This is a genomic window from Desulfosporosinus fructosivorans, assembly GCF_004766045.1.
Lineage (GTDB): Bacteria > Bacillota > Desulfitobacteriia > Desulfitobacteriales > Desulfitobacteriaceae > Desulfosporosinus > Desulfosporosinus fructosivorans.
Genome location: NZ_SPQQ01000005.1, coordinates 1 through 115,343 on the forward strand (window position 1 = coordinate 1; position 115,343 = coordinate 115,343).

Annotated in this window: 102 protein-coding genes, 8 pseudogenes, 1 riboswitch and 1 other annotated feature (1 of these 112 running past the window's edge); of the genes and pseudogenes, 28 read left to right on the top strand and 82 right to left on the bottom strand. The window is 42.3% G+C overall.

Features of this window, described 5'->3' with window-relative positions; genetic code table 11:
* Window positions 1–245, top strand: a 245-nt coding sequence (locus E4K67_RS14500; RefSeq protein ID WP_135547954.1) for an EamA family transporter, incomplete at its 5' end; no start/stop codon positions are given.
* Window positions 246–328: 83 nt separating this feature from the next.
* On the opposite strand, the gene E4K67_RS14505 is transcribed toward E4K67_RS14500, so the two are convergent.
* Together E4K67_RS14505 and E4K67_RS14510 are read right to left on the bottom strand one after the other, a co-directional pair.
* The gene (locus E4K67_RS14505) at window positions 329–1,375 is read right to left on the bottom strand and encodes a hypothetical protein (protein WP_135547956.1); all 1,047 of its coding nucleotides are present in this window, start codon (window positions 1,373–1,375) and stop codon (window positions 329–331) included.
* 94 nt (window positions 1,376–1,469) lie between these two features.
* Window positions 1,470–2,081: a GNAT family N-acetyltransferase gene (locus E4K67_RS14510; RefSeq protein WP_243454476.1), complete on the bottom strand. Its 612-nt coding sequence runs from the start codon at window positions 2,079–2,081 to the stop codon at window positions 1,470–1,472.
* A 457-nt stretch (window positions 2,082–2,538) separates the two neighbouring features.
* Here E4K67_RS14510 and E4K67_RS30130 point away from each other — a divergent pair, with 457 nt between their 5' ends.
* Window positions 2,539–2,715 carry a hypothetical protein gene (locus E4K67_RS30130; protein WP_199242547.1) on the top strand — a complete coding sequence of 59 codons (177 nt, stop codon included), beginning with the start codon at window positions 2,539–2,541 and terminating at the stop codon, window positions 2,713–2,715.
* Between the two features lie 77 nt (window positions 2,716–2,792).
* Here E4K67_RS30130 and E4K67_RS14520 read toward each other — a convergent pair whose 3' ends face one another.
* The 5 genes from E4K67_RS14520 to E4K67_RS14540 form a co-directional block, all read right to left on the bottom strand.
* The gene (locus E4K67_RS14520) at window positions 2,793–3,569 is read right to left on the bottom strand and encodes an ABC transporter permease (protein WP_135547958.1); all 777 of its coding nucleotides are present in this window, start codon (window positions 3,567–3,569) and stop codon (window positions 2,793–2,795) included.
* Window positions 3,547–4,515 (bottom strand): ATP-binding cassette domain-containing protein, encoded by a 969-nt coding sequence (locus tag E4K67_RS14525; RefSeq protein ID WP_135547960.1) that lies wholly within the window; start codon window positions 4,513–4,515, stop codon window positions 3,547–3,549. Before E4K67_RS14525 ends, E4K67_RS14520 begins: the two co-directional genes overlap by 23 nt.
* An 11-nt stretch (window positions 4,516–4,526) precedes the next feature.
* Entirely contained in the window at window positions 4,527–5,366 is an 840-nt protein-coding gene (locus tag E4K67_RS14530) for a pentapeptide repeat-containing protein (protein WP_135547962.1), read from the bottom strand.
* Window positions 5,367–5,385: 19 nt separating this feature from the next.
* Complete coding sequence (locus tag E4K67_RS14535; RefSeq protein WP_135547964.1) at window positions 5,386–5,715, bottom strand: PadR family transcriptional regulator; 330 nt, start codon at window positions 5,713–5,715, stop codon at window positions 5,386–5,388.
* A gap of 144 nt (window positions 5,716–5,859) precedes the next feature.
* On the bottom strand, window positions 5,860–6,012 hold the full coding sequence (locus tag E4K67_RS14540) for a helix-turn-helix domain-containing protein (protein ID WP_243454477.1): 153 nt from the start codon (window positions 6,010–6,012) through the stop codon (window positions 5,860–5,862).
* A 134-nt stretch (window positions 6,013–6,146) separates the two neighbouring features.
* On the opposite strand from E4K67_RS14540, the gene E4K67_RS14545 reads away from it, so the two are divergent.
* The 5 genes from E4K67_RS14545 (at window position 6,147) to E4K67_RS14565 (ending at window position 9,686) form a co-directional block, all read left to right on the top strand.
* On the top strand, window positions 6,147–6,335 hold the full coding sequence (locus E4K67_RS14545; RefSeq protein ID WP_135547966.1) for a helix-turn-helix domain-containing protein: 189 nt from the start codon (window positions 6,147–6,149) through the stop codon (window positions 6,333–6,335).
* Complete coding sequence (locus tag E4K67_RS14550) at window positions 6,332–7,030, top strand: response regulator transcription factor (RefSeq protein WP_135547968.1); 699 nt, start codon at window positions 6,332–6,334, stop codon at window positions 7,028–7,030. The genes E4K67_RS14545 and E4K67_RS14550 overlap by 4 nt, the downstream gene beginning before the upstream one ends.
* Window positions 7,023–7,961: a sensor histidine kinase gene (locus tag E4K67_RS14555; RefSeq protein WP_135547970.1), complete on the top strand. Its 939-nt coding sequence runs from the start codon at window positions 7,023–7,025 to the stop codon at window positions 7,959–7,961. Before E4K67_RS14550 ends, E4K67_RS14555 begins: the two co-directional genes overlap by 8 nt.
* Before the next feature lie 117 nt (window positions 7,962–8,078).
* Complete coding sequence (locus E4K67_RS14560; RefSeq protein WP_135547972.1) at window positions 8,079–8,993, top strand: ATP-binding cassette domain-containing protein; 915 nt, start codon at window positions 8,079–8,081, stop codon at window positions 8,991–8,993.
* The gene (locus tag E4K67_RS14565; protein WP_135547974.1) at window positions 8,994–9,686 is read left to right on the top strand and encodes an ABC transporter permease; all 693 of its coding nucleotides are present in this window, start codon (window positions 8,994–8,996) and stop codon (window positions 9,684–9,686) included.
* A 618-nt stretch (window positions 9,687–10,304) separates the two neighbouring features.
* Here the strand turns inward: E4K67_RS14565 and hepT are convergent.
* The 3 genes from hepT to E4K67_RS14580 all read right to left on the bottom strand — a co-directional run bounded on the left by hepT (window position 10,305) and on the right by E4K67_RS14580 (window position 12,240).
* On the bottom strand, window positions 10,305–10,721 hold the full coding sequence (gene hepT / locus E4K67_RS14570) for a type VII toxin-antitoxin system HepT family RNase toxin (RefSeq protein ID WP_135547976.1): 417 nt from the start codon (window positions 10,719–10,721) through the stop codon (window positions 10,305–10,307).
* Window positions 10,711–11,136 carry a type VII toxin-antitoxin system MntA family adenylyltransferase antitoxin gene (mntA, locus tag E4K67_RS14575; protein ID WP_135547978.1) on the bottom strand — a complete coding sequence of 142 codons (426 nt, stop codon included), beginning with the start codon at window positions 11,134–11,136 and terminating at the stop codon, window positions 10,711–10,713. Before mntA ends, hepT begins: the two co-directional genes overlap by 11 nt.
* Before the next feature lie 228 nt (window positions 11,137–11,364).
* Complete coding sequence (locus E4K67_RS14580; RefSeq protein WP_135547980.1) at window positions 11,365–12,240, bottom strand: DegV family protein; 876 nt, start codon at window positions 12,238–12,240, stop codon at window positions 11,365–11,367.
* Between the two features lie 421 nt (window positions 12,241–12,661).
* On the opposite strand from E4K67_RS14580, the gene E4K67_RS14585 reads away from it, so the two are divergent.
* The gene (locus E4K67_RS14585) at window positions 12,662–13,987 is read left to right on the top strand and encodes an alkyl/aryl-sulfatase (RefSeq protein ID WP_135547982.1); all 1,326 of its coding nucleotides are present in this window, start codon (window positions 12,662–12,664) and stop codon (window positions 13,985–13,987) included.
* A 78-nt stretch (window positions 13,988–14,065) separates the two neighbouring features.
* Here E4K67_RS14585 and E4K67_RS14590 read toward each other — a convergent pair whose 3' ends face one another.
* A complete protein-coding gene (locus E4K67_RS14590; protein WP_243454478.1) occupies window positions 14,066–14,488 on the bottom strand; it encodes a MarR family winged helix-turn-helix transcriptional regulator in 423 nt (140 codons plus the stop codon).
* Between the two features lie 126 nt (window positions 14,489–14,614).
* On the opposite strand from E4K67_RS14590, the gene E4K67_RS14595 reads away from it, so the two are divergent.
* From E4K67_RS14595 to E4K67_RS14605, 3 genes are all read left to right on the top strand, one after another.
* Window positions 14,615–14,854, top strand: coding sequence for an extracellular solute-binding protein (locus E4K67_RS14595; RefSeq protein ID WP_199242548.1), 240 nt, complete (start codon window positions 14,615–14,617; stop codon window positions 14,852–14,854).
* Window positions 14,855–14,924: 70 nt separating this feature from the next.
* Entirely contained in the window at window positions 14,925–16,667 is a 1,743-nt protein-coding gene (locus E4K67_RS14600) for a hypothetical protein (RefSeq protein WP_135547985.1), read from the top strand.
* Complete coding sequence (locus E4K67_RS14605; protein ID WP_135547987.1) at window positions 16,664–16,984, top strand: EscU/YscU/HrcU family type III secretion system export apparatus switch protein; 321 nt, start codon at window positions 16,664–16,666, stop codon at window positions 16,982–16,984. Before E4K67_RS14600 ends, E4K67_RS14605 begins: the two co-directional genes overlap by 4 nt.
* A 168-nt stretch (window positions 16,985–17,152) precedes the next feature.
* Here E4K67_RS14605 and E4K67_RS14610 read toward each other — a convergent pair whose 3' ends face one another.
* The 20 genes and pseudogenes from E4K67_RS14610 to E4K67_RS14710 form a co-directional block, all read right to left on the bottom strand.
* The gene (locus E4K67_RS14610) at window positions 17,153–18,583 is read right to left on the bottom strand and encodes a DUF6449 domain-containing protein (RefSeq protein ID WP_243454479.1); all 1,431 of its coding nucleotides are present in this window, start codon (window positions 18,581–18,583) and stop codon (window positions 17,153–17,155) included.
* Window positions 18,584–19,142: 559 nt separating this feature from the next.
* The gene (locus E4K67_RS14615) at window positions 19,143–20,045 is read right to left on the bottom strand and encodes an ABC transporter ATP-binding protein (protein ID WP_135547991.1); all 903 of its coding nucleotides are present in this window, start codon (window positions 20,043–20,045) and stop codon (window positions 19,143–19,145) included.
* Complete coding sequence (locus tag E4K67_RS14620) at window positions 20,038–20,424, bottom strand: GntR family transcriptional regulator (protein ID WP_135547993.1); 387 nt, start codon at window positions 20,422–20,424, stop codon at window positions 20,038–20,040. Before E4K67_RS14620 ends, E4K67_RS14615 begins: the two co-directional genes overlap by 8 nt.
* Window positions 20,425–20,745: 321 nt before the next feature.
* Window positions 20,746–22,500 (bottom strand): hydantoinase B/oxoprolinase family protein, encoded by a 1,755-nt coding sequence (locus tag E4K67_RS14625; protein WP_135547995.1) that lies wholly within the window; start codon window positions 22,498–22,500, stop codon window positions 20,746–20,748.
* Window positions 22,501–22,504: 4 nt separating this feature from the next.
* A complete protein-coding gene (locus E4K67_RS14630; protein ID WP_135547997.1) occupies window positions 22,505–24,547 on the bottom strand; it encodes a hydantoinase/oxoprolinase family protein in 2,043 nt (680 codons plus the stop codon).
* A gap of 45 nt (window positions 24,548–24,592) precedes the next feature.
* A complete protein-coding gene (locus E4K67_RS14635) occupies window positions 24,593–25,141 on the bottom strand; it encodes a helix-turn-helix domain-containing protein (protein WP_135547999.1) in 549 nt (182 codons plus the stop codon).
* 107 nt (window positions 25,142–25,248) lie between these two features.
* Complete coding sequence (locus E4K67_RS14640; RefSeq protein ID WP_135548001.1) at window positions 25,249–26,025, bottom strand: aspartate/glutamate racemase family protein; 777 nt, start codon at window positions 26,023–26,025, stop codon at window positions 25,249–25,251.
* 7 nt (window positions 26,026–26,032) lie between these two features.
* Window positions 26,033–27,034 carry an oligopeptide/dipeptide ABC transporter ATP-binding protein gene (locus tag E4K67_RS14645; RefSeq protein WP_135548003.1) on the bottom strand — a complete coding sequence of 334 codons (1,002 nt, stop codon included), beginning with the start codon at window positions 27,032–27,034 and terminating at the stop codon, window positions 26,033–26,035.
* An 11-nt stretch (window positions 27,035–27,045) separates the two neighbouring features.
* Window positions 27,046–28,035, bottom strand: coding sequence for an ABC transporter ATP-binding protein (locus tag E4K67_RS14650; protein ID WP_135548005.1), 990 nt, complete (start codon window positions 28,033–28,035; stop codon window positions 27,046–27,048).
* A complete protein-coding gene (locus tag E4K67_RS14655) occupies window positions 28,028–28,981 on the bottom strand; it encodes an ABC transporter permease (protein ID WP_199242549.1) in 954 nt (317 codons plus the stop codon). Before E4K67_RS14655 ends, E4K67_RS14650 begins: the two co-directional genes overlap by 8 nt.
* Entirely contained in the window at window positions 28,981–30,003 is a 1,023-nt protein-coding gene (locus tag E4K67_RS14660) for an ABC transporter permease (RefSeq protein ID WP_135548007.1), read from the bottom strand. Before E4K67_RS14660 ends, E4K67_RS14655 begins: the two co-directional genes overlap by 1 nt.
* A gap of 260 nt (window positions 30,004–30,263) precedes the next feature.
* Entirely contained in the window at window positions 30,264–31,907 is a 1,644-nt protein-coding gene (locus tag E4K67_RS14665) for an ABC transporter substrate-binding protein (RefSeq protein WP_243454480.1), read from the bottom strand.
* Window positions 31,908–32,163: 256 nt separating this feature from the next.
* Window positions 32,164–33,240: a M24 family metallopeptidase gene (locus E4K67_RS14670; protein ID WP_135548009.1), complete on the bottom strand. Its 1,077-nt coding sequence runs from the start codon at window positions 33,238–33,240 to the stop codon at window positions 32,164–32,166.
* A gap of 23 nt (window positions 33,241–33,263) precedes the next feature.
* On the bottom strand, window positions 33,264–33,575 hold the full coding sequence (locus E4K67_RS14675; protein WP_135548011.1) for a cupin domain-containing protein: 312 nt from the start codon (window positions 33,573–33,575) through the stop codon (window positions 33,264–33,266).
* Between the two features lie 869 nt (window positions 33,576–34,444).
* Window positions 34,445–35,488: a diguanylate cyclase domain-containing protein gene (locus E4K67_RS14685; RefSeq protein WP_476728670.1), complete on the bottom strand. Its 1,044-nt coding sequence runs from the start codon at window positions 35,486–35,488 to the stop codon at window positions 34,445–34,447.
* Between the two features lie 473 nt (window positions 35,489–35,961).
* Window positions 35,962–36,173 (bottom strand): annotated as a pseudogene (locus E4K67_RS14690) (2-isopropylmalate synthase); the annotation flags it as partial.
* A gap of 40 nt (window positions 36,174–36,213) precedes the next feature.
* Window positions 36,214–36,550: a binding site (T-box leader), on the bottom strand.
* A 95-nt stretch (window positions 36,551–36,645) separates the two neighbouring features.
* On the bottom strand, window positions 36,646–37,764 hold the full coding sequence (locus tag E4K67_RS14695) for an alkaline phosphatase family protein (RefSeq protein WP_135548015.1): 1,119 nt from the start codon (window positions 37,762–37,764) through the stop codon (window positions 36,646–36,648).
* A 24-nt stretch (window positions 37,765–37,788) separates the two neighbouring features.
* Complete coding sequence (phnE, locus tag E4K67_RS14700; RefSeq protein ID WP_135548017.1) at window positions 37,789–38,568, bottom strand: phosphonate ABC transporter, permease protein PhnE; 780 nt, start codon at window positions 38,566–38,568, stop codon at window positions 37,789–37,791.
* A gap of 1 nt (window position 38,569) precedes the next feature.
* On the bottom strand, window positions 38,570–39,376 hold the full coding sequence (gene phnC, locus E4K67_RS14705) for a phosphonate ABC transporter ATP-binding protein (RefSeq protein WP_135548019.1): 807 nt from the start codon (window positions 39,374–39,376) through the stop codon (window positions 38,570–38,572).
* Window positions 39,373–40,287 (bottom strand): phosphate/phosphite/phosphonate ABC transporter substrate-binding protein, encoded by a 915-nt coding sequence (locus E4K67_RS14710; protein WP_135548021.1) that lies wholly within the window; start codon window positions 40,285–40,287, stop codon window positions 39,373–39,375. Before E4K67_RS14710 ends, phnC begins: the two co-directional genes overlap by 4 nt.
* 256 nt (window positions 40,288–40,543) lie before the next feature.
* Between E4K67_RS14710 and E4K67_RS14715 the strand changes: the two genes are divergently transcribed.
* On the top strand, window positions 40,544–41,431 hold the full coding sequence (locus E4K67_RS14715; protein ID WP_135548023.1) for a LysR family transcriptional regulator: 888 nt from the start codon (window positions 40,544–40,546) through the stop codon (window positions 41,429–41,431).
* Between the two features lie 433 nt (window positions 41,432–41,864).
* Here the strand turns inward: E4K67_RS14715 and E4K67_RS14725 are convergent, their stop codons facing one another.
* Complete coding sequence (locus E4K67_RS14725) at window positions 41,865–42,059, bottom strand: hypothetical protein (RefSeq protein ID WP_135548027.1); 195 nt, start codon at window positions 42,057–42,059, stop codon at window positions 41,865–41,867.
* 300 nt (window positions 42,060–42,359) lie between these two features.
* Window positions 42,360–42,503 (bottom strand): annotated as a pseudogene (locus E4K67_RS30665) (DUF3102 domain-containing protein); the annotation flags it as partial.
* A 247-nt stretch (window positions 42,504–42,750) separates the two neighbouring features.
* On the opposite strand from E4K67_RS30665, the gene E4K67_RS14735 reads away from it, so the two are divergent.
* Window positions 42,751–43,074 (top strand): FAD-binding protein, encoded by a 324-nt coding sequence (locus E4K67_RS14735; RefSeq protein ID WP_274594882.1) that lies wholly within the window; start codon window positions 42,751–42,753, stop codon window positions 43,072–43,074.
* A 253-nt stretch (window positions 43,075–43,327) separates the two neighbouring features.
* Here the strand turns inward: E4K67_RS14735 and E4K67_RS14740 are convergent, their stop codons facing one another.
* Window positions 43,328–43,873, bottom strand: coding sequence for a hypothetical protein (locus E4K67_RS14740; protein WP_135548029.1), 546 nt, complete (start codon window positions 43,871–43,873; stop codon window positions 43,328–43,330).
* A 734-nt stretch (window positions 43,874–44,607) separates the two neighbouring features.
* Here E4K67_RS14740 and E4K67_RS14750 point away from each other — a divergent pair.
* Window positions 44,608–44,844 (top strand): DUF2442 domain-containing protein, encoded by a 237-nt coding sequence (locus E4K67_RS14750; RefSeq protein WP_073030641.1) that lies wholly within the window; start codon window positions 44,608–44,610, stop codon window positions 44,842–44,844.
* Window positions 44,845–44,870: 26 nt separating this feature from the next.
* Window positions 44,871–45,098 (top strand): LexA family protein, encoded by a 228-nt coding sequence (locus E4K67_RS14755; RefSeq protein ID WP_135548031.1) that lies wholly within the window; start codon window positions 44,871–44,873, stop codon window positions 45,096–45,098.
* 293 nt (window positions 45,099–45,391) lie between these two features.
* Here E4K67_RS14755 and E4K67_RS14760 read toward each other — a convergent pair whose 3' ends face one another.
* The 3 genes from E4K67_RS14760 to E4K67_RS14770 form a co-directional block, all read right to left on the bottom strand.
* Window positions 45,392–45,799: a DUF3102 domain-containing protein gene (locus E4K67_RS14760; protein WP_135548033.1), complete on the bottom strand. Its 408-nt coding sequence runs from the start codon at window positions 45,797–45,799 to the stop codon at window positions 45,392–45,394.
* 136 nt (window positions 45,800–45,935) lie between these two features.
* Complete coding sequence (locus tag E4K67_RS14765; RefSeq protein WP_243454482.1) at window positions 45,936–46,982, bottom strand: SDR family NAD(P)-dependent oxidoreductase; 1,047 nt, start codon at window positions 46,980–46,982, stop codon at window positions 45,936–45,938.
* Between the two features lie 78 nt (window positions 46,983–47,060).
* Window positions 47,061–48,029 (bottom strand): SDR family NAD(P)-dependent oxidoreductase, encoded by a 969-nt coding sequence (locus E4K67_RS14770; protein ID WP_135548035.1) that lies wholly within the window; start codon window positions 48,027–48,029, stop codon window positions 47,061–47,063.
* A 252-nt stretch (window positions 48,030–48,281) separates the two neighbouring features.
* Here E4K67_RS14770 and E4K67_RS14775 point away from each other — a divergent pair, with 252 nt between their 5' ends.
* From E4K67_RS14775 to E4K67_RS14790, 4 genes are all read left to right on the top strand, one after another.
* Window positions 48,282–48,953, top strand: a complete 672-nt coding sequence (locus E4K67_RS14775) for a TetR/AcrR family transcriptional regulator (RefSeq protein WP_135548037.1) — start codon at window positions 48,282–48,284, stop codon at window positions 48,951–48,953.
* Between the two features lie 377 nt (window positions 48,954–49,330).
* Entirely contained in the window at window positions 49,331–49,987 is a 657-nt protein-coding gene (locus E4K67_RS14780) for a response regulator transcription factor (RefSeq protein ID WP_135548039.1), read from the top strand.
* Window positions 49,984–51,426: a sensor histidine kinase gene (locus E4K67_RS14785; RefSeq protein WP_135548041.1), complete on the top strand. Its 1,443-nt coding sequence runs from the start codon at window positions 49,984–49,986 to the stop codon at window positions 51,424–51,426. The genes E4K67_RS14780 and E4K67_RS14785 overlap by 4 nt, the downstream gene beginning before the upstream one ends.
* Window positions 51,427–51,466: 40 nt before the next feature.
* Window positions 51,467–52,345, top strand: coding sequence for a hypothetical protein (locus tag E4K67_RS14790; RefSeq protein ID WP_135548043.1), 879 nt, complete (start codon window positions 51,467–51,469; stop codon window positions 52,343–52,345).
* A 311-nt stretch (window positions 52,346–52,656) separates the two neighbouring features.
* On the opposite strand, the gene E4K67_RS29760 is transcribed toward E4K67_RS14790, so the two are convergent.
* The gene (locus tag E4K67_RS29760) at window positions 52,657–52,794 is read right to left on the bottom strand and encodes a hypothetical protein (RefSeq protein WP_158408480.1); all 138 of its coding nucleotides are present in this window, start codon (window positions 52,792–52,794) and stop codon (window positions 52,657–52,659) included.
* A gap of 156 nt (window positions 52,795–52,950) precedes the next feature.
* Between E4K67_RS29760 and E4K67_RS14795 the strand changes: the two genes are divergently transcribed.
* Both E4K67_RS14795 and E4K67_RS14800 read left to right on the top strand, forming a co-directional pair.
* Complete coding sequence (locus E4K67_RS14795; protein ID WP_135548576.1) at window positions 52,951–53,652, top strand: ABC transporter ATP-binding protein; 702 nt, start codon at window positions 52,951–52,953, stop codon at window positions 53,650–53,652.
* Window positions 53,653–53,664: 12 nt separating this feature from the next.
* Window positions 53,665–57,663 carry an FtsX-like permease family protein gene (locus E4K67_RS14800; protein WP_135548045.1) on the top strand — a complete coding sequence of 1,333 codons (3,999 nt, stop codon included), beginning with the start codon at window positions 53,665–53,667 and terminating at the stop codon, window positions 57,661–57,663.
* Between the two features lie 257 nt (window positions 57,664–57,920).
* Here the strand turns inward: E4K67_RS14800 and E4K67_RS14805 are convergent, their stop codons facing one another.
* The 5 genes and pseudogenes from E4K67_RS14805 to E4K67_RS14830 form a co-directional block, all read right to left on the bottom strand.
* The gene (locus E4K67_RS14805; RefSeq protein ID WP_135548047.1) at window positions 57,921–58,325 is read right to left on the bottom strand and encodes a type II toxin-antitoxin system HicB family antitoxin; all 405 of its coding nucleotides are present in this window, start codon (window positions 58,323–58,325) and stop codon (window positions 57,921–57,923) included.
* A gap of 348 nt (window positions 58,326–58,673) precedes the next feature.
* Window positions 58,674–58,766 (bottom strand): annotated as a pseudogene (locus E4K67_RS14810) (DUF3102 domain-containing protein); the annotation flags it as partial.
* Between the two features lie 347 nt (window positions 58,767–59,113).
* A complete protein-coding gene (locus tag E4K67_RS14815; RefSeq protein ID WP_135548049.1) occupies window positions 59,114–59,506 on the bottom strand; it encodes a nucleotidyltransferase substrate binding protein in 393 nt (130 codons plus the stop codon).
* Window positions 59,499–59,780 (bottom strand): nucleotidyltransferase domain-containing protein, encoded by a 282-nt coding sequence (locus E4K67_RS14820; protein ID WP_135548051.1) that lies wholly within the window; start codon window positions 59,778–59,780, stop codon window positions 59,499–59,501. Before E4K67_RS14820 ends, E4K67_RS14815 begins: the two co-directional genes overlap by 8 nt.
* A gap of 499 nt (window positions 59,781–60,279) precedes the next feature.
* Window positions 60,280–61,035: a MerR family transcriptional regulator gene (locus E4K67_RS14830; RefSeq protein WP_135548055.1), complete on the bottom strand. Its 756-nt coding sequence runs from the start codon at window positions 61,033–61,035 to the stop codon at window positions 60,280–60,282.
* Between the two features lie 181 nt (window positions 61,036–61,216).
* Here E4K67_RS14830 and E4K67_RS14835 point away from each other — a divergent pair, with 181 nt between their 5' ends.
* On the top strand, window positions 61,217–62,635 hold the full coding sequence (locus E4K67_RS14835) for an MDR family MFS transporter (protein WP_135548057.1): 1,419 nt from the start codon (window positions 61,217–61,219) through the stop codon (window positions 62,633–62,635).
* 531 nt (window positions 62,636–63,166) lie between these two features.
* Window positions 63,167–63,256: riboswitch (cyclic di-GMP riboswitch) on the bottom strand.
* A 174-nt stretch (window positions 63,257–63,430) separates the two neighbouring features.
* Here E4K67_RS14835 and E4K67_RS14840 read toward each other — a convergent pair.
* Window positions 63,431–64,543, bottom strand: coding sequence for an alkaline phosphatase family protein (locus E4K67_RS14840; protein ID WP_135548059.1), 1,113 nt, complete (start codon window positions 64,541–64,543; stop codon window positions 63,431–63,433).
* Between the two features lie 247 nt (window positions 64,544–64,790).
* On the opposite strand from E4K67_RS14840, the gene E4K67_RS14845 reads away from it, so the two are divergent.
* Window positions 64,791–65,702, top strand: a complete 912-nt coding sequence (locus E4K67_RS14845) for a LysR family transcriptional regulator (protein WP_135548061.1) — start codon at window positions 64,791–64,793, stop codon at window positions 65,700–65,702.
* Window positions 65,703–66,235: 533 nt separating this feature from the next.
* Here E4K67_RS14845 and E4K67_RS14850 read toward each other — a convergent pair.
* From E4K67_RS14850 to E4K67_RS14860, 3 genes and pseudogenes are all read right to left on the bottom strand, one after another.
* Window positions 66,236–67,162 (bottom strand): Rpn family recombination-promoting nuclease/putative transposase, encoded by a 927-nt coding sequence (locus tag E4K67_RS14850; protein WP_135548063.1) that lies wholly within the window; start codon window positions 67,160–67,162, stop codon window positions 66,236–66,238.
* A gap of 507 nt (window positions 67,163–67,669) precedes the next feature.
* Window positions 67,670–68,179, bottom strand: coding sequence for a hypothetical protein (locus E4K67_RS14855; protein ID WP_135548065.1), 510 nt, complete (start codon window positions 68,177–68,179; stop codon window positions 67,670–67,672).
* Between the two features lie 125 nt (window positions 68,180–68,304).
* Window positions 68,305–68,502 (bottom strand): annotated as a pseudogene (locus tag E4K67_RS14860) (DUF3102 domain-containing protein); the annotation flags it as partial.
* 395 nt (window positions 68,503–68,897) lie between these two features.
* On the opposite strand from E4K67_RS14860, the pseudogene E4K67_RS14865 reads away from it, so the two are divergent.
* A pseudogene (locus E4K67_RS14865) lies at window positions 68,898–69,041 on the top strand (DUF3102 domain-containing protein); the annotation flags it as partial.
* A 22-nt stretch (window positions 69,042–69,063) separates the two neighbouring features.
* Here E4K67_RS14865 and E4K67_RS14870 read toward each other — a convergent pair.
* The 3 genes from E4K67_RS14870 to E4K67_RS14880 all read right to left on the bottom strand — a co-directional run bounded on the left by E4K67_RS14870 (window position 69,064) and on the right by E4K67_RS14880 (window position 71,621).
* Complete coding sequence (locus E4K67_RS14870) at window positions 69,064–69,942, bottom strand: Rpn family recombination-promoting nuclease/putative transposase (protein WP_135548069.1); 879 nt, start codon at window positions 69,940–69,942, stop codon at window positions 69,064–69,066.
* A gap of 408 nt (window positions 69,943–70,350) precedes the next feature.
* Window positions 70,351–70,908: a 4Fe-4S binding protein gene (locus E4K67_RS31745; RefSeq protein ID WP_158408482.1), complete on the bottom strand. Its 558-nt coding sequence runs from the start codon at window positions 70,906–70,908 to the stop codon at window positions 70,351–70,353.
* Between the two features lie 134 nt (window positions 70,909–71,042).
* Complete coding sequence (locus tag E4K67_RS14880) at window positions 71,043–71,621, bottom strand: cyclase family protein (protein ID WP_135548073.1); 579 nt, start codon at window positions 71,619–71,621, stop codon at window positions 71,043–71,045.
* 166 nt (window positions 71,622–71,787) lie between these two features.
* Between E4K67_RS14880 and E4K67_RS14885 the strand changes: the two genes are divergently transcribed.
* On the top strand, window positions 71,788–72,276 hold the full coding sequence (locus E4K67_RS14885; protein WP_243454483.1) for a helix-turn-helix domain-containing protein: 489 nt from the start codon (window positions 71,788–71,790) through the stop codon (window positions 72,274–72,276).
* Window positions 72,277–72,633: 357 nt separating this feature from the next.
* On the opposite strand, the pseudogene E4K67_RS14890 reads toward E4K67_RS14885, so the two are convergent.
* The 3 genes and pseudogenes from E4K67_RS14890 to E4K67_RS14900 all read right to left on the bottom strand — a co-directional run.
* A pseudogene (locus E4K67_RS14890) lies at window positions 72,634–72,900 on the bottom strand (DUF3102 domain-containing protein); the annotation flags it as partial.
* Window positions 72,901–73,423: 523 nt separating this feature from the next.
* The gene (locus E4K67_RS14895; RefSeq protein WP_206752198.1) at window positions 73,424–73,780 is read right to left on the bottom strand and encodes a hypothetical protein; all 357 of its coding nucleotides are present in this window, start codon (window positions 73,778–73,780) and stop codon (window positions 73,424–73,426) included.
* 303 nt (window positions 73,781–74,083) lie between these two features.
* On the bottom strand, window positions 74,084–74,650 hold the full coding sequence (locus E4K67_RS14900) for an SLOG family protein (RefSeq protein ID WP_206752199.1): 567 nt from the start codon (window positions 74,648–74,650) through the stop codon (window positions 74,084–74,086).
* A 151-nt stretch (window positions 74,651–74,801) separates the two neighbouring features.
* On the opposite strand from E4K67_RS14900, the gene E4K67_RS14905 reads away from it, so the two are divergent.
* Window positions 74,802–75,113, top strand: coding sequence for a helix-turn-helix domain-containing protein (locus E4K67_RS14905; protein WP_135548078.1), 312 nt, complete (start codon window positions 74,802–74,804; stop codon window positions 75,111–75,113).
* Between the two features lie 301 nt (window positions 75,114–75,414).
* Here E4K67_RS14905 and E4K67_RS14910 read toward each other — a convergent pair whose 3' ends face one another.
* From E4K67_RS14910 to E4K67_RS15000, 16 genes are all read right to left on the bottom strand, one after another.
* A complete protein-coding gene (locus tag E4K67_RS14910; protein ID WP_135548080.1) occupies window positions 75,415–75,735 on the bottom strand; it encodes a hypothetical protein in 321 nt (106 codons plus the stop codon).
* A 181-nt stretch (window positions 75,736–75,916) separates the two neighbouring features.
* Window positions 75,917–76,699 (bottom strand): DUF429 domain-containing protein, encoded by a 783-nt coding sequence (locus E4K67_RS14915; RefSeq protein ID WP_135548082.1) that lies wholly within the window; start codon window positions 76,697–76,699, stop codon window positions 75,917–75,919.
* A 192-nt stretch (window positions 76,700–76,891) separates the two neighbouring features.
* Window positions 76,892–77,275, bottom strand: coding sequence for a hypothetical protein (locus E4K67_RS14925; protein WP_135548084.1), 384 nt, complete (start codon window positions 77,273–77,275; stop codon window positions 76,892–76,894).
* 10 nt (window positions 77,276–77,285) lie between these two features.
* The gene (locus E4K67_RS14930) at window positions 77,286–78,428 is read right to left on the bottom strand and encodes a hypothetical protein (protein ID WP_135548086.1); all 1,143 of its coding nucleotides are present in this window, start codon (window positions 78,426–78,428) and stop codon (window positions 77,286–77,288) included.
* 144 nt (window positions 78,429–78,572) lie between these two features.
* Window positions 78,573–78,869 (bottom strand): hypothetical protein, encoded by a 297-nt coding sequence (locus E4K67_RS30385; protein ID WP_206752200.1) that lies wholly within the window; start codon window positions 78,867–78,869, stop codon window positions 78,573–78,575.
* Between the two features lie 1,490 nt (window positions 78,870–80,359).
* A complete protein-coding gene (locus tag E4K67_RS14945) occupies window positions 80,360–81,835 on the bottom strand; it encodes an amidohydrolase (protein ID WP_206752201.1) in 1,476 nt (491 codons plus the stop codon).
* Between the two features lie 225 nt (window positions 81,836–82,060).
* Complete coding sequence (locus E4K67_RS14950) at window positions 82,061–82,579, bottom strand: hypothetical protein (protein WP_135548094.1); 519 nt, start codon at window positions 82,577–82,579, stop codon at window positions 82,061–82,063.
* A gap of 119 nt (window positions 82,580–82,698) precedes the next feature.
* Window positions 82,699–83,478 (bottom strand): enoyl-CoA hydratase/isomerase family protein, encoded by a 780-nt coding sequence (locus E4K67_RS14955; protein ID WP_135548096.1) that lies wholly within the window; start codon window positions 83,476–83,478, stop codon window positions 82,699–82,701.
* A gap of 249 nt (window positions 83,479–83,727) precedes the next feature.
* Window positions 83,728–84,891, bottom strand: a complete 1,164-nt coding sequence (locus E4K67_RS14960) for a thiolase family protein (RefSeq protein ID WP_199242551.1) — start codon at window positions 84,889–84,891, stop codon at window positions 83,728–83,730.
* A 56-nt stretch (window positions 84,892–84,947) separates the two neighbouring features.
* On the bottom strand, window positions 84,948–85,814 hold the full coding sequence (locus E4K67_RS14965; protein ID WP_135548098.1) for a 3-hydroxyacyl-CoA dehydrogenase family protein: 867 nt from the start codon (window positions 85,812–85,814) through the stop codon (window positions 84,948–84,950).
* 632 nt (window positions 85,815–86,446) lie between these two features.
* The gene (locus E4K67_RS14975; protein ID WP_135548100.1) at window positions 86,447–86,965 is read right to left on the bottom strand and encodes a hypothetical protein; all 519 of its coding nucleotides are present in this window, start codon (window positions 86,963–86,965) and stop codon (window positions 86,447–86,449) included.
* A 65-nt stretch (window positions 86,966–87,030) separates the two neighbouring features.
* On the bottom strand, window positions 87,031–88,365 hold the full coding sequence (locus E4K67_RS14980; RefSeq protein ID WP_135548102.1) for an acetyl-CoA hydrolase/transferase family protein: 1,335 nt from the start codon (window positions 88,363–88,365) through the stop codon (window positions 87,031–87,033).
* Between the two features lie 26 nt (window positions 88,366–88,391).
* Window positions 88,392–90,218 carry an acyl-CoA dehydrogenase family protein gene (locus tag E4K67_RS14985; RefSeq protein WP_135548104.1) on the bottom strand — a complete coding sequence of 609 codons (1,827 nt, stop codon included), beginning with the start codon at window positions 90,216–90,218 and terminating at the stop codon, window positions 88,392–88,394.
* 139 nt (window positions 90,219–90,357) lie between these two features.
* The gene (locus E4K67_RS14990) at window positions 90,358–91,137 is read right to left on the bottom strand and encodes a glucose 1-dehydrogenase (protein ID WP_135548106.1); all 780 of its coding nucleotides are present in this window, start codon (window positions 91,135–91,137) and stop codon (window positions 90,358–90,360) included.
* 365 nt (window positions 91,138–91,502) lie between these two features.
* Window positions 91,503–93,359 (bottom strand): acyl-CoA dehydrogenase, encoded by a 1,857-nt coding sequence (locus E4K67_RS14995; protein WP_158408485.1) that lies wholly within the window; start codon window positions 93,357–93,359, stop codon window positions 91,503–91,505.
* A gap of 418 nt (window positions 93,360–93,777) precedes the next feature.
* Complete coding sequence (locus E4K67_RS15000) at window positions 93,778–95,631, bottom strand: sigma-54-dependent Fis family transcriptional regulator (protein ID WP_135548110.1); 1,854 nt, start codon at window positions 95,629–95,631, stop codon at window positions 93,778–93,780.
* Between the two features lie 626 nt (window positions 95,632–96,257).
* Between E4K67_RS15000 and E4K67_RS15005 the strand changes: the two genes are divergently transcribed.
* Complete coding sequence (locus tag E4K67_RS15005; protein WP_135548112.1) at window positions 96,258–97,334, top strand: alcohol dehydrogenase; 1,077 nt, start codon at window positions 96,258–96,260, stop codon at window positions 97,332–97,334.
* A 137-nt stretch (window positions 97,335–97,471) separates the two neighbouring features.
* Here E4K67_RS15005 and E4K67_RS15010 read toward each other — a convergent pair whose 3' ends face one another.
* From E4K67_RS15010 to E4K67_RS15060, 9 genes and pseudogenes are all read right to left on the bottom strand, one after another.
* Window positions 97,472–98,650: a thiolase family protein gene (locus E4K67_RS15010; protein WP_135548114.1), complete on the bottom strand. Its 1,179-nt coding sequence runs from the start codon at window positions 98,648–98,650 to the stop codon at window positions 97,472–97,474.
* Window positions 98,651–98,691: 41 nt separating this feature from the next.
* Complete coding sequence (locus tag E4K67_RS30390; protein WP_206752202.1) at window positions 98,692–98,904, bottom strand: hypothetical protein; 213 nt, start codon at window positions 98,902–98,904, stop codon at window positions 98,692–98,694.
* Window positions 98,905–99,033: 129 nt separating this feature from the next.
* Window positions 99,034–100,485: a 4-hydroxyphenylacetate 3-hydroxylase family protein gene (locus E4K67_RS15020; RefSeq protein ID WP_135548118.1), complete on the bottom strand. Its 1,452-nt coding sequence runs from the start codon at window positions 100,483–100,485 to the stop codon at window positions 99,034–99,036.
* A 419-nt stretch (window positions 100,486–100,904) separates the two neighbouring features.
* Window positions 100,905–101,201: pseudogene (locus E4K67_RS15025) on the bottom strand (VOC family protein); the annotation flags it as partial.
* A 177-nt stretch (window positions 101,202–101,378) separates the two neighbouring features.
* A pseudogene (locus E4K67_RS15030) lies at window positions 101,379–101,642 on the bottom strand (HI0074 family nucleotidyltransferase substrate-binding subunit); the annotation flags it as partial.
* Between the two features lie 324 nt (window positions 101,643–101,966).
* Window positions 101,967–102,137 (bottom strand): hypothetical protein, encoded by a 171-nt coding sequence (locus tag E4K67_RS15035; RefSeq protein WP_206752203.1) that lies wholly within the window; start codon window positions 102,135–102,137, stop codon window positions 101,967–101,969.
* Between the two features lie 1,458 nt (window positions 102,138–103,595).
* A complete protein-coding gene (locus E4K67_RS15050; protein WP_135548124.1) occupies window positions 103,596–104,321 on the bottom strand; it encodes a hypothetical protein in 726 nt (241 codons plus the stop codon).
* A 561-nt stretch (window positions 104,322–104,882) separates the two neighbouring features.
* Complete coding sequence (locus tag E4K67_RS15055; RefSeq protein WP_135548126.1) at window positions 104,883–105,128, bottom strand: hypothetical protein; 246 nt, start codon at window positions 105,126–105,128, stop codon at window positions 104,883–104,885.
* Between the two features lies 1 nt (window position 105,129).
* Window positions 105,130–105,888: a hypothetical protein gene (locus E4K67_RS15060; RefSeq protein WP_206752204.1), complete on the bottom strand. Its 759-nt coding sequence runs from the start codon at window positions 105,886–105,888 to the stop codon at window positions 105,130–105,132.
* A gap of 259 nt (window positions 105,889–106,147) precedes the next feature.
* Between E4K67_RS15060 and E4K67_RS15065 the strand changes: the two genes are divergently transcribed.
* Entirely contained in the window at window positions 106,148–106,540 is a 393-nt protein-coding gene (locus tag E4K67_RS15065) for a helix-turn-helix domain-containing protein (RefSeq protein WP_135548130.1), read from the top strand.
* Between the two features lie 44 nt (window positions 106,541–106,584).
* On the opposite strand, the gene E4K67_RS15070 is transcribed toward E4K67_RS15065, so the two are convergent.
* The 4 genes from E4K67_RS15070 to E4K67_RS15090 form a co-directional block, all read right to left on the bottom strand.
* Window positions 106,585–109,815, bottom strand: a complete 3,231-nt coding sequence (locus tag E4K67_RS15070) for a DEAD/DEAH box helicase (RefSeq protein ID WP_135548132.1) — start codon at window positions 109,813–109,815, stop codon at window positions 106,585–106,587.
* An 846-nt stretch (window positions 109,816–110,661) separates the two neighbouring features.
* The gene (locus tag E4K67_RS15080) at window positions 110,662–111,357 is read right to left on the bottom strand and encodes a hypothetical protein (RefSeq protein ID WP_135548134.1); all 696 of its coding nucleotides are present in this window, start codon (window positions 111,355–111,357) and stop codon (window positions 110,662–110,664) included.
* Between the two features lie 13 nt (window positions 111,358–111,370).
* Window positions 111,371–112,777: a deoxyguanosinetriphosphate triphosphohydrolase gene (locus tag E4K67_RS15085; protein ID WP_199242552.1), complete on the bottom strand. Its 1,407-nt coding sequence runs from the start codon at window positions 112,775–112,777 to the stop codon at window positions 111,371–111,373.
* 267 nt (window positions 112,778–113,044) lie between these two features.
* A protein-coding gene (locus E4K67_RS15090; protein ID WP_135548136.1) for a DEAD/DEAH box helicase crosses the window boundary here: on the bottom strand, window positions 113,045–115,343 show its 3' portion. The gene runs 77 nt beyond the window's last position; 2,299 of the gene's 2,376 nt are visible here — the last part of the coding sequence; its start codon lies off the right edge, out of view; the stop codon is at window positions 113,045–113,047.

The following is a 115,343-nucleotide window of genomic DNA, read 5'->3' on the forward strand; positions in this document are numbered from 1 at the left end:
ACTTTTTGTATAACTATGCCTTGAAACGTTTGGATGTGGCTCTAACAACCATCTATTTAAATCTGATCCCTGTTGTTGAAGTTCTCAGCGGTTACCTTATTCTCAAAGAACGTGTTTTAGCCATCCAGCTTGTCGGTGGATTAATAACACTTCTTGCCATTGTAATTATCAATTTTGAATTAGGAACTCCGCGGAAAAACTCGTTTGATAAAGAACATGCTCGAACAACTGGAACTTCCCATTGAGGGAATCCTCGCATTTCGATACTAATGTGAAAATAAACATTCATTGTACTAAGAACTCCATAATTTTCTCGCCTGATACAGGCTTACTTCAATACAATATCACCGCCAGTGGTGGTATGTTGATATTGAAACAGTTCTGTCTCGATGCTTACGGTGTTCGCGGGAACCGGCTCCTGAATAATAGCAGCTTTCAGTTTCAATCCTAAAATACCTGTAGGCTGATCCGGGCTGACTATGAATCCCAAGACGCTGTTTCTACTTATAGGCGTTGCATCCAGATAATCTTTGAAATAAAACTGGAGGAAGATACCTTCCTCGCATTCATACTCGATGATGGGAAAGCACATACCCTTGGGGCAGATTTCTAAGAACCGCTTTTCAAAATCTAATTTGGCCTGAGTAATTTGCTCCAGAGTCATATGCTCCTGCAATTTGGGGTCAGCGAAGGTCTTTGCCATATCTGCCCACATATCCGACAGATATACTCGGTTGATCTGCGCCCAACGTTCTTCACCGCTAACCGTATCTCGGAACCGCAGTTTGTCAGGGTATTCACTGCCGACAGTCAAAGTAATCGGTTGCTCAACCAAATATGCCACGCTGTCGGGCCCCATGGTAAAGCGCAACGCCGAATTCTCGCCGAAGGCTGGGATGGCGGTATAGTCGCCGTCCAGCTCCAAACTGGTTAGAAATAGCATATCAATGCTCTGAAAATCGATACCTGCCGGTTGCCAGCCGCGACGCAGGAATTCAGAGAGTATCAGGACGCACTCCCAATCCTGCGAACTGAGTCGCCGATTTTCCGAAGTGTGTACTTTAAACTCTCTTTCCCCAATGAATACTCTGCTAACTGTCCCAAAAGGATTTACGGCATCAAGTTGTCGTTGGCCACGCAGCACCATTCGGTTGCTCTCGGGCATATCCCGAGTATCACACGAGTCTGCAACTTCAGCCTCCTCAACATGCTGCCGATAAGCCTCATCATATTGCAGAACCAAAAGCCGCATTTTCCTGCCATAGCGTACTACACCCATAACATGGCAAATAACACCGTCCACCACTGTATTCTTGCCAACCACGGTAATCTCTTCTATAGGAGATAAGCGTTCGTGTAAATATCGAATATTCATAATCTCACTCCTTGCGTTCTTTTCGGCAAGCTTTACTACTTATTTCGCATCCGGCGAGTCTGGAATCAGGGGACAGCCTGAGTAACTGTTACGGTCATAAGTTTAGATACATTGCTTTACTTAGTACTTTAAAACCTTTCGTTACATAAAAATCTTCGGCTTCCGAATTAAAGGAGTAGACTTTTAGTTCAATTCTATTCACATCTTTACTTTTAGCCCATTCAACGACTCTCTTTAACAGTAAGGACCCTATATGATGGTTATGGTACTCTCTTTTTACCGAAATACCATCTAGTTGTACCCATTCCCTCTTCTTGATCACAGGAAAATTAGCAGACGTTTGAAGGTTACATTCTGCATAAGCAACCAGCTTTGAGTCGACCTCGGCCACAAAAAGGGCCTTATTTCCATCATTGATGCTTTCCAATATGTACTCTTTGGCCCTTGCATATTCTTCAGGTTTAATGAAAAGTTCAGGATGATTCAATCTGTGGAGTTCATCAAGTTCGACATAAACATCACATAAACCTTCGTAATCGTTGATGCTTGCTTCTCTGATCTTTATTTCCATATAAGTTCCTCCGCTGAATACTATCTTCAAACTTAGAAAATTCGCCGCTGTTCTATTTATTTCCCATCGTTCATTTTCCGGCCAAGTTATATAATCAGCGTAGGCATGTTTTTTATTTTCTTCTGGTAAGGACATCACATGGTCCGCCCTTTCTTAATTTTCGATATAATCATGGCCTTCCTTTAAGTACCATACCGTTTTCCCATATTATAGCATATTATTGATTAATTTTTCCTCCGCTCAATAAATCTTGCTATCGACAAGTTCTCTATGAATATCCCATCATCCTGCTATAGGGTTGCCAAATCGAGTTTTTTCGAAAGCAGAATAGCTAAGCATATTTTCCGAGAATCTATTTACTGAACCAGCAGTGTACGGGAACGAAACAATAAACGATGGGATATTGAATGACTTAGCAATTGACTTACGCAACATTTTTGACTAGAACGAAGACTGTCAAAAAGGCTGGAAGCATATTATTTGCTCCAGCCTTTTGCATTAAGTAGCCCATTATGCCCATACCACCTCAGAATATATATCAAAATTTGTGCAGATACTATTTTGGAAATATTTTATATTGGAGGAGTAAATAATGTCAGGAAAAGCAAAACAACAAGTTACTCTCAGCATATCATCAATACAATCTACTGTTAACACTTTACAAAATGCACTGAATTCTGCCGAAAGAGCAGATAATAGAAACAAGATTCAAGAAGCAATAAATTCACTTAACTCTGTTCAGTTACAATTAACCGATTTTCAAGATTAGTTATTTAGATTTTAACCTTACGACCACTTTATTCTGACTACTCAGAGTAAAGTGGTTTGTTACTATTTAAGAGTAATTTATGCCATCTTACGCTTATAAATTTGCATTGCAGAAATATAGGAAGCAACGAGAATACCCACGCACCATATAACTGCAATCAAAGCATTGTTTCCAACTGGCTCGTTCATTAGCAGGGAGCGTACAGCCTCAATAAGCGGCGTCATCGGTTGATACTCCGCAAAGGCACGGAGAACCTGCGGCATGGATTCGGTTGGCGCAAAGGCTGAGCTGATAAACAGCAGGCCCAGCAGAGGATAGGCAAAGACCCCCGCTCCTTCGCCGCTGTTAGCCAGCAAACCAAAAGTTACAGCGACCCATGTCATCGCAAACGTAAACAGTAACACCATTCCGATAACCAGTAACCATTCGGCGAGCCCCGCCTCCGGACGAAATCCGATCAATAGGGCAACCAGCAGCACCAGTATGACTGAAAACATGTTGAACACCACAGAATTCAGCACATGCCCTCCTAAAATTGAAGATTTCGATATGGGCATCGAATGGAAGCGGTCGAAGATCCCCGACGTGACATCGTTGTTTAAACGCAACGCTGTATAAGCCACGCCGCTGGCGATGGTAAACAGAAGGATGCCGGGAACCACGAAATTGATATAATCAATCGAACCGGTGTTCATCGCTCCACCGAATACATAAACAAACATAAGCAGCATCATAATCGGCATTGCGACTACCGTGATCAATGTGTCGATGCTCCGGAATGTATGGCGCATCATGCGCCCGCTCAACACTGCCGTATCGCCGAAATTACGTCTAATTCCTGATAAGATCATCATTTGACATCTCCTTTCCTTGCTTTTCACCGATAATCGTTAGGAACACATCCTCCAGTGTCGGCAGCTTTTGCGCAAATTCGGCAACCGAAAGTCCTGCGTTTTGAAGCCGGTTGAGAATATCTGTCATTTGCTTGATGCTCCCGTCAGTGGTTACTATAAGTGCTTGATTTTCCCCATCCAAGCTTACTTTATAATCTCCAAGCAGATCACGCGCCGTTTGTACTTCTTTTTCATTGCGAAAGCTGAGTTCAATATGGCCGTGGGGAAGCAGTTTTTTTAATTCCGCCGCGGTTCCTTCCGCTACAATCTTCCCATTGTTGAGGATGGCGATTTGGTCTGCAAGCTGATCTGCCTCATCCAGATACTGTGTGGTCAAAAATACGGTAATCCCTGAATGGGCGAGGTCTGTGATGATCTTCCACATTGTGATACGGCTTTGAGGGTCCAATCCGGTGGTTGGCTCATCAAGAAACACTACGGAGGGAGTTCCCAGTAAACTCATCGACAGGTCAAGTCGTCGGCGCATACCTCCTGAATAGGTCGCAACCCTCCGGTCGGCGGCTTCCAGCAAATCAAACCGTTCCAGTAAGACATCGGCTTGTTGATTTGAGTCAGGCAGATGGCGCAGCTTTCCAAGCATGCGCAGGTTCTCTCTGCCTGTCAAAACCCCGTCCACTGCTGCATTCTGCCCCGTTAGGCTGATTTCTTCACGCACCTGATTCGGCTGACGGGTAACATCAAAGCCGCAGACTTGCGCGCTTCCCTGATCGGGTTTGATTAAAGTGCTTAGGATTTTAATCATTGTGGTTTTGCCCGCGCCATTAGAGCCCAGCAGGGCAAAAATACTACCTTTTCGAACGGTAAAATTGACATTTTGAAGGACTTTAATATTCTTAAATGACTTCTCAATACCACTTACCGAAATCGCTGTATTAGTTTGGATCATAATCCCACCCCCTAAATTACTGTTACGTTAGTTAGGTTTGCTTTGCTGCCTTTTAAAACAGCATAAGTCAATTTATCCATTGTAGCGCCGTCAAAAATTGCTTTTTTTACATAGGCGCTGTTAAAGTATACATTTCTAAAAACTACATTTTTAAATGATGTCCCTGCTAAACCTGCGCCCTTAAAAATAGTACCAATCAGCGTATGATTATCGAAACATACTCCCGACAAATCTGAATAGGTAAAATCCGTATAATCTAAGACACAGTTTTTAAAACTCATATTTTTCAGACCCACCGAAGTTAATTTTGTTCTTGTAAGATTAGCACCTTCAAACCTTACGTTCGTCAAATCGCACCCTTTAAAGGAAGTGTTCGTTAAATCTGAACCACTAAAATCTGATCCTTTAAGGGCACTACCATTAAAGGATCCATCATGAATGGTTACCTTTTTAAAATCGGAATTCTGTAAATCAGTGCCTTTAAAGGTGCTATTACTTAAATCTGAATTGCTGAAGTCTGATTCTTTAAGGGCGCTGCCGTTAAACGTACCCTCATGCACTTTTACCCCTTTAAAATCAGAATTTGGGAGATTAATATTTGAAAAATCCTGGTTTACCATCTGATGCAGTTCTCTAGTCTTTGCAGAGATACTTTCTATAATCTCTGATATATCTCCAATTGAGTCGATGGTCATATTATAAGCAACCTCATCATCGTAACCCTGACTCTTCAAATCACTCAATTTTTCCTGTAAATTACTAGACAACTCTTCTTTCAATTCTTTGACCGAATGCAAATCCTCATAGGGTGAAAATACTCCATCTAAATAGTTGATTAATTTCTTATTCATTGTTATTAGCACCTTCCTCTTATAGTAATTGATCGAGAATACGCTTAGCGTACTCCCAGTTTTTTAAATTTTGAATATATGTCTCTTTCCCCTTTTCGGAAATCTTATAGTACTTCCTCCTACCACCCTGGGTCTCATCACCCCAATATGAAGTGATACTACCATCATTATCTAGCCTCTTCAGGCTCGAATACATAGTAGCCTCCTTAAGTTCGTACTCACCATGGGAATTCGAATCTATCAATTTCGATATTTCATACCCATATTTGTCACCGCTTATCAATAACTTCAAAATAATCGTATCAGTATGCCCTCTGAGTAAATCCGAGGAAATCTTATTATCAACCATTGTGTCACCTCCACAAATACAATATACAGCATATTACATCGACTGTCAAGGTACTGTCACATCCGTTATGCTGTTATCATCCATACACTTACAATTACAATCCTACTTCCGTATTTAAAGTGGGGTGTCATGCCCGTCGATGAATTAAATGGCATTTACTAATTCTTTGATATGATGTGAAATAGTCGGAGCACCAATATTCAACGAACTGATGATATCCGTAACAAAACATTCCGAATCGGTTGGAAAACTAGATTCATGCATCTCAGCGATTTTAAAATACGTTCTGCAGGTCATTGTTCGGAGACCTGCCCATTTCTATCTCAGTGTCTCTTTTTTGTTACCGTATTTGCAGAAAAGAAAAGACTGATTTTTGTTTGTTTCAAGAACTTGAAATATAATGGCTATAGATTATACGAGGCGGTGTAGGTATGGACTATTTAACAGTCAAAGAAGCAGGTGAAAAGTGGGGTATCACTGGACGGATGGTTACACATTATTGTGTTGCTGGACGTATTAACGGTGCAGTAAAAAAGGGAAATCTTTGGCTTGTTCCTGTAAATGCTGACAAACCAGTTGATGGACGCAGAAAAAAGAATGAGAAAAGAGGTGCGGTATGAAAATCTTATTAATTGAGGACGATATTGAAATTAACGAAATCCTACAAAATTTTCTGATAAGTGAATCATTTGAAGTTGTCAATGCGCTTGATGGTGAAGATGGTCTTCAAAGATTTGCGGAAGAAACTTTTGATTTAGTTTTGCTTAACATTATGATACCTAAATTAAATGGAATTGAGGTCATGCAGAATATTAGGTCAAAAAGCACTGTGCCGATAATTATTATTTCAGCAAAGGATACCGATTTGGATAAATCACTGGGGTTAGGTTTAGGAGCGGACGATTATATTACCAAGCCTTTTTCCATAACAGAGGTGCTGGCAAGAATAAAAGCAAATATTAGGCGTTCAACACAATATTCACAGAATAAACCTATCGAAGAACCGCATCTTTTAACGACATATGATATTGCATTGAATGTAGATGACTATACCGTTAGCAAAGGAAACAAAAAGATTGAACTGACAGCCAAAGAATTTGATATTCTCAAACTTTTAATTCAAAACCCTAAAAAGGTTTATACAAAAGCTCAGCTTTATACTCAGATATGGAACGATGCCTATATAGGCGATGAAAATGCTGTTAATGTCCATATCAGCAGATTAAGAGCAAAAATCGAGGATGATTCGAGAAACCCCAAGTACATAGAAACGGTATGGGGAATCGGATATAAATTAGGTGAGGGTAATGATTGAATCAATCTATGGATTTTTATTGGCTTTCTGCTTCGCTGGGCTGTTAGTCGCACTTTGTTTTGTTTTTTATTCCAAGAAGGCAATCAAAAGAGATTTATTGAAGGTGACTGAGGACCTCTCGCGTATACTGGATGAAAACACAGCTGAAAAAATTATGGTATTTACTGACGAAAAATCCATTATGGAACTGATTACGCAAACAAACCGGATGCTTGAAGATCGGCAAAAGGCAAAAACGGACTACAGAAAATCCGAATTCGCGTCAAAGCGAATGTTATCAAATATATCTCATGATCTAAAAACACCTTTGACTGTCATCTTAGGCTATCTTGAAATTATGTTGATGCGTCCAAGCAATGAATCGGAATCGCTTAAAAAGGTTGAGAACAAAGCGCATCAGGTGATGGAATTAATCAATAAGTTTTTCACCTTGGCGAAATTGGAGGCTGGAGATACCGATATCCCTATAACCCGAATAAATATCAATGAAATATGCAAGAAAAACATTTTGGACTTCTACGATATTCTGACAAACAGAGACTTTTTGGTAGAGCTTAACATACCTGAAATTAATATCTATGTACAGGGAAACGAGGATGCACTTGATCGCATCTTTTTTAACCTAATATCAAATGCTGTTCGCTACGGTTATGATGGCAAATATTTAGGTATGAGTCTGCGTTTTGATAATAATTATTCCTACATCGACATCATTGACAAAGGAAAAGGAATTGAAGAAAAATCCACAGCCCTTGTTTTTGATCGGCTTTATACGTTAGAAGATTCGAGGAATAAGGAAATACAAGGGAATGGTCTGGGGCTTACAATTGCAAAACGTCTTGCAGAAAAGCTAGGTGGCGAAATTACGCTAAAGAGTCAGCCGTTTATTGAAACGGTTTTTACAGTAAAACTAAAAAAGATGAACTATTAACTTACTTGATTTACCGCTGATACTCAAGCGAAAGAAATTCGTAAGATTTATTCAAGAGTTTTGAAAAGGCAAAAAGCTACAATAGCCTTAGGGTAAAAATAGAAAGAGGGCGGTTTTATGTCTTATGTTATCCAAACGCATGGAATTACAAAAGCATTTGATAACAGCGAAGTAGTGTCTAAGGTAGATATGAATGTCAAACGAAATGAAATCTATGGTTTCCTCGGTCCGAATGGCGCCGGTAAAACAACAGTCATGAAAATGATTACCAATTTGCTCAAACCCACAAGTGGAGAAATTGAAATCTTCGGAGAACGGCTTACGAACTCTTCTTACAATGTATTAAAACGTATGGGAAGTATCATAGAATATCCAGCATTTTATGACCATCTAAGCGGTGCGGCAAATCTTGAACTGCATTGTGAATATATGGGGTATTACAGTCCCAATAGCGTACAGAACGCGCTTGAAATGTTAGATTTAACTGAAACAGGTAATAAAGCTGTTCGCAGTTATTCATTGGGTATGAAGCAGCGCCTCGGACTTGCTAGGGCGGTGTTGACTAAGCCGGAGCTGCTTATACTGGATGAACCAATGAACGGACTTGACCCGGCCGGTATTAAATACATCAGGGATCTTCTTAAAATGCTTTGCAAGGAATGCGGTATAACAATCTTGATTTCAAGCCATATTTTATCCGAAATAGAAAATATCGCGGATACGATCGGTATCATTAATCACGGGAAAATGTTGCGAGAACTTACCATGCAAGAAGTTCTCGATATGAATCTTTCGTATGTAGAATTAGTGGCTGGAAATTTAAAACAGGCTGCATATGTACTCTCTGAACATTTGCATATCAATAATTTTAAAATCATTGATGACAAAGTTATAAGAATTTACGATGTTGCCAGACCAACACAGGAATTATCAAAAAGTCTGGTGCTCAACAACGTGGCTATTGAATCTATGAGCAAAAAAAGTGAATCTCTCGAAGATTATTTTATCAAGATGACCACGGAGGGCAGGTAAATGTTGAAATTAATCAGACTGGAAATGTTAAAGAATAATGCGGCGAAGTACGCTTTATATTCTGTGATAGTAATTTTATCTCTAACTGCGCTTTCGGTGGGATTTGTATTTTTTTTAGGATTTGAAGACCCGGAAATCGCAGAAGGAATTATAGGCGTTTCGTTTTTTGTAGAAATGTTAACAGGTATCGTATTCTTAATCTTTACAGCAATTATGCATTCTGCATTTACCATCAATGCGTACAAGAACAAAACCATGGATTTGATGTTCTCTTATCCTATTAAAAGAGGAAAAATTTTAGCATCAAAAATTATAGCAGTCCTGGGTTTCAATTTTGTATCAATAATCGTAGCACAGGTAATCATTTATGGCAGTATTTATATTGCTTCCCGCTACCTGCAACCGTCAATAAAAATAGATTTTGATATCTTAAATATTACATTTTATGTCAGTGTAGTCATAAAATCTGTTATGACCATTTGTATCAGCTTAATCGCATTATTTGTTGGAATGATAAGTAAATCGCCTGTGGCAACAATTGTGGCATCGTTTTTCTTAGCTGTCCTGCTCAAAGGCAACATAGGCGGATTTTCGTTGGCAGGGAGTGTAGTATTTCCCATTGTTTTGACATTCATTTCAATTGTCTTCGCGTTTCTAACGATAAGAGATGTCGAGAAAAAAGATGTTGTATAGCAGACTGCTGCGTAGTTTTTTATTTATGAGATTTTCCGGGGGAAAGAAATTTGCAATAGTTTTTTAAGAATTTTGAAAAAGCAACGTACTAGGAATGTCCATAAAGGACTGAAAGGGAGGATAAGAACAATGATCACCAATATCTTTTTTTGGATAAATATGGTACTATGCGTGATTTTAATTTTCCTTGGTCTCAATCTGATTTCAAGGAAAAAGAATTCGTCAAGTCAATCAAAAGCTGTCGGCGGAACAATTTGTGTATTTTTAGGCATTATAGGAATCATTACGCGTATTATTCAGTTAACCTTCTAACGGAATTAACTACTGCTGGTCGGTAATGCGTTGGCGTGAGAATTTCTGTTTTCTCAACCAACGCATTATATGTCTTCCTCAAAAAACCTCAATTGCTCAAAAGACTCATTTACTTGTGGCTCTTTCATTTACGATGAATATGAATGCCAAGAGATTAAAATTTATATTGATAAGAGTGTAAATATTCCAGAAACTTTATATCCCTTGAAAGTCATATTGAGATAGACATTATAGCATAAAAAGCAGCTAATCTTCACGTAGAGATTAGCTGCTTTTTATGCCTCCGAAATTCATTGCAAACGCCCATTAAAAAAATTTACATAGCACTGCTTGGATGAAGCCCTTAATATCATCAAGGTTTTCCTGTAAAATCCGGTAAATCTCAGAGTCATCAACCTCTTGGTACAAGTGCACAATTCGGTTACGAAACTTCACCATTTGCACAAGCGAAGGTTCTTTATCCTTATCCAATACCCCATGTTGTATGATAAGCTTTACCACTTCTGCAGAAGTACTAGGGATTCCCCAGCGTTCTCTTGCTACAACATGGTTAGAAACATCTATTAAAGCCTCAATACAGACTTGAAGGTTATATTTCGCAGCATCTACCGCCTGAAAACTAGCTAAAAAATCATGACGTTCCATTAGCTTTAACGTCTCTAAATTTCCTAACTTTAGATCAATAAATGATAGTTTTCTCTGTATAATATCTTTATCCACCATGACTGCCGTATTCCTCCTTTAGGGCCTGCTCGTAATCATGAGCGAATGTTGCATACTTAACAGCATAGTCTGGATAGGTCTTAATCACGAATTCTATAAAATCACTATGTTTAAAATAGTCTCCTTCGTAGACAAGTATGCCTTCCCGGAGGGCGCGAAACTGTAAAGCGATTGGAGCGCGATTCAAATTAATCAAATCTATTCGGTCATGACCAACATGAAGACTCAATGCCACATCTAACTCCAATTCCTCCGGCAGAGTAACTGAGCGAGTAAAAACTATTCCCAAATCAATATCACTCTGCAGATGTTCAAACTCAGTACCAAATGATCCAAATAAATAAACAGCAGCAATTTCAACTCGGGACTGAAAGAATTCTTGCCAGGATAGCAACTCAACGGGCACTTTTCGCATTGGCATCACCCCCCTTTGTTCCATTATATCATGCCAAACGTGTATAAAAAAGGCATATGGAATTATTTTCCAAAGACCACACTCAAGACCGCAACGAGGGAGACTGCAACGGTGATGATCACCCGCGAGGGCTTTTTGAAATTCAGCACGTTTTTGATCCGCCCTTTCATACTGCCTTCGCCGAACGCGAGCGATCGCTGAGCCTGTTGCCTCCGATGAAAGCGCAGATCATGGATGCTCCACAAAACCGATCCCTATTGCTCCCGGACCTGAATGCGCTCCTACTATAATTCCTAAAGTGCTTTTGAATATTTGACAACCAAAATTTGTTTTTTCTCTTAGATAATTACACATATAGTCCGCATCTTCCTGGCATTCTGCATTTTGTATAATGATTATCATCTTATTAATATCAATAATCCTTGAAACTGCGATATCTATCATGGTTTTAAGTGATTTTTTTCTTCCCCGTATCGCTTTTATGGGATGTACTACGCCATCTATAAACTCACATACTGGCTTAATGTTGATTAGTTTTCCCAAGAAGGCAGTCGCTCCTCCGATTCTGCCTCCAGCCTTCATATATGTCAAGCTGTTAACCACAAAAAGCGTATTTATATTTGTAACCATACTATGAATTGTTTCGACGATATCCCTAAAATCTCTATTGCTATCAATCATCTTAGCGATCCCAATCTCCAATGCGGCCTGTCCACAAGCACAAGTAGTTGAACTAATCACTTCAATATTAACATCGTTATATCTCTCTTCAAAAATTTCCTTTGCAGAAATAGCCGTTTGAAAACTGGAAGATAGTTTCGAAGAAATCGTCGTTACTATATATTTTTTATCACCCCTTGCATACCGCTCCTCAAACACAGTCAACCAATCATTAATATTGGGAGAAGATGTTTTGGGAACATCTTCTGGATATTCTTCCATATGTTTATAAAACTCGGTTATTTCATAATCAACATTTTCGCGGTAGCAATTTGTATCATCAAATTTGAAGAAGAATGGAACCTCGCTGATGTTGTACTTTTTGATCAAGTCTCGAGGTACGCTCCCTGAAGAGTCAACTATTTGACATATTGCTTTATTCATTTACGCGCCTCCCTATTAATATATCCTATTTTAAATTCTTGAGAAAATTGGTATTCTTCATTTGTCTGCCCTCATTATTAGCTCCAGTTTCAATGTTAGAAACCCCAAGTTATTCCACTTTAATGTTTCTACATTTCCCCCTCATACCCTCCCACGATAGAAAAAATAATCCAAGAAAATACAAAAGAGCCTGACTGAACACTAGTTCAATCGATCGTCCATCTCATAACATATCACTCATTCAAACCACTAGAGGATGATGGGATACGGTTGAGAATTTACAATAGTGGGTGAACCCCAGAAAGTCGGAAGTTATACCATACAATAGAAATATCTAATATATCTCTTGATTTTACTTGGATGTCCAAGTAAAATGCACATAGATAGTTTGGCATCAAAGTAAATGGAGGGGATATCTTTTATGAATCGTTATATCGGTGAACAAAAATTAATTGCTGAAGCAAGAACAGGTTTTCCTAAAGGGATTAAAAAAATTACTGATCAAGTTTACTTCATACAGGGGTACGGTTGCAGTCAAGCCATTTTAGTCGAAGGACAAGGAAGTTGCTTATTGATCGATACGTTATATGGGCGAGAATATGCTGAAGAGGCCCTACGGGACATTCGTACGTTTATTGATAAACCAATTACAAACATCATTTTTACTCATTACCTTCATTTTGATCACACATCCGGTGCCGGAGTCTTTGCTGATGAAGGATGCGAAATCATCGCAAGAACACCCAGTTACCCTCAATATACGCGTTCCGAACTCATCAAAGATATTGCGGCTGTTCGAGGAGCAAAGCAATTTGGCGTAGGCCTCACACCGGAAGAGAGTATTTCCCTTGGGGTCGGTCCGCTGACCAATCTTCAGAGCACAATGGCCGCCCTTAAACCCACTCGAATGTTTTCCGAGGAAGCTTTAGCTCTGAACATTGATGGCATAGAGGTGCTAATGGTAGGTGCTCCTGGAGAAACAGATGATCAGTTGTTCGTATGGTTACCTCAGTTTAAAGTTTTGTGCTGCGGAGATAATTATTATAATTCCTGGCCAAATCTTTATGCCATTCGCGGCGGTCAATACCGTGATATTAGTCAATGGGTCAACATACTTGATACAATGCTTTCCTATGACGCTGAGCATCTCTTACCAGGCCATACCCAAGCTATCAGCGGAAAGGAAAATGTTAGAGAAAAATTGACAAATTATCGCGATGCCATAAACTATGTCTTAACAGAAACTTTACATGGTATGAACAGAGGATTAACTATTGATCAATTGGTTGATGCCGTGAAATTGCCAAAGAAGTGGGCTTCTTTACCAAACCTACAAGAATATTATGGTACAGTAGAGTGGACTGTCCGATCAATTTATACCGGTTACCTGGGTTGGTTTGATGGTAACCCTACAAAATTAGGTTCTCTGCCCGTCAAAGTGCAAGCGGAGAAAACGTTAGCTATTATGGGAGGGGCTGAGAAAGTTTACGCCGAAGCTAAACAGGCAATCGAAAATGAAGATGAACAATGGGGAGTTGAACTTTGTGATATACTCCTTGATGCCGAACAAATAACCGATACAGCCAAGTCTCTCAAGGCCGAAGGTCTCGTTCATCTAGGACGTATGCAAACAAGTGCTAATGCGCGGCATTATTATTTATTAAGTGCCAAACAATTCCTCGGAAAGAGCGGCTCAGTAACGCTGGCTGGCGCGGCCATAGACATGGAGAAGAAAAACGAGTCCTAAGAAATCCACATTGATAACAAAAAGCAACCAAGGCAATTTATTGTTCATGCCTTGGTTGCTTTTTAAGCTAAAGCATAGTTATTGAGAAAAATTTGTATAGATGCGCTGCAAGACTTTCTTGAAGATTTCCCTCTCTTCAGCATTAATCTCTTTGTACTCCGTCATTACCAAGCTTTGAGAGATCTGAAAAAATACTGGTTCTAACTCCTTTCCTTTTGTGGTAAGAAAAACTATGGTTGATCGGCTATCCTGAGCATTTTTCACCGTATCTAAATAACCAAAATCGATCAACTTATTGACTGAAGTCGTGACTGTGGAGCGATCCCGATTGATTCGCTCAGCGATTTCGCTCATAGTTAATTCAGCGTTCTGGAACAAAGCGACTAACACCGCTCCGTGTGAAGGGGATATATCTGTAATCCCTTGTTTCTCCAGCTCAGACAGAATAAAACGATTCGCTCGCTCATTGATTCTGCTCATTAGATTAATTGTATTATCCATATTTATATGCTTCATAATTAAATTATACTTTGATATCAAACTAAATGTCAAGAAGTTGCTCCAGAGTTTTGCGAATCGTAACCAGGGTGTCTGGCCGCGTAACTGAAGCATTGCTCCCCCAGTTAAATGTCTGCTTCTACCTCAGGGATTCCAACCATCAAAAATGGTTTGAAAGCCAAATGGTTTGCAGCCCCGTTACCGACCTATAAGGAAGATGTCCAATTATACTATGGTACCAATGTCGCCATGTTTAAGTCTGGCAGTGCTGAACAGAAATTAGCGGCTTGGCTTTATCTGAAAGACTTGACGAGCATTGAAAATACTGCCTATTTTTCTATGAAGACTGGGTATATGCCCGAGGTCTAAAATTTGTCTAAAAGAGAATCAAAAAACTGGTATAATTAAAAGTGAAATATATAAGTTTCGAGGTGTTAACGTGCAAATCGGATCAGTTCCTAACGCTATTATAGCTATGCCTGGCAAGGACACGTTTCAAATAGGGCAAAAAATAATAATCGAAATATTAGGCCAGGTAGAAGATGGCAAAGCGTCTATTTTGGTTAATGGTAAACCAGTTCAAGCCTTTTTAGATTTCGAAGCAAAACCCGGGGAGAAATTTCAGGCTATTGTTAAAAACTTTGTGAACAATACGTTAATGCTAAGCCAGGATACTGAAGTTCAGAAACCTGTTGTAGCTATGCCTGGCAAGGATACGTTTCAAATAGGGCAAAAAATAATAATCGAAATGTTAGGCCAGGTAGAAGATGGCAAAGCGTCTATTTTGGTTAATGGTAAACCAGTTCAAGCCTTTTTAGATTTCGAAGCAAAACCCGGGGAGAAATTTCAGACTGTTGTTAAAAACTTTGTAGACAATACGTTAGTGCTAAGCCGGAATACTGAAGTTCAGAAACCGGTTGTAGCTATGCCTGACAAGGACACGTTTCAAATAGGGCAAAAGATAATAATTGAACTGTTAAGCCAGGTAGAAGATGGCAAAGCGTCTATTTTGGTTAATGAAAAATCAGTTCAAGCCTTTTTAGATTTCGAAGCAAAACCCGGGGAGAAATTTCAGACCGTTGTTAAAAACTTTGTAAACAATACGTTAGTGCTAAGCCAGGATACTGAAGTTCAGAAACCTGTTGTAGCTATGCCTGGCAAGGACACGTTTCAAATAGGGCAAAAGATAATAATCGAAATGTTAAGCCAGGTAGAAGATGGCAAAGCGTCTATTTTGGTTAATGGTAAACCAGTTCAAGCCTTTTTAGATTTCGAAGCAAAACTCGGGGAGAAATTTCAGGCTGTTGTTAAAAACTTTGTAGACAATACGTTAGTGCTGAGCCAGAATATTGAAGTTCAGAAACCGGTGGAATCCGTCCTATCAAACACGATAAATACGGTATTGGCTAATCGCGGTTTACCTAATAATGAGTTATTTGTTTATTTATTAAACGATGCGCAGACTGCTTCATATCCAGAAATCCTTAAAGATTCCGATCTTCCGGAAGAACTATTACATAAATTCAATGATTTAATACCCAACTTAAAAGGGCTGTCAAATCAAGAAACAGCAGGACAATTAAAATCCTTTTTAAAACAACTTGGGATAAATTATGAGCACCGATTGTTTGACATTTTAATCAAAGGACAAGGGGGAGATTCAGAGGAACTTGCTCAGTTAAAAGATACCCTAAAGGCCCAGCTGCTTGGCCTGACGAACACTCATCCCTCTTCATCGGTCATTAATCAATTATTAGATAAGATTACAGGCCAGCAATTATGGTACGATACTGGTGTGGATGGTAATGGTTATATGTTAGCCGAAATTCCAATTAGACAAGACCAGAAAGTCAAATCAATTAAGCTTGCCATTCAGGGAAGTCGTAAAAATGGTAAGCTTGATCCTAAACATTGTCGTATCGCGTTACAAACTGAAACACTTAATCTCGGACCGATTGGCATTGATGCTTTCTTTTATATGAATCAACTTTCATTAAGTCTATTAACGAAAAATCCAGACGCTTTATCAATACTTCTTGATGGTCTGAGGGACGAAGTGAAAAGGAGCTTTCAAATGATAGGCATTACCTTAACCTCTATTCATATCAAACCTTTAGATAATCCGGAATTTCATACATTGCTTAAAGGAGAGGCAAAGAACGGAGTGGACGTATTGGCATGAAAGAAAAAGCAGTAGTTGCATTAGCTTACGATCAGATCGGGGCCATAAAGATAGTAGCCTCTGGGCAAGGTGAAGTTGCACGATGTTTAATCGAAGCTGCTCAGGAACTAGGTGTTCCAATACAAAAGGATGCCCAATTAGTCGAAGCTTTAATAAAAATTGAAATTGATCAAGAGATCCCACCAGAACTCTATACAGCCGTGGCTGAAATTCTTACGTTAATTTATAGATTGGATTCTGAATGGAGTGTATATTACGATTCGACCGAGCCAGCCACTATTCCGGTAAACATCATAGAAACACTAAAAAATGAATAGAGTCAGACGCAATTGCCAAAAGCAACCGACTTCTACAATGAACTATTATTTAATCTTCAGAGTCCAATGACCGTTTACCACAAACTCCGGCCAGCCCACCTTAAACTTAGCATCTTTTAATTTTTCGTCAAAACTGATACGCATTGTACATACGTGGAATAAATGTTGCTAATTGTTTGCCAACTCCCCGAAATATCCTTTTAATCTTGCTGAAACAGCTGTATCAATGTTGACCTGTTTTTCCCAGGAACTATTCCGTATGTTAAAGCGCACAGTGATAGTATTGCTGTTGTAATCTGTACTTGGATCAACATTAAATAACTCCTCAATCACTTCTCGCTCTTTAATTTCTACTCTTTTAGGAATTACTGCTTGTTTTGAGTTGCTTATCCTATCTGCTTTTTCCAACTCAACAGATTCAATGTCGTCTAATAACAATGCGAATCTATCATAATACCCCTTATTCTTAAGCCACTTTATTAGCGATGTGAAACTCCTTTGAATTTGGATGTTTGTTTCTTTATCTTTATTGTCTATTACAGATATCCTTATATATTGGTCCTTTCCAGATTTTCCAGATACCATATCCTCATAGGACATCTTAATTATTTCATTTTCCAACAGCTCCGTTAATTCCTGAATGTCCGTTTCTCCTGTGAGAATTACTGGCCTTTTGCTGCTGCGATTGTCGTTGAGAGTAATTAATTTTATATCATCCGGCCTCAGAGCAATTGCCGGAAATCTAGATTTTTTATACTCAACGGATTCATAGATCGGCTTAAGCGAAGCAGCATCATTCTGATCAGTTTCATTAATGTTGTATTGCCGAATAATATATCCTCCATTTTTCAGAGAATAAATTATATAACGGGATTGGCCTTCCCCCTTCTTCCTTTCCTTGATTAAATGTCTCTGCAGCTCAGTAATTCCAGCAATATTCTCCTTGCTTTCCAGGAACAGGGGTTGGTTGTTTGCAAAGTAACCCTTTCCGTATCTAGACTCCAAATAATCAGGATTTTTTTCTTTTTCATAATAAACCCACTCTTCAAAATTATAGCCAAAATAAACCTTGTTTACTTCCTCAGGGTTTGGTACACGGTTAACAAAACCAAAAACATCCAGGGATATACCTCCAAATAGTATCAGAATCACCGCTGAATAGCATAGATAACCCTTATAGAAATGCAAAACTTTGAACGACTTGTGGATCAAAATTTCTGCAACAAAGTACCCTAGGACCGAACCCAAAATATATCCAAACATCAGCAAGGGAAAGGATTGTCTGGAAACGCCACAAAAATAGGTTCCTCCAACTAGCATTATACAGAACGTCAACCCATATTTGAAGACTGGGTATAAGACTGGAAAGACAATAATGTCTCCTGCCGTTTCCAGCTTTCTATATTTATAGACGAACCATCCCAGGACTAAAAACATGACGGCTGCCAGGATGTAAGTCATAAAGTAGCCAACAGTATGCAGATCTCTCAGGGAAGTTCCATTGAGCAACCAAAATAAGGGATGATTATCCTCAATAAAAAGTGAATTGGTGGCATCAGCAAATCCGTACAACAATTGCGCTAAGCTAAATTTAACCAAAACATAAATTCCAACGGGCAGTATTTGGACTACATAAGTGAATACGATTTGGGCTACGGAAGATCCGGTAAACATACCTACAAATACGGCGATACTATAAAATAAAACGCTGAAAAATGTAGTAAATCCAAGCCAGATAAAGATTTTAGGCAGAGTATAAAAACTTTCCAGTACCGTCAAATAGTTTAACAATATTAAAATCAGACAATTTAGGACTGCAGGTATTAATAAAAGAACCAGTCCTGAAAAACAATGACTGACATAATGAGAGCTCCTTTTAATGGGCAGGCTATGCATCATGACGGATGACTTGTCTACCTGCAAGTATCTGAATATTAACGTTGCCAAAAGAACCGGTACAATACAGATTAGAATAGCTTGAAAATTATCCTGTGAAAGATTTAGTGTTCTATCTATAGTCTCTTGGATCCATAGAGTATTCCGGCTATCCATCTCTATGGTTTTCATAAGGTGACTGAAAGGAATATAAGCCATAAGTACCAGTGTATAGAGAGCACTTACCCACCAATAACGTTTGAAATCGCTTAAGATTAAAGCTTTATTCAAGTATGGTATTTTGTATGTCATAACCAATTCCCCCTAACTCATAAATAAATATTTCTTCAAGTGTCAGAGGAAGTACATCCAAAATAACTGGATTCGCTAATTTCATCTTTTGCAATAATTCATGCTTATCCCCTCTGGCAATCAGCAACAGGATGCTTCCTGTCTGTGTTCTATGCAGAACCTCTGGACCTTCAAGGAATCCTTCCGGAATTTCAGCAGAAAATGCCAGCTGAAACTTGTGAACATCCGATTTCATATCATCTAGTTCTCTCTCAACAACGATTTTCCCATGGTGAAGTATTCCGATATGATCACAAACATCTTCTAGTTCCCTCAGATTATGAGAGGATACCAATACGGATACCTGCCTTTCAGCTACATCCTGAAGTATAAGGTTCCATACCTTTTTGCGCATGACAGGATCAAGACCATCGACAGGTTCATCTAGGATCATAACCCTTGGCATTGTGCAAATTCCCAACCAGAAGGCCACCTGTTTCTGCATTCCTTTAGACAGTTTGACAACCCTTCTCTTGCTGTCGATCGGGAATACCTGCTTTAATTGCTCGTATCTGTTCCAATTCCATTCAGGATATATGTTTGCGTAAAACTTTGCTGTTTCATCGATGCTGTACTGAGAAAAAAAGTACAAATCGTCAGGAATATAAACCATTTGAGATTTAACCTCAGAATTTTCGTAGATAGGTTGACTATCAATAGTCACGATTCCTTGATCCTGGCGGTATAATCCAGTCAAATGTTTAATCAGAGTCGTTTTGCCGGCACCATTAGGCCCTAACAGGCCATAGACTGATGCCTTATTGACCCTTAAATTCAGATCATCCAGAACCTTATATTTACCAAAGGATTTTGTTAGTTTTTGGACCTCAATCATTCTCCCTTTGCCTCCCTCTGCTATATATTTCCTCAATTCTGGAAATGAGCTGCTCCTTTGGAATAGTCATGTAGGCCAGCTCTAAGACTAATTTGTCGATCTCCAGCAGCAAGTCATCCTTTCTTGCTTGATTCCTTTTAGCGTTTATGGGTGTTACAAAACTTCCTTTGGCCCGAATGGAGTATATGTATCCTTCGAGTTCAAGTTCTTTGTAGGCCTTATGAATGGTATTGGGGTTAATTGTGAGAGACTGAGCCAATTCACGAACAGACGGAACCCTCTCGTTAGGTTTCAATACTCCGTTAATGATGAGTGCTTTGATTTTTTCCTTAATCTGTTCGTACAAAGGGCTATGATCCATATAATCCAATTGAAACATAGTTACCTCCCATCTGTCATACAATCATTAGTACAGTTAATACAGTGTGATATTAACAAGAATTCCCTTTATTGTCAATAGGCAATAAAGGGAATTCTTGCTTGATTTCAGATTATTTTGTTACCTAGGGTTGTTTGAGCATTCGTTCCACTGTTTATTATAAGAAGGATCACTAGATGTACCTTCTTAACTTGTCAAGTAAACTTGGGGTAATCTTCGAGGAAGAGAAAACAAGGAGAGAGGTCGTGGGCGAGCCTCAAGGCTGAGTAAACGGATGCGCGGGAAGCTGCCCGACCCAAGCGACCCATGGAGAGTCGGCCGCTAAACGGCCAAGGCCTTTCTCGCCTCGGTGATGCCCAACACGGTATTGCCCGTCTCATCGACCAATACCCCGTAAATCTCCTCTGCGTCTTTAACGGTGATATAGCCGTTTTTCACATCCAGGGCAACCTTTTTTCCCGGACGCTTCAAGGGATTGCCATAGCCACCACCGGAGCCGGTGACCATCCGGACGATATCCCCTTTGTGCAACAGGATTTTCGATCCCGTGCCGGCCTGCGGCTCATAGGTGCCGTCCCTGCGGATGAAATCGAAGCCGTTGGGCGAACCGTCCTGTCCTCCTTTGTAGCCCCAGGCCGGATAATCAAACCGTCCGTAGGTTCCTGAAAAATAGACGTTATCGTTCAAGGCCTGATGACCGAGGATAATGCCATAGCCTCCCTTGTACTCCCCTGCACCCGCACTGTTGGTGTTCAGGCTGTATTCCGTGACCCGATAGCCAAACTTGGCCTCCAGCACTTCGGCGGGGATATTGTAGGTCTCGCCGTCGCCGGTGCAGAACTGAGCGCTGTCGCCGTCCCGGTCAACGCCGGCGCCCCAGCCGCCCAGGGTTGGTCCGACATCCACAAAGGGATCCCCTGTTACGGAATGTCTACCTGAGAGTGAATAGGCGCCAACCGTGAGGAAATGTCCCGCGGTCAGCCTGCCTTTTTCCACCACCGGGGCCATAGCCTGCCAAACCAAATCCAGGGCAAACTGCATGGATTCATAATAGCAGGATACCGCCGCGGGTCTTTGGGCGCTGAAGATGCTGCCTTTCTCCGCAATAATCTCCAGCGGCTCGAAGACACCGTCATTGATATCCTGTTCGGGACCGGTGCAGGCCAAGAAAATACTGCGCATAGCCGATATCAAACCGGTACGGCTTAAATTGATGGGGCCGGAGGTCTGGGGCGCGCTGCCCGTGAAATCCACAATCATCCGGTCGCCCTTGATGGTCACGACCGTCTGGATATGAAAAGGTCCGTTTCCCAGCACATCCCTGTCCATAAAGCCGTCGGCTGTGTAGACGCCGTCCGGAATGGCGGCTACCCTGCTGCGGGAGTATTCCGCGCTGTTTTTCAGCAGGCGCTCAATGGCATTCTTGACCGTCTGCTTGCCATATTTGGCACAAAGCTCCCGGATGCGCTTTTCTCCTGTGCGCAGCCCGGAAATCTGAGCCCACATATCGCCGATGGACATGTCCGGCAAACGGACGTTGCTGCGAATAATATCAATAATAGCCTCGCTGATGACCCCTTCGTTGAAGAGCTTGATGCAGGGAAGCTGGAGCCCTTCCTGATAGATCTCATTGGAATCCACGGAATAGCCGGGGTCCTTGCCGCCCATCTCCGACCAGTGGCATTTGTTGGCGCAGTAGCAAAAAATCTCTCCGTCAATATAGACGGGAATAACCAGACCAACATCCTGAAGGTGCGAACCGCCGCCCCCGTAAGGGTCGTTGATGATAATGATGTCGCCCTCCTTAAGCTTGCCCTTGGAGGTATATTTTTCAATAACCTCTTTAACCATGGAGGAAAGCATGCCCAAAAAACCTGCCACGCCGTTCCCCTGGGTCAGCAGACGTCCTTGCTCATCCGTCAGCCCGGAAGCAAAATCCAGGACCTCGTAAATAATGGGGCTTTGGGAGGTTCTCGCTACCGAATAGAACATTTCTTCGCCAATGGCTTGCAGGGAATCCTTAATAATATCCAAGGTAATCAGATCTGCGACCACCTCTATTTTTTGCTCTGACATATGATCACACCCCCGTTTCAATCATGATATCGCCGAAATCGTCGATCTTGGCCGTCATTCCCGGTTCGATCACAGTAGAGGCGCTCACCTCTTCGATGATGGCCGGACCGGCTACCTGCATGCCCGGCGACAGCTTCTCCCGCGCATAGATAACGGTATCAATCTTGCCGGTTCCTTCAAAAATAACCGGACGTATTTCCAGCACCGCTTCATCCAGGGTATAGGGTTTTGCTTCTAAGGTTTTAATAGGTACCTTTTCTACCCGTCCAAAGGAAGCCAGGTGCAGGTTGACAATCTCCACGCCACTGTCATCCAGCCGGAAGGAGTAATTGAGCTCATGCTCCTTGTGGAAGGCTTCGATGAAGCTCCCGAGGTTTTCCGGGTTCATATCCTCAGCGGGCACACGCACCTTCACCGTATGGTCCTGCCCAATGTAGCGCATATCAAGATAATGGACAAAATAGATATTTTCTCTGGCCACGCCCTTTTCGGCGTTGTCCCGGTAAGCCTTTTCCTCCAGTTTCCGCCATTTGGCCTTGACTGCCTCATAATCCGGGTCAATCAGCCGGGCGTTGTAGGTCTGGATATCGTCGGAGCGCAGATCAGTCATCAGCATCCCCCAAGCCGAAAAGGCTGAAGCCGCCAAGGGGATGATGACCTTTTTGATGTTCAGTTCCCGGGCCAGGGAGGCCGCATGCATGGGGCCTCCGCCGCCGAATGCCACTAGGGCGAATTCCCGCGGATCATAGCCTTTGCGCACCGACACCAGCTTGAGAGCGTTGAGCATGTTGGAGTTAGCCACCCGGATAATGCCCATGGCCGCCTCCTCAGCATCCAGTCCGTAGGGAGTACCTACCTTTTCCTGGATCACGGCGCGCACCTGGTCCAAATCCACTTCCATATCAAAGTTTTTCTTGGAAAGCCGACCCACGACCAGATTGGCGTCGGTGGTCGTCGGCTCGCTGCCGCCTTTCTGATAGGCTACCGGTCCGGGCAGAGCGCCTGCGGACTGGGGGCCTACGCGCAGTGAATTGGTATTGTCGATCCAGGCGATCGATCCTCCTCCGTTGCCGATTTCCACAATATCTACCACCGGAATCCGCAGCGGATAGCCGGGAAAGCGTCCGGTTTTTTCGATTTTATATTCCGTCGTGGTCTTGACCTCGCCGCCGTCCACCAGCGAGCATTTGGCTGTAGTGCCGCCGATATCGAAAGCGATGATCTTATCCTCTCCCAGCATTTTCCCCAGCATTGCCGCGCCGAATACCCCGGCCACCGGGCCGGATTCCACCATGTTAATGGGCAGTTCCTTGGCCTTTTCAAAGGTGGTGGTCCCACCGTTGCTCTGCATAATATATTTGGGACAACGGATCTCCATTTTCTCCAGCATCCCGTACAGTCTGTCGATATATTTTTTGGCCGTGGGTTTGACATAGGAGTTAAGCACCGTCGTTGTGCTTCTTTCATATTCACGCCATTCCTTGGATACGGAGTAGGACGCGGTTACCTCCACCTCCGGCCACAGTTCGGCAATCAGCTCTTCGGTCCGAATCTCATGGACCGCATTCACATAGGAATGCAGGTAAACCACGGCAATGGCTTCCACCCCTTCCTTTTGGAAAACTTCCAGGCATTTTTTCACATCATCTTCTTTGAGCGGAACAAGCTCATTGCCCTGGTAATCCATGCGTTCCTCCACTTCGAGCCTTAAGTAGCGGGGAACAAAGGATTCCGGTTTTTGGAAATTAAAATTGAATAAATCCGGCCGGTTGCCGCGTCCAATTTCCAGGATATCCCTAAAACCCTTGGTGGTAATCAGCCCTGTTTTGGCACCCTTGCGCTCAGTAAGGGCATTGATGACCACCGTGGTCCCGTGGGTCAGATCCTGAATGGCCTGCGGATCAATGGGGCATTTCTCAATGACATGGACAACGCCCTGCTCAAAATTGGGCGGCGTAGTATGGCTTTTATTGAAACGCACCGTACCATCTGCCTCTATATAGACGATATCAGTAAACGTCCCTCCAATATCGGTTGCTACTCTCATCTGATTTTTTCCCTCCTTTTATTAACCTACTGCCTTTAGTTGCTTTCAAAATATGGACGGAATAATCACTGAAAACATTTCCAATTCCGTATCTTCATTGTTGACAATTTTGTGAGGGCGGGTTGAGGGAAAATGGATGGTTTCTCCTTCGTCGGCCGTGTATTCTATGCCGTCCACGATGGCCGTCGCCCTTCCCTTAAGCACCAGAAAAATTTCCTCTCCCTCATGGGAAGTCTCTTCCATATCCACAAAATGGGGCACCATTTTCAAATGAAAGCCGTCAAGCTTCCGGCCTTCGAATCTTCCGCTAAGCACGCTGAATTCCTCATAATTGCGCTGCATACCCAAAAGAAGGTGGGCACGGCTGTTGCGAACAAATTCTTCTTTGACATCAGGTTCTGAAAACAGCTCCTTCATAGGCAATTCCATGACTTCCGCGATTTTTTTCAGGGAAACCATGGTGATGGCCGATTTCCCGCGCTCCATCTGAGAAAGAAAGCTAATGGATAAATTGGTCTTTTCACTTAAATCTTTAAGAGTCATCCCTTTTTGTTTGCGAATTTCTTTGATTCTCATATAAATTTCCTTTTCCAAGTGTTACAACGCTCCACTTCACTTTTGGTATAATTTGAATGATCAATCCCCCAGGCTTGTAACACCGAGGCAAATGGACATCTACTAAACCAATAGTATTAATTTGATCAATCCCACAAACCCGAAACCCCGCAAGCTTTCTCAATTCCCCATTGTTTGATTTCCTCCCGCTGCGGCGTCTCATAGAGGGCCTTTTTACTGAAATACCAGCCTGCTTTTTTCTTTAAGCCACATAAAAATTCAGCGTATTTTAAAGGGGCAATATTGGCGTCGATGATGGGAACTCCAAACTCCTCTTGCAGGGTACGGAAGAAACCCAACTGGATGGTGCAGCCCAACAATATGGCTTCGGCACCATCCTCCTCAATGGCAACACGGATTTCCTCACGCAGGCGTTGTTTCGTATAGTCCGGATCTTTCTGCAGTTCATGCACGCCGATTTCCAGACTGCGGAAGGAGGCCAGCTTGTTCGTGTAACCGTGATGGAACACATTGTCGCGCATATCGGGAATACATTTCCTGCGTACAACAATGGTGGAAAAGGTAGAACCCAGGGTTGTTGCGATATGCATGGCCGCCTCAGCCGGCGCTGTAACCACCATCTGCTCGCAGATTTCCCGCGCTTCTTTCAAAAACGGATCGTAGTAACAGCCGATGATACAGCCGTCATAGCCGTCTTGCTCCGCCTTTTTGATCGTGTGCAAAAGCTCTGCAGCAATCAGTGCTTCATAATAATGATATTCCAGATGCTGCGGCAGGCCCGGTTTCAGGCTGACCACATCCAACTGGGTGCCTTCTTCCTTATAGGGCTCCAGATAATCTTTGATCTCCCGATCCCAGGCGTCATGCCCCACCGGATTGATAAGCAGCAGCTTATTGTTCATTGCCCGCCTACCTCCCCGCATCTTGAGAGTTTTTTAAACTATAGAGGTGACAACGCAGACTGTGACTCTCATCCAGATAAGACATAACAGGATCTTCAGCCTTGCAGATATCCATGACATAAGGACAACGCAAGTGGAAGCTGCATCCTGGCGGTATATTGACCGGCGAAGGTATTTCACCGGTGGATTTCACCTTTTGGGGCTTGAGCAGCTCTTCTTCATCCGAGATCACCGGCAGGGAAGAAATCAGCATTTGCGTGTAGGGATGTTCGGGCCGCTGAAAAAACTCCTCCGTCCGTGCCACTTCGGCAATCTTACCCAGGTACAAGATACCTACGCTGGTAGCGATATTGCGCATCAGGCTCAAATCATGGGTTATGAACAAATAGGTCAGGTTCTTTTCTTTTTGCAGCTTCAAAAGCATGCTGATGATCTTGGCCTGGATGGACACATCCAGGGCCGAGGTGGGTTCGTCCAGAATGATGAACTTCGGCTCGGTAGCCAGCGCCCGGGCAATGGCCACCATTTGCTTTTCGCCGCCTCCGATTGAATCCGGGGTCTTGAACATATAATTTTCCGGAAGTTCCACCATATTCAGCAGTTCCCGCACACGTTGCTCTCTTTCCGTCTTGGTCTTGCAGATCTTATGCACCTTGAGCGGCAGTTCCAGAATCTCTTTGATCGTCTGATGCGCGTTCAGGGAAGAGCCCGGGTCCTGGAAAATGATCTGCATGTCCTTTTTCATAGCCAAGGTTCTTTTTTGGCCCTTAAGATTCAGATCCTGCCCTTGGAACAGTATCCTGCCTCCGCTGGGTTCGTACATGCCGATCACCGAATAGGCAATGGTGCTCTTCCCCGAGCCGCTTTCCCCTACCAATCCTATCACTTCGCCCTGGCGGATATCGATGGATACATCGTCGACCGCTTTGACATAGACGGGCTTGCCGTCTTTTTTACCAATATTGAAGTATTGCTTGAGATTTTGGATGCTCAAAATCGTATCCGACATTTTTTTCCCTCCTAGATATGCCAGCAGGCAACTAAATGCCCGTCGCCCGTGTCAATGACCGGCGGCTTCTGCTCCCTGCACTCCCCGGTGGCCCGCCGGCAGCGCGGCGCAAAACGGCATCCTGGCGGTGGATAGAGATAGTCCGGAATGGAACCGTAAATACCGGATTGTATTCCTCCTCCGGACAGCCGCGGAACAGCCGCCATCAGCCCTATGGTATAGGGATGGAGCGTCCGCCGGAACATCTCCTTTGTCTTGGCGGACTCCACCATGCTGCCCGCGTACATCACATTGATGCTGTCCGTCAGCTCTCTGGCCACTCCCAGAGAATGGGTGATCATGATCAGCGACATGTTCCTTTTTTCCACCAATTCGTTCAATGTCCTGTGCACCTGATCCTGAATGGTTACATCAAGCGCCGTACCCGGCTCGTCGGCAATCATCAGGTCGCGCTGGGTCATGATAGCCATAGCAATGCAGATACGCTGCTTCATTCCGCCGGAAAGCTGGCTCGGATAGAAACCGAAGATGCGTTCCACATCGGGAATAAAGACATCGTTAATAGCCCGCAGCACCATCTCTTTTTGTTCTTTCTTAGTTTTATCCTTGCCCTGAGAGGAATAGCGGACAACGTCCATCATCTGCTGTCCTATGGTAAAGACTGGGTTGAGGGCCGCCGCAGGTTCCTGGTAGATCATGGATATTTCGCCTCTGCGTATTCCGTTCAATTCCCGCTCGGACATCTCCAAGACATCCCGACCTTTATAGACGATCTGCCCCTCGGGTATGACATAGCGGTTTTCCGGAATAATGCCCAAGATACTTTTGACCGTGGTAGTCTTGCCGCAGCCGGCTTCTCCCACAATGCCTACCTTTTCTCCCTTGCGGACAGTAAGGTTCACTCCGTCCAGCACTTTGGAGTACCCTTTGTAGACCTTGTACCAGAGCTTGAGGTTTTTTATTTCCAGAATGGTTTTGTCCGCTTCATGATCGTCATGCATCTTTGCCATCTCCTTTTGACAGCATATCGCCGATACCATCACCCATAAAATTGAAGCCCAGGATAATAATGATGATGGCGATGGACGGAAATACCGTCATCCACCAGGAATCCGGCAGATACCGCGCGCCGTCTGAAACCATCTGTCCCAGGGAGGGCGTGGGCGGCTGTTCGCCGAGTCCCACATAGCTCAAGGTAGCGCCGATCAGGATAACCCAGCCCACATCCAGAGCCATCTTGGTGAAAACTGCCGAGAGACAGTTGGGCAGTATCTCCTTGAAAATAATATGGGCTTTGCTGGCTCCGATCAGACCTGCTGAAATGACGAAGTTTTCATTTCGGCAGGATGTCGCCATGCCGTAGACCAGCCGGGTATACCAGGGCCACCACATTAAGGTCACTGCCATCATGGCGTTGGTCAGGTTGGGTTTGAGCACCGAGGCAACGGCCAGAGCCAGCAGCAGAGCAGGCACCGAAAGGAAAACATCCGTAATGCGCATAATGAGCGTATCTACAATGGTACCTTTGAGGTAGCCGCCCAATATCCCCAAGGATACGCCTATAGGTACCGCAATGGCCAGAACAATCACCGCCATGTATAAAGCTCCCCGGAAGGAAAAGATAATGCGGGTCAGAATATCGCGCCCCATATTATCTGTTCCCAGCAGGAACTGAGCCGAAGGAGGCTTGTTGGAATGGGCGAAATCCACATAGGCGCCGGCATGGGCCGGATAGGGTGTTATATATTTGGCAAAAATAGCGGAAAGAATGATCAGGAGGACCACCGCCAGGCCAACTCCTGACAGCTTGTTTCTGAAAAACTTGTGCCCTGCCTTTTTAAGGTTTTCCAGACGCTTTTGAAAATCGCTGGTCACCGGACGCTCTTCTTTGCGTTTCGCCTCATAAGCCAGGGCTTTCTTGATCTCCGCGTCTCTGTTCTTAATCATCACTTTCCGCCCCCCAACCGTATCCTTGGATCCAGATAGGCAACGATAATGTCAACGATGATGTTAATAACGACAAATATCGTACCGAAAATTAGGATCACGCCGGAGATGGCATTTAAATCCTTGGCCAGCATGGCGTTCATACCGTATTTGGAAATTCCGGGCCAGCCGAAAATCACTTCGATCAGGAAAGCGTTGCTCATCAGTGCGGCTATGTCCATACCCATGCAGGACACGGCCGGTATGAGTGAAGGCTTAAAAAGGTATTTGTTCATGATCAGCCTTTTAGGAACACCGTAGCCCTCCATGGCGGCCAGGTAGTCCTTACCCATGTTTTCCGTCATGGCGTTCCTGACCAGGCGAGCTTCCTGGAACATACCACCGGCACAAAGCGCCAGGGCAGGTGTCAGGATATGCAGGAAGGCATCCCAGAAGGTGGCCAAATTACCGTTCATAAGGCTATCTAGCGTGTACATTCCCGTAATTCTGGGCGGCGCCACAATTCCATGGCTCAAACGGCCCAGTACGGGAATGATCGGCCAAACATAACCGAACAGCAAAAGCAGCAGCACTGCAAGTACGAAGCCTGGAATTGCGACTCCGGCATATGAAAATACGCGGATTGCCGCATCCAAGACGGTATCCCTGTGCTTAGCCGCCAGCCTTCCCAAAAATATGGAGCCCAATACCAGAAATACCGCCGCTAAGATGACAACTTCCAGAGTAGCCGGCAGAAACTCGATCATATCCTGGATCACAGGCCTTTTGGTCATGGTGGATATGCCGAAATCACCGGTTAAAACACCTTTGATCCAATAGACGTACTGCATGGGCAACGGTTCGTTTAAATGATTCTCTACGCGGAAGGTTTCCAAAGCGTGCGCCGTAGCCGTAGCGCCGAGCGCCATCCGAGCAGGGTCTCCGGGCACGATGCGCGCAATACAGAAAATAACGATGGAAAGGCCAAATATGACCACAATGGATAAGAGCAGCCTATTTAAAATAAATTTCTTGAAATTCATACTTATCCCACTTTTCCTCTGAGGTATTTCCTGGGAACGATAAAAACTTGACCGGGTAGACCCCAAAGGCAGCTTCTCCCACAGGAGTGAACGAATTCATGAAGAGGCGTTACAGCCCACGCAGCTTTCGCGGGGAAGCGGAGCCACCGGTTCACCTCAGGTATTACCCAGAGGTCTGGCGAAGCTCCCGCGAAAGCGCATGGTCCAGCCTCGGAATGCGAAAGTGTTCGGATGTGGGAGAAGCCGCCCGACCTTCTTGGTTATTTGTTTACGGCAAATGTACGGAACAGGAAGTTATAACCCATGGCCATTGCTACAGGTTTAGCTGCCACCGCTCTTTCCATGGCAGGGAATTTGATGTAATCATAGTAAGCATGCTTTTCAGCCTGCTCGGCAACCGGTATTCCCCAACAGTTGTCATAAGCTTCCTTCTGCAGTTCCTTATAGATAGCCACCCGGGCCGTCTCGTCGGTAGTCGTCAGCGCACTCTTTATCTTCGCGTCCACTGCAGGGTCCTTCAGCCATTCCGTTTGCTGCCAGGTAGAGGCCGTATCAGAATGGAAGCGCTGATAAAGCATGGCGCCTGCTTCACTGTAGTCGCTGGATACGAAGGTGGTCGTCGCATTCGCAGTTGATTCAATCCTGGCCACATTGTCTACATGGGTCGCCCAGGGAACCTTCACGACATTGACTTTTAAACCGATCTGCTGAGCGGTAGCCTGAATGAGCAAGGCCAGTTTTTCTTCATCCGGCACGTCGGCAATCCAGTCAACCTCGACAGCTGTAGAAGCCAGAGCATTAGCGTATTTTGACTGTTTCAATTCCTCTTTGGCCTTCTCCAGGTTGAAGTCATAGTTGTATTCCTCCGTATAGCCCAGTACGCCTTTCGGTACGACGGAATCGGCCTTTACATAGCCGGGGAACAATGATTTGGTTACCTGAGCGTAATCAATCAGGTAGGCCAGCGCCCGACGGATATGCACGTCGTCTGTGGGAGCCTTTTTGGTATTCAGCATAAGATAGAATATTGATCCGTTGGAGTAGCTGCCCAGGTTTACTCCATCGATACCGTCAAGGGCAGAATAGGCCTCGTTGGTCTGCCATTGGTCGCTGATATCCAATTGTTTGTTGGCCATCATAGTCCGAATAGTAGCAGGTTCGGTATTCATGATGATCTCAACGCTATCAGGCGCATTGGTTTCAAACGTGCCGAAATAGTCGTTGAATTTTTTCAGGACGATCCTGTCCTGTACCTTCATTGCAGAACAGATATAGGCGCCGCTTCCCGCGTCGTTCTCTGCGAGGTAGGCTTTGCCGTAATCGCCGAATTCACCGTAGGAGCCTTGCGCTTGATGAGACTTCACCAAGTCCTCATTCAATATATACAACCTGGGAAGTATGGACAGGAACGGAGCAAAGGGTTTGGACAGTGTGAATTTTACCGTATAGTCATCCCCAGCTTCCGTCTTGGCCAGATAATCCTTGAAAAGGTAGGCAAAGCCTTCACCGATTGTCATCAGTCGATTGGCGCTGAATACAACATCACTGGCCTGGAGTTCCGAGCCGTCATGAAACTTTATCCCCTTGTTTAAGGTGAAAGTCCATTCCAGGCCGTCAGGGCTTACCTTCCATTCCTTGGCCACAGAAGGTACGATTTTGTTATCCAGGTCGGGATACACAAGGGAATCATACATATTGACGACTGCCACGCAGGAAGTGTAGTCTGTGATGATTCCCGGATCGATTTTGCCTCCCGGAGACTGGGAAATACGGATAATTTTTTCTCCGCCGGAAGCCGGCTGACCGGTCGATGTCGACGGTGCGGCTGCCTTACCTCCACAGCCCGTAAGAAGAGTCAGGATCATGAAAATTGAAAGTACTGCCGAAATTGTTCTCTTTTTCACACGAAAATCTCCTTTCTTTGTTTTCCTGGTTGGAAACTTGATAAAACACCCTAGTTTTTATAAAAAAACAAAGACATCTTATATTCCTATAAAACGCCTTTGTTTTATTTTTGCACTCGATACCTTCGATACCCAGTATTGTGGGTCAACGCTCTTTAACTTATATTTATTATATAACACATAACTTTTCCATGTCAATGAAATTTTCGCTAAAAATTATGCTATTAGTGAAAATTTCTCACATTAATAAACTTTCTCATTCCACAATCAGCAATTGTTTCGTAAACTGATTTAACACCTCACAGCCGTTTTCCTTGACCAGAACCAGATCCTCGATGCGCACACCCACTTCACCAGGCAGGTATATGCCCGGCTCGATGGAAAATGTCATACCCGGTTGAACAATATTAAAATTTGCCGAGGATACATCACCGGCTTCATGCACCTCAAGCCCGATGCTGTGGCCCAGCCGGTGGGTAAAGTATTCGCCATAGCCCGCTTGTCCGATCACATCCCGGGCAGCGGCGTCCAAGTCGCAAAACCGGATGCCCGGCCGGATTAGCGCCTCAGCAGCTTCATTGGCGCGCAGAACCGTCTCGTAAATCTTCCGGTACTGATCTTCTGTCTTTTTAAAAAAGAAGGTTCTGGTCATATCAGCGCAGTACCCGTCTTTTTTGCAACCGATGTCGACAACAATGCAATCCCCTTCTTTCAATCTGGTTCCGTCTGTGGCATGATGTCCTTCGGCCCCATTGCCGCCGAAGGCGATAATGGGCTCAAAGGAAAGGCCATCGGCGCCGAGCTCCCGGTAAATACCGACAAGCTCTTCCGCCAACTCCTTTTCGCTGACGTCCTCACGGATGCGTCTCTGAAGGCGGGTCATGGCTTCATCGTTAAGCTGAGACGCCCGCCGCATCCTGGCTTGCTCCTCCTCATCTTTCCTGGCTCTGGCCGTGTCCAGGCATTTCGATCCATTTATATATGCGGTTCCTGCCTTCTGCTCCATAAGAGGCAGCAAAAATCTGGCCTGCAGCATTTTATCCACACCCAAGGGTAACGTGTGATCGGTGAAATCACTGACCATACGCATGCAGTCGTCGGTATCCGAATACCATAGTTTATCGATGTCCAATTCCTCAGGTACGACAAATAATTGGTTGATAAATAGTTTGTAGTTTCCTTCATTATTAAGGTAAACTCCCAAAAAACGCTCACCGGGTTCTATATAGCTGCCGGTTAAATAAAAGATTGCCAGAGGATCGGTTACAAGCATCTGGGGTATACCATTCATTCTCATTTCAGTCAGTACGGAATCTAATCTTTTTTTATTCATAGTAGTGCCCTCCTTATAACAGACTATCTTTCCACAAGAGCATAGACAACTTCAAATGGCTCTTTTCCGTCATTATAGGTGAAATGTTCTTCACCGGCAGGGATAAACGCCGCCATACCTGCGGAAAGAGTCTGCTCAACTCCCTTGACGACACTGTGCGCAGTCCCTCTGATCACAAATGAGTATTCATCCTGGGCATGGATCCCATAGCCTTCTTTGGGGATCCTGTCTCCGGGCTGGAAAACAATATGACCAAAAGACACCTTGGGATTGGGTGAATTAGTCCCATCAAAAAATACATTATTGCCTGGATTTTTCAACTCTGTCAAAATCATAGTCCATACCAGCTTTCTTCATCAGTTTTTGCCTAACTTCCCACACGTGCCAATTTCCTACCGAAAACTTTCTCAGCTGATAATTTTAGTATTTCATAAGCTTTATCACAATCCTTTCCTTTTCCCTCTATGAGTTCCACCAAAATGACAATAGTGTTGTCCGTTTATTAATTAAATATTTCACAAAGCACCTTTGCATTTATTATATCTCTGCCAATGCTAACAACACAATTAATTCCATCGAGATGCCCTTTCTTTGATTTTCCAGATCGTCATTTCTCGAGAGTTTATTGAACATTCCCTTAAGTTGCTAATAATTCACATTATTTTACAACCATATGACTATCCCCTTCTAAGTTGGCAAAACTAGCCATATAGTATTGTAACAGTTTTTGGAAGTGATATGATATGGACAACGAGGAAGAATAAAAGGTTTCAAATGCCTTGGTTTAGTTTAGACGATATTTTTTATTTTGATGTTGGGTTCGACGATACACCAGAGGAATCCAAGAGAAGACCCGCCATAATTATGATTCAAGAAGGCGAAGATCAGGGTTTTCAAAACCTTCATGAGGTCTTGGTTTTAAATTGATACACGTTACGCGGCAAGAACTTATGGGTTCGGTTAAGAAAGAAGATGTTATTGGGAAAATGCACGTAACGGATTTTGATATCTTGTTGAGTAAAATCGAACATATTCACGATAATTAGTAAGATCCCTGCACTGGGGGTCTTTTTTCATTCCCAAACATGAACAAAACAACTTTCAGAAGTAAACAGCCTATCAACAATAGAATATCTGGGCTGGAAGACGAATTTGAGGTCTCTCAGTAATGCTCTTTCTTACATAATAAAAAAAGATCCCTTCTCTAGGTTAATAAGGAATCTCTAGATTTTTTATTATTATACATAAGTATATCTATGTGATTAAAAAAATCATCTAACTTCAATTGAGAATTATAATCATAGATATCAAATCCCATCGAAAAACTGATCTTATAGGGCTTTAAGCTGCTCTTATTAAATTCTTCAATGTTATTGGTTATTCGTTTAACTGCCTGCTCAAGCATCTCCCTATTATTGATGTCCATGATGACAACAAATTCATCTCCACCAAACCTCGCAATAAAATCATTGAGACGCAGGCTTTTTCTTAGGATACTAACCGCATCCTTTAAAGCTTCATCTCCAGTTTCATGACCAAACTTGTCATTGATTGACTTGAAATCATTTAAGTCAATCAGAATAGCTGAAAAAGACTTTCCGTCCGAACTATTTCGAATTTTCCCATTGATATATCCATCCATCTGTCTTCGGTTATAGACCCCAGTGAGATAATCTGTATTTAAGCCACGATGTTGGATGTTAAAATATATTATTAAAAGAGACAACATCATGCCTGTCCAATTATAAGTTACTCCATAAAAGAGCATCTGAATCGAAGATCCTATAGTCTGAGGAATAAAATATAACAGTAGTGAATAATAATACCTTTTTTCAATTAACCTCCGGTTGATGAGAACGTAAAAAAAGGAATAGACCAGCAGCAAATAACAGTAACCCACATGGACCCAAAAATATTCTCCTCTGTGATAGATGTTTTGTGCATCAACACTAAAAAACCAACCTGTGGAAAGACTCATCACAGCTATCACAGCGTTGACAGCTATAAAAACCATCAAAACACGCGTCACTTTTTTAATTCGCTTCTCATCCCGAAAAATATGGAAATGGGCATAAATCACCCATAACGAGGGTGCTACCGGTACTAGGATATAGAGCAGGAGATTGAAGCCAGCATTAGATATCAGATTCAGAGTACCCGGCAAGCCATTGAATACCCAAGCCAAAATGTCAACAATAATTAAAACCATATTGGCCTGGATCATGTATATAAAAAGTTTATTGTGCATAAATATCTTTTCTGACCGATTATATACATTGGCATATATAAAAATTAAAATAATAAAAGAAATGAGGCTTGAATCCATCGTTTTTAGCGTTACCATAAATACCTCGAATTCTCACTCTTATGTGCAAAATAGTTCAATTTACACCTTGCCTTTGTAAGATTATACCATGTTCTAAAAGGCAGTAAAAGCCTTCCGAGGGGCTGTATTCAAATGCCTTATATAATTCCTCAGGATTTGCCTCACCGATTTAGCCGACATTTCGAATTTTCGCCATCCCCCCCGACTCAAAGAGACTTTAAATAGATATGTGCCTTCATTAACCTGCTGTTCTCTGGGTAGGGTATGCTCCAGTTCACCTGGAGCATACCCACTGACAAATTCCTGAAAGAAGTGTCTCTGGAAGATAGAGGTACTGCTCGGACATCGCCAATCTCTGGTATTCTTCATTAAAGTCTCTTATCGAAAGCGTTAAAGCCACAGATAATCGCACCTTTAACTTCCTTAGCAATAGTTTTAACGGATTCCATGTCCCCAGGTGAAGAAGCCGGAAAACCTGCTTCGATAATATCTACACCGAGCTTCACCAACTGATGGCCAATCTCTAATTTTTCTTTGACATTCAGGGATATCCCCAAGGATTGCTCCCATCTCTGAGGGTGGTATCAAAGACATATAATTTGCGCATCAACTTTTCCTCCTTAAAAATAAATAAACCCTTCGTCTCTGATTGAGACGAAGGGTCAGTTCGCGGTACTACTCAAGTTGACAGCTAAATAATTGCTGTCTTCTCTGCAGATACGGGAGTTATTCGATGTACGAAGTTCTAGATTCGACCGAAAAAAAAACCATTTGATCTTGATCGAACTAAAAAATGAACAGTTAGCATCGAAGTTCCGATATCTCCTTCCTTATAACGGTGGAAGCTCCGTCCGAGCCTACTATTTTACAATTTCGGTCGGCTACTCGAGGAAGAGTTCCAAGCCTTTTCCATTACTGCCTCACACCAAACGCAGCTCTCTAAAATAGAAACAGGGCTGTACTATTCCCTCTCATCGCAATTTTAGCTTTTTAAATATTTCATACTACTTTTGGCTATTGTCAAGTGTTAATTATACTAATATGCAATAGCTCTAAACAATTAGTTGATAACTTGTTTCTCAGGCACCAAGTTCGATATCCTCTAAAATATAATTCACAATATCCTTGTTAGCTTGATACTGATCGGCAGGTCTTCTTGCATTCACCGCGATTAGGGGGATTTCCCTTTCATAAAGGGATCCATGAGTCCTGGTATCTACGAATAATTCATCTTGTTTTAACTCTGCAAAAGCCGATTCCTTGTTAGAAAGAACTAAAATATCACCGATACCTTCCACCGGTAGGTTGAATTGATTGGCAGCAGTCTCCTTATCATAGAAGCAATCAATAAAATTACATATACTTAAATAATCCATCACTTTAGACATTTGTCCATCTGCTAGGAGATGAATATACACAGCTCCGCCCTCCTGGTAGCGGTGATTTTCTAAATATCGATCCTTTAATGGCAGAAGACAATATGTGTTAAACCCTGCCTGATCTAGTTTTTTTTGCATATCGACAAGTCTGCTTTTTTGATTCATACCGTGGTCGGCCGTAATATATATCTCTCTCGTTTCGTCCAATTCATAGATACGGCCAACCCATTGGTCAATGGTTTGCATTACCGTTTCGGCTTCTTTTGATTCCGGCGCGTAGTTATGCATCATATAGTCATTGGTTGTACAATACACTAGGTCCGGATCTTCTGTGACAATAACCTGGTAACAGGCTTTAAAAATCCAATCATAGGTATCTAATGAAGCAACATCAGGCGGCGTTTCCAGTCCCAGCCTCTCCATCAAGCCTTTATCTGGGTTTTGAAGATTAATACCAATCCCGGCATTGGCACCAAAAACCTCTAATACCTTTCCCTTAACGGTAAGCAGTGCAGTACTCTTACCCTTTTTATGATAGATATTAATGATCGAATCTTTTTTCATATGGTGTGACGATTCGATAAAGCCTTCTTGACCTGTTAGTCTATCATAATAGTAATTCCCGACAACACCATGCTCATCGGGGAAACTTCCCGATAAGATCGTTGCATGGTTAACATTGGTTACCGAGGGTATCGCTGATTGTATTTTTGAGTAAAAACCCTTTTTCCCTAATTTATATAAATTCGGCGTGTTCTTTTCAGTAATATAATGGCTTGAACAGCCATCAATTACTATGATTAATATTTTTTTAGACATTAATTTCCCTACTTTCGTTAATAATTAAATAATTCTCGACCTAATTTTTGAAGATATAGTATCAATACAGGCTACTGTAATGATAATTATTATAAGGATTGTGGAAACATCTTGATATTTGAACAGACGCATGGCAACCATCAGTTCAAAGCCTATTCCACCTGCACCCACCATACCGAGAATAAAAGCATGTCTGACATTAGATTCTAGCCTGTATAAACTGTAAGTGATAATTTCAGGCATAATCTGTGGTACAATCGACCATCTGATCGTCTTGAATATTCCAGATCCGGTTGATTCCAGAGCTTCTCTTGGACCAGGTTCAATATTCTCAATGGCTTCTGCATAAAGCTTTCCAAGCTCACCACATGAGTACACGGTCAAGGCCAAAACCCCAGGGAATGTGCCTAAGCCTACCGCCGCCACAAAGATCAGCGCCCATATCATATCTGGCAGAGAGCGAAGAATACTTAACAATATTCGAGAGATTGAGTAAACAACATAATTGGAACCAAATAAATTCCTTGCTGCTCCAATTGAAAGAACCAAGCTGATGACGGCAGCCATTATAGTTCCCCAGACTGCAACCTCAACTGTGACTAGAATGGCTTTAAACAATCGAGGCAGAATCGTTAAATCGGGAGGAAACAACTTAATGAAAAAATGGATAAGGTTGGGAATACCCTCAACGAACTTAACTGGGCTTATCGATATATCATTGTAGCTATACCCCAACAAAGCTAGAATAAGCAATACTAGCAAACTCTTAAGAATCCATGCCAAATTTTTGCTGAATGTGTTCATGCTACCCCACAGTGCCATTCATTGTATTTTGGCTTAGGTTACCGTAGTGATCTCCTTGACTATTGTAAATCCTGTCAATATCACCCTTAGTAAGTTGGCCATGCTTTCGGTCGATCTCTATCTTTCCGTCCAATAGGGCAATAATTCGATCTCCATAAGCTTTGGCCAGATCAATTTGATGTAGGCTAATTAACACAGTAATTCCTTCTTTTTGATTGATTTTCTTAAGTAGTTCCAAAATACCGCCTGCAGTCACCGGGTCCAAGCTTGCTATAGGTTCGTCTGCTAAAATAATCTGCGGGTTTTGCGCCAACGCGCGGGCAATGCCAACCCTCTGTTTCTGACCACCGCTTAACTTGTCTGCCCGTTGATTTCCGAACTCTTCAAGGCCCACTTCTTTAAGTAGTGATAATGCCCTGGCCTTTTCCTCATCGGTAAATATTCCGAGCATGGCTCTATGAAAAGGCATTTCTGGAAGCATTCCGCAGATCACATTTTCCAACGCAGTCAATCTGTTGACCAAATTATACTCTTGAAAAATCATGGCTGTTTTTCTCCTTATTTTACGCATTGTGGCGTTATCTTTTTTAAGAAGAATACCACATACAGAAAGAGTACCGGCATACGGTAGAACCAAACCATTAATACACCTTAACAGGGTGGATTTGCCCATGCCGCTTTTTCCTAATATGATACAGAAATCGGATTTCGGAATTGTCAGGTCTACGCCCTTCAAAATAGCTTCATTGGTGCCTTTATAAGTCTGGTATACGTTCTTAAACGAGATTGCACTCTCTTGTTTTATCATAATTTCGGTTTCAACCCCGAAACCTCAAATGCTTTTCTGACCAAATCATATGATTTGTCATCAGCACTGTTAAATTTAGCAAAACCGGTACCTTCTAAGCTTGTTGCCAATTCACCAGTGCTATCGAAAAATGCAGCCTTCAGCTTATCCTTTACGTCCTGGGGAAGATCTTTCCGGTAGGTAATGGGATCTTCAGGGATCTCCACAGACTCAAATACAGTCTTAATTTCATTCTCGGCAACTATACCGCTCTTGATAAATCCTGGAAGTTTTCTACTTGAAATCACGGCTACATCGACTTGTTTGTTTTTGACTGCCAAAAGACATGCATCATGGCTGCCAGAATAGATGAGTTGTTTAAAATACTCATCCGGTTTATATCCTTGCTGAACAAGCGAATATCTTCCGAAAATATGACCCGATGTTGATGCGGGATCTGTAAATGCAATGCTTTTTCCGCTCATGTCAGCCAGGCCGTTAATTTGAGAGTCGGTTCTTGTGATAAAAATGCTCCGATATGGAACAGTTCCTTCTGCTTGAACAGCAGAAGCAAAAGCCTCTACCCCACTTTTCACAACATCGGTGGCAAGTACATATTCAGAGGGTCCAAACCATGCTACATCCAGCTGCCCTGAGTTAAGTGCCTCAACAACCGCTGTGTAATCAGCTCCCACAAACGGTTCAACTTGCAAGCCTGTTTTTTTGCTCAAGTAACTAACGAATTGCTGATACTTTAGAAGAACGGCAGCAGAATCTTCATCCGGAGAAAGACCAATACGAATTTTCTTAATTGCCTCAGTTGACTTTGTCTGTTCTTTAATCGCACTTTGCGATTGTCCACATCCTGTCACCAATATGGATAGACTTAATACTACTAATACTAGTTTTTTCAAAATACCGAACTTACTCAATCTAAATACCTCCTAAAATTCTATTTGCTTACATCAATAATTATATCAAAGTTATATTTTCTTTAGATTATAGGGGTGTTAATTAATGATTAATCATATACTACTTATAGATAGAAAGTATTAATATTATTAATACCTTCTATTTATAAGTGCTTGTTTTTCTATTTATTGTAGAAACATTGAATTACTAGAAATATAATGCTAGGATAATGTCATAATATAGTTCCCCTATCGAGAACGGAAGGCGGGCGTTTTCTTGGATTATAAGCAATTAGAGGCCTTTGAGGCACTATTGAAATATGGAACATACTCTAAAGCTGCCAAAGCAATCTATATAAGTCAGCCCGCTATGACCGTAAGAATCCAATCGCTTGAAAAGTTTTTAGACATTCCCCTCTTCAAACGTAACGGGCATAAATATACTCTTACTGTTGCTGGGACAGTCTTTAGTAACTACGTAAGAGACATTTTTAATTTACATAAAGAAAGTTTGCAAGCAATTAATGAACTAAAAGGTTTGACTTCGGGTAGTTTGAGAATAGGTGCCAGTTCTTTCAGCACCTATGTCATCCACTCAATGATTAAGAATTTCAAAGAGAGTTTTCCAGGAGTACATCTCTCTTTTTATATTACAAATACCACTTCCGCTATACAGGACTTGATTGACAATAAGATTGAGCTTGCTATCATTGCATCTTCCTACGATGCGAACCAATTCAAGGCAATCGTTATCGGTTATGATACTTTGATTTGGGCGGCGGCCTCAGACATGCCCATTAGCAATTGCCAGCAAATAACTAGAGAAGAATTGGAAAAACAATGCTTTATTATTCGTGAGCCAGGTTCAAACACCCGAATGCAGTTTGATAACTGGTGTAACCAGAATGGCTTCTATCCTAAAAATTGTCTGGTCATGAGCCAGACAGAAGCCATTCGCAGAGCAGTTATGAATAATCTCGGTATTTCATTAATCTCCAGTTATATTTTTAGTGATGAAATCGATAATCGGAAGATTAAAATAATAAATGTCAGTGATATACCTATCGAGCGTCCTATCAGCATTGTCATGTCAAAGAACTACTCAGAGGATACTCTAACTCAGGCTTTTATCATCTTCGCCAAAAGCTATTTTAAATGCAAGTAATGTATCTAAAGAATGATAGCTCTAGTAATGATTGTTTTTCCCATTATGTAGATTTCCCTCTTCATTCTAGAGTATTTTACCATTAAGAGTTTGGAGTGATTAAGATGGTACCAAGACCAAAAGAAGTTAAGCCATTGAACAACTTCAGTTTGCAAGTGCTTTTTGATAACGGAGAGACGAAGATTTATAATATGTCAAAGCTAATTGAGGCGCCGTTTTATAGAAACCTTCCTTACTGAGGTTGCGACTCGAAGTCCATCTGAACGAAAACAAGGTGCCTCCGCGCATATGCGAAGCACCTTGTTTATTCATATACTGGTAGTAAGGGTGAATTAAACCTTCACCGACTTCTTCATCACAATTGTATTCCAAACAACTCTCAGGATTTCAGAAAATAGATAAGAGGAGCATAAGCTCCTCCTTAACTTACAAATTAATTCTTGTAATTTGTAAGTGTAGCGATGGCAGATTGTATTGCTCCTTCTACGGAATTGAGAGTATCTTGAATTTGTTGCTTATTTTCGGGAGGTTTTTCTGAGTTTCTGAGCCCATTATTCAAACATTTTCTTGCATTTGAAAGTTGATTCGTTGCATCTGCAATATGTTGTTTCGCATTTTTCGTTTTCATTCAATTATTCCGCCTCAGTTTATAATATTTTTGTGTACATCAATATCAACATATCATCACCAGTGGTGATATGTTGATATTGAAACAATTCTGTCTCGATGCTAACGCGTTTGCGCGCTGGCATTGAGGGCAACAGACTGTTTGTCCCCTTATTTGCGGGCTTCTTGGTGAAGGGAAATATCGACCATACAATCAAATAATTCAGCCATTCTTTTTGAGTCAACCAGATATTTTCATGAGCAGAACCCGTTTACTAAGTGGAATATCTGCAGGGAAGCCTTCCCTCGAGCATTCCCGAACACTGTAGTTCAAATTCGGATTCGAATCCGAATTTGAGGAGGTAAGCTGTCCGGCTCCGTACTCTTAGAAGATACTCATCAGTTTATTGGCCCTGCTCTGGGAGAAATCGACCGACTCCTCCAGCCACTTGCCCCATTCTCCATAATAAGTTGGTGTCAGGCACCAAGGTCCGTCCCCTTTGGCAGAAAAGCGAATTGCAGACAAAAAATTGCCCCACACTTCTATAGTGTAGGGGATAGCTTTTTCTGATTCGACAGGCACCGGTGCTCCTAGGGTCCCTTATAGGGAGCAGACCCCTCCCTCGATCAGTAGTCTCAATCTTTTAGCACTTTAACTTCGTCTTCCGTCATACCTGTTGCTTTAGCTATCTTAGTTGGCCGCCGCCATCAAAGTGCCCGCCAATGCTTTGGTGGCCTCAGTGACCCGCTATAACGAGCTCGTGGACAAAGGCAAGGATGAAGACTTTGAGAAGAGACACCTCGACGCCAAGATCGCGACCGCGCCCTTCCACGCCGTCAAATGGGGTATCCAGAAGCACAACACCCTCGGCGGTGTGACCATCAACCCCAAGGCACAGGTGGTGGACTGGGATCTCGCACCCATCCTCGGCCTGTATGCTGCCGGCGAGAGCGCGGGCAACATGGACCTCATCGGCCTGGCAGAGCCCATCGTTTTTGGACGCATTGCCGGCATGACGATTGCACGTGAGGCGTAGGAGCCTCATGAAAAAGACATCTATGAAGAAAGTACCGGATACCAAGGCGATCACCGTTGTTATAACTCTGGCCATGCTGCTTGCCCTGACTGCCCTCCTCTTCGGCTGTGCGTCCAGCACCGCCAACAGCTCGGGCAAAAACACAGGCACGAATGGCACTCCCCGGAAATCCCTGCGAAAGACCCGTATGCTGTCTCGTTCACCTGGGAAGCCAGTGCTGATTGCAGCGTGTGTCATAAAAAGGAACAAAATTTCAACTAATCGTCGCATATACAGCCCCTGCTAAAGGATTCCCTTCCGAAGTGCAGCGAATCAAGTTGACAAGGTAGGTTAAAAAGTCTTTATACTCTTCCATAAAGATTTTCCCAACGGTCTCGAACGTCAGTAATGAAATATGGATTTCTAGGTAGTTGTTCCATCTGCCAACTCTCAGAGAATCAGGAAGATCAAGGATTTGAAGATTGCGTACATTCTTAGTGTTTGCAATTTCAAGAATTTCTGCCGCTGTTGCGCACTTGTCGATCGCATTTAACGTGCGCTGCGCATGCTCGCTGTTAAACTTGGATTGTTTAAAAAATTGGATTTGCTTCGCTAAGAACTCGCTTAGATTCTGTTTTATCTCTTCATGGTTGAGCACAAAGACCAATTCATTTTCTGTATCTTGTCTACTATAAAGGATACAATCCAACATGTTGGTCATTCCCTGAAGGAGTTCCGATTCTGATATTTTGTGGTCGGCTATAAGCTTGCGACTAATCTTTACTTTGTAACACAAACCAATATATAAGTACTGCCCCATAATACCATCTCCTCACAATCAAGACTTTCGAAAATTTACATATATTTCAATCATACCATTCTTACACTGGTAGGTGAAAGCTCCATATTTTTTAATTCTTTTGCGTACTTCTTGAATTTTCACTCTAGAAATGCTCCTTCCCTATTGACATTCCCCCTGGGCCCATTATTTAATGCCAAATAATTTAAAGAAGGGGAATGATATTAATTCCACTTGAAACGGCGGTCACCGAAACTGACTGTTTTTGCTCGTATCAAACCGCCCAAATCAACTTCAGTTGCTCAACAACGTTGGCTAAATCCTTTTGGCTCTTCAAATTCTGAATGATAACCGATATTGCTCACTCAGTCCTTCCGACAAGTTAGTGATTCTATATGTAATCAATCAGCTACTCTTTGTCGCTCACCGGAAGGTCGGCTTCCAAGGTATTGCCTACTTCTTACGTTGTCTTCCTCCAGCCTTACCCATATGTGTGCTCGTTTCATATTATACAATCTATGGGTAGAGAAACAATGAGACAGGTCCGTTGTTTTACCCCTGCTTTCTCTTACAATCGTCATAACTGCTTTAGATTGCCTTATTCGTCTTCATCAGAATCAATGGTATCTCGCAGCACTTATTTTTCCGCTTATTGCTACCTGGGCTACAATCCATATGGAGGTACTTGAGGCACTATGGAAGTCCGTTCAGAAGACTGGGGAGTATTTTACCATTAAGGGTTTGGAGTGATTAAGATGGTACCAAGACCAAAAGAAGTTAAGCCATTGAACAACTTCAGCTTGCAAGTGCTTTTTGATAACGGTGAGACGAAGATTTATGATATGTCAAAGCTAATTGAGGAGCCATTTTATCGGAAATTAAAAAATAAGCATATGTTTAATACTGTTAAAGTGAGTGATATCACTTTAGAATGGGCATCTGGCGAGGATATATGCCCCGATGAGCTCTATAATAACAGTAAAAATGCATAAAGTGTCAATGCTTATAGCCGCTATTATTGTCGAACAAGGAGATCGCCCTGGTTAAAGTTGATGGTGAGGTCACGATCAAGAAATTTCACCGGCTCGATTTTGAGGTAAGGCTGAAACCGGCCAATAGTTCCATGAAGGATATCGTAATTAGTGATCTCGCTAAGATAAGAATTCTCGGTAAAGTGGTAGGGGTAATATCAGCCGAAGAGGCAAAGCAAAATATGCGTTATGAGTTTAACGGGCCGAACGAGTAAGGCTTTATTTTTGGTTCTATTTGTGGAAATATTTCCGCGTTCTAACCGGCACGCAGCCGGTTTTTTTATGATCTTAATGGTTTTACATTTAAATAGGCAAGAACTAGGTAAATATTGTCCCATTGCTTTCAGGGTTTTTTGAGTTCCCAAAAACCCTGAAAGCCGCATGAATACTGCAATGGGACATGAAATATGAAATTGTTCAATTTGTCCCATTGGTTTTGAGCTAAATTACCCTTGTTTTTAGTAAAAAGCAACGCTGTTTGCATGCCTCGTTACTTTTACGTTAGCCCTTAAGCTTGGTCCCGATCCTTCACTGCCTTCTGCAGTTCTCGAACGGACATGTTTTCGATATCCATCTCCGCGATAAACTGCTCCCGTTCTTCTTCCGGGACCGCGAGAAGGATGAGCGCCTGAGAATAGGTCATGTTTGGCAGTCGCTGCGTTTGTCCGCCGGCGTTGAGGGCAGCAGGCTGTTTGTCCCTATAGGCATCAAAGACGAGCAGAAATCTTTGGGCCGTTCTCTCCGACTCCTCCAGCCACTTCAGCCATTCTCCATGCTGAAGCATCTCTTTGGCCTCCTTCAGCCGCCGCCCAACCTCGACGGCGTTGTTAAGTACTACTTTTTCGGTTTGCTCTTTAATCATATTAATTTCAGCCGCGATGACGAGCGGCGTGCGTTCTGTTATCAAATCACTCATGATTATTGCCAATCCCTTCTTGTACTTTATTCACATCTTATGGGATTGGCTTGAAAAGCGTGACAGCCTCCTCTAAACGGCTTGTCCCAAATACGAAAACGTTGTCGTATTTGGGACAAGCTTGGGCCAGCCCACATTAAACTTTAAAGCTATTAATTGTTTCCAGCAGTTTTTCCTGTGTTTCTCTGTCAACAATCTGCTTTTCAACGATCTCAGGCTCCTCAAGCTTGACGCCTGTCATTTCTTCGCTCATAAGCCATAATCGTTTTGCCATTTCTCGATCAGCAGCCCAAGGAAGTACACCTGTTAGCTGTTGCCCCATTCCTTGTAAGGCAAAGTCAGAAATCGCTTCTGCGATATCACAGTCAAGGCAATAAACGCCTCCTTTATCATCCAAAAGCGGACTGGTCGCACACCAAACACTCGTTGCAGCACCTTGCGCAGTTGTTTTGTACTCTCCGCCAATTGCAAGCTCTTGGGATGATAAAAATCTTGCCAACTCCGTATCAATTCGTCCCGGATGTACAGAAAAAGCACGAATTCCGTCCGCATATCCACGTTTATCAAGTTCTACAGCGAATAAAGCATTAGCAGATTTGGCTTGACCGTAAGCTTTCCATTTATCGTATTCGCGCTTATCAAAGTTAGGATCGTCGAAGTCAACTCCACCAAAGCGAACTCCCGTCGAGGACAGTGAGACAACACGAGCATTTTCAGCCTTCTTCAAAGCAGACCATAGACGCAAGGTCAATTGGAAGTGTCCCAAGTGATTCGTCGCAAATTGCGATTCGTATCCACGAGAATCTCGAACCAATGGTGGAGCCATGATACCTGCGTTAGCAATCAAAATATTTAACGCTCTACCTGTATCCAGAAATTTTTGTGCGAACACATCAATTGAATTCGGGTCCATCAAATCGAGGGTTTCCACTTCTACACCCGCAATGTCCTCAGTTGCGGCTTTTGCCTGCTCCACCGAACGAGCACCTACGATGACAGTAGCTCCTGCTGCAGACAGCGCACGAGTAGCTTCAAGTCCAATACCTGAATGTCCACCAGTAACAATAACAACTTTCCCGCTAAGATCAATATCTTTAACAACCTCCAACGCAGTTGTATGTGAATCAAAGCCGGATGAAATTGGGATCTGTGGGGTTATTTTGTACTCATTGTTTGTTGCCATAATTTGATACCTCCATAATAGTAGTTTTTAGTAATTAGGTGACAAATCGTTTAGAAAAAGTAGCACGTTACTGTGCTCTTATCTTGGGAATTTTAATCCGATTAATCCTTCGCTAAGCTGCCAAAGGCGTTCTGCAAGGATAGGATCAATTGCCCAGGTGCATACGCCATCAGGAATCTCGGCTGCATCATTCGCTTCCACAATGTTGGCGATATCAACATTCTCACAATATACGCCGCCCAATCCATCCAGCTGTCTGCTTGTCGCACACCATACGGACGTTGCTGCGCCTTGCACAGCAGTTTTGAATTTAAAGAATGTTTTGGCTGTGGACAGTTCATCCTCGGACATATAACGAATCAAATTGCTCATTACAGCGCCAGGATGTACGGCAAAGGCTCGAACGCCATCTGCGTATCCCCATCGATCAAGAGCAACAGCAAACAAGGAAGTAGCCGATTTTGACTGTCCATATGCTTGCTGTTTGTTATATTCGTGCCGTTCATAGTTCGGATCGTCGAAATCAACACCTCCAAAACGAATTCCCGAGGAAGAAAGAGATACAACACGTGCTCCGTTTGCCCGCTTTAATGCTGGCCAAAGGCGTGCGGTCAATTGGAAATGTCCCAAATGATTGGTCGCAAATTGTGACTCGTATCCTCGAGAATCCCTCGTTAACGGCGGACTCATAATACCTGCATTATTGATCAGAATATGGAGAGGTTTATCCTGAGCCAAAAAACGTTCCGCAAAAGAATCAATTGAAGCCGGATTGATAAGATCAAGCTCCTCAACTTCAACCCTAGGTATTCCCGCAACTGCAGTGCTGGCTGCCTGCAATGAGCGCGCAGGAACAACTACCGAAGCACCTGCGTTTGCCAATGCTCGCGTCGTCTCCAGCCCAACGCCAGAATATCCGCCAGTTACAATTGCCACTTTGCCAGTCAAATCCACTCCTGCAATGACTTCCTGCGCAGTCGTTTCTTTCCCGAATCCGGACGATATAAGTTCTTGCGCAGTTACTTTATAAGCACTGTTTTCGTGCAATATGAATTCCTCCTAACAATCACCATTTTTTTCGCTAAGCTAATAAACTTAACGAATAATGAGAGTATAGCACGCGTCCTATACAAAGTAAACAATATATATATATTGTGTCTATTTAGTATGTTTTGTTTGAATCTCTTGAGATTTATTGTATAATAATCCAATTGAATAGATAAGTAATTGATAATGCACCTGTCGGGTAACCCACATTTACTTGGCTACAAACTTATTATACGAGGAGAAATGAATAATATGGACATCTCTCTGAAGATGAAAACATACGACGCTAAGACAAAACTACTAAAAAAATTAATTGAGTCTGTCATTAGAGATGGTTTTCAACACTTGCGAATGGACGACATTACTAAATATATGGATGTAAGTCGAGCAACAATGTACAAATATTTTTCTTCTAAAGAAGATGTTATTAGTGGCGTAGTGAGCATTTTCATTGACTACATCGAACGATTAGAGGTACATTGTGATAACGAAGAAGAAGTTTATTTCGGCATATGTTTTCAGCAACTATTCGAACAATCGGTATCTCTCATAGAGTACATTACCGATTCGTTTACAAAAGATTTGCAAACCGCTTACCCAGACTTGCATAAAACCCTTATGGTAGCTTTACAGAAACGAGATCAACAATCGCTTCTATTTTACAGACTTGGGAAAGAGCGTGGAATTTTCAACCCAATCAACGAAACGTTTATTTTGTTGCAGGACGTTTTGTTGCTGCGCGAAATAACAAGTGTGAAATACTTACTTTCCAACCAAATCACAATACAAAATGTGTTATATGATTATTATCAGTTCAAAAAAATACAGCTTTTTATAACCGATAAACTTTCACTAGTGGATGATTCTAACATAGATAGCGTCATTGACAGGCTGGCAGAAAAATTTAATCCGATGCTCTTGTAGCCAATATCTCAGACCCAATAGCTGGTTGATTTTACTATTTTCATTTCCTCGATTTTCGCCCCGAAAAGTTATGTTTTAGGCTGGATCATTCAATTCATTAAGATCAGGTCTCGTGAAAATACGAGACTTGATCTTTTATTATTCAACCTAGTTGACAATACACGCGCATACGGATGCGTTAGTTCAACAACACCTTGTAGACAAAAGACGCTTTGTCAGCCAGGCTAGCTATAACGCCTGCTTACTTTTTTTCAAAAACCGGACGTGCCGAATTACAAAAACGCAAGTTATTATCCTGCTGAGTTACCTGTCGAATTTACAACTCTATTACAATGTTGGCTTAAGGGGCATGTTAAGATAGGAGTTGAGGTGATTTTATGGCCCACATTCTCATCGTTGAGGATGAAAAATCTATCAATGATCTGATTGCTATGAATCTTGAGTTAGTAGGACATACCAGCCAACAGGCCTACGCAGGCCATGAGGCGCTGGAATACTTAACGCAGAATATGTATTCACTCATCATCCTGGACATCATGCTGCCTGGCATAGATGGGTTCACCCTGATGCAATCTGTTCCTGAAAACACGCCGGTTATTTTCCTCACTGCTATGGGAAATCTAGCGGATAGAGTCAAAGGGCTTAAGTTGGGTGCCGACGATTATATCGTCAAACCCTTTGAAACGATTGAACTGCTGGCCCGTATCGAAGCCGTGCTGCGCCGTACCCATCGCTCCATACATACTTTTTCACTCGATAATACGGTTATCAATCTGGAAAGTAGGGTAGTTTCTGTGAACGGCAGCGAAATTGAGGTGACCCTGCGAGAATTCGAATTATTGGAAATCCTCATTAAGAACAAAAATATAGCACTATCTCGCGAAAAGCTACTTAAACTAGCCTGGAATTATGACTACTTTGGGGAAACACGAACCGTCGATGTGCACATTCAAAAACTGCGTAAGAAGCTTAATTGGGAAGACAGAATTAAGACCGTCTATAAATTAGGGTATCGCCTGGAGGTAGACTCGTGAAATTTTGGCAAAAAACTTTTTTAGGAATTTTAGCGGTCTTCATCTTAGCCATTAATATCTGTCTCTATCTAACGTCCAATTATAGCTTCTCTCTCAACCTGAAGAGCGAGACTGACCGAGCGCTAGGAGAGTATCAATTTATTACAAATGGTGTTTATGCGACCATGGACAGTATTTACTACCGTGAACAGGCCCAGCCAACGCCCTCTTCCATACAAAGCCTAATGCGCTCCTATGCTGACTACTATAAACAGCAAAACGTCTTCTTTGAACTAAAGCAGTCCAATCAAATATTATTTACCAATATCCCTTCCAGTGCCAAATCCGATAGCACCGGAGACCTTACCAAAAATACTTACACAATTAAAGTGCTGAACAGGGACGGAGTCCACTTCCTGTATATCGTTGGCAGCCTTGGCGGTCAATACAAAGATTATACGCTTACCTACGTACGCGACCTGTCTGAGCTGTATAATAATCACTCCCAGCTCACCCGCTATTTGATCAGCATTAGTGCCTTGGTCGAAATAATCCTGACCTTGGTATTGTTGCTGCTACTAAGGAGGCTCACCCTTCCTATCAGAATCATGCAAAAGGCTACCCATAAAATAGCCGGCGGAGTCTACGACGAACGAATCTATATACCCGGCAAGGATGAATTTCATGAGCTAGCCGAAAACTTTAATCAAATGACTTCGAGCATTCAAGAGAAGATTAATGAGCTTGACAAAAATGCTCAGGATAAACAACGTCTGATCGATAATCTGGCCCATGAGTTAAGAACACCGCTTACAGCCATTCGAGGCTATGCCGAATATCTGCAAAGTGCCAAAACCACTGAGCCCAATCGCCTAAAAGCAGCTGCTTATATTATCAGTGAAATTGACCGCATGAAAAATCTGGCCTTTAAGTTGCTGGATTTAGCCCTTGTCCGCAACAGCAAGTTGGATCTTCAGGAGCTCAGCCCTTGGGAATTGCTGAACCAGGTCAAAGTCGCTTCGGAATCCAAATTGAAAGAGAAGAGCCAAACCTTAACCATCGATTCCACCTTAGATAAACTAAGGGGAGACTCTATTCTTCTGCAGTCCCTGCTTCTGAACCTGATTGACAATGCTGCCAAGGCTTCTGCCGAAAACTCTACCATTAGGCTTTTAGCTTATTTTGATTCCTTCCCCATCCTTGAAGTCAGAGATTCAGGCTGTGGCATGGACGCAGAACAGGCCTCGTTGGTCTGCGAACCCTTTTATAGAGTGGACCAAGCTCGTTCACGCAGCTCAGGCGGTGTTGGTCTGGGATTGTCGCTTTGCCGAGAGATTGCCCAGCTACATGGCGGGGAACTGAGAATCAGCTCTTATCCCGGAAAAGGAACTACAGTGCAGATAGTATTTACGACTTCATTACAACTTGCTGAAAACTCCCTGATGCCTAAGGATGTATGATTGGTCTGTAGCTACAAACTATTAAAAAAGGAGTTTTGAAATGTTTAAGTTGATGCCACAAGTCAAAAAGATCTGGATCTATGGTGCAGCCGCCGGGATTATTATCGCCAGCAGTTCCACCATGGCCTACGCTCTCAATAACAACATACCGGAAAATGCCTCCGCAAGTGTCGTTTCCTCTGCGAACGTCCCAAAAGAGAATAATCAAGCTCCAGCTTCCAACGTAAAAATCACAGCCGAATACAACGTTGTTGATCAATCCAAGATTACTCCTGATTTAGAACATACCAAAGCACTGCTTACAGATAAGTTAAGCGTAAGCGGCAAAGACATCACCCCAGAGCAGGTCGAGGAAAAATCCAAACTCTATCTTGCCAATACGATTCCTGGTGACAAAGATATTTCAGCAGAGCAAGCTGCTGCATATGCTGCAACAATCCTAAAAAAGGCTTATGGAGTGAACTTTACAGGTTATACAGCTGATACAAGCTTTTCTAGAAGCACTGTGCCAAACTCCGATAACTGGACAGTCATCTTCCACGCTCCCAACGAAGACAAGAGTTCTAAAAGATATCTTGCCTCCGTAAATTCTGTAAGCGGATCAATGCTTAATGCCAGTTTATATGACTTTACTGATTCTGAAGTTGACAGTAAAAATGTGCAAGATCCCGAGTGGATGAAAACGGCCGAAGCAGATATCGCCAAATTAATGCCGGAAAATGTTTCAATAACCAGCAGCAAAGTCGTTGCAGCAACCCCGTTAATCGGCGTCATGGTTGTTAGCGAATTATCCGACGGTTCGGCCTGTGCAGTTCGTTTGTCAGGTGAAAACAAAGAAGCCGTAGCCTATCAATACTTCCCGAATGGCTACGACGGAAGTTGGGATTATCACCCGGTAACAGCTAATGGTGTCGGATAATTGCAGTCAAGTGCATGGGAATTTGCGCTTTTAATGGTCAAGAATGGATTCGTATACAGTCCGTAACTTTTGAAGCCACCGTTAGTGAACGGTGGCTTCAACTTGGAAAGTTCCCCTTTCAGGCAGCATGTCAATCCCTTGCTTCTCCCTCAATACCTCCTGCTTGTCCTCGCAGAAATCGGCCTTCCTTTTTCCCCTGTCATTATCCTATTCAAGATATGAAAGTGGGTAAGCGGTGGAACAAATAGCGTGGTACAAAAAATTCGCCCTGATTTTCAACTTATTGAAAATTGAGGGCGAATTTAACGTTCTTAGAAAAATCCTTCACTAGCAACATCCTTGATGTATTTATACTGTTTACGGACCAACCTCTTGAACTGGGCATCCGATAGATCATCGTACTTATTGGTTCCTTCTTCTACTAGATAGAAAATTCTTAGTTCTTCCATATTACACTTCAATCTTGATAAATATCGCTCATACATTCCTGACGCTCAGGCTCTCATTCTGGGCTTGAGCTTTCTTATGCCTTACTTTGGATAATTTGCTATCCATAATGGGAAGCTAACCTTTATTTAGTAATTCCTAAATTGGGAGTTGATTCTATGCCTTTTCTTCAAATGGTTGAATGCTATAAGCGGTATAACATGGGCAACACAACTATTGTAGCCAATAACGGAATTAGTTTTGAAATTGAAAAGGGCGAATTTGTGGTGATTGTCGGCCCTTCCGGCGCCGGCAAATCGACGGTACTCAATATCCTCGGGGGTATGGATACCTGTGACGAGGGCCAGGTGTTGATTGACGGCAAGGATATTGCCAAATTCACAGGCAGAGAGCTGACCACCTACAGGCGGCTGGACATCGGCTTTGTGTTCCAGTTTTATAACCTGGTGCCCAATTTGACGACTCTGGAAAATGTGGAGCTGTCAGCGCAAATTGTACCTAATGCCAAAGATGCCAAAACGGTCTTGGAAAGTGTCGGCCTCGGCGATCGTCTGGATAATTTCCCTGCTCAGCTTTCCGGGGGAGAGCAGCAGCGGGTAGCTATTGCACGAGCACTGGCCAAAAACCCGAAAATGCTCCTGGCAGATGAACCGACAGGGGCCTTGGATTATAAGACTGGTAAGGCGATTCTGAAGCTTTTACAGAATACCTGCAAGGACACAGGGACAACGGTTATTGTGATCACGCATAACCAGGCGATTGCACCGATCGCCGACCGGGTGATTGAGATCAACGACGCTAAGGTTAGAAAAATAACGGTCAATGATCGTCCTGTTTCCATCGATGCTATTGAATGGTAGGTGGTATTGTTCATGCGTAAAAAAGCCTTAAACAAGGATATTTTCAAGGAATTCACAAAATCGCGCACGCGCTTTCTGTCGATCATGTTGATGATCGCCTTGGGTTCGTTTATCTTTGTCGGGATGTATGTGACGGGACCCACCATGCGCAACACGGTGCTCACCTATGCGGACAAGTATCATCTCGAAGATTTGACAGTGACGTCTCCGCTAGGTCTGGCAATGGAAGACGAGCAGATTCTAGCCTCTGTTTCGGGGGTTGAAACCTTGGATTACAGCTATCGCACTGATTTGATGAAGCGCGATTCGGACGTGATTGTCCGCGCCGAGTCCAGGGGAAGGCTACCGGACTACGAGATCCTCGAGGGCAGGCTGCCCCAGGAGTCGAACGAGCTCGCTCTGGATGGGATGATGCGGGAAAAGGGCTACAAAATCGGCGACCACATCTCATTTGTCCCTGAAAAAGTGCGGAACAGTTACGCTTTAAAAAATTATGATTTTATCATTGTCGGCTTTGTGAACTCGCCCGAATATTTGATGCCGCTGGAGAAGGGCACGTCCTCCATCGGCGATGGAGTTGTGGACTGCTTCGCGGTGATTGCGAAAGAGAATTTCACTCTGGAAAACATCAGCTTAGCGAGGCTGGACTTCAGCGACGTCAAAGGACTCAACACCTATTCTGACGAGTATAAGGAGAAGATGAAGACTCACAGTGACGAAGTGGAACAGGCTTTCGCTTCACGGCCGGAAATCAAGCTTGAGCAGTATCGCAAGGAAGGAACCGCTGAAATTTCTCAAGCGCAGTTGGAAATCACTGACGCGGAACAACAAATGCGAGACGCGAAAATAAAATTGGATGACGCCAGAGCCCAGCTGGAGAATGCCTGGGCTGATTACCGAGACGGAAAGGCCACTTTTGAAACTAAGATCCGCGAAGCGCAGGCGAAGATCACCTCTGGGCAGGAAGAGCTATTGGCTTCAAGGGCCCAGCTCGACGACGGCTATGCCAAGTTCAGTGACGGGAAAAAGAAACTGGCTGATTCCCGAGCGGAATTCGCCGACTCACAGGCCAAGCTCGCCAACGCCAAGGTGCAGCTTGAAGACGGACAGGCGCAGCTGAATGCCGCTCAGAAAACTATTGATGACGGCCGAGTGGAGCTTGCCGCAAAAACGACCGAGCTGAACGACGGGCTGGCTATACTCAACAGTGGGCTGAGTCAGATCAGCGCCAGCCTGACCAAGATCGATGCCGGATTAGCACAGATTGCGATTGGACTGCCCCAGATCGCAGTGGGGCTGCAGCAGGCCGAGGCCAGCATGGCGTCCCTTGATGATGGGATAGCCCAGATTGATAGGCAGCTGCTCGATGTCGACCAGAGCTTAGATTCGGTAAACGCCTCTCTCGCCACTATCGAGAAGAGCCTTGCGTCGATTGACGAGCAACTAGACAGTGTCAACCGCAACATCGCGGATTTGACCGCCCAGCGTGTTGCTCTGTCTGCGCGCCAAGATGAGCTGAAAGCCATCCTTGCGCACAGTCCGGAACCTAACCCCGTGGCGCAAGCCGAGCTGGACTCGATCCCAGGAAAAATCGCTGCGATTGACACAGAGCTTGCCCCACTCAAACAACAAACTTCCGATCTGACCCCTAAAAAGACGGACTTAGTGAATCAGCAGACCGCTCTCAACGCTCAAAAGGCGCCGCTACTGCAGACGAAGGCGGGACTTGAACAGAGCCGAGCGGAGCTTATGGCACAAAAACCGCAGTTGGCAGCGACAAAAACGTCTCTGCTGGCCCAACAGACAGATCTGTTGAACAAACAGGATCAAGCTGTGAACAAAAAAGCGGAGCTTCAGGCGCAGTACAGTGCCCTGCTTGCTCAGCAGAAAACAGCCCTCGACTCTCTTGCACTACTGAGCGATGCGAGAGACAAGCTCAACGACGGCCAGCAGACGCTGGATAAGCAGAAGGCCGAGTTTAACGCCCAGAAAGCGGACTATGAGGACGGGCTTATCCAGCTGGAAGAGGGCCGCGTCAAGCTTGCAGACGGCGAGGCCAAGCTTGAAAAAGCACGTGCGGAGCTGGCCGGCGGCCAGGCAAAGTACGACGACGGCGCGGCCCAGCTCGAAGAGGCTAGGGCAACACTGGCGACGGAGCGGGCAAAGGTCGAGGGCGAACTGAAGGTTGCCTACCAAAAGCTACTCGATGGCGAAGCCGACTATGAGCAAGGGCGCTTGGAGTATATTAACAAGCTGCCCGAGGCCCAGAAAGAGATCGAGCAGGGCAAAACCGAGCTCAGTAAAGCCAAAAATCAGCTCGCCCGGCTCAAGGTGCCCGACTACACCATCCACGACCGCTACAAGAATATGGGCTTTTACCAGATCATCCAAAATTCCGAGAGCATGGACCTGCTGTCCCTTTTCTTTCCGGTGTTCTTTTTCCTGATCGCTCTATTGGTTTCGCTGACCACTATGACGCGCATGGTGGACGAACAGCGCCTGCAAATCGGCACGATGAAAGCCCTCGGCTATTCAGACTGGGACGTCATCAAAAAATATCTGGCCTATGGAAGCCTCGCCAGCCTGATCGGAAGCTTGATTGGCATTGCTGGGGGGCAGAAAATACTAATGCCGATTATCTTCGATGCCTATTCTTCGAGTTTCCTCTTTAAGCAGGAGCTCCCCCTGCTCTCGCCCGTCTTCAGCGTAATCGCCGTATTAATCAGCTTACTCTGCACGGGGTTTGTCGCCTTTCTGACAACCCGAGCTTCGCTGAAGAACAATGTCTCGGTGCTGCTCAGGCCCAAAGCGCCGAAGGTTGGGAACCGCATTCTTCTGGAGCGCTTCACGCCGCTATGGCGACGCCTGTCCTTCAATTACAAGGTTACGGCCCGGAATATTTTTCGCTATAAAAAGCGGATGCTGATGACGATTATTGGGGTGGCCGGGTGTACCGCTCTGATTTTCATGGGCTTCGGAATCCGCGATTCGGTCGGTTCGCTTTTTTTCAAGCAGTACAGCGATCTTTTCCGCTATGATACCGTTGTTATCTTTGATGAGAATGCCGCAACGGAGGATCTAACGGCCTTCAGCGACGAGCTCAAGAGCGACAGGCGCATCGCCGGACTTTATCCGGCGCGGTTTGAACAGGGCATCGTCCAGATACCTGGCAAGCTCGACCAGACAGTCGCGGTCGTCGTGCCCGAGGATGAGGCGGCATTTCGCAGCATCAATCAACTGCGGGAGCGCACAAGTAAGCTACCTATTCCCTTGGTGGACGGCGCGGTCATCACGGAGAAGATCTCCGTTCTTCTCGGACTGAGCGTGGGAGAGAAGCTCGAGTTTAAGGACAACGATGGCACGTTTAAAACCATTGAGATCGCGGGGATAACGGAGAACTACGCTGGCCACTATCTGTATTTACCCGCGGGTTATTACGAAGAAATATTCGGTAAAACGTACCGCGTCAACAGTGATTATCTTTTGCTTCAGGACAACAGCGCCGAAAGCGTCAGCCTCTTTTCCAGAAGCATGCTGGAGAAAGAAGTCGTGCTGAGTACAGTGAATACCAATGTCGCCGGCGATGCGATCGGGAATCTGACCAATTCTTTAAACATCGTAGTGCTGGTCTTAGTTTTAGTCTCTTCGCTACTGGCTGTTGTGGTGCTCTACAACCTGACAAACATCAACGTTTCCGAGCGGATACGCGAATTGTCCACCATTATGGTGTTGGGCTTTTATCCCAGCGAGGTGACGGCCTATGTTTACCGTGAAACCATGATCCTGACCACAATTGGAATATTTATCGGCTTCGTATTTGGGTTGCTCCTGCATGGCTTCATCGTCACCACGCTACCGCCTGAGAGTGTGCTGATGGACCCTGCGGTTAAGCTGACCAGTTATATTCTAGCCGCGGGGTTTACCCTCGCCTTTTCTCTTGTCGTCATGCTGATTATGCATAGGCGGCTCAAAGGTATTAACATGGTTGAAGCACTGAAAGCAGTGGAATGAGTCATAAGCAGTCATTATGAAACGCCTCAGCCGAAGCCTCATATCTCCCCTAATCCACTTGCTCCACCAATAAAAATATCGCCGCCACCAATGTTCGCTTTAAATCATTAATATAACTCGAGGAGAATAGAGAAGGAAATCCTGGGTTTGTGGTGGCCAAGTGGGTAAAGGGCTGATGAAATTGCCGAGTCAAGTTCCCCAAAAAGGAAGGGGTTGTCGCAGTAAGACAGCCCCTTCCTTTTTGACAAGCATTTATTTTAAGGTCTATCCACTCCAAGGTACTCCTTAATGGCTGCCTGGGTAATCTGTGAAAAGTTCACTCCTTGTTTTTCAGCAAGTTCCTTTAACCAAGCCGGTAACGTTATATTTGTCTTTACGGACCGATTATCCATCTCATTCTTCACGACTTCTGGAAACACGGCAATAGGAGCAATTATAGATCCTACAGGAGTGTCCTCAAAAGGCGGCTGCGTGGGAGTTGGAATTATGTCCCCGTCTTTCTCCATACCCCAAAGATGTAGCCCCAAAGCTTCTATTGCCATAGCCTGAGCGTGCTGAAAATCATCGCCTATTGAAATACATCCCGGTAGATCTGGAAAATACACACCAAATGCCCCATGGGTAGACGGTTCAAAAATAGCAAAATAAGTTAATTTACGCAAGTTAATCACCTCTAAAAGATTATTTATTTAAGAGCAGGGTGCGGGCGTAATCGAGTAGGAGGCTACCCATTATTTGAGTAGCGACCTCTCACACCACCACTCATTATAAATGCACATCTCCACCTGCTTTAGATTGCCTTAATTCGTCTTCATCAGAATCAATGGTATCTCGCAGCACTTATTTTTTCGTTTATTGCTGCCTGAGCTACAATCCATATGGAGGAACTTGAGGCACTATGGAGGTACTCTCAGGCAATTAACACCGTTAATCTATGGACGGTCCCCTTTGGCGAAAAAGCGAATTGCGGACAAAAGATCGCCCCACACTTCCATAGTGTAGGGGCTAGCTTTTTCTGATTGCCTGAGTTCCTGATTGGTCATTCCCTCGATATCCATATCGATGATGAATTGCGCCCGTTCCTCCTTTGGGATGCCTAAAAGATTATGAGTTCAGCGGGCTTCTTCTTTATTGTCATTATCCTATTCAAGATATGAAAGTGGGTAAGCGGTGGACAACCAACGACCTTTTCGACCCGCCGCAGGCTTAACCGGCTGCTTTTAAGACGTCGAATAACAAAGTGTACAGAAATAGAGCAGAAACCAGTGTAAACTAGGTTTTTGCTCTATTTGCAGACTTCTAGGTAAAGGAAAATGTTATCGACCATACCATCAAATAATTGCCATTCTTTTAGCGGCAACCAGCCCGGAAAGGCTCCCCTTTCCTCAGTATGTTTTCCGAGAGCTACCAGTTCTCAGCTGTATTTATTTAACGCAATCATTCTGAGCTACTACTTTTGCAATTCTTTTAGAAGTAATACAAATTCTGTTATATAAAATCCAGAAATTCTTTCGGCAATTTCCACCGCTATCTCTTCCCTATACAAGTGGGAAGTCATATTTCTGTCATTCAACATAAGTAGCCACGTTTTCTCATCACTAATAAGTTTTTGAGCATATGCCTCTTTAATCACTGCTTTTGGTGAATTAATATCTATTATGCCACTATCTTCAAGAAACACCTTAGTGGTTTTCCATGCAAGCTCATAGGTAAACTCAAATCTCTGTATAACCCCATCACGGACCACATCGCTAACACCTTGCCTATTAAACTCTTTATCTGCTTCTTTAAGCCTTTGCAATGCATTCTCAAAATTAATGAGTTTAGTTTCCAACTTACTCATAGATGATTACACCGTCCCTCTTAATGCTTTCCATCAGTCCATCTGTAGAGTTTGTTTGGACAAATATGATATCAATTTTTTTGAGGGTTTCAATCTCATCCGCATCATTACGAAGGCAAGCTTTATCTAGAGCCGATAAATCGTTTCCATAAATTTCTATATCATAGTCACTGACAGACGAATGATCGCCTCTTGCACGTGAACCAAATAGAACAATCTTATCAACTTTGTATTGAAGGGAAATCTCTTTGATTCGTTCTAAAACACTATCCATTCTTCACGACCCCAGTTCGAATATTTTAATAATGCCTGATTTCATTTCTAAGTTATCTCCAATTATTGGCATTATCAGCATAACATACAGGACTGTTATTTGTCCATGCTCATTATTTATTCGTTAGCAATGTTTGGGCTATCAAGTCGCAGGACACTTTTTTACAGCACTACCAAAACTCAAAGGATATACACCTCTACTCCTACACAATCCCGCGCAAACCTTCACCGTCTCCTTCAGCACAAACTCCGGCACCTCGGGGATATCAATTCCTTCATTATATATATCCACCACAAAAACAAACTTGATTTCCTTCGTTACTAGACGGCGCTTCAATTCTTTTAAGGGAGATTTGACTTCGAAGCCGAGTCCATACTCCAGCCTTATCTCCCGTTTCTCACACAACACTTAGCAACAGGGGTTCCGTCAACAAAATCTCCCCAAAATCTTTAAACGCAAATGTTTCGTTTTGGTTGGCATTCCCGCCAAGAATGTTTAGTTACTGATACACATGCAAAATAGCTTCATATACAAATTCTGCAAGTCCCGGTGTCTTTTTATCCAAATCTTCTTTATACTTCAAATACGCCTGTCCGATTTTGCGGAAAGCTTTATCGTCGCAGGGAATCCAAGTATTTATAAATTCCTTATAAGAAGCAACTGCTTCTTTTGCCGCTAAGCTGTCCGGGCCATCCTGCATGGCCTCGCAAAACTTTTGAATGACATCCCCGCAGAGAGCAATGAGCTTGCCAAAATCCAAGTTCATTATATTCGAAGCGTTTTTAACAATGGATACACTGCCCGGGAATATACCGCTTTTCACTAATGGAAGAAAAAAAGCACTTTCCATTAACTCTCGGATTTCATTGGCATATGTTTTCTTTAGCGTTTCAATTCGATTTCTATCAAAATCCCTAAGCATTGAAATTTCAAACTTATCATTCAAGATACGGTCAACTGACAGTATCATTTTTTGCAATTGGGATTGTTTTTCCAAAAGAATTTGTTTATGTTGCCGCATTAACTCCTTTTCCATTTCCTTTGGATTTTCAAGCATCAACCGAATGTCGTCAAGGGAAATGCCAAGCTCCTTATAGAATAAAATGCTCCACAAGCGGCGCAAGCTCTCGTCGTCATATTGTCGGTAGCCCGATTCTTTTACCGCGCTGGGCGGCAATAATCCGATTTCATCATAATATTGCAAGGTGCGGCGGCTTACGCCGGAGAGTTTGCTCACTTCATTGACACTTTTCAATTTTCGTCCTTCTTTCAATCTGTTCAATAGGTCGATAAAATATTTTCAAATATTTTTCAAAAAGCCTTTGACTCGAACGTGACGTTATAGTTTATGCTTTCATTGTAACCGAATGCGGCGCTTTTTAAAGTAAAAAAAGATGGACACGAGCGCCGCACATAATGAGGAGGATTTATTTAGGATGAGTAAGAATAAAGAAGCTCCAGAACTTGAGCCGATTCCAAAGAGTATCATGAACATTGCCTGGATTTTAGTGCTTGGAGCAGTTATGCCACTACTTGATTCAACAATGGTCAACATTGCCATCAAGCACTTGAGTATTGATTTCAGTATCGGACTTGATTTAATTCAATGGGTAATTACGGGTTATGTGTTAGCCATGGCAATTTCAGTGCCACTTGCTGGTTGGGCAGTTCAACGTTTCAACGGTAAATGGTTAATGATTGGCGCCAATGTATTATTCTTGGCTGCTTCGATTGCTTCGGGACTTAGCTGGAGTATCAATTCAATGATTATTTTCCGAATTGTTCAAGGTTTCAGTGCTGGCTTTATCATGACATTAGTGACTACTTTGTGTGTTGAAATCGCCGGAAGAGAGCGAATGGGACGTTTGATGTCGACCATTGGGATCCCAACGGTCTTGGGTCCAATCCTTGGCCCGGTTATTGGGGCTGTGATTGTCCAATTCTTATCCTGGCGTTACATTTTCTTTGTCAACATTCCAATCGGTATTCTTGCCATCGCTTTGATGATTTTGAAGTTGCCTAACTTCACGCCAGCTAACCTTAAAGCCAAATTCGACTTCATTGGTATCATTTTATTGGGTGCCAGTTCATCCGCCTTGATTTATGGGATTACTAAAGCAGCGAAAAATGCTACATTTAACAACAGCACGACGATTGGTTATGTTGTTGCAGGAGTCGCAATGTTAGCCATCTACACGATTTATGCAGCTATTAAAAAGGAACAAGCAATTCTCCCCTTACACTTGTTTAAGTCGAAAAATTTCAGTGCTGTCATGGTTGGCTTGTTCCTGGCAGGGATTGCCACCAATGGTCCAATGTTGTTATTACCTTTGTTTTTCCAAAACATTAAGGGCTTCTCAGTTTTGAGCGCTGGATTGATCTTGATTCCACAAGGTATCGGTATGTTAGTTGCTCGTCCATTGATTGGTAAGCTAACTGATAAATTGGGTGCGCGTAATGTTGTCTTGGTAAGTTTGACATTAGCCATCGTTGGCACGATTCCATTTGTCTTCTTCAATGAGGCATCTTCACTCATTGTTGTAAGTGTTGTCTTGTTTGTCCGAGGTATAGGTATCGGTGGTATCACCCTTCCAATGATGACTGATGCGTACACTGGTATGGTCAACCAAGAAATTGCGCAAGCCAGTGTCGGAACTCGGATCGTGCAAAATATTGGTGGTGCGTTTGGTTCAGCAGTGCTGGCAACGGTTGTTAGCCTTTCAAGCCAAGGTAAAGTGCCAACGATTCCACTCATGACCACTGCTTACCACGATGGTTTCAGGTTAGCCTTAGTCCTTAGCTTAGTATTGCTCATTCCAGCTATGTTCTTAACTAACAAAAAATCTAAAAAATAATATATTCATCCGATCTAAAGGAGGTGAAGCATGGCCGTTACAACAAGCAGAGTGCTAAGGTTGACTTTCACGGATAACTACTGGTGGATCTTTGTATTGGACAGTTAAATCCGTACTATACGAATTGTTGTAAATGGTAACATTCCCTATACAGTTTTGCCGTTCATTTATTTCGCTGAGACAACTATACTACTGGCTTTGGACAAAACTATGTTTCCCCTATTACGTTGCATACAAAAAGAAGTAATAGCTTGAAGATAGAACACTACGGGGTTTAGTCACTGAGGCGTTTTATAAAGGGATCGGGAAAGAAAAGTTCGGCATACAATGTGACAATATTTACTCTAAATAATAAGTTGATAAGTTGGTGTCAGGCACCACGAACCAAGCAGGAAAAACAGGTAGTCAAAACGTGACCCTTCCGCCAAGAGCACGGCAAAAGCCCTGTTTGATATCCCGACATCATCCGACAAAAGCCGCGAAGAGTGCAAAAAGCCTGCCCCTTTAAAAAAGGGCAGGCTTTACATAGCTTTTGGCAACCAGGCTATCATAGCGCTGTTCAGCGCCTTAGACCCTACGGCATTGCATCCCCGTCTTCAGATGGGTTTGCCCTTGGCTTTATTCTATTTCTAATACAATCCTTATTTCTCTGGCACACGCTGTATTGTCGTTTGGTCGAGCCTCATTATTGCTTGAGCATCTGCCGTATCTGTTGCTCGATCTCCTTGCCGTCAACAGCCTCCCGCCGAAAATAGTCATTTCTTGAGGATTAAGTTTATTGATAGAGCTGTGATACTATTTGATTTTTTCATCCTCCAAGATGAATTTAACGATGTCCCGGCTGTACTGATAAGTGTCTGCGTCTCTGCGAGCGTTTACTGAAATGAGAGGTATAGTTTGTTCGTGCAAGGAACCATGTGTCCTTACTTTTATATATTTATCCTCATTTTCGGTTTCTGCAAAAACCGTAGTAGAATCGGCGAGTATTACGTAATCACCGATTTTATCAACGGGCAAGTGTAATTCTTTGGCAGCTTCCGTTCTGTCATATACCTTTTCCACAAAAGGTAATGTTCTTAAATACTCCGCCAAATCTTCGTTCTTAGCCGGTTCGTTGGAATAAATATATAGGGTGCCGCCTTCCTGATATATATGATTTTCCAAATACCTGTCTTTAATCGGCAGTAAGCAAACTGTATTAAAACCGGCGGCGTCAAGCTTTATTTGCATGTTGACCAGATGATCCTTTCTGTTCATGCCATGGTCAGCCGTTATGTAGATTTCCCGCTCATGGTTTACGTCGTAGATTTTTCCGATCCATTCATCAATTTTTGCCATATGGGTTTTTGCTTGCTGTGTATCGGGTGCAAAATTGTGCATCATATAATCATTTGTTGTACAATAGACAAAATCGGGATCATCTTGCTGGATAAGGTTAAAGCAGGCGTTAAATACCCAGTCGTTTGCAGCTAAAGCAGATACCGCAGGAGGATTATCAAGATTGAGTCGCTTTAGCAGATTTTCATCAGGTTCTTGAACACTGATCTTTGTCTCCACTGGTGAACCAAATACATGAACAACCTTTCCTTTAACACTGAGTATAGCCGTGCTTTTACCCTGAGCGGCGTAAACATCTAAAATGGTTTCTTTTTTCAAGTGACCAGGACCTTCAATAAACGCCTGTTCCCCGGTCTGAGGATTATAGAAGTAATTTCCGGCAACCCCATGCTCTTCCGGAAATGAACCTGTTAAGATGGTTGCGTGATTCACATTAGTTACAGATGGAATGGCAGATTTTACGGTCTTAAAGAATCCGTCTTTTCCAAGCCTCATCATGTTGGGGGTGGTTTCATCACTCAAGTAATCGAGTGCACAGCCATCAATAACAATTAATAGAATTTTTCCCATTTAAATTCAATCCTTTCAATCTTAAAAAATATGAGCTTCGGCTAAGTTGATGTATTAACTATTTCTATATATATTTAACCGATTCTCGCCTTTATTATAGCTTGATACATTGATGTAATCAAGGTTTTTACGTTTCAGTTCGTTTTGATTTTTTAATTTAAATATTAATAAATTTGATAATAATATGTATTAAGCTTTGTAAATTGTATTATAATTGTTAATAGTTGTTGAAAGGAGAAAACAAATAATGGACTTTAAGGAACTAGCAACCTTTATGAATATAATTGAATCTGGAAGCTATTCCAAAACTGCAAAATTGCTTTATATAAGTCAGCCCACCGCAACAGCACGTATCAAGTCATTAGAGGATGATCTTGGTATAAAGCTACTAAAGCGAAGTGGAAAAGGATACCAAGCAACGGAAGCCGGTGCAGTTCTTGCGGTATATGCTGGAAGATTATTGCAAATTCAAGCTGAATGTCAGGAAGCTCTCAGCCAAATACGTGGTGTATATGCAAACACTCTTAGGATTGACACTACCGCAATTGGAACTTACCTTTTACCGGGTATTACTGCAAAATTCAAAAAAAATGATTCTCAAACAAAACTTTTCTTTGCGATAAGTAATACAAATGAAGCAATAGACAGTCTTTTAGATGGGTCGGTTGATGTTGTGTTGGCATCATTTACCCCAGATAACGATAACGAGGACTTATGTTTTACTATCGTCGGCTATGATACATTGGTCTTAGTTTCATCAATTGACAATCCTATAACTCAACTAAAGAAAGTAAGGGTTCAAGACTTAAAAAACGAAAATTTCATAGTAAGAGAGCAAGGATCAAATACACGAAAAATTTTCTATGATTGGCTCCATGAAAATGGGCTTGATGCTGGTAATAGCACAGAAATAGGACAACCAGAGGCTATATATAGAGCTGTTGCCCAAAATGTAGGAATATCAATGCTTTCAACTTTTTCACTTCGGCCAGAGGATACAACAATAAAATGCCTTGATCTGGAAGGCTTTCCTATTACTCGTCAAATCAATGTCATCACTAAAAAAAATCATAAAAAAAGTTATCTCATTAGCACTTTCACAAAATTAGTAAAAGAATATATGGACGAGTTAACCGATAATGGAACCATAGACTTTTAAACTGGTTCACCTCTATGGTTTTGATTTTATCTGACAGAGCATACATTCGGCCACCAGAGCCTTATGTTCTTGTTTATCCATTCGAATACCTCCATCCCTTTGTGTTATGGAGATAGTTTCTCATAGATAAAGTATGTTGACCATGCGCCGGAATATTAAGCGCTTACGACCTATTCGACCAACCGTCGGCTTAACCGCCTGCTTTTAAGACGTAAGCGTCAAATAGCAAAGTGTATAGAAATAGAGCAAAAACCAGTGTGAACTTGGTTTTTGCTCTATTTACAGGCTTCTTGTTGATGGGAAATGTTATCGGTCGTACACTCAAAATAACGCAGCTAATCTCTGTCAGTAACCCCGCCCTGAGACATCTTTTAACTTGGCATCGTGTGGATTATCTGGCCAAAGAATAAAAGATGGAAAATAATGTTGCTTCAGCCTGTATCCCTGACCATGAACGTTTTTTGTCCCATAATTCTGGAGGAGTTTGACCCTAGCACAATTCCGGAAGGAACTGGAGTAATTGTGGTCGAGCACTAGTTTGATAGTTCTGCTTTGAGCTTCTGCACGATTTCTAGGGGCAGATCAGTTATCTCAGCAATGTCTTCTAAAGATAATCCCTTTTTCACTGCGTTTCGAGCTGCCTCCAACTTCCCTTCAGCCTTTCCCTCAGCCTTTCCTTCTGCCTTTCCTTCTGCCTTTCCTCTATTCACCGCTGTCTCTATCCTCGTTAGCTGATCACGAAGCTCGGCTTCTCTGGCATCGTACAGCATTCTTGCCTTTTCATCCTTACTAATGATCTGTAATAAATCATAAGCTTTTTTGATGTCCTTATTCTTTTCTGCTAACATCTCAATCACTCCTTTTGATTTTGCATCTAGAAATTCCATCCATTCAACGATGCGGTCATTCTCATCTCTTGGAATAGACAAATCTGCTAGCTTTACGATCTCCAGGAAATGGACCTCTATGATATCCGTCAACCTGTATCCGGTTTCGTCCTCTGTCAAATGATAGCTGGAGTACAACTTTTGAAGTGGGGTACATTTGAAATCAACGATGTTGATGGTAATACATTTCTTTAGCTTGGAATAGGTATCACCTGGCTTTACTTGACTTGTGTACATCTTAGACCAGTAGAACATGGTTCTTTCGGGCATGAATTCTGTCGGTAATATTTGAATCTCGATATCAATTTGTTTCCCTTGTTTCATCTTTATTCTGACATCAAGTATTCCTTTTCTATCTTCCGCGAACTCCCTTAAAAGCTCATTATTGATGATTTCTATTCCCTCAAAGTCTTCCGCCGGAACACCTAGTACGGCACTGAGGAAAGCGACTAGCAGATCTTTATTTTTTTCGTCTCCAAAGATTAACTTGAACACGAAGTCTACTTTTGGTGACATTAGAAATCTATCGTCAGTTGGTGTTTGTTTGGCTTTACTCTTCTTGCTCCCAGCCATATTAACTTCATCCTCTCTTCAGTTATATAGATATCATTTTAGCAAATCCACCGTAGTTTCACACACTCATCAGCAGACAACCATTATTATTATCAAAACGAAACCTAACGGCCCTATGGCTCCATTATACAACAACGCACATATTAGTTCCATAAAAAGGAATGCTTTATGCTAGACATTTCTAATTGTATTACAGCTTGCACCTGAAGGCTCTGACCGTTTAAAAAAGATTACCTTAGTAACCTCTAGTGAGAAAATCACGCTCGACCTTGATGAGATCATCAGTATTAACAAGCTCTGATACGGCCTCTCTCCATTTGTACTTAATGAAGAAAGTCAACTGATCGGTGCCGAGCCATAGTGACTTTGAACGTCTGCTAACCCAAGACAGGTATAGCTAATTCATTAACCTCTTTAATAATTAATCTACGCATTGCTCAATTAATGCGTCATCCTGCGTGATTCCAGACATGACGGCCATATCTTCCAATACAGCTATCTCTAATTCTATGCATTAACTCCAAGCCCTCTTAAAATAAATCGTATACTAAAATCGACGCTTTTAGAAGCTAAATTGGTGTTAATGATAAAGGTTGTTTCGGCTGTTCCAAAAAGCAATAATAATTGATTTTCAGAGCTTGATCCAGACTTAGCAATGATTATCATGACACTTTTATCAGGACGTAGAGCAATGACCAGTAAGTCTCCTTCGTTTGCTTCACTCATAGCCATATTTTCCGAATAATAAAGTCTAAATTCAGAGGATTGAAAAGGGTTATTTTCGCTTGCATCATACCAAGAGATGGTTCCGAAGTCTAATAGCTCCTCTGATTCATCGTCTGACAAATATAAAAACTGCGTTGGAACATTGAGTAGCTTTTCGCATCCTAAGATTTGTTTAATGTTAGAGACTTCGCTAAACTCATTCTGATTGGACCTGCTATTATTAATTTCAACAGCGCTTAAATATTTGGTAGCAGTCGAAATAATATACTTCGCTAAATTCTCCTTTTGCAATATAGCCCCTCCCCATAATTATTAAACGATAACAGCAGTACATATTTAATGTACCAACTCCATAAAAGTTATCAGGACTTCTGCAGATCGCCCGCTTTCGTCTACAGGTTGTCGCGCTCCTTAATGGCCGTTCTCTCCGTGTAACTTATCGACTCCGCCAGCCACTTGCCCCATTCCCCATAGGGAATCAGGTCCTTGGCCACCTTCAGCCGTCGGCCGATCTCGATAGCGTTGTTAAGCACTACTTTTTCGGTCTGTTGTTTAATCATATTAATTTCAACCGCGATGACGGGCGGCGTTCTCTCTGTTATCGAATCGCTTATGTTGATTATCAATCCCATCTTGCACTATATTCACATCATATGGGATAGGCTTAACAAGCGTGACAACCTCCTATAAAGGCCTGTCCGAGAAACGAATACGTATTCGTTTCTCGGACAGGCTTAGAAGCTGTTTATAATGAGGCACATGCCTTATTCGGTCAGGCGGAGTATCCGGTGATCGACGTACTCTATAGGAAAAACTTTGAGCTGATTGATGAATAGTCGGCCGAAAAATCCGATCTATTGGAGGTGAAAGCATTATGAAACCACGGAGCCATAAAGCCCCGTGGTTTTCGTCAACTGGTATTATCAATACTTCCCAAATGGCTACGACGGAAGTTGGGATTATCACCCGGTAACAGCTAATGGTGTCGGATAATTGCAATCAAGTGAATGGGAATTTGCTAATGCAGCTCTTTGAAGAATATGGAGATAAACTATTCGCTTCCACCGCTGACGGCGACAGCTCAAATTCGTCGGCGCCGACGAATTTGACATACTACCAGGCCATTCTCCTGCTGGGAATTCCAGAAGAGCAGACCCCTCCCTCGATCAGTAGTCTCAATCTTTTAGTACTTTAACCTCGTCTTCCGTCATGCCTGTTGCTTTAGCTATCTTTGAAATCTCCATTCCCAACTCCAAAAGATTCTTCGCAACTTCTGCTTTTCCTTCTGCCTTTCCTTTATTCTCCGCTGTCTCTATCCTCGTTAGCTGGTCACGAAGCTCGGCTTCTCTGGCATCATACAGCATTCTTGCCTTTTCATCCTTACTGATGATCTGCAATAAATCATAAGCTTTTTTGATGTCTTTATTCTTTTCAGCTAACATCTCAATCACTCCTTTTGATTTTGCATCAAGGAATTCCATCCATTCAATTATTGGATCATTCTCGTCTCTTTGAATATCCGTATCGGCTAATTTTACGATCTCCAGGAAATGCACCTCTAATATGTCAGTTAATCTGTATCCGGTTTCATCCTCTGTCAAATGATAGCTGGAGTACAACTTTTGAAGCGGGGTACATTTGAAATCAACGATGTTGATAGTGATGCATTTCTTTAGCCTGGAATAGGTATCACCTGGCTTTACTTGACTTGTGTACATCTTTGACCAGTAAAACATAGTTCTTTCGGGCATGAATTCAGTAGGTAATATCTGTATCTCTATGTCAATCTGTTTTCCTTGCTTGGTCTTTGCCCGCACATCCAGAATTCCTTTTCTATCCTCTGCAAACTCTCTTAGTAGCTCACTGTTAATGATTTCTATTCCTTCAAAGTCTTCCGCTGGCACACCTAGTACAGCACTCAGAAAGGCTATTAGGAGATCTTTATTTTTTTCGTCGCCAAAAATTAGCTTGAACACGAAGTCTACTTTTGGCGACATTAGAAATCCATCGTCCATTGCCATCTCTTTGCTTTTACTCTTCTTTCTCCCAGCCATTGAAAACTTCATCCTCTCGAGTTCTTTTATATCATTTTAGCAAATCTACCGTAGATTAACCATCCATCAGCAGATCAACCATTATCAAGGATGAACACATCGACCCTATAGTTATATTATACAACAACACACATATCAGTTCCAGAAAAAGGTATAGTTAATGCTAGCTATTCTATTTTATTATATATGTCTCAGTTAGCAAGAGGTTCAGAGTTTGCACGAATATAACAAAACTATATCCGACGCCGCGGAACAGGCTGTTTATGATGCGGCGCAGGCCTTATGTAAGCCGTCCAAAAGACAATCTTACCCAATGCGCTTGCTGGCCAGCATACATATCTTCAATAATTTTCACTATTCAGCATCCAAGCGACATGACTGTTTGAGACTGCTTGCTTGGGAGGAGTGTTATCCTGAGAAGCTAAATCCGGATGAAATCGCTTTTGTTCGACACGCTTTTTTACAAGCACCACAATGGTTACAGTCCATATGATTTGATGTTTCATAAGGCTGTAAATTCATTTTGCATGCCTTGGCACACATTCCACAACGGCTACATTTCTGTTCATCTACTTTGTATCGATAAAAGGGAATCAAATTGCCTACAGTGAGAATGGCTTCGCCAGGGCATAGATACTTGCAAAACGGGCGATAAATCATAATACAAAGCAAAATGAAAGCCGCAAGCACCAATACCATTTTTTTGTCCAATACTTGGCTGGCCCGGGCTGGTTCTTCCATGGGAAAAATGAACAGAAGCAAAACCATCAAGGCCAATAGAGCGTATTTTAAATACCGCAGGTACTTGTGGGCTTTGAATGTATTAGCCTTAAGCGGAAACGGTATTTTATATAACAGCCCTTGGAAAAGTCCAAATGGACATACTTTACCGCAAAAACATTTCCCGCTGACCCCTCCCAAAAGGATTAAGAAACCTAGTTCAAGCACCCTAACGCCTATATTCACAACGCGTCCCCGCTTTCTCCATAGCAACTTATAATTTTAAGTGTTCAAAGTACATTCCCTGGAAAATTTTACGAACTTTTATAAATATAGAAAGGTTGCTTAAAAACAGCAACCTTTCTATATTCTGTGATACACTATATTTCAGCCACTACCCTGCACGGAAGTCCAGTAAATCCATGCATATTTACTGGAAAAGTATAGACTATGAATGATTTATCCTTTCCCTCTTCTAACAATAAATCCAAATTATCAAGATTTTCGATGATAAATACGCCTTTATCAGCACAATACTGGTCAATACGCAGGTGGTTTTCCGGTCCTTTTGCCCCACCCATGTCTACACCTATAAAACTTACTTGCTTGCCAATAAGGTAGTCAACTAATTCATCTGATAATTCTATATAGGTTGAAAAATATTCTTTTGTACCGTATCCATGTTTTTTCAAGATACCCGAATGGAATATTACAAAATCTTTTTGCTGCACTTCGCTTAGATCCAAATCCGCTACCTTGACTTCAATGTCTGTGATGTGACTTATATCAAAGATTTTACCTTTTGTTATAATACTTTCTATGGGAAACGCTTTATTCATAACATCAAAATGAGTCCCAATATGTCCAGCTTTTTCAGTATTCTGTCCCACGGCTTGCGCAGCTAATCCTAATGCTTCCAACATTTTTTTCTCCACTTTAAAACTCAAGTCTAATTTCATAATTTTAAACCTCCATCAAATTAATTTGATTTCCTAGGAAATAATAATAGGGTATCATATAATTATTTTCTTGTAAACTATTTTCATAATTATTGATGTCTTAGGCTTTAATATGCTATAATATAATAGTTTCTTAGGAAATTAAAATCGGAAGGAGTTTCCCGTTTTGAATATAGAACGTAATAAAGTAGAAATAAAAATGCTACTAAATCAAATGGCAGCTTTATTTGATTATTTAAATGATTATCTCCAAACTCATGAAAAGGCTCTCAATGATTTACTCATTGAGTATGGATATGAAAATATATACGCTAAAAACCTTATGCTTTCAGAATTTCATGTTATTGATTGCATCGGCAAAAATCGATTACCCAATGCAACCTTTATTTCAAAGGAATTAATTTTGACCAAGGGAGCCATATCCAAGATAACAGCCAAATTAATATTAAAGGAGTTAATAAAGCCAAACCAGTTAGAAAACAACAAGAAAGAAATTTACTACACCCTTACATCTCAGGGAAAAGAAGCTTATGAAGTCCATGAAAAGATTCATGATTTAGGAAATAAGAAGGTGGTAGAAATATTTAATAAATATAATAAAGAAGAGTTAAACACGATTAGTAGATTTTTGGATGATTTGTTGAATGAGCTCTAACACTAAAATTTGATAATCATTTCCTTCGGTGCCATCTTTTCAAGTTTCGACCGAAATGGCATTCATTCACTTCCCTCATCTCCTTGTCCCCTTTCACGGATTGTCTGAAAGACTATGTGATGGGCTATGTTGATTATGCATAGGCGACTCAAAGGTATTAACATGGTTGAAGCACTGAAAGCCGTGGAATGAGTCATAAGCAGTCATAATGAGTCATTATGAAACGCCTCAGCCGAAGCCTCATTTCTCCCCTAATCCACTTGCTCCACCAATAAAAATATCGCCCTGATTTTCAACTTATTGAAAATTGAGGGCAAATTTAACGTTCTTAGAAAAATCCTTCACTTGCCACATCCTTGATAGTCCAGCTCCATACTCTTTGAAGATACGCATCAGTTTATTGGCCCTGCTCTGGGAGAAATCGACTGACTCCTCCAGCCACTTGCCCCATTCTCCATACTTGAGCAGGGCCTTAGCCTCCGTCAGCCGCCTTCCGATCTCGACGGCGGCGGCAAGGTAGATCCTTTCAGTCTGGTATTTGATCATGTTAATTTCAGCCGCTATTACATGCGGCGTGCGTCCGCTGATGACATCAGTTACTGTATCAGTTACAGTATCAGTCATGATATCCACACTCCTTGGGGCTAGTTTCACTCATATAATATGTGGCCAAGCTTAAGAGTGCGACAACCTCAGTCGTCAGGCTTTTTACTCTAGGGAAGTACCCCGCTGTTGGACAAAGCAACGCTTCACTATGTAACAACCTGGACGACCATAACATAAGATATTGTATCCCCGTTGTTTAAGCCTGGGGGGATCAAAGAGGGAAGAAACCCGCTGCTCTTTAAGAGTTCAGCGGGTTTCTTCTTTATTGTCATTATCCTATTCCACCACCTAGTGGTAGACCCCCTAACCATTCAAAACCAGACTCGATGGCAAAACGTCTACATCTTTGAAGTACAGTATAGTTTTGTTCCGCCTCCGGAAAACCACTATTAATTATTGCAACCAATCTATGAGGCTTATACTGGTATTTTTCTCTGTTGTGACATAATTACCCCCAGACTGAACAGCTTTTTATTTCACTGTCCTGTCTGGGGGTAGCATACCAAAACCTCATTTAAACGGCCTGAGGGGGGAGGGAGGGTTAACTCTCCCCTCGATGACTCTCACTTTGTAACGGCATAATCTTTAAAGCTTGATCCTCATCCCGAATCGGTTCGGAAGTATCCGCGCCCATCGCTCTCTCCTCAATTAAATCAGTATTACAATAAGGACATGGCCATGATCCGCGCTCATTTGAGCTATACGAAGCGTTGCCACAGACACGACAGTTTTTCCTGAACATGATAACAACCCTCCCCGCTTCTAGTCCTGTGTTTAGAATAACAGATGACATGGACAGAATCCGTCTAACAATCGCCCAAGCATTTCTAGCGAATCTCGTCACAGAATCAATTGTCTCTCGACCTATCCCTTGAATTGTTGTTTTCACTTTGGACATTTTATCGAGTCATAATTTTGCCCGCTTATTTATTTCACTGAGACAACTATACAACTGGCCTTGGACAAAAATATGTTTCCCCTATTACGTTGCATACAAAAAGAAGTAATAGCTTGAAGATAGAACACTACGGGGTTTAATCAGTGAGGCGTTTTATAAAGGGATCGGGAAAGAAAAGTACGGCATACAATGTGACAATATTCACTCTAAATATTAAGTTGATAAGCTAGTGCCAGGCACCACGAACCTCCTAAAGCCACTCTTGCCAGTTGGCGCGCCAATACGGTTCATTGGGCTGTGTTGCTAATGTTTATTAGAATCAGTTCGCACTTCAAAGGTATTGGTGCTAATCAGAATCAAAATCTTTCCCAGGGTGCGGGCAATAGAAAGGATTTTCCCCGCGCCGCCGGGTTTGCCGCTCCATACCACAAGCACATAATTACTTTGTTTGACCATGTATTCCTTTTTCTTTCTGATGCAATCTTTACTGCAATGACGCTGCAAAAGAGTTTCCTTATCGCTTCGTTCCACAATAGAAAAGTACCGGTCACGCTGTGCTATCGTCCAATTTGCAGCCTGATCCTCATAAGGAATAACGCATTCCAAGGTAGTTTCGGGATAGTCTCTTTTGAGGTCAAGGACGATTTCTGCCACAAACTGGCCAACACCTAAATCAACACCACTAATGAAATGAGTAACTCCAACAGCTTCTATTAAATAGACCGCCTGCTCCTTCAGTACCTGCTTCAACCGCAGACAATCGGCGTTTTTTTCGTCAAACCCAATAGGAATGCTTGGAGTATGGGGTTCCGCAAAGCAGCAGGCAGTCCTTATATTGGAATCTTTAATAATCATCGTTATTTTAGGCAACCACCTTTCTCATAATAATACGGAATTAAAGCATATATTCCCTCGCATTATAAGGAATACAATTCCCTATGTCAATAGAAACATATGCTGTAATTCCGTATAATAAGCGAATGTATTGTCTATAATCATATATACAAGGTGGTGAATTGTAATGTATGAGGATTTATTTTACGAAAGATTAACTACGCTCCGCACACAAAAAGGGGTTTCCGCAAGGGATATGAGCCTGTCTTTAGGTCAAAGCGAAAGCTATATCAATAAAATTGAGAACAAAAAGTCTCTGCCATCCATGACAGGATTTTTTTATATCTGCGAATACCTAAATGTCCCTCCAAAAGATTTCTTTGATGACGAAGTAAGCTTTCCGACAAAATTAAACGACTTAATTAATGAGTCAAAGAAGCTAAACAATGGCCAATTGGAACATCTTCTGGCTATTATTAAAGACTTGAAGACAACGTAAAAAAGCAGGTAGAATCAAATTCAGCCTGCTTCTTGTTTTGTCTTCCCTCAGCCTTACACATATGTGTGCTCGTTGCATATTTTCCAATCTGGGTTAGAGAAACAGGGAGACAGGTCCGTTGTTTTACCCCTGCTTTGCTATATAATAACAGTAAAAATGCATAAAGTGTCAATGCTTATAGCCCCTATTATTGTCGAATAAGGTGCTCTGCGTCAACCCGCGGAATACCTTGTTCTTTTATGTCCAGCAACCGAAAGAATATGTCGTCTCGTCCATATTTAATGTACCGACTCCATAAAAGTTATCCAGGAAAACAAGATGCCCCACCCAGAATTTCACTCATGAGTTCATAACCATTTTCAGTAAATAGATAGTCAATTACCTTGTCCTCATCTTTAAACGATACCCGACAGTGCCCAATCAGGCAGTTCGCTTCTTTTTTGAACGTCATCTCCCGATCACCAAAATATTGGGTATCAAATCTAGCGGAGTAAAAATCCTGCTTGTTCAGATGTATGGTACGAATAAAATTGAGAATATCAATAGAAATCACTTCATCAACAGTTAAACAATCGAATCCTCTTTTCATCATTTTCTTGAGTTGAGGTTCATTGTATTTCATTCCCGTACCCCCTATTAATCTTAATATTATTAAGATCCCGTAAGCTCTCTTCTCGTGGAATCCTTTTTATATGCAGACTTTCTTATTATAGATATACAACAGCTACTCATCGAAATCCTTATCGAGTAACCAAGCTTCGAGACAATTTCACATGTCTTCATTGAAGATATCAAGGTCAATTCTATGTACAGGTGCCTCTGGGGAAGTGATAAATCCACCCCTCTTTGTTTACCGAATCTAAATGATCTGGAGGATGTATAAGTTTAGGAAGCTGAAGAAATTTACCATCTGCTCCATATGCCACAGCCATAATAGCACAAATCGCCGCATCATATGCGTCTGAAGGATAAGGTATATTCTTAGGCAATAATTCTTTTAAGGGAGACTTGACTTCACCTACTTGACTGGGTTTTACAAGAGCAGGATATACCTCTATAATAATCTTTTTGTCGATAGGATTATTAGTCATAGGATGAATTGAATAACCATCTTCTTTACACCACTTATTTATATGGCAAACAGCCACAGTACAATTGTTACCCAGCTTATCAAACGTAGCTGATAATGGCTTCTTATTATCTAACTCGTTATAAATATGTCTATCTGTATCCCGGTAAGCTAATTTATTATCAATTTCTCGCAGTGGTCTGAAACATTCAACTGTCTCACCTGAGACCAGTTGAACGAAATCAGTAGGGAAGCCTAATGGGGCATCAATTCCTATGACAACCAAAGACTCTTCCAACAGTTCAATATTATTTTTAGCTACAGCCTTTTCAATCAACATCTGGGTTGATAGTAGTGATCCAATCGGTAACGAGAATTGGTTTGGTGTCCCTAGCCATTCGAGCTCTTCTGAACCCACTTTCCATGTTACCGAGGCTACATCCTGTTTGTTACCCATCCAACCCCCAACGTCCCAACCGATCCCTATTACTCTTTTAAAATCCATTAATTGAACCAAACCTTTCTATCCTGATCCTATGACTATCTAATTCTGATAAATACGCTTGTCCATTAGGATTGCGTAAATGTATGATGGTCCACGCAATTTCTGAAGTGGAGCAGTATTGCTCAGAGGATAGTGTTCTAATGCTTCAATAATTGAGCTTTAGAGATTTGCACATTGTTCTGTCCGGTATAACCGCATTCCCTTTCATGACATAGGTAAACTCTCCGCCTCGAATTTGGCAGAATATCTCGCCGGCATGATCCCAATCATTTTCCAAATGATTTCTCTATCAAGTGTGTCTTTCTTTTTCTTCGTTTCTTCTTGGACTAGGGAAGTAGACGCGGTAAACTGTCCTGTTGACTTACTTGGTTTCTTTACTAATTCCAGGTGGGTAATCGTATCGCATACTTTTTTGGGAATGCTGTTGTTCTCTTTCATTCCTGACTCGTCTAATTTTATAGCCGGTTTTGTTGCTTGCATTGCCTTACCGATAGGGAGACCCTGGAATGGAAAATCCATTGGTATGTTATAAATCTTGCGAGGGACTGTAGTATGCTCCCCAGTTAGTTCGCTTGTTCCAGAATCCACTTCCTATGTGCTAACCTCGAGTTTTTTGCTGTACCACTTTTACCTGAAGAATTGTCCCGTCCGTTCCGATACTATTAATCACCGTAGAGTTATCCTTTTCCATGCTGAAAGTGTTACTTTCTAAATTTAAGTTTTGTTTATGGCTCTTTTCAATCTGTAACTTTCTTCTAAAGTCCACTAAATGTTCATTTACTTTGTAGTCTTCTTTTTCGATAAACGAATTTGCCACTTCACGAAGTAGTCCTTTGAAAACTTCCACTCCTACCCCATCTGCAGTTGGAAGAGAATATCTAACCCCTTGGAAATCTCCTAACTCATTTTCCTCTATTTCTATAAGCGGATCATAGTTTACAAAACGGCTAACATTTTTCGGCAACTCCATATTAAGTTGCTTAATAACCTCTGCTTCTGCCCCTGCATAAGATAACTTTTTTGCTCTATCGAAACTATTAATATCTCTAACGAATTTTTCATCATCTATTACTTCCCATGTTGTTGATCCAATTTTTTTCGTTTTACCCCCAGGTTCTAAAAAACCGCTTCCATCACCTTTTTCTCCAGGTGGATCAATAATATAAACTTCTGTGTTGTTTGGCAACATACATGTTCCTATAATTATAGATGTTGCTTGACGTCCGGAACTAAATTTAATGGAAGGAACTTGCTCCGTTCCTCTTCTTAGTTGTTCATAAGTACTGTTTCTTGAAGTTTGATTACCTTTACACTCAACGATAAATACATCTCCATTAATATCGTCATAGAATAAATAATCAGGCGATGTTGCATAATGCTGTATTGCCATCCAAGCTGGTGTTCTTAAGGCAATTTCAACATCGATAGCATTTGGAGCGTTCATATAATTGGCCATAACATAAGCCGCCATCCCAACTCCTATTTCATCAGACAGAAGTCCTTTTTGATGAAAGTCAATATTTCTAGCTTCACTACTTAAGCGAAGAGGTTCTATTGAAGTAGCTGTTGATACTTCAAATGCCCAAATATAACGAATCACCGCCCATGTTGAACTAATATCAGCTAAATTGGGTATAGCAGGAGTTGTTATCACACCAATTCTATGCAGGAGTTCAATAGGCTTAATTGCAATATACCTTTCAGGATCAAATTGTGTGAGTGTCGATAAATTTCTTTTCATTGGAGGGATAGGTTTACCTTCAGCTGTTAAGTTAGCTATTCTACATTTTGCTTAGTTATGGATGAGACTAAATTGTCTGATGATATTCCTTTAACAGAATAATCAGTAAGTAAAGCTCGCACCCATTCTTCTCGTGTTGGCATTTCAAAAACCTCCTTTAAATCTTGAACCTTTCCCCCATTGTATACATGACGTTCCTATATTCTGATCCATACTATACGAGCAGTATAAATCGAGCGGAGGACTATCACTTCCCAATTCAGGCGGTGCCTTGTTCACAAAATCGGTTTTCACATACTGATAATCTAGTAAGTCCATGAGCTCGCCATTTAGTAAGTGATCACTAATCACCCAGTAAAGGGCCACTTCCACCGACGGAAAAAGGTTGCCCAGATCGTCCAACCCCTTGCCAAACACTGTATAGTAAAACATAGTCAGCATAATTCTTTCCACCGCTGATAAAAGGTACTCTAAAATACCTTTGCTCGCCTAAAGCTGCGGCAGGATCATCTGGATAAAATGAATCCAGCGTCATGGATTTATGAAAGAAATCTACCCAATGCAGGGGCTAGCAAATGCTCCCTATCTTGGTCCCGATAATATTATCCCTTGAGTAAACTGAACCGCCAATCCCATCATATCTCCATCATATCTCCATCATCGATATATTAACATATTTCAATAATTAGCGATAAACAATAACCGATGTTGATAAGTTGGAGTCAGGCACCAGACACTATCACACCTTCTTGGTGGAAAGCTCTTTGGCATGCTTCAATAACAACTGTTCTTCGGTTCAAATTCTGATGCTGAATTGAGAACGGGATTCAACGTTGGTTGTTTGGGGCAGTCCTGTCCGCTGCGGAATGGGGATGCTCTTATACTTGGTGACGGATTGCTTAGTTATTGCTTCTGGATATGCCCAACAATTCTTGTTGAACAAGCTGTGTCTAATATTTCTTCCTGTATTCCGTACCCGCATACAGTGCCAGATGTAACTTGGCCTTAAGCCTGTTAAGTGCAGTGAAGATAGTTAAGCGTCGGACGACAGGTTCTTCCTTATTTCACTTTTTATGTATTGCTGAGAAGTCTCTTCTGGCTCAATTTTACTAGCTGGATACTCCTCATTTCCTGCTATTTTTGACAAGGTGCACGTTAGGAAGAGTTCGCTAACATGTTACCAATTACGCCTTTCAATGCTCTGATAATCTTCAGAATAGTTTTCCATTGTTTTGGGGTCGTTACCCCTGGGGCAACAAGCAATTATTTCGGGGCTAATTATCCAATTCAATTTATTCCGTCCTACTATCTTCCTGTCTACGCTTCGCAGTACATGTTACCGCAAGACTCGGTACTTGACTGCTGGTTAGGCTTTATCAAGGCGGTTATTTCAAACCACATGCGCTCCTTGAGCTTAGCAAGGCGCAACTGGCACAATTCTGACGGATCGGAGGAATTGTGATCGGGCACTGACCCGAGCACCTGTCCCCACCTTTTCACAAGCTAAACAATAAGTTCATAAGTTGGTGTCAGGCACTGTTGCCCTGACGCAATCAACTTCAGAAAAGTTATCACTTTAACTAACATGTTACCAAGTACGCCTTTCAAGTCTCTTATAATTTTCAGAATGGTTCCCCATTGTGTTGGGGTCGTACCCCTGGGGAACCCCACTCATGAGTTCATAACCATTTTAAGTAAATAGATAGTCAATTACCTTGTCCTCATTTTTAAACGATACCCGACAATGTCCAATCAGGCAGTTCGCTTCTTTTTTGAACGTCATCTCCCGATCGCCAAAATATTGGGTATCAGATCTAGCGGAGTAAAAATCCTGCTTGTTTAGATGTTTGGCATGAATAAAATTGAGAAGATACTTCGCCACAATTGCGGCTGTTTGATATTTGTCATTACCACTCAGCAAGCTTGGCATTTTAGTGAGACATAAGCTTGTTCTTTGCAGCTTTAACCATAAGCCCCAGTGAGTTAGCAGGGGGACCCGAGTATTTTTGACCCTTGAGGAATAGATTTTCAACTCGAATCTCTGTTAATTTGTCCAGTGTTACTTTTAGGGGATTTCTATCCAACACGACAAAGTCAGCAATCTTACCCTCAGTCAGAGTGCCTCTGGTGGCTTCGTCAAAAGACAGCCGTGCCGGCCAATGTGTATGCATCCGAAGAGCATCCAGCACGGATATCCTCTGCTCTGGGTTTGGATGCTGACAAGCGGCAAAGATGCCATGTATTGGATTAGGCAACGTGCAGGGGGCATCAGAACCACCCGCTATGGTCAGCCCGTGCTTTAACATGCTTTTGAGCGGTATCAGATCCTTGACCCGTGGGCCGAGAATTTCTTCTAGATAGTCTGTAGGCTCCTGCTCCCAGTGAAGAAATGGGGATTGAACAGCAAAGTGCAGTCCTAGTTTGGCTGCTCTCTCCTGCAAAGACGGTGGGATCAGATCTGCATGGATAATAATATGACGGTGGTCACGTCGAGGATAATCTGTCAGAGCCTCTTCATAAGCCACAACGGCTTGTTCGACAGCAGCATCTCCAATGGCATGCATAGAAACCTGAAGTTCTTGCCGATTGGCCCTTTTGACGAAGTCAGACACTGTTTGTTGTGTGTAGACTAGTACGCCTTTATTATTTGTATTATTGCTATAAGGTTGACTCAAGGCTGCATCCTCTGAACCGAAACAACCGTCTAAAGCCGTGGCAAAGCACCCACCGATACGCGGCATTTTTCGTTTCTGAACCTTATCAACGTTCATCGTTTGAAAATAAATGCGGAAATTCTGGGGCAATCCATAGGCCGCCACCCTCATCATATCTACATCGATATCCCGTGGAAATCCAACCCCTTCAACCGTATGAACTAAACCGATCCCCTTGCGTGCTAAATAATCCGCACCGTGGATTAGATTCTTCAGGAGCGTCAACGGCGACAGAGCTCCAGTTATGTAGTTAACGCCGTCGTAAAAGGCTTGATGGTATAACCACCCTGTCTCTCCGTCAAATCCTGGGCTTTTTTGGACAGCATCAGGAAACTTGGCTAATAACGCTGTGTTAGCCACAGCCGCATGTCCATCGTATTTAACCAGCAAGAGGGGAAATGTTGTCATCTTATCTAAATCGACACGTTGCGGAAGCCTCTTCTCCTTTACGGTATGAGCAGAACATCCAAACCCTAGAATAAGTTTTTCCCGAGGGTTACTTCGGCGGTATCCGTTGATAATCTCCCCCATTTCGTAAAAGTCACGAACAGTACGGACATCCACAGTAGACAGGAATAAAGAGAATGAAGCAAAGTGGATATGTGAGTCCGCAAAGGCAGGCACAACGCATTTCCCGTTCAGATCTACCCGTTCCTTGATTCCGGCATATTTATCGGGTAGCTGGTCTCCCATAAAAAGGATCTTCCCTTGGTCCTCTATCAAGACTTGAAAGGTTCTATTCTCATCCTCACATGATATGAATTCTGCATTTTCATAGACCCTCAAACGTGTCACCTACCTCTACTTCTCATTTTTCGTCATGTAACTATTCTCCTCAGCGTATGACGTGATTCACACCATATGTTAATGAACCAAATTCTTCATGATTCTGTAATACCCTGCCAGCAGCTGTTTCTTTTAACAATATTCTGAGGCTTTATTTATGCGGTTCACTTCTGGTATCGCAAGGTAAAACAAGCACCCCAAGTTCTGTAAAGAAACCTGGGGCGCTAAATGAATCTTTTGTTTCTGAAAATCTTGCAAAGCTATTAGCGCGACTTCCTTTGCCACTTCATTTATGCTCTTGCCGTCAAAGGTTAAGCCTAAGCCTTGCGCGATTTTCATCAACTTATCTGGGCCTTTAATTTCATAAGGTGCAATGCCTTCGGCTACTTCCAAAAGGGTTTGTGTAACTTCACGGGCATGTTCGACATGAGGTGTGGTCCCATCGACGATGAGTGTTAGCAAGTTGCGAGCGACGATCTGATCAGCCGTTGCACCGCAGACCCCTCGCTTCGCTCCTTTTTCACCAAAACTAATCCTCATCTGCCGGGTTCCCTTCCCAACATTCCTTCCATGATTGATACCGCTCATATTTGCTGATAAATCATCCATACTAAAAAAAGCACCTTCGATAGAAGATGCTTCATGCTCCATTAACAAACCCACCTTTTTAGATATTTGATTTTCTCTAAACGGTTCAACGCGTGAAAAAAATTCATGTTTCCCTTTTAATAGGTAATATATACTTATTGGACTGCCGACTTCAGATATCTTTATTTACCTAGGAACTTCGCTGGACGTTTTTCCATAAAGGCTTTCATGCCTTCCTTTTGATCTTCTGTCGCAAACAAGAGACTAAAACATTTATGTTCATATTCCAAGCCTGCCTCTAAATCCATCCTCAGCCCCTCATTAACAGCCGATTTGGCCAAGCGTAAGGCCACTGCCCCTTGAACAGCAAACCGCTTCGCCATTTTTTGGGTTTCTGCTGCTAACTGATCAGCAGGAACTACTTTGTTCACAAGACCTATGCGCAAAGCCTCATCTGCAGCAATAAAACAGCCGCTAAAAATTAGTTCTTTGGCCCGTCCTATACCGATCAGACGAGGCAGACGTTGAGTTCCCCCGGCGCCTGGTAGAATCCCCAGTTTTATTTCTGGCAAGCCGAATTGAGCATTGTCCGCTGCAATGCGTACATCCGCCACTAAGGTTAGTTCACACCCTCCGCCCAAGGCAAAACCTGAGATAGAGGCGATAACGGGCTTTGGCATATTCTCAATTGCCTTGAAAGCCCTAAGCGAGGGTTTTTCCCCAGTCGCCACATCCACTGCAGTAGAGCTTGCCATTTGACTGATATCAGCCCCAGCCGCAAAGACTTTCTCCCCGCCCGTGATGATAACTACTCTCACTGCATTATCAGCTGCAAGTTTTGTGGCTGCTTCCTCCAACTCATTGAATACTTTGTCATTCAACGCGTTTAGCACCTCAGAACGATTTAGAGTGATCGAGGCGATTCCTTCTTCGATTTCCACAATTATTGTCTCATAAGCCATTCGTACTACCTCCTTTAACGTGTCCCTTCAAACAACAGTTTCCCTAGTTACGGTGCTGGGGTGCTAAATTCAGAGAACTTTTGCGCCCCTACTAGACCCAATTTTCAGTTGATCAGATGGCTGACCGCCACTTATCTCCCACCTCTTAAGTGGGAGATAAGCCCCTGGATAAGTTCAACTAAACTTCAGATGGAGTTAAAACTCCACCTGTAAAAATTTCCTTTATACGGCATTGGATAAAATTCGTTTCTAAACTCTTTCGAAGATAGTAGTAATCCCTTGTCCGCCACCGATACAAGCTGTGATTAGGCCAAATTGAACGTCCCTACGATTCATTTCGTAGACTAATTTTGTGGTGAGAATAGCACCTGTAGCACCGATTGGATGACCGTGAGCGATCGCCCCACCATTGACGTTCAGTTTATTCATGTCAAAATGAAGTTCTCTGTCTACTGCCAACGATTGAGCTGCAAATGCCTCATTCAGTTCTATTAGGTCGATGTCGCCTAAAGTTAGACCGGCTTGAGCCAAGGCTTTTCTGGTTGCTGGTACTGGGCCGATACCCATAATATTAGGATCGACACCGGCGACAGCAAACGTGCGAATTTTAGCTAATGGTTTTAGACCGAGGGCCTTAGCTCTATCGGCTGACATTACGACGATTGCACCAGCTCCATCGTTTAAGCCAGAACTGTTCCCTGCTGTTACCGTTCCGTTGGCTTTAAAGGCTGGGGGAAGTTTGCTCAAGCTATCCATCATTGTTTGGGGACGAGGATGTTCATCCGTATCAAAAACAATCGTTTTATTCTTACCTGCAGGCACAGTTAGCGGGACAATTTGATCTTTGAACAGGCCCGCTTCGATTGCTTTACCCATTTTTTGCTGGCTTCTCAGAGCAAATTCGTCCTGTTCCTGACGGCTAATCTGATATTTGTCAGCCAAGTTTTCTGCCGTAATCCCCATTGGCGAATTACCGATTTCATTGGTTGACAATTGGAATGAACGGAATTGTGGTGGAGTCCTGCTAAAGAAATCCATATGCTCCATCACATAGGGTTGAAGCGAACAGCTTTCTACACCTCCAGCGAGAAATACGTCTCCCATACCTGCCATCACTGCTTGGGCAGCTAGATTTACTGCGTTCAAACCTGAACCACACTGCCGATCTACTGTCACTCCAGGTATCTCCATAGGTAAACCAGCTTGCAGTGAGCATAAGTGGGCAATATTCCCACCAGCATTCATACAATTTCCAAAGATCACATCTTCAATCTCAAGTGGATCAAGACCTATGCGTCTGATCGCCTCTTTTATCACCTCTGCGCCATAAAAATGAGGTGCAATCCTACCCAGTGTACCACCTGCACGGCCAACGGCTGTACGAACTGCTGATACAATAACTGCTTCTTTCACTATGTTAACCTCCAAAAATTTTTTTCTAATAATTCCCACTTTATCTTATGATTTCTTTATTCGTACAAGTAAAAACCCTTTTTCGCCTTAACACCATATTCTCCCTTGGTAAATTTCTCAACCAGTAACGGAGAGGGCTTGTCCGTAGCATCACCAGTATTCTGATAGCGTTCCATACCAATATAGTACGCAAGATCTATCCCTGTGAAATCCATTAGACGGAAGGGTCCCATCGGATGGCCTAAAGCATTCGTTACCGCCAGGTCAATTTCTTCGGTAGTTGCAATACCCATGTCGGCGAGATACAATGCCTCACTATTTAGGGCTCCTAGTATCCGATTTACTAGGAAACCATATATTTCTTTCTTAAGTAAAATACCCGTTTTGCCAAGTTTTGCGGTCAGGTCCATTGTAACTTGGGCGGTTTCTACGGAAGTATGCGCTCCCTGTACAACCTCAACTAGTTTCATGACAAGGGCAGGATTAAAGAAGTGCATGTTACAAACCTTATCTGGCCGCTTTGTGGCATCCGCTACTTGCGAACTGACGATAAACGAACTATTAGTAGCTAGAATCGCATGTGGAGGAGTGATCCTGTCCAAATCTGCAAAGAGCTTTCGCTTAATGCCTATTTTCTCCACTGCTGCTTCGATCACAAAATCAGCTGCACCTGCAGCTTCTTCTAGATTTTTTGTAAAGCTCAAATTTGCTAAGGCCTTGTCTACTTGTTCTTGCCTCAATTTTCCTTTAGCTACGCGTTCCGGCAAATAAGTGTTTGCAAAAGCTTCTGCTTTGTTCAACATATCTTGGCTGATGTCAGTACAGGACACTTTATACCCAGCCAATGCACCACACACGGCAATCTGATGACCCATGTTGCCGGCCCCGATCACACAAATTTGTTTGATATCTTCTACTTTCAATTTTCATACCTCCTCAATTTCCTTATATCTACCTTTTTTGTGCCCAAGGCCTTGCTAATTGTAACTTTTCTCGTATCTACTCCCACCCGGACTGCAGTTCGGGCTGGGACAGTTCTTTAGAGAAATACCCACTTGAGCCTAGACTGCAACCCGCTTCCTAGCATGATGCTGTCAATCTGGTCGTACAGTTCAGTTAAATTAAAGCAACGATTTTCCTTGGGCACGGTTATTAGCTATTCCCAGTCTCCCCCTCTCCGCTGCGACTTCTTCTTTAAATTATTTTGGAAATAAGACATGATAATTTATAATAGTGCAATACTCATGCCAGAAATCTTATCAGCAAGTAATATCTAAATAACTAGTTTTCGTATATTCACCCCACTGGTATATGGTCAGCGAAAAAGGTTTGGATTGAAAATAGAATGTCAGTTTGTCATATAGATATAATTTCCAGGCCATAAATCTGCTTAGTAAGTAAATTTTTAAGTGTTGTTTTTTCTGACAGTGTTGTCTTTTCTTATACCTCTCCGAACCATGAGTGAGAGGTATAAGAAAAAGAGAAATAAGTCCAACGATGAGAAACATCATCGGACTTATTGCTAAATGATTTTCTTAAAACAAGCTATGAGACCCTATGCTTTAATATCGTGGTTTTTAGCAGTAGCCCCCATAATTGCCGCAATCGCTTTCGTGAGTCCCATAAGCATGACAACGACGACGGCTCCTCCAATTAATTCGCATCCTATCCACAGCATAATATTCGGATTAGGGAGTGATGCAGCAAGCGCTGTTACAAGGAAATACATAAAAGCATAATTGTTGAACACAATTGGAAGAGCATCCATAAATAAGACAATACAGAAAACAAATATGCAGACATAGGCTATACTGGATTCCCAAGCTCCAAAAGTAGAGGCCGTCAATCCCATCCATGCTTTTAGAATAACAAAGTTGTAGATTCCAAACGCTCCACCAACTAGTATTTTCGGAATCTCCTTGTTATCCTGATGTGACATAAAGACAAAAACCATAACCATAAAGACAGGCCAGGTAGGCAACTTAAAATGATGTAAAGCCCATTCCAATACCACGATAATTGCAAGTAGTAAAATACCGGTAACAAATTTTTGTTTAGTTAAAATCGTTCCCATTTATACATCCCCCTCTTATTTTAATAGCTACTCGGCATTCGCTTACAGAAATCTTTATTCATTTTTTATAGTTTATTAGTTTTGACCCAGATCTTCATTTTTTCAGCTTCTTTAATCAATTCATCCTGCATATCTGGGTCAGCAATGCTGATAAGAAGCTCAGCTCGCTCCCAGGTACTCCTGCCTTTAAGATCCACCGCACCGTATTCTGTTACAACATGGTTAGTAACAGTGCGCGGAACGGTGACGATCCCTCCGGGAGTCAAGGTTGGCACGATGCGGGATTTCTTTTCTCCTTCGCCTTCCTTCAGCGAGGACAGACAGATGATTCCCTTACCACCTCTTGACTTAAAGGAGGAGAAGATAAAATCGAACTGCCCCCCGGTACCAGTGACTTGGCGGATACCTGAAGACTCTGAACAGACCTGCCCAAAAAGGTCAATCTCTATAGCGTTGTTGATGGAGATTAGCTTGTCGTGCTGGGCTGCGACAGAAGGACTGTTGGTATAATCCACCGGGTAACTGGCCGCCGCTCTATTCATGTGCAGAAAATCGTATAATTTCTGGGTTCCCAGTGCGAAGGTGTAGGCCATCCTGCCTTGGTCAAAGGCTTTGCGCTTACCAGTCATAACCCCCGCCTCATACATGTCGACGTAAGCATCTACTAGTATTTCGGTGTGGGCTCCCAGGTCCTTGAGGTCGGATTGGGCGATCATCATCCCCACTGCACTGGGCATACCACCGATACCTAGCTGGATGACAGATCCGTCTTCAATCATTTTCATAACATGGCTGGCAACCATTTTATCGACGTCGTTGGGAATAGCGGCGGGTACCTGGATCAACGGCTTGTTGTCCGTCTCCACGATCATGTCAACTTCAGAAATGTGGATTGCTTCAAGGTTACCACCCAGGCAATAGGGAGCCTTATCACAAACTTCGACAATGATTTTCTTCGCAGTTTTTGCATAAGCATAAGTATCAGAGTTGGAAGTGCTGAAGTTGAAGTACCCTCTGCTGTCTATAGGAGCCACCTTAAACATGAACACATCCGTTTCATAATAACGTCTAAGGATTTCCGGGCCTTCGTGGTAGAGCATAGGAACATAGTTACACAAATCCTTGTCATGGAGCATACGGTCTCCACCACTGAAATGCCAACTGTTGTAAATGAAGTGCTCCCTCGTTGGATCGCAGGCGGCCACCTGCGCCAGCCCGGGATAAACCACACTATAGACTTTAACCATCCTGAGTTCGTCTTTCCGTTGTGCCAAATATGGGTCAAGGAAAGTAGGGGCCATCGCGAAGTGTCCGTAGGCCACCGAGTCGCCGGACTTAACTACCTTGACTGCATCTTCCGGGGAAACTAGTTTTCTTCTGTATTCAGTCATAAAATCCATAAAGAAGCCCCTTTCTTGTGCATTTATTAATAATCAAAGGTCTCCGTAATTGACTCCATTACGGAGGTATCGCCATCCAACACGATATCCATGACCGACCAGACGTTGGGAACTACGTTCCTCAGGTAATATCGAGTGGACAGCAACTTTCCGTTGTAGAAGTTGTACTCAAAATGCTCTTTGCCGAGTTCTTCGATCTTTTTCTTGGCTATCAAGGCCTGATCCAAAAGGCACATTCCGCCGTATAGCTGAGCGGTGGCAGTCAGGATACGACGAGAATAGGTTGGCATCATACCGGGTTTACCATCAGTCATGTACTCAGCCATGGCGGTCATAATTGCCTTATAAGAAACCAGAGCCTTCTCCAGATTTACAAATTCCTTTTCAAATCCAACTACAGCCTTGTTCTCACTGATAAAATCTTCGATGCTCTTCAGGAACGCTGCGAAGACAGTACCCTTGCCCATGGTCCACTTACGACCTAGCAGATCTAGTGACTGAATGAAGTTGGTACCCTCCCAGATGGAATAAATCTTAACGTCACGTGCAGCCTGGGCTACGGGAAATTCTTCGCAGAAACCGTATCCACCATGGGCCTGAATGGATTCGCTAATGCAATTCCAGGCTTCGTCAGACGGATAGGCCTTAGCGAGCGGAGTCAGGCACTCCGCCATCCCTGCGGCTGCTTTCTTACGCTCAGGGTCTGTTTCCAAGTGGCTCACTTCAATGTAGTAGGCTGCTTTGTTAATGATCGCCCGGCAGGCTTCTAGAGTTGCCTTGTTCAGCATCAGCATCCGTTTTACGTCCTCGTGGTTGATAATCTGTGTACGGCTCGCTTTCGGGTTGGTAATAGTACGACCCTGGATACGCTCTTTACAGTAAGCCGCAGTGTTCCAGTAAGCATTCGAGGCTACACCTAAGGCAGCCGAACCGGTCAACAATCTCTCCTCGTTCATCATCTGGAACATCTGGGCAATTCCCTGGCCAGTCCCGGTCTCGGTGTCGTAAGTTCCTAGGAGCAATCCACGGCAGCCGTTGTTCTCACCACAGGCCAGAGCCACTGTAGCCGACCCCTTTAGTCCCATCTTGTGCTCGACCCCAGTTGACTCCACATCGTTGGGTTCTAGGCTGCCATCTTTGTTAACCCAGTACTTGGGAACAATAAACAAGGATATGCCCCTAGTACCTTGGGCAGCCTTGTCGATGCGAGCGAGGTAGAGGTGAATCACGTTGTCCACATGGTCGCCGTCCCCGCCGGTGATGAATATCTTGCTGCCTTTAATCTTATAAATACGTGGATTATCAGTGGGATAAGCCTTCGAGAGGATGTCACCTACATCGGAGCCAGCGGATGGTTCGGTTAGACACATTGTCCCTGACCATGTGCCGTCGAACATCTTGGGCAGAAACATTTCCTTGTCCTGTTCTTCACCGAAGGACTGGATGAGGCCTGCGGCCCCGGACGTCAGAGCAACGTAAGGCATAAAAGCCGGGTTGACCCCAGTCATGAATTCGTTGATTGCGCACTGTATGACGAAAGGAAGACTTCCGCCCTCATTATTCACATTGCTTGTTCCCCAGCCATTCTTATTAATATATTTGAACAGAGTTTTAAAAGATTCAGGCAGATAGACCTTGCCATTTTCAAAGTATGCCGGGTTTTTTTCGCCGTCATCGGCGGTCGGAGCCATTATTTCCCGTGCAACTTTGTCGATAGAATCGATAATCGGGTCAATGTCGTCCACGCTATAAAAATCCTTGTGTTTATCGTAGGCAAATACCTCACTAATAGGAATCCATTCTTTGAGTATGAATTTTAGGTCTCTCGTTTTGTATGCATAATTTGAAGACACTGCAATAACCTACCTTTCAGAATTACTGGTGTTGCCCCATCACATTGAAAACAAGTTAGATTGATTCTACGGCGGTCGCCCTAGTTGCACTTATGCTCCCAGAAAGTATGTAACCGAAAGTTATACTTTCTGACTAGTACTAAATGGCAAGATATCCCCCGTCAACGGCCAGTATCTGTCCAGTGCAATAACTAGAAGCATCCGAAGCGAGGTACACTACTGCCCCCTTAAGCTCTTCATCCCCGCCGAAACGCCGCATGGGGATATGCTTCATCACAATATTTCCCATTTCGCTATTCCTAGTCTCCTCAGTCATATCCGTTGGGAAATACCCTGGAGCAATTGCATTAACTGTAATGTTATAACGAGCCCACTTCGCAGCGAGGTCTTTAGTCATAATATTGATCGCACCTTTGCTAGCCATGTAAGCAATTGCATCTGTTGCTTCCGCTTCGGCCCCTACAAACCCACAGACTGAAGAAAGGTTAATTATTTTTCCATACTTTTGTTTGATCATCACCTTACCAGCTTCCTGGCAGCCGAAGAAACAGCCGTTCAGGTTAACGCCCATAACCTTATTCCAGCCTTTTAATGTATGATCAACAGCCGGTTCTCCCCATACCACTCCTGCATTATTAACCATTATGTCAAGCTTCCCAAATGCACGAACAGTTGTAGCTATCAAATTTTGAACACTTTCCTGGTTGCTTACATCACAGGCTACAGGAAGTGCTTTGACTCCTAGTTCCTTACTGATTTTTTCTGCGGCTACTTCACAACGGTTGAGTTTTCTCGCCGCCAATATAACGTTGGCGCCCGCCTCAGCTAAGCCAGTTGCCATTTGCAAGCCCAAACCAGTCGAACCTCCGGTGATGACTGCAACACGCCCACTTAGATCAAACATTTTTTGAATACCCATGTATAATTTCTCCTTTTGATACCCATTTTGAGGGAAAGACATGCGCCTCTAAGACTCTGTTCAGGCCCGTTGTAGAATTAAAGATTGGCACCACCTCGCAATCATTAGAATCAAAGTACTCAAATGTATGACATATAAGGAAATACATTTACGTTAATTTTAAGAATATTGCAATAATCATGCCAGGAAGCTTATCAGTAAAGTAAAGCTAATTACTAGGTTTTTTTAATATGTTCCACAGTGAGAGATTATTGTAACTGATGTAGTGTTGTCTAACACTGTTGTCTATTGCTACAGACTCCCCTCTTATTGGCAAAGGGAATACTGCAACAGTTGCTATTTAGGCATATGAAAGAAAATGTCCCTTAGTCAAAGAAATACTCCTCTTCCATCTCTAAAAAGGCTCTATCATTTTTCTTAATGGATTCGAACTTACCGATTACCGCAGGCAATAGCATTCCCAAATAGTATTTTGCGGTCACTATTTTACCTGTATAAAAATTGGCATTAGAATTACCTTTAAATAGATAATCCTGCGCGCTTTTTTCTTTTGCAGTATATATTTTATTTATTACGTCCAGCTTATTGCTAGCTAATGTAGCCTGCCATAGGAACATCCACCCCACCATTAAATCTCCCCATATTTCGAGATAGGTCTGTGCCCAAGATTGAGTTAACGCCAATTCTCCATAAGAGTTCTGAGTTTTGATCTGTTCAGTTATTTCCTCAAGCGTGTCCAGGTACATACTCAACTCATTAGCATACGAAGCCAATTCAGGGACTTCAAGAGCATCCTTGATAGTTTCGTTGACTTGGAAAATAATCGCCTTGTAAGCCGCCCCATTCTTCATATTAATTTTACGGCCGATCAGGTCTAAGCATTGAATGCCGTTAGTTCCCTCATAAATAGAAGTTATCTTACTATCCCTGGCGAACTGCTCCACTAAATACTCCGAGCAGTATCCATACCCACCGAGGACTTGTATAGCTTTTATACATACATCAAAGCCCTTATCGCTACCATAGGCCTTGCAGATAGGAGTCAGTACCTCGAGAATGTCACTGTATTTTCTCTTCTCCTCCTCGTCGTCTTCGTAAACATGCATCTTGTCCATACAGTAAATAGAGTATAGTATTAAGGCCCTTACCCCTTCGGTATAACTTTTCATCCACATAAGGTTTGTTTTTACATCCGAATGAACAATAATAGGATCCTGGTCGAAGCCTTTCTTGCCCAATCCAAGGCCTTGACTTCTTTCCCGAGCATAATTTAAGGCATGCAAATAGGCTGTACTTCCCTGGGCTAATCCTTGCAGTCCAACCAGCAGTCTCTGTTCATTCATCATGTTGAACATGGTTACAATCCCATTTCGTTCTTGGCCAAGGAGTTCCCCAACACAATTTCCGTTATCACCAAAAGCCAATACGCTTGTTGCTGAGCCTCTCATGCCCATTTTGTGCTCAATTCCGACGCAAGTGACGTCATTATCTTCGCCAAAGCTTCCGTCATCATTTACTCTAATTTTAGGAACCACGAAACAGGATAATCCTTTGGTTCCTTCTGGATCGCCTTCTATCCTGGCCAAAACGATATGAATGATATTCTCCGTTAAGTCAGTTTCTCCGCCGGTGATGAATATCTTCCCACCGCTTAGGGAGTATGTCCCATCTTCGTTTTTCCGGGCTTTAGTTCTAACCGCACCGACATCACTACCCGCTTGAGATTCAGTCAGACACATGGTTCCGCTGTATATCCCAGCGTACAACTGCAGCATGTATTTCTTTTTCTGTTCCTCGGTCCCAAAAACCTCAATAACTTTTGCAGTGCTATGCGTCAAGCCATAATAACCAGTAAGGCCATGGTTGGCTGCAAAAAACAGCTGCTTGCAGATATAATCTATAACAAGAGGTAGGTTCTGCCCTCCTACTTCATAAGACTCCTGAACGCAGAACCAACCACCATCGCATAGCTTTTGAAAGGGCTTATGGTACACATCTGGAACCTTTACCTTGCCGTTATCCCAAGTACAGCCCTGTTTATCTCCTGGATTATTGGCTGGTGCAAAATCGTTAACCGCCAGTTTTTCTGCAGCGTTAATAATCATTTCAAAGGTATCCAACGAATGGTCACTATAACGCTCCGACTTGCACAGTTCTTCTACATTAAGCTGTTCATATAGTATAAAACGAGCATCTTTTAAATCGCATAATTTATTACCCATTACAGTCACTCCTCTAATAATGCGCATCTACTAATCAATACTATTTGTTTCCACGCTTACTCCAGTGTTTAATCTACTCTGATGACTGCTGCATCTCCTTGCCCGTTATCAGAAACATGTTCACAGAAAATCCTCCTTTCATAAGGTTCGTAATTATAACTCGCAATTTCTATGCCAAATAAACGACTGCTAAAAAGAAGCCCCTCCTCCCAAAACCCGCCTATATGGGAAAGTAATTCAATGTCTGGTACGATGTGTTTCTTTACAGTGTTGTCTTTTCTTACACTTCTGCGAACTCTTTATTTATTCATGTGAAACTATGCGTGAGAGGAAATAGACTATAAAAAAAACAAGCCCGATGATGAGAAACATCATTGGGCTTGTTACTATTTGTTTAATATACAGATCTCAAATAGTTTTAAAGTTTATATTTGGCTATCTTTTGATAGAGAGTTGTTCTTGCTACACCAAGTTCATTGGCTACCCTAGTAATATTGCGGTTGTGCTGTTCAAGTAGGCTTTCTATAAGATCCCTCTCATAATTCTTTATCGGCATATAATTTCCTCGGGTCTTCGTAGAACGAATCTCTACTGGCAAATGATCTATGGATAAGATAGTGTCGTTGCAGACGTTTACTACACGTTCCAATACATTTTGCAGTTCTCGTATGTTTCCAGGCCAAGGGTATTTGTTGAATATTTCTAATACGTTTTTATCTGGTTTAATAGCAGGTTTTTTAAACTTAATACAAAGATTATCGAGAATTCTTTTTGTAAACAGGGCAATATCTTCTTTCCTTTCACGTAGAGGTACCATCCGTATAGCAAATACATTAAGTCGATAGAAAAGGTCTTGGCGAAACTTTCCCTGGCTGACCTCGAGAGATAAGTCTTTATTGGTAGCGGCAATAATCCGAACATCCACAGGGATTACATCGTTTCCGCTAACTCGGGTTATTGTCTTTGTTTCCAATACCCTTAAAAGCGAGGTTTGAAGTTCTAGCGGCATTTCACCAATTTCATCTAGAAATATTGTCCCACCGCTAGCTAGCTCAAATTTCCCCATTTTCCCCCCACGGCTGGCTCCAGTAAAGGCGCCCTCCACATAGCCAAATAACTCACTAGCGATCAGTTCACGGGGAATAGCTCCACAATTCAGCGCTACGAAAGGACCTCTTTTTCTAATCCCCGTGTTATGAATAGCTTGGGCGAACACATCTTTACCAGTGCCGCTTTCTCCGAGAAGCAAGACGTTAGATGTGCTATCGGCGGCCTTGCGGGCGAGCTCCACTGTTTCTAGGTAAGCTGGTTCCTCTCCAACTAAATCTAAGAAAGTACAATTTACTCTGGCTCCACTCATACGTTGTACTAGTTTTTGAGCACGGGAAATTTCGTTTAACAGAAGTACTGTTCCTTTGTTAATACCATTACCCTTGATGGGACGCGTTGTAACTAGATAGGTTGTCTTAACCTTCCCAATAAAAATATCCACTTCATGATCCGTCACTTGCCTGTTAAATTTAATCATATTCTTCAATTCACTATTTTTATCTCCAAAAATGGTATCACAGTTACCCTTAAGAGATTCTGCAGCATTATGTTCTAAATATTGTGCAGCTATACTGTTTATTTGAGTGATTTGCCCTTCTTCGTCGACAGCTAACAACCCTTCGGAAATAGATTCAATGATAGCATTTTTATAATTATTGGATAACTCCAATAATGAAACGGTTTCTTCCAACTTTAACTGATTTTCAATTGCATTAACTGCAGTAACCGCCATACCCAGGGTGTGGGGATGGACTTTTTCATAGGAACCGCTAATAACAAGCGCACCTATTAACCTACCCTGAGGATCGTGGATGGGAGCCCCCGAACAAGTCCAATGGTGTGCTTCTAACCAATAATGCTCCCGTCCAAATATTTGTACTGGTTTATCTAAGAACAAGGCGGTCCCAACTCCGTTATTACCAATGGTTTTCTCCGACCAATCTACCCCTGGTACAAAATCACCGGCAATAGCCGATGATTTTACTTTCTCGTCCCCATACATTTCCAACAAACATCCTTGTTCATCGGCTAAGACAATAACAAAATTCCCGTCCCCAACAAAATTAAAAAGATTTTTCATTACTGGTAAACTTACATCGATTAATTTTCTATACTTATTTACATGTGTTTCTAATTCAATTCCTTGATACACCGTAATAGGTTTAGCTTTAATTGGATTAACCTTATAATAATGACAACGATCCCAGGAATCTAGTATCATCTCTCGAACAGATTCACGATCAGATTCATGATCAGATATACCTTCGTTGATAAACCTTTTCCATAATTTTTTTATTTTCTCTTGCGATGTAAAAATTATACTGGCACCTCCCGAAAGGATTTATTCTTCCAATGACCTTGAAGGGCTTAACGAAGAAATCCAGCTTGGCATAAAGACGAATTATTATTTTATTAAGAATTATTATTTTATTAAGAATTATGTATATATTATAGCACTGCATCAAATATGTACAGTGTTGTAATTTGCTACTGCTTGATTTATTATTCCAACCGGTATATCTTAAATTTTTCTTCAATACCCAATAATTTCAGAATAGGATTTAGGAAACCCAGTCAAAGAAAATCACACACGGACTTCATCCATAGTAAATCATGGCGGAAATCCGTGTGATTTCTTTTATTGTGCTTTCAATTACATTAATCTTGTTCTATATCATCCAGGGTCCACCCATTGGAATATTTTTTTCGTTAGATTCCCTGATACGTCTTTGATGGGATCAGTCTTCCGGGCATTTCTAGGTTTCGGACGGCATGGCACAAATATTGCGTTAGCATGGTAGGGAAGGTACAACTAGAAAAATAAATATAGCAGAAGGAGGAAAGAAGATGAAACAGGAAACCATGAAAGTCCTTGTGTATCATGAACCAGGAAAGATCAGCTTGGAGGATGCTCCAGTGCCCGAGATTATCAAATCATCTGATGCCATAGTAAAGGTGACCCTATCTACAATATGTGGCAGCGACATTCATATTATCGGCGGCCATGCCGGTGTTCAACCTCCGCATATTATTGGACACGAGTTCTGTGGGGAAATAGTTGAACTTGGTTCTGCCATTAATGATTTTAAGGTAGGAGACAAGGTAGCTATCTCCTGTGTTGCTTCTTGCGGTGAATGTTTTTACTGCAGGCAGGGTCTGCATTACCACTGCACTGACCCAGACTGCACCTGTTTCGGAACAAATAGAGCTAACGGACCATCGCTTAACGGATGCCAGGCTGAATACGTTCGTTTACCATATGCCTCTAATTATATGCATAAAATTCCCGAAGGTTTTACAGAAGAAGACATGCTATTTATCGGTGACATCTTATCGACAGGCTATTTTGGCTGCGAACAGGCTCATATTCAACCAGGGGACAGTGTACTCATCATCGGTGCTGGCCCAGTCGGAATGTGTGCTGCAATAACCGCTAAGTTGTGGGGGCCTGCACAGATCATAATAGTCGATCAGATTCAGTCCAGACTTGATGTATGCTTAAGGGAGGGTATCACCGATATTGCCCTGAATTCCACAGACGTCGATGTCTTGAAAAAGGTACGTGAACTAACAGACGGACGTGGGGCCGACAGAGTCATCGAGGCAATTGGATCAGAAGCCACCCTGTTGACGTCCCTTCGAGCGGTTAGGATCGGCGGTAATGTCTGCACTATTGGTAGTTATGCAAAACCCGTAACCCTCCCACTAAACACTCACTGGGTTAAAAATATCACTCTCAGTATGGGGTTTGTCCCGGTGGACCGTATGCCTGAACTGATCAAGCTTATTCAGGGAGGGAAAATTAATACCAAGTTCCTGATGACCCACCGAGCGCCTCTTAATGATATCATCAACGGATATGACGTTTTCGGCAACAAGAAGGACGGCTGCCTCAAATGGGTTATCACCCCTTATGAAAGATAAGACCTTGCATAAACAGCCTTTAGGACAGCCCAATCCACATAAACAATATCCCTTAAATAATTATTTAAGGGATATTGTGGAGACTCTTACCCAAGATGCTTCCAGTGAGTCCGGGGGGGTAACGTTTAACGTTCAATCTAGAGCATTTCCACGACAGTTGCCATAGCTGGCCCACCGCCAACACAAAGAGAGGCGACCCCATACTTACTCCCACGCCGTTTCATCTCGTTGACCATTGTCACGATAATGCGTACGCCGGTGCATCCTACAGGATGTCCCAGAGCAATACCCGAACCATTGGCATTCACCTTACCCATGTCTAATTTTAATTCACGGTTAACCGCCAGGAATTGTGCGGCAAACGCTTCATTGATTTCAAAATAATCAATATCCTTTAGCTCCAGCCCTGCATATTTTAAAGCTTTAGGGATAACATATGCTGGACCAATTCCCATAATTTCAGGTGCCACACCATAGGATGCCGTGGCAAGTATCTTGGCGATAGGCTTAAGGCCAAGTTTTTTCGCTTTGCTTGCAGTCATTAATACCAAGGCAGCGGCCCCGTCATTAAGACCGGAAGCATTACCTGCCGTCACAGTCCCACCCTGCTTAAAAGCTGTTTTTAGCTTGGCGAGACTTTCTAGCGAAATATCGGCACGGGGATGTTCATCCTGGTCAACCATGGTTGTCCCCTTACGAGTTTTGATTTCAATCGGGACTATTTCGTCTTTGAATTTTCCTTCTTTAATGGCAGCAATTGCCCGCGAGTGACTTAGGACTGCCAACTCGTCCTGCTCTTCTTTGGTTATGTTATATTTTTCCGCCAAGTTTTCAGCTGTAACACCCATGTGATAACCCATAGTCGGATCAATCAGCGCATCGTACAATAAATGATCTTGGATGGTATCCGACCCCAAACGCATCCCCTGGCGACCATTGAGCAATAGATAAGGGGCTCTAGACATACTTTCCATTCCTACGACTACGCTAACCGTCGACTTGCCCAGGATCATCTGCTGCATCGCAATTTCTAAAGCCCGCATAGCTGAAGCACATTGCTGGTCAACCGTGGTTGCTGCTGCTTCTACAGGAATACCGACCGCGAGTTGAACTTGGCGAGCGGGGTTTCCTTTGACACCAGCTTTATAGACCATGCCCCCAACCACATCCTCAACGATACCTGGTTCGACACCTGCTCTCTCTAGCGCTCCTTTCACCGCTGCAATCCCTAACTCAACAGCCGAGACATCCTTGAGCGATCCCAAGAAATCACCAATGGGCGTTCTTGCCCCACCCACAATTACAACTTCTTCCACTAATTATCTCCTCCTTCACTAGTTATCTTAATACTTTGCGATTAATCTATCAACGTACTATTGCCACGGTTCAGTTCAGACTGGAGGGCAGTAACCTTTTCTCTTATTTTTACTAATATTGCGCTGGGTAGATCCTGTAGCGGATGAACAACCCGCTCCACGAACCTACCTGCTACATTGACCACCGGTCCTTGAAAGACCGGATGCGACACACAGTCGAACGCACAGCTGCTGATGACTAGAAGAATATCCATGTCCTCCTCCCAAGTAACCGCTGTGATTTCAGGTGCCAGTGCCAGTATCTGCGCTACAAGCTCCGGCCCTTCTACTTCTGGGTTGCAGTGCCCGCAATACTTAACCCCCACCCGCAATATGGTTTTAGATCAGCCTTTGTCGGTCTTGATCCCGGCCAATTTTTGCGCCAGTACCTTTTTGCGTTGCAAGTTAGCTTGACGCAGAATCATGACCCGCTGAGCCTGGGGGGATCCAGCTCCGTGCATGCTTTCAACCAAAGCTGTGCCACCAGTCATATTTTCGATTAACCTGGCCATGCGAATTCGATCCTCAGTGGGAAATGAGTCTACACCTTTAAAATACTTTTCTACATATTTCCCAATTTCCGGATGCCTAAGATCCTTTTCTGAAGGCAAAGTAGCGATCAAACCACCCGCTATATCATGGGATAATCGGCAAATTTCGTAGATAAAGCGCGTTACATTTAGCTTAACTGCGTTGGCCAGCATCGGATCGACGAAGTATGCTCCGGACGGCGTCGGCTTACCTTCAGCTGAACAAGCGATAGAGCCGCTATATAGAGTCTCAGTCAAATGAACCATCTCACAAATTTTGTCTCGCACGTGAGAAGCCTTGCCAACGCCACTATACTCTGCCATTGCTACCGTAGCTCCAATAATGACATCGCTTACCCCACCTTTGCAGCCGCCATAGTTTTGCCGGTGGTAAGATGCAAATCTTTCCACTAACAAACCAGCAAATTGGTATTCTTCGCACATAAACACCCGTTCCCATGGGACAAATACATCATTGAGAATCGTTAAAGCCTCGCCACCAACGATGCCATAGTTAAAATTGCCTTGATCAATTTCTCCTTCTAAGCGCCGCTCGTCATTGCTTTGACGTCCGAATATATGCAAAACCCCCGGTGCGTCAGTCGGAATAGCACAGCTTACAGCGTAAGCTTTGTCATCTTCAGCCATTGCCGTTGTAGGCATAATAAGCATTTCGTGCGAATTTACAATACCGGTCATGTGTGCTTTAGCGCCTCTAATAATGATGCCTTGGTCATTTTTCTCAATAATTCGGACATACATATCCGGATCTTTTTGCTGACTCGGCCGCAAACCTCGGTCCCCCTTGGGATCCGTCATGGCTCCACAAACCATTAGGTCATTATTTTGAACTGATTCAAGGAACTGCCGTAAGCGTTGGTGATAAATAGTGCCAAGCTCTTGATCCATTTCATAAGTTACCGTGTATGTGGCATTTAGCGCATCAAAGCCGACGCAACGTTGAAAACAAGACCCTGTCCGGTTGGCAATCATACGCAGCATCTTAACTTTTTTCACCAGGTCCTCAGTACTTTGATGGATGTGTGTAAACCTACTAATTTTCTTACCTGTGAGATGGGATATGGCAGTCACCAAGTCCTCAGTCATAGGATCATTAGCTAAATCGTAAGTCAACGCCGCTGCATTGATGTGAGGTATAAACAACGGGTTGTCAACAACATTGTCGATCTTTTGTCCATAGGCATAAACATTAAGTTTTAGAATTCTTAAACTTTCTCTGTAAGCATTTCCATCTTTCAAGGACATCAATTTTGCCTCCTCGTTCTTTGTCTTTGGAGTATTCACCGACTTACTTTCTCGTTTCTTCTTCGTCTATATAGTAGTTATAGCAAAACCCATGCCAATCAGGCATGGGTTTAAAAAACCTTAAATTGGGCGCCAATTTAACATATCGAGATGTAGTGTTCATATTGCACACCCTCTATAACTGTTGTAGTGTGCTACAGTGTTGTCCTTCGCTACAGGTCTGCTTTGATGTTATGCCCCAAAGAGACAAACAGCTAATATCCACTACAAATTCGTGAATATTAGCTGTTTGTCTCTTTTAGTTTTACTGCGCGGTAACAATTAAAAAGTTGTGTGATGGGCTCGGAATCAGCATACGATGATTTCCATACTGAAAAAAGCACCTTCAATAGAAGATGCTTCATGCTCACAAATCAGAATTACATGTTTTCTACAAATTGTATACTAACACCGTTGGGATCTTTAACATGAAAAAACTTAATATGAGGATTAGGTTGGAAAGGCCCACTTTCTACTTCCAGTCCTTTTTCTTTTATTACCTCGATCATATTGTCTACAGACTCAACTTCAAAGCCTAAAGAAATGCCTTCGGCATTGCCCGTTGCTTTATGGTTTGGATTACAAACAAGTTCGACTTTTGTTTCTCCCTCTCCTAACAAAGAAATCTCTACTCCTGCCCCAACCGTAAATCTCCTATTAATCGAAAGCCCCACAACCTCTTGATAAAACTACAGAGATTCGTCCATATTATCAACCGTAATCGTACACCAGCAAAATTTCATATTCTCACTCCCCATATTCTTTAATATATTGATATCTGCATTTCTCTAACACTCTCGCTGACAAGATATTTCTCAGCTGTATTTATGTTAACGCGAACTTATTCCGAGCTACTACTTTTGCAATTCTTTGAGAAGTAATTCGAATTCTTTGATATAACAGCTAGAAATTCTTTCGGCAATTTCCACCGCTATCTCTTCCTTATACAAGTGGGAAGTCATATTTCTGTCATTCAACATAAGTAGCCACGTTTTCTCATCACTAATAAGTTTTTGAGCATATGCCTCTTTAATCACTGCTTTTGGTGAATTAATATCTATTATGCCGCTATCTTCAAGAAACACCTTAGTGGTTTTCCATGCAAGCTCATAGGTGAACTCAAATCTCTGTGTACCTCTCCACTCAAGCCCTTAAATGCTTCAACTGCTATTGCTGTTGATTCATCTAGACTTCTCACAACAATTCTAGCTATATGTGTATGGTCAAACCCTTGCTTGTATAATTCATTTATTTTCTCAAGTTTAGGACTCGCACTCCTTCATTTTCCAAACAATACTGATCTGCACTGTGTCATGGTGACTTTGAAAATCAGCCAATCCGAGACAAGTAAAAGGCGAGGTAAAAGTTCTATAAATGGAGGTACAGTAGGAAGCCAGTAATAGTCATCTGAGTCAAATCCGTATTGGTGATTCTATATGTCATTAAGTAGCTCCAATCGCTTGGTCAATCATCTTCAAAAGATAATCAGGGAAATCATCCGTATCATGTTCAACGGATATAAGTCGCTTTTTCATTCTATTTCCGACTCCGACAGCCTCTTCTTTATTACCATACTTGCAAAGTAACTCCAGTTCCTCTATCCTTTCAAACAAGGCTTCTCCACAAGCACTTTCATGTTTGTAACTTAAAAAATCGCCCCACACTTCCATAGTGTAGGGGATAGCCTTTTCTGATTCGACCTAGGGCCCCCTATAGGGAGCAGCCCTCTCCCTCGATCAGTAGTCTCAATCTTTTAGCACTTTAACTTCGTCTTCCGTCATACCTGTTGCTTTAGCTACCTTTGAAATCTCCATTCCCAAGTCCAAAAGATTCTTCACAACTTCTGTCTTTCGGCTTGTCCCAAATACGAAAACGTTGTCGTATTTGGGACAAGCTTGGGTTGTATAAAATCAAAAAACGGGTCACAAACAATAACCTCCGGCCAGGCAAAAGCATAGACATACGGCCAAGCCGAAATTCAAGTGGCCTGGCCGTCACAACAAGCAGAGTGCTAAGGTTGACTTTCACGACCGCCGGCGGCAAATGAATAATATGCTCTGCGAGAGCAACAGATACGCTCTGGTTGAGCCAGCTTCACGCTAAAACTAAACAACCTTCACGCATGGTGAACTAGTCTGCGGTTGACACAATTATCGATGTTAAAAGGGACGCCACAGGCGTCCCTTTTAACTTTATTTCTAGTGCAATCGATTTCTTCTAAAAATACATAATGGCATATGGATACGAAGCTGGTGGTGCTTCACATTATAAGAAATAATGGGAATTAGCTCCACTCACTTACTACTCATTATTAATATATTTCTTTTGCATTTTTAGGTAACAAGTAAACATCTTTTAAAAACTTTAAACTGTTATTTGCCTCAATTTCGTTATATCGTAGAACACCTCAGTAAACCCGTTTTTCTGCAAATAATATTAAGGTGCAAAATTCGCCGAGCTTCAACCTTGATAAACGCCGAAACACTCCCTATTTTTTTTTTGCTATTTTCCATATATTTTGAAGGAAACCAGATACATTTAGACGAAATCGATATATTATTCTTATAATAATTCCGTTAAATAATATTAAAAAAATTGATAATTTTAAAGTTTCAATATCCATAGTTCAAATACACCACTTTCGAAAATTTTTTAATTTTCAATTTTCTAAAAAAATTATACTAACAAAATTTGGTCTTGTCAAAAAGTACAACTTACCTCAGTAGTTTTGCATAAAGCAAGGTAAGCGTAAAAGTGTGTCCTGAAGAATGAATTGCACTGAAAGGGGTGCCGACAACATTAACGAAAATATACGCTATGACATTATTACCTGAAAATTCGTCGCAGCAATTGATCGTCTTGAGACAGTCATGCAAAATTACGTTACATTGATCATAACATGATTAATGTAACGTAATGGGTACGCTTAATCGTTGACAGCTAGGCATTAGGTCTGAAAGTAATTGAGCCTCGAAAAGAGTAAAGCTGATGCGGGCCGACGGTTTCGACTAGTTTGACAGTCAACAGTGAAAATACGTAGTTACCCATGCTCGGTCGCTCTGAAAGTTTAGTTATTGAATATAGCTAATGCCATAATAATTAGTACCTGCTACTGTATTAGTAGCAATTCTAATACCTCCCATGCCTTTAATACCTGTATAAGTTCCTATTTTATAATTATAATCAAGCACTAATTTAGAACTGCTAGTTGAGGGATTTTGTACCGTAGTAATTAATCTAGTAATTGAATCTACTGCATAATAAATAGTACCTACTTGGCCGGTAACCATTAGGATATTTGCTCCTCCAAGCGGTCCTATCCAATATTTCGTTGTACTATAATTATTATAAGCTTCTCCAGAGCAAGCGTATCTCACTACAGGTCCGCCAGACCATACTTCAGAATCGGTGGTAACAGTTTGAACAGAAGTAGCAGCCATAGGACTATTTCCATCAGGAGAAGTGATTTTAGTAGAAGATTGATTAGTAGGATTATTATTATCTGTTACAATCATTTTAGGTATTTTCTTTGCTTTATTTAGTGCATTTTCGAAATCACCCACGGTAACATCTCCAAAAGACTTATCATCCATATCTTCTCTAAGTGCACTTCTATCTAAGCCGTAGTATTCGAGAATTTCATTAACATTATCTTTTGTAATTAGAGTATTTTTTGTAAACGTTGGATTCATAATACTATTGTAGTTTTCTGCATTATTCGTTGAAGCAAAACCTGTACAAGTTATTGAGAAAACCATAACAAAAGTCAACATTAAACAACTGAAAATCTTTTTCATAATCAAAACTCCTTTTTTTTGAATTAAAATACTACCTTACCACTTCTAGATTGACAACCTATTTTTTATTAATTTTTCGCAAGACCATAATTATGGATGAAGAATTGTTTCCCTCCTATCTTTTTCTTTCATACGACTCACTATGTAAAGTTGGCCCATTTCCTCCTTCAATATATAGAGGGGTTGAGCATGTCAAAAGGTTACATAAATTTAATTGTTTTCTAAAATTATTTTGGTAAGAGTAAAAACGTTCAATTTTGAGTCCTATAACCAAGATTATGTTCAGTGGTTAAAAACCGATTTTCTCATATTGGGGTACGGTAACGATTCATGCAAAAAACAGCCACAAGACAGTATTTTCCATTTATTATGAACTACATAGAAAAATGGAACTAACTATTTTGTGGCTCTTATTATGACGTCAAATAAGCAGGGACGGATAAGGATCAGGCTATAGTAATAGCACCAGCATTCCATAATATTAAAGGACGCTGGTGCTATTGTTCATTTAACCTTATGAGTCTCTAGGAATTATCAGTCCAACTAATAACCTTGCCAATCCTATTTTGCATTAGGATTTAGATAAGTGAGTTCTGGTGTAATTCCTTGAATTGGAATCTCAAACTTGTTGCCCTTTTCATCTTGATAAATTACCTTAGCAAAAGTTCGCTCGTTTGCCTCCGCGCTTGCACCCAAAGCAATCTTGAAGATTCCCGGTTCATAAGGTTTACCCTCTCTTTTTGCCAACGCTGCCAGAGACCTTTGCATCATAATATACGTCTGATCGAGAAGCTTTGGCGAATTCATCTCATAAAGTTTTCCACTCGACCCAACTACCCCCTTGGGGGATGAAACCTTTTTCCTTTCCATTTGCGTTTTCTATGGAGAAATAAACTTCAAAGAATTTGCCAGCATTACCATTACCCTTATCATACGGAGAAGCAGCCAATGTAATTTTTGTAACGTTTAGCATCCATCCATCGTCACGAATCAACTTGTTGGGCTCGATTTTTAGTGCTTGGGGGTTATATTTAGGCACAACATAAGTCACATACCATGGAGCGATGACCTTAGTCACTACTTGCTTGGATTGAGTAACATATGACCTTGTTTTATCGGCAAACGTAAATTCCCAATATGGTTCCAAATACATCTTGGAGTTATTTATAGCCTGTGGAGAGTCAGAAGGTTCCTTATAGAGAATCAATCTTGGAGTAGGTACGTTGACAACTCCTTTTACTTGTTTCATTATTGTCACCGCCTCATTCGCATCTACTTCTAACAACTTGTCACGAGGCGTGAATACTTCTTCTTTAACTATAGCAGCTGTACCTTCGTTCAGAAAACTCATTATAGTAATTTTTACGAACTTTTGATCCTGTACGAATGGCACAATGTAATAGTCGCCTATTACCCCATCATAGGACTTAACGAGTATTGGCATAACTGGCACAGCCTCATCAAATCGTTTATCTCTAATAAGATCAGGAAATTCGTCAATAGTCCCAAGGTGTCGTCCAACAACAATACTAGCAAGATCACTTTCATTCGAGTATGCATACTGCATCAATTTTCAGTTGTTTAGAGATATAGTCCAACACAATAACTGGAATGTCGTGAATATCCGAAAGGGTCCATCCTGGAATCTCCTTATTCACAATGAAGATATAATTCACAATATTAATCATTATAGCATGAACTGTACTATTTTGTGAACTATAAAGGGTTTATTTTCTTTATAAAAGAACAAAATAACAGAGTCATTTTTAGCAAGTTGTTATGAACCTTGGAATATATGGCAAGTATCTAAGAAAGGGGGCATGCCCGTGCTTGAACTCGGAAAACGACTTAAAGAAATTCGTCTGACCAAAGGTCTCAGTGCTGTGGAGTTATCTCAACGGTCTGGGGTGGCTCGTAGCCTCATCAGCCAATTGGAGACCGGAAAGCGCCAATCGACCGGTATTGATACCATTTATCGTTTAGCACAGGCCCTTGAAGTTTCCCCCACCCTCTTTCTAAACGACGAACCGCCCTCTAACGTTCACTATAATGAGGACCTCTCTCCATTTGTGCTTAATGAAGGAAGTCAACCCTACCTCCGCCTGGCGCAAAAAGCAGAAAAGTCCGGTCTATCACCAGATCTGCTGGGAGAACTAATTGATATTATCGTTAGACTTCGTTCAACCCCCCCTGAACGAAAACAAGGTGCTCCGCGTTAAATGCGAAGCACCTTGTTTATTCATATACTGGTAGCAAGCGTGAATCAAACCTTCACCGTCTTCTTCAGCACAAACCCCGGTAAAGGCTCCTTCATCTTCCAAACAATACTGATCGGCGCTGAGCCATAGTGACTTTGAAAATCAGCCAATCCGAGACAGGTAAAAGGCGAAGCAAAAGTACCCTCCTTCTTATACTCCCTCACAAAAAACAGCACATTTCCGCCACTGACTAATTGGTTAATATACCTCTGCCCGGTTATCGATTCCTCAGTCGTTCGACTCTGGGACTGCCAATGGAATAGCTCCTCATTAATAGAATAATCCTGATACATCGTCGAGGGAGAATAATCTTTCTCGGACTTGTTCAAGGTCACAAAGAAAACATCCAGATTTTTCTCGGCCAGATAGATTACACCTTCCCGGAAAGAGCTCCTCTTTTCCTCAGTATGTTTTCCGAGAGCTACCAGGATCTGATCAAAGGTATAAGAACAATATAAGTCGAGTGGATAGTCAGCCCCAAATTTGTCCAATGGCTTATCTACAAAATCAATCTTCATATACTGATAGTCCAGCAAGTCCATTAGTTCCTGATAAAGTAGTGGATCGTCAATAGCCCAATATAGAGCCTTTTCTATAGAAGTGAACCGATTACCCCGGTCACCCAGTCCCTTACCCCATACCGTATAGTACACCATCGTGAGCATCGTTTTCTCCACCGAGGTCAATGGATTCAACAAAACGCCTTTCCCTAACTGGATCTGGGGTAAGATTGACTGCATGAAACGAATCCATCGCCTGGAATTCGCCAAAGACAATCTTCCTAGCGCCGAGGCAATCAGGCTTTCACGTTCTTGCTGCACCTTATATCCCTTGATTAAGCCGGCCTGAGCCGCTAGTCCCACTACAGTGACCTTTTTGCTATAGACATCTTGTGGGGTTACATGGTAACCCTCAAAAAACTCCCTAACCTTCAGTTCTCGATTGGTTTCCATGAAATCATGGAGCTTACTGATCAGGTTTCGTTTTGTATTTACCGCATTGCGGATGTTCTCTAAAATATAGTCCTGGGCCTGCTTTTCTAATTGGATCGAGCATCCCCTCGGAACATTGGCAAAGCCATGCTTAATTTCATGCTCAACCGTTTTTCGAGTCCTCGATAACAACGCTTTGAACCGATCTTCAAACGAATACTTCTTGTGAGCTTGCCCCACAAAATCCAAGACCGTCAGGGCTTCTTTCCCATCGCTGAGCCTTAAACCCCGACCCAACTGCTGTAAAAAGACCGTTAAGCTTTCAGTCGGTCGTAGGAAAAGAACCGTATTCACCTCGGGAATATCAATTCCTTCATTATATATATCCACCACGAAAACAAACTTGATTTGCTTCGTTACCAGGCGTCGCTTCACACTATCCCGAACACCATCCTCGGATTCTGCAATGAGGAATTCCGAGGGGATCCCGGCTTTGTTAAAGATCTCGGACATGAATTCAGCATGCTTTTTGGTTAGGCAAAATCCGATTCCGATAATGTCTGAACGTTCTAAGCAATACCTTTCAATGGCCTCAATGACATTCCCGACGCGTTTAACCGCGACCGCTCGCTCAAAAACAAAGAGGTTTTCTATTTCCCGCTCATCATATTTTCCAGCAACCCAACGCACGTGACTGAGGTCAACATTATCCGTCACGCCGAAATAATGAAAAGGGCTAAGCAGTTTTCGTTCAATCGCTTCCCATAACCTGATTTCGGCAGCAATCCTGCCTTCGAAATATGAATAGATACTTCGCCCATCCGCTCTCTCCGGGGTTGCCGTTAGCCCCAACAAAATCTTCGGTCTGTAGTAATCTAAAAGTTCTTGATAGGATGGGGCCGCTGCATGATGGAATTCGTCTATCACGATATAATCATAGAAATCAGGCGGGGTGATCTCGGTCAGTTCTTTAGAGTTAAAAGACTGGATCGAGACAAACAAATGGTCAAAACTATCGGGCTTTAGTCCTCCGACCATCATCGAGCCGAAGTTTAGATCTTTGAGGATCCCTCGAAAGCAAGCCATACTCTGGCTTAAGATTTCCTTCCGATGGGCGACAAAGAGTAGTTTGTTTGGTTTACCAGGGTTTGCCCTGCAAAAGTCGCGGTAATCAAAGGCGGCAATAACCGTCTTCCCAGTACCCGTGGCAGCAACGACCAGATTTTTGAACGAGTGATGGACTTCCCGCTCCGCTTTCAATTTGTCCAGAATTTCCTGCTGATAATAATAGGGTTTAATGTCAAAGTTAAAAGCAACGCTACCCACTTCATCCTGACTGGTTCTTCTCTCGGACTTTAAGGCTTGTCTCAAACGCTCGGAATCGATCGCCGCGATAAAGGGGGTGAACTCGGGATTATTCCAATACCCTTCAAACGTGGCTCGGATTTTCTCTAGAATGTCCCCAGAGTCATATTGCGATAGCTTAATATTCCATTCCAATCCACTGGTCATCGCTGACTCAGAGATATTAGATGATCCGATATAAACGGTACTAAATCCGGTATCTCTCCAAAAGACATAGGTCTTAGCATGAAGACGAGTCCGTTCCGTGTCATAGGAAATATGTATTTCCGTATTGGTCAGTTTACTGAGCTGCTCGACTGCTTTAAAATCAGTGGCCCCCAGATAGGAGGTCGTGATAACCCGTAATTTGCCGCCATTGGCTGTAAACTGCGTCAGTTCATTGATGATCAACCTTAAACCGCTCCACTTGATAAACGACACGAGAAAATCAATCCTGTGACTGCTTAGGATTTCTTTTTTAAGTTCTGATACCATGCTTGGCTCATGAACTGCCCCGGTAAAGAGGGAGTTCTCTGAAATAGAAGTGTCTGGTCTGACGATCTTTTCAGGTCCCGACAAAGCGGTTTGTCTGCTTGCTTTTTTGTCCACTAGGGATAATAACATCTGTGCATCTTGCTGGATGAGGAAACTCTTGATTCGTTTCAAGGTCGCTTCATCCTTTTTGAAACTAAAGCTCCCTTTTTGAATACACTCTGTAATGTACAGCAAAATGCCATTGCAGAGATTTACTCGGTCTCTGACGATGGTATCCCCATCATCGATGTAATCAAAAATCTCGCGCAGAATTCTAGTCAGATAATCCGCCAGCATTTTAGATGACTCAGCCGAATCCAGCGGTTGAATATCTTTTGTTAAAAGATATTGGTCAGCTTTATTTAGGTTTTCAGTAATGATACCATTAATGATTTGCTCATATAGGCCATAGATAATTCCTGACATGTTTCACCTCTAACTCAGAACTGAACTCAAAGTGGAATATCCGCAGGGAAATTGTCATATAAGTCTAATTCATGTTGATTAACCCAAGCCAACTTTGCTGGTGCATTTTTAAAGTGAATTCACCAGCAATCTACTTGCACCAGCTAGGCATCAGTTTAATGGTTCTGCTATGATATACATAGATGCTTTCGCCGAAGAAATCCAGAACGTCTATATTTACATCCAGTTCCTCTCGAATTTCACATTCCAAGCATTCTTGAGGAGTATCTCGATGTACATTTTACCACCTGTTAATTCCTATTTACTACCAGATCGTCACCAGGTGCCCGTTGGGCAATTAGTGCTTTACTATCCTTTAAGAGAATTGCGACTGTTACTTCCTTCACATCGTCAATCCTTTATTTTATTTTTTCAGCATCCTGATCGATCCGGGCGATGTCCAAGGTAGTGTTATGATGTTTTAAATATTTTTAATCAACTAAAACCTTCAGATTGTCGAGTTTCAAGATAATTGAGTGGTACCTGGAACTTTCCCAGAACAACTCAGCGGAAGACGTTCCGGTAATCTGACATCATTATAATCCGACAAGTTTCAATATCCAATTCCCTCGCAAATTGTAAAAACCAGGTTTATGTGTTCCTAGGAACTGCCCCCATTTTTCCACTCAAGCACAAGCAAATATTAGAGGAACCCGCTCAACTAGCGGGTTCCTCTGTGGTTTTTATTTAAACGGATTACGGTCTTCACGTACAAAGGAATACAAGTTATTCAGAAAAGGAACCCTATACACTAATCTCTCTAGAGTGTAGGAACTCTGCACAAACTCTCTAACTTGTAAAACAACTTCAAAAAACAGAGAGCTCTTTCTCTATTTCAGATTGAGTTATATACTCTTTACCGTAATGTTTACTTTGAGCATTTAAAAGTAATTCAACTTCATGTCCATTATTTTTCCTACACCAATCCGATATATAGGAAATCAAGCAATCCGAATAACTCATTTGATCTCGTTTGTTAAAAACAAAAGAGCGCAAGATATTTAATTCAGGAAACGGATTCTCTTCTAGAACAATATCCAAAATCTTATCTTTTTTCGCATTAATATAACCTTCGTCATACAGATCTCCGGTACGTAAATTATAGACTACCGAATCATAATTAAGGAAAACTGTCTTGGGTAAATTCTCCTTTCTTACGTCAGATACCTTTTTCTCCTTAAACGCCCAAGTTGATGACAAGCCCCAAATATCAAAAATTAGACCATCAACATTTAGTTTATAACCATCGAACCGATTCTTTTTATAAGGAATGCCTCTGAAAAAACGTTCAAAGTCCTTATTTGTACTATTTACAACTATATCGAAATCCCGTGGAATTACTTCAAAATCACTATTGAAGAATTCCCTTACCGCCCCACCGAATAGAAGGAGGTCTCCTTCTTCTCTCAGTCTAAAAATTGCTTTCTGAGCTAATGGTCTTGATTTTAAAATACTATAAAACTTATCCCTAAGAGCATATCTATTTCCAGATGTGTTTTTCATAAGTCATTACCTCCTAAGGTAGCTTTACACCACTAAGAGTTTGATATAAATCTACCGCATATGAGTCTGTCATTCCAGAAATAAAATCAGTAACTAATAATAGTTTATCATAAAGAGTTAAATCTTGTTCAGTTTTATTAGGCTTCCCATCTATATCGAGTTTAGCAATATATTTGAAATTTGAAGAAATTAAGTGGTAGTATTTACCCGTTACTTGTTTAGATTTATATTTACCTTCATCTGTTACTAATGCCTCAATAAACATATTTAACAAGCCAGTGATTACACTGTGACCAACAAGTTCAAGTGTTAAGACTTCCTTACATGGGTATATAAGTCTCACCGCAATTTCCTCTAGTATTATCTTAATATCATTTGCATTGGAAGCTTCCAATAATTCTTTATCAAATTCGCCATTCATTATAGCATCATAGTTTTCCATAAAGGTGTCCGCACAGGCCTTAAACATCTCACCCTGGGCCCAAACTCTAAAATTTTGAACATTAACTAAGTCCCTATCAGGTACTTTATTAATTTCGGCAAGGTCTCTCTGCTCGTCAAGAAATTTGAAACCTTTTGAATATTTTTTATTTAATTTCTCTTTTATAGCTTTGTATTCTTCATCCCATCGGACGATGGACTTCTTAACTCCGTCCTCAATATCAGCTGCATAATATGCTATGTCATCGGAGGCCTCCATAAGAAAAGTTAATGGATGTCTCTTCTCTCCTATTCCCGTCGCCTCTTTAATTTTCCCAACTATTTTTTTCTCAGCCTGAAAGTAACCGAATTTACTATAGCTTTTGCCTTTTGTAGAATCTATTTCAGAAGAAGAATGAGGATATTTTAGTAATGAAGCCAAGGTTCCGTATGTAAAGTTTACCCCGTTTTGATCGTTAAGAAATTGCAATCTTGTTAGAATACGCAATGCCTGTGCATTACCTTCAAAATGAATAAAATCATTTTTCTGTTCTTGAGTCAAAGTCTTAATTCCTTTATAAGTACTAAAAATATCTTTACTAAACCATTGCTTAAACCAATTCTGAATTATTGTTTCTCCGCAATGACCAAAGGAAGGGTTACCTAAATCATGTACTAAACAGACTGTTGCCAAAAGCGCAGAAATCTTCCTTGAGAAATCCTCAATTTTAACTTTACCTTCCTCGACCAGTTTCTTACCGATTAAGTTTCCAAATGATCTACCAAGTGCAGAAACTTCCAATGAATGTGTTAATCTTGTACGTACAAAGTCATTTTTTTGCAATGGAAAAACCTGTGCTTTATCTTGTAATCTTCTAAGCGAAGATGAAGGCACAATTCTATCATAGTCTTTTTCAAACCCGTTACGATGATCAGAGTGAGTACTTGACGTTCTTTTTCTTTCTTCGCTTAGTAAATTATTCCAATCCATGATCGTCATACTGTATCCTCCTACTGCGTTTATATGATTTACTATATATTTCAACATCTATTTGTTATTTCCTCTAATCGTAGTAAGACGTGGTTAAGAATTTTTGCATTATAAGATTTAAAACCCCTCCACAAGCTCTAAAAAATGTCTCTCTTCTGGTTCACTCTGCGCCCTAATCGCTTTCCACTTGGCTAAGTGGGAGTACTTATCCTAGACCAGGATTTTGACCATTACAAGTATCCTGACCACGGCAGGTAAAGTCACTTCAATTTCCATTCAAGACCGTCTCTTCAATATATATCCCACAATCAGATCAGCATATCGTCTTTCTATCCCCATTTTAACTAAGTCATTAGAATTTCTTTTAACTAAATCCCCTAGACCAGATATTCCGTTTTCCTCTAACTTTCTGATAGTACCTTCACCGGGATATCGATTGGCATTCGGATATACCCTCTTAATGCCGCGTATTAATTCACCCAACGTTGACCGAAATCTCAAGTTTGCTAAAAGGGCAAATATTTGCCTAGATAACATCTTAAAACTTCGATCTATAGGTTGTATATCTTCTGGTTCGATTTCACAAATTGCCCTAAGATGATAATAAAAGTTTCTAACTCCTAAAATATTTTCTAATGCATGGAGCAACCAAAGGGCATTATCTCGAAGTTTTTCTTCTAACTCTTCTACTTTCACATGGTAACGTGCCTCTAAATTACTAAACGAAATCCCTTTGGACAAATCATACAATAACATTGCACGGTGAGTGCATTGATATACTAACTTCTTTGCCTCAATATCAGTGAACTTATTGTCAATCCGTGCCGAGCCCAGAAGTGCTACCGCATCCCCTGCAATCCATCGCCGATAAAGATAAGATTTTTCACTAATCGGCAAACTCTCCATATAGAGGGTCACCTGATCTTCCAGTGCTTTGCTATATCTAGAAATGGATTTCATTTCGTCACTAGTTAAAGATAGGATTATTAATATATCTATCATCTTTAGTTCTCGCAAATGACTACCACTAGGATCATCTTGGAGTAGATCTCTGATTAACTGACCCATATTGGCGGCCGTATTAGAAGGTAAATAATAACGAGCAGCCGTCTTCCCCAAACTGGTAAGCTCATATTTGCCATTAGTTTCTGATAAATAAGCTAACTTCCACCGACAAAGATTCTTCAATAAGGCATCTAATTCTGAAACTAGATGCTTTCCTCCCCACGAACTAGACAAAAAATTCTCGATGTCTTTTTGATCAGAAGGTCCCATCCTATGTAAAACGCCCAATATCTGGTTAGCCAAGCGTCCTAAGTAACGATTGTCGTCTCTTCTAGAACAATAATAACCCTCCTGCTCAGGTGGGCTTAATTGTGATACCAAGCGTGGATAGGATTCATTACAAAGTCTTGTTTCAAGTTCGTTATAATCTATCTTGTCAGTTTTTCGGTGAAAGATAGTCCCAACCCCAGGTCGATCTCCTCTTCCTGCTCTACCCATCATCTGGATGAGTTCTCCGGTGTCCAACTCTTTTACTCCAGGAAAAGTTATGTCCCTTATGTAAACATGAGTAGTTGGCAAATTAATTCCCCACGCCAAAGCAGTGGTTGAGACAACTACACGAATATCCCCTTTAAGCAATGCCTTTTTAACTAGCATCCTAGAACTAGAAGACATTCCGGCATGATACCATGCTACGCCGTACTCAATCGTCGCTTTTAAATTGCCCCTCTTTTTATTACCTCTTTGTTCCGCAATAAGATTGGCTAAACCTTCGGCCCATGACGTTCTGTATACAAATATCAATATACTAGTGTCATCTTTCTCGAGTACACGTTGGACTTCTTTAGTAAGTACTGCATTGACCTCTTCACCTTCGTCTATACGATACAACCATTTTTCCAAGCTTGGATATCTAGGTACATTATTAATCACTTGACATGGTTGTAACCACTCAGCCAATTCTTCACAATTAGAAATCGTCGCTGACAAGAGAATAATCTGCAAATTGCTCTCAATAGTACGTAAAAACGTGATTAGCAATTCTAATGTCGCGCCGCGATGATGATCACCTATTAAATGAGCTTCATCAATGCAAACAATAGAGACTCTCTCAAACCATACCATATATTCAACTATGCGTGAAATAGCATCCAACCGTTCCGGTGTTGCCACAACGATTTCGCCACTAAATTTGTTTCGGGTCTTCGATCCTTCACTTGGGCAATCCTCCATAAAATCATCACTTATTCGATAATCGCCAGTAGTAAGAACAATCCTAATTTTCGGTCCACCATGAAGTTTGATTAAACTACAAATCTGCTCTAGCTCTTCAGCTTTCTCTTGAGCTAAAACCCTCAGTGGTTCAACAATTATGGCCCTTTTCCCCTGTATTGCTTCCCTCAAAGCCATCAAGTAGCAAAGTAAACTTTTACCACTGTTCGTTGGTGTTGAGAGTATAATATTTTCTTTAGATTCAAGGATTTTGTATTGAGATATTGCCAGATCTTGGGCCGGTCGCAAGTCAATATCGTCACCAAAAAAATTAATAAAAGCCAGTTTCAAGAATTCT

Bases quoted from the DNA above. Each gene is read 5' to 3' on its own strand.
- E4K67_RS14980 (WP_135548102.1), bottom strand. From the start codon at position 88,365: ATGGATTTTATGACTGAATACAGAAGAAAACTAGTTTCCCCGGAAGAT.
- E4K67_RS14845 (WP_135548061.1), top strand. From the start codon at position 64,791: ATGGACTTTAAGGAACTAGCAACCTTTATGAATATAATTGAATCTGGA.
- E4K67_RS30130 (WP_199242547.1), top strand. From the start codon at position 2,539: ATGTCAGGAAAAGCAAAACAACAAGTTACTCTCAGCATATCATCAATA.
- E4K67_RS14585 (WP_135547982.1), top strand. From the start codon at position 12,662: ATGAATCGTTATATCGGTGAACAAAAATTAATTGCTGAAGCAAGAACA.
- E4K67_RS14750 (WP_073030641.1), top strand. From the start codon at position 44,608: ATGGTACCAAGACCAAAAGAAGTTAAGCCATTGAACAACTTCAGCTTG.
- E4K67_RS14725 (WP_135548027.1), bottom strand. From the start codon at position 42,059: ATGAAAACGAAAAATGCGAAACAACATATTGCAGATGCAACGAATCAA.
- E4K67_RS15000 (WP_135548110.1), bottom strand. From the start codon at position 95,631: ATGATACTAGATTCCTGGGATCGTTGTCATTATTATAAGGTTAATCCA.
- E4K67_RS14765 (WP_243454482.1), bottom strand. From the start codon at position 46,982: ATGGCAACAAACAATGAGTACAAAATAACCCCACAGATCCCAATTTCA.
- E4K67_RS15080 (WP_135548134.1), bottom strand. From the start codon at position 111,357: ATGAAAAACACATCTGGAAATAGATATGCTCTTAGGGATAAGTTTTAT.
- E4K67_RS14625 (WP_135547995.1), bottom strand. From the start codon at position 22,500: ATGTCAGAGCAAAAAATAGAGGTGGTCGCAGATCTGATTACCTTGGAT.
- E4K67_RS14950 (WP_135548094.1), bottom strand. From the start codon at position 82,579: ATGGAGCATGAAGCATCTTCTATCGAAGGTGCTTTTTTTAGTATGGAT.
- E4K67_RS14535 (WP_135547964.1), bottom strand. From the start codon at position 5,715: ATGGTTGATAATAAGATTTCCTCGGATTTACTCAGAGGGCATACTGAT.
- E4K67_RS14520 (WP_135547958.1), bottom strand. From the start codon at position 3,569: ATGATGATCTTATCAGGAATTAGACGTAATTTCGGCGATACGGCAGTG.
- E4K67_RS14930 (WP_135548086.1), bottom strand. From the start codon at position 78,428: ATGAAAAGAAATTTATCGACACTCACACAATTTGATCCTGAAAGGTAT.
- E4K67_RS14780 (WP_135548039.1), top strand. From the start codon at position 49,331: ATGGCCCACATTCTCATCGTTGAGGATGAAAAATCTATCAATGATCTG.
- E4K67_RS15050 (WP_135548124.1), bottom strand. From the start codon at position 104,321: ATGAAAAAGATTTTCAGTTGTTTAATGTTGACTTTTGTTATGGTTTTC.
- E4K67_RS14975 (WP_135548100.1), bottom strand. From the start codon at position 86,965: ATGGGAACGATTTTAACTAAACAAAAATTTGTTACCGGTATTTTACTA.
- E4K67_RS14560 (WP_135547972.1), top strand. From the start codon at position 8,079: ATGTCTTATGTTATCCAAACGCATGGAATTACAAAAGCATTTGATAAC.
- E4K67_RS14870 (WP_135548069.1), bottom strand. From the start codon at position 69,942: ATGGCTGGGAGAAAGAAGAGTAAAAGCAAAGAGATGGCAATGGACGAT.
- E4K67_RS14835 (WP_135548057.1), top strand. From the start codon at position 61,217: ATGAGTAAGAATAAAGAAGCTCCAGAACTTGAGCCGATTCCAAAGAGT.
- E4K67_RS14740 (WP_135548029.1), bottom strand. From the start codon at position 43,873: ATGGGGCAGTACTTATATATTGGTTTGTGTTACAAAGTAAAGATTAGT.
- E4K67_RS14655 (WP_199242549.1), bottom strand. From the start codon at position 28,981: ATGATTAAGAACAGAGACGCGGAGATCAAGAAAGCCCTGGCTTATGAG.
- hepT (WP_135547976.1), bottom strand. From the start codon at position 10,721: ATGGTGGATAAAGATATTATACAGAGAAAACTATCATTTATTGATCTA.
- E4K67_RS14510 (WP_243454476.1), bottom strand. From the start codon at position 2,081: ATGTCCTTACCAGAAGAAAATAAAAAACATGCCTACGCTGATTATATA.
- E4K67_RS14630 (WP_135547997.1), bottom strand. From the start codon at position 24,547: ATGAGAGTAGCAACCGATATTGGAGGGACGTTTACTGATATCGTCTAT.
- E4K67_RS14850 (WP_135548063.1), bottom strand. From the start codon at position 67,162: ATGGCTGGGAGCAAGAAGAGTAAAGCCAAACAAACACCAACTGACGAT.
- E4K67_RS14645 (WP_135548003.1), bottom strand. From the start codon at position 27,034: ATGTCGGATACGATTTTGAGCATCCAAAATCTCAAGCAATACTTCAAT.
- E4K67_RS15060 (WP_206752204.1), bottom strand. From the start codon at position 105,888: ATGCAGTATGCATACTCGAATGAAAGTGATCTTGCTAGTATTGTTGTT.
- E4K67_RS29760 (WP_158408480.1), bottom strand. From the start codon at position 52,794: ATGGAAGAACTAAGAATTTTCTATCTAGTAGAAGAAGGAACCAATAAG.
- E4K67_RS14670 (WP_135548009.1), bottom strand. From the start codon at position 33,240: ATGAATAAAAAAAGATTAGATTCCGTACTGACTGAAATGAGAATGAAT.
- E4K67_RS14545 (WP_135547966.1), top strand. From the start codon at position 6,147: ATGGACTATTTAACAGTCAAAGAAGCAGGTGAAAAGTGGGGTATCACT.
- phnC (WP_135548019.1), bottom strand. From the start codon at position 39,376: ATGATAAAACAAGAGAGTGCAATCTCGTTTAAGAACGTATACCAGACT.
- E4K67_RS14800 (WP_135548045.1), top strand. From the start codon at position 53,665: ATGCGTAAAAAAGCCTTAAACAAGGATATTTTCAAGGAATTCACAAAA.
- mntA (WP_135547978.1), bottom strand. From the start codon at position 11,136: ATGCGAAAAGTGCCCGTTGAGTTGCTATCCTGGCAAGAATTCTTTCAG.
- E4K67_RS14775 (WP_135548037.1), top strand. From the start codon at position 48,282: ATGGACATCTCTCTGAAGATGAAAACATACGACGCTAAGACAAAACTA.
- E4K67_RS14525 (WP_135547960.1), bottom strand. From the start codon at position 4,515: ATGATCCAAACTAATACAGCGATTTCGGTAAGTGGTATTGAGAAGTCA.
- E4K67_RS14620 (WP_135547993.1), bottom strand. From the start codon at position 20,424: ATGTTTCAATTGGATTATATGGATCATAGCCCTTTGTACGAACAGATT.
- E4K67_RS14580 (WP_135547980.1), bottom strand. From the start codon at position 12,240: ATGAATAAAGCAATATGTCAAATAGTTGACTCTTCAGGGAGCGTACCT.
- E4K67_RS14590 (WP_243454478.1), bottom strand. From the start codon at position 14,488: ATGGATAATACAATTAATCTAATGAGCAGAATCAATGAGCGAGCGAAT.
- E4K67_RS14605 (WP_135547987.1), top strand. From the start codon at position 16,664: ATGAAAGAAAAAGCAGTAGTTGCATTAGCTTACGATCAGATCGGGGCC.
- E4K67_RS15070 (WP_135548132.1), bottom strand. From the start codon at position 109,815: ATGTCAGGAATTATCTATGGCCTATATGAGCAAATCATTAATGGTATC.
- E4K67_RS14895 (WP_206752198.1), bottom strand. From the start codon at position 73,780: ATGTCCAAAGTGAAAACAACAATTCAAGGGATAGGTCGAGAGACAATT.
- E4K67_RS14615 (WP_135547991.1), bottom strand. From the start codon at position 20,045: ATGATTGAGGTCCAAAAACTAACAAAATCCTTTGGTAAATATAAGGTT.
- E4K67_RS14760 (WP_135548033.1), bottom strand. From the start codon at position 45,799: ATGAGTGATTTGATAACAGAACGCACGCCGCTCGTCATCGCGGCTGAA.
- E4K67_RS14955 (WP_135548096.1), bottom strand. From the start codon at position 83,478: ATGGCTTATGAGACAATAATTGTGGAAATCGAAGAAGGAATCGCCTCG.
- E4K67_RS14565 (WP_135547974.1), top strand. From the start codon at position 8,994: ATGTTGAAATTAATCAGACTGGAAATGTTAAAGAATAATGCGGCGAAG.
- E4K67_RS15005 (WP_135548112.1), top strand. From the start codon at position 96,258: ATGAAACAGGAAACCATGAAAGTCCTTGTGTATCATGAACCAGGAAAG.
- E4K67_RS14905 (WP_135548078.1), top strand. From the start codon at position 74,802: ATGTATGAGGATTTATTTTACGAAAGATTAACTACGCTCCGCACACAA.
- E4K67_RS14685 (WP_476728670.1), bottom strand. From the start codon at position 35,488: ATGCACAATAAACTTTTTATATACATGATCCAGGCCAATATGGTTTTA.
- E4K67_RS30385 (WP_206752200.1), bottom strand. From the start codon at position 78,869: ATGCTGACTATGTTTTACTATACAGTGTTTGGCAAGGGGTTGGACGAT.
- E4K67_RS14640 (WP_135548001.1), bottom strand. From the start codon at position 26,025: ATGAACAATAAGCTGCTGCTTATCAATCCGGTGGGGCATGACGCCTGG.
- E4K67_RS14675 (WP_135548011.1), bottom strand. From the start codon at position 33,575: ATGATTTTGACAGAGTTGAAAAATCCAGGCAATAATGTATTTTTTGAT.
- E4K67_RS14990 (WP_135548106.1), bottom strand. From the start codon at position 91,137: ATGGGTATTCAAAAAATGTTTGATCTAAGTGGGCGTGTTGCAGTCATC.
- E4K67_RS14540 (WP_243454477.1), bottom strand. From the start codon at position 6,012: ATGACCTGCAGAACGTATTTTAAAATCGCTGAGATGCATGAATCTAGT.
- E4K67_RS14820 (WP_135548051.1), bottom strand. From the start codon at position 59,780: ATGGATAGTGTTTTAGAACGAATCAAAGAGATTTCCCTTCAATACAAA.
- E4K67_RS15085 (WP_199242552.1), bottom strand. From the start codon at position 112,777: ATGACGATCATGGATTGGAATAATTTACTAAGCGAAGAAAGAAAAAGA.
- E4K67_RS15020 (WP_135548118.1), bottom strand. From the start codon at position 100,485: ATGTCCTTGAAAGATGGAAATGCTTACAGAGAAAGTTTAAGAATTCTA.
- E4K67_RS14595 (WP_199242548.1), top strand. From the start codon at position 14,615: ATGTCTGCTTCTACCTCAGGGATTCCAACCATCAAAAATGGTTTGAAA.
- E4K67_RS14555 (WP_135547970.1), top strand. From the start codon at position 7,023: ATGATTGAATCAATCTATGGATTTTTATTGGCTTTCTGCTTCGCTGGG.
- E4K67_RS14550 (WP_135547968.1), top strand. From the start codon at position 6,332: ATGAAAATCTTATTAATTGAGGACGATATTGAAATTAACGAAATCCTA.
- E4K67_RS14995 (WP_158408485.1), bottom strand. From the start codon at position 93,359: ATGGGTAATAAATTATGCGATTTAAAAGATGCTCGTTTTATACTATAT.
- E4K67_RS14880 (WP_135548073.1), bottom strand. From the start codon at position 71,621: ATGAAATTAGACTTGAGTTTTAAAGTGGAGAAAAAAATGTTGGAAGCA.
- E4K67_RS14945 (WP_206752201.1), bottom strand. From the start codon at position 81,835: ATGGGAGACCAGCTACCCGATAAATATGCCGGAATCAAGGAACGGGTA.
- E4K67_RS14660 (WP_135548007.1), bottom strand. From the start codon at position 30,003: ATGAATTTCAAGAAATTTATTTTAAATAGGCTGCTCTTATCCATTGTG.
- E4K67_RS14505 (WP_135547956.1), bottom strand. From the start codon at position 1,375: ATGAATATTCGATATTTACACGAACGCTTATCTCCTATAGAAGAGATT.
- E4K67_RS14840 (WP_135548059.1), bottom strand. From the start codon at position 64,543: ATGGGAAAAATTCTATTAATTGTTATTGATGGCTGTGCACTCGATTAC.
- E4K67_RS15055 (WP_135548126.1), bottom strand. From the start codon at position 105,128: ATGAATTCGCCAAAGCTTCTCGATCAGACGTATATTATGATGCAAAGG.
- E4K67_RS14790 (WP_135548043.1), top strand. From the start codon at position 51,467: ATGTTTAAGTTGATGCCACAAGTCAAAAAGATCTGGATCTATGGTGCA.
- E4K67_RS14530 (WP_135547962.1), bottom strand. From the start codon at position 5,366: ATGAATAAGAAATTAATCAACTATTTAGATGGAGTATTTTCACCCTAT.
- E4K67_RS30390 (WP_206752202.1), bottom strand. From the start codon at position 98,904: ATGGATATTCTTCTAGTCATCAGCAGCTGTGCGTTCGACTGTGTGTCG.
- E4K67_RS14695 (WP_135548015.1), bottom strand. From the start codon at position 37,764: ATGTCTAAAAAAATATTAATCATAGTAATTGATGGCTGTTCAAGCCAT.
- phnE (WP_135548017.1), bottom strand. From the start codon at position 38,568: ATGAACACATTCAGCAAAAATTTGGCATGGATTCTTAAGAGTTTGCTA.
- E4K67_RS14795 (WP_135548576.1), top strand. From the start codon at position 52,951: ATGCCTTTTCTTCAAATGGTTGAATGCTATAAGCGGTATAACATGGGC.
- E4K67_RS14650 (WP_135548005.1), bottom strand. From the start codon at position 28,035: ATGCATGACGATCATGAAGCGGACAAAACCATTCTGGAAATAAAAAAC.
- E4K67_RS14815 (WP_135548049.1), bottom strand. From the start codon at position 59,506: ATGAGTAAGTTGGAAACTAAACTCATTAATTTTGAGAATGCATTGCAA.
- E4K67_RS14910 (WP_135548080.1), bottom strand. From the start codon at position 75,735: ATGAAATACAATGAACCTCAACTCAAGAAAATGATGAAAAGAGGATTC.